Annotated in this window: 107 protein-coding genes and 5 pseudogenes (1 of these 112 only partly in view); 57 read left to right on the top strand and 55 right to left on the bottom strand. The window is 73.6% G+C overall.

Annotated elements, in window-relative coordinates; translation table 11 throughout:
* The first annotated feature begins 56 nt into the window (after nt 1-56).
* The 3 genes from IE251_RS26405 (at nt 57) to IE251_RS26395 (ending at nt 2,714) form a co-directional block, all read left to right on the top strand.
* On the top strand, nt 57-773 hold the full coding sequence (locus IE251_RS26405) for a DUF4232 domain-containing protein (protein ID WP_189755509.1): 717 nt from the start codon (nt 57-59) through the stop codon (nt 771-773).
* Nucleotides 774-862: 89 nt separating this feature from the next.
* On the top strand, nt 863-2,140 hold the full coding sequence (locus IE251_RS26400; protein ID WP_373302050.1) for an SLC13 family permease: 1,278 nt from the start codon (nt 863-865) through the stop codon (nt 2,138-2,140).
* Nucleotides 2,141-2,192: 52 nt separating this feature from the next.
* Nucleotides 2,193-2,714, top strand: coding sequence for a universal stress protein (locus IE251_RS26395; protein WP_189755508.1), 522 nt, complete (start codon nt 2,193-2,195; stop codon nt 2,712-2,714).
* A gap of 161 nt (nt 2,715-2,875) precedes the next feature.
* On the opposite strand, the gene IE251_RS26390 is transcribed toward IE251_RS26395, so the two are convergent.
* The gene (locus IE251_RS26390; RefSeq protein WP_189755507.1) at nt 2,876-3,844 is read right to left on the bottom strand and encodes an aldo/keto reductase; all 969 of its coding nucleotides are present in this window, start codon (nt 3,842-3,844) and stop codon (nt 2,876-2,878) included.
* Between the two features lie 149 nt (nt 3,845-3,993).
* Between IE251_RS26390 and IE251_RS26385 the strand changes: the two genes are divergently transcribed.
* Nucleotides 3,994-4,836 (top strand): endo alpha-1,4 polygalactosaminidase, encoded by an 843-nt coding sequence (locus IE251_RS26385; protein ID WP_189755506.1) that lies wholly within the window; start codon nt 3,994-3,996, stop codon nt 4,834-4,836.
* A gap of 55 nt (nt 4,837-4,891) precedes the next feature.
* On the opposite strand, the gene IE251_RS26380 is transcribed toward IE251_RS26385, so the two are convergent.
* The 3 genes from IE251_RS26380 to IE251_RS26370 all read right to left on the bottom strand — a co-directional run bounded on the left by IE251_RS26380 (nt 4,892) and on the right by IE251_RS26370 (nt 6,557).
* A complete protein-coding gene (locus IE251_RS26380; protein ID WP_189755569.1) occupies nt 4,892-5,092 on the bottom strand; it encodes a ferredoxin in 201 nt (66 codons plus the stop codon).
* A gap of 18 nt (nt 5,093-5,110) precedes the next feature.
* On the bottom strand, nt 5,111-6,340 hold the full coding sequence (locus IE251_RS26375) for a cytochrome P450 (RefSeq protein WP_189755505.1): 1,230 nt from the start codon (nt 6,338-6,340) through the stop codon (nt 5,111-5,113).
* Nucleotides 6,341-6,401: 61 nt separating this feature from the next.
* On the bottom strand, nt 6,402-6,557 hold the full coding sequence (locus tag IE251_RS26370; protein WP_189755504.1) for a hypothetical protein: 156 nt from the start codon (nt 6,555-6,557) through the stop codon (nt 6,402-6,404).
* A gap of 96 nt (nt 6,558-6,653) precedes the next feature.
* Here IE251_RS26370 and IE251_RS26365 point away from each other — a divergent pair, with 96 nt between their 5' ends.
* On the top strand, nt 6,654-7,118 hold the full coding sequence (locus IE251_RS26365) for a nitroreductase family deazaflavin-dependent oxidoreductase (RefSeq protein WP_189755503.1): 465 nt from the start codon (nt 6,654-6,656) through the stop codon (nt 7,116-7,118).
* Nucleotides 7,119-7,198: 80 nt separating this feature from the next.
* Here IE251_RS26365 and IE251_RS26360 read toward each other — a convergent pair whose 3' ends face one another.
* Nucleotides 7,199-8,260, bottom strand: coding sequence for a cation diffusion facilitator family transporter (locus IE251_RS26360; RefSeq protein ID WP_189755568.1), 1,062 nt, complete (start codon nt 8,258-8,260; stop codon nt 7,199-7,201).
* Between the two features lie 270 nt (nt 8,261-8,530).
* Here IE251_RS26360 and IE251_RS26355 point away from each other — a divergent pair, with 270 nt between their 5' ends.
* Nucleotides 8,531-9,547, top strand: a complete 1,017-nt coding sequence (locus tag IE251_RS26355) for a glutathione S-transferase family protein (protein ID WP_189755502.1) — start codon at nt 8,531-8,533, stop codon at nt 9,545-9,547.
* Between the two features lie 28 nt (nt 9,548-9,575).
* Nucleotides 9,576-9,887 carry a DUF4235 domain-containing protein gene (locus tag IE251_RS26350; RefSeq protein ID WP_189755501.1) on the top strand — a complete coding sequence of 104 codons (312 nt, stop codon included), beginning with the start codon at nt 9,576-9,578 and terminating at the stop codon, nt 9,885-9,887.
* An 81-nt stretch (nt 9,888-9,968) separates the two neighbouring features.
* Here IE251_RS26350 and IE251_RS26345 read toward each other — a convergent pair whose 3' ends face one another.
* Nucleotides 9,969-10,433, bottom strand: coding sequence for a pyridoxamine 5'-phosphate oxidase family protein (locus tag IE251_RS26345; RefSeq protein ID WP_189755500.1), 465 nt, complete (start codon nt 10,431-10,433; stop codon nt 9,969-9,971).
* A 90-nt stretch (nt 10,434-10,523) separates the two neighbouring features.
* Complete coding sequence (locus tag IE251_RS26340; protein WP_189755499.1) at nt 10,524-11,492, bottom strand: GlxA family transcriptional regulator; 969 nt, start codon at nt 11,490-11,492, stop codon at nt 10,524-10,526.
* Between the two features lie 70 nt (nt 11,493-11,562).
* On the opposite strand from IE251_RS26340, the gene IE251_RS26335 reads away from it, so the two are divergent.
* Together IE251_RS26335 and IE251_RS26330 are read left to right on the top strand one after the other, a co-directional pair.
* Nucleotides 11,563-12,513, top strand: a complete 951-nt coding sequence (locus IE251_RS26335) for an NADP-dependent oxidoreductase (protein ID WP_189755498.1) — start codon at nt 11,563-11,565, stop codon at nt 12,511-12,513.
* Nucleotides 12,514-12,640: 127 nt separating this feature from the next.
* Entirely contained in the window at nt 12,641-13,012 is a 372-nt protein-coding gene (locus IE251_RS26330) for an anti-sigma factor antagonist (protein WP_189755497.1), read from the top strand.
* 47 nt (nt 13,013-13,059) lie between these two features.
* Here the strand turns inward: IE251_RS26330 and IE251_RS26325 are convergent, their stop codons facing one another.
* Genes IE251_RS26325 through IE251_RS26300 form a run of 6 tightly spaced genes read right to left on the bottom strand, consistent with a single transcriptional unit; the run spans nt 13,060 to nt 16,873 of the window.
* A complete protein-coding gene (locus tag IE251_RS26325) occupies nt 13,060-14,823 on the bottom strand; it encodes a complex I subunit 5 family protein (RefSeq protein WP_189755496.1) in 1,764 nt (587 codons plus the stop codon).
* The gene (locus tag IE251_RS26320) at nt 14,823-15,170 is read right to left on the bottom strand and encodes a sodium:proton antiporter (protein WP_189755567.1); all 348 of its coding nucleotides are present in this window, start codon (nt 15,168-15,170) and stop codon (nt 14,823-14,825) included. Before IE251_RS26320 ends, IE251_RS26325 begins: the two co-directional genes overlap by 1 nt.
* Nucleotides 15,171-15,204: 34 nt before the next feature.
* Entirely contained in the window at nt 15,205-15,942 is a 738-nt protein-coding gene (locus tag IE251_RS26315; protein WP_189755495.1) for an MnhB domain-containing protein, read from the bottom strand.
* 34 nt (nt 15,943-15,976) lie between these two features.
* Nucleotides 15,977-16,237, bottom strand: coding sequence for a Na(+)/H(+) antiporter subunit B (locus IE251_RS26310; protein ID WP_189755494.1), 261 nt, complete (start codon nt 16,235-16,237; stop codon nt 15,977-15,979).
* Complete coding sequence (locus IE251_RS26305; RefSeq protein ID WP_189755493.1) at nt 16,230-16,682, bottom strand: MrpF/PhaF family protein; 453 nt, start codon at nt 16,680-16,682, stop codon at nt 16,230-16,232. Before IE251_RS26305 ends, IE251_RS26310 begins: the two co-directional genes overlap by 8 nt.
* Nucleotides 16,679-16,873 carry a hypothetical protein gene (locus tag IE251_RS26300; RefSeq protein WP_189755492.1) on the bottom strand — a complete coding sequence of 65 codons (195 nt, stop codon included), beginning with the start codon at nt 16,871-16,873 and terminating at the stop codon, nt 16,679-16,681. The genes IE251_RS26305 and IE251_RS26300 overlap by 4 nt, the downstream gene beginning before the upstream one ends.
* 345 nt (nt 16,874-17,218) lie before the next feature.
* Between IE251_RS26300 and IE251_RS26295 the strand changes: the two genes are divergently transcribed.
* A complete protein-coding gene (locus IE251_RS26295; RefSeq protein ID WP_189755491.1) occupies nt 17,219-18,451 on the top strand; it encodes a glycoside hydrolase family 16 protein in 1,233 nt (410 codons plus the stop codon).
* Nucleotides 18,452-18,460: 9 nt separating this feature from the next.
* On the opposite strand, the gene IE251_RS26290 is transcribed toward IE251_RS26295, so the two are convergent.
* Together IE251_RS26290 and IE251_RS26285 are read right to left on the bottom strand one after the other, a co-directional pair.
* Nucleotides 18,461-18,706, bottom strand: a complete 246-nt coding sequence (locus IE251_RS26290) for a hypothetical protein (protein ID WP_030780124.1) — start codon at nt 18,704-18,706, stop codon at nt 18,461-18,463.
* 86 nt (nt 18,707-18,792) lie between these two features.
* The gene (locus IE251_RS26285; protein ID WP_189755490.1) at nt 18,793-19,581 is read right to left on the bottom strand and encodes an SDR family oxidoreductase; all 789 of its coding nucleotides are present in this window, start codon (nt 19,579-19,581) and stop codon (nt 18,793-18,795) included.
* Between the two features lie 152 nt (nt 19,582-19,733).
* Here IE251_RS26285 and IE251_RS26280 point away from each other — a divergent pair, with 152 nt between their 5' ends.
* Nucleotides 19,734-20,771, top strand: coding sequence for a PHP domain-containing protein (locus IE251_RS26280; RefSeq protein ID WP_189755489.1), 1,038 nt, complete (start codon nt 19,734-19,736; stop codon nt 20,769-20,771).
* Nucleotides 20,772-20,982: 211 nt separating this feature from the next.
* The gene (locus IE251_RS26275) at nt 20,983-21,639 is read left to right on the top strand and encodes an HAD family hydrolase (protein ID WP_030780132.1); all 657 of its coding nucleotides are present in this window, start codon (nt 20,983-20,985) and stop codon (nt 21,637-21,639) included.
* A gap of 316 nt (nt 21,640-21,955) precedes the next feature.
* On the opposite strand, the gene IE251_RS26270 is transcribed toward IE251_RS26275, so the two are convergent.
* Nucleotides 21,956-22,540, bottom strand: a complete 585-nt coding sequence (locus IE251_RS26270) for a helix-turn-helix domain-containing protein (protein WP_189755488.1) — start codon at nt 22,538-22,540, stop codon at nt 21,956-21,958.
* 340 nt (nt 22,541-22,880) lie between these two features.
* Here IE251_RS26270 and IE251_RS26265 point away from each other — a divergent pair, with 340 nt between their 5' ends.
* A complete protein-coding gene (locus IE251_RS26265) occupies nt 22,881-23,528 on the top strand; it encodes an FMN-binding negative transcriptional regulator (protein WP_189755487.1) in 648 nt (215 codons plus the stop codon).
* Nucleotides 23,529-23,626: 98 nt separating this feature from the next.
* Nucleotides 23,627-24,334 carry a B3/B4 domain-containing protein gene (locus IE251_RS26260; RefSeq protein WP_189755486.1) on the top strand — a complete coding sequence of 236 codons (708 nt, stop codon included), beginning with the start codon at nt 23,627-23,629 and terminating at the stop codon, nt 24,332-24,334.
* Nucleotides 24,335-24,426: 92 nt separating this feature from the next.
* Here IE251_RS26260 and IE251_RS26255 read toward each other — a convergent pair whose 3' ends face one another.
* A complete protein-coding gene (locus IE251_RS26255; protein ID WP_229896938.1) occupies nt 24,427-24,921 on the bottom strand; it encodes a hypothetical protein in 495 nt (164 codons plus the stop codon).
* A gap of 197 nt (nt 24,922-25,118) precedes the next feature.
* Here IE251_RS26255 and IE251_RS26250 point away from each other — a divergent pair, with 197 nt between their 5' ends.
* Nucleotides 25,119-25,817 (top strand): alpha/beta fold hydrolase, encoded by a 699-nt coding sequence (locus IE251_RS26250; protein WP_189755566.1) that lies wholly within the window; start codon nt 25,119-25,121, stop codon nt 25,815-25,817.
* A 145-nt stretch (nt 25,818-25,962) separates the two neighbouring features.
* On the opposite strand, the gene IE251_RS26245 is transcribed toward IE251_RS26250, so the two are convergent.
* Together IE251_RS26245 and IE251_RS26240 are read right to left on the bottom strand one after the other, a co-directional pair.
* Nucleotides 25,963-27,168, bottom strand: a complete 1,206-nt coding sequence (locus tag IE251_RS26245) for a S8 family peptidase (RefSeq protein WP_189755485.1) — start codon at nt 27,166-27,168, stop codon at nt 25,963-25,965.
* 135 nt (nt 27,169-27,303) lie between these two features.
* Entirely contained in the window at nt 27,304-28,509 is a 1,206-nt protein-coding gene (locus tag IE251_RS26240; protein ID WP_189755484.1) for a S8 family peptidase, read from the bottom strand.
* A 650-nt stretch (nt 28,510-29,159) separates the two neighbouring features.
* On the opposite strand from IE251_RS26240, the pseudogene IE251_RS26235 reads away from it, so the two are divergent.
* The 3 genes and pseudogenes from IE251_RS26235 to IE251_RS26225 all read left to right on the top strand — a co-directional run.
* Nucleotides 29,160-29,468, top strand: a pseudogene (locus tag IE251_RS26235) (transposase); the annotation flags it as partial.
* Nucleotides 29,469-29,604: 136 nt separating this feature from the next.
* Entirely contained in the window at nt 29,605-30,375 is a 771-nt protein-coding gene (locus IE251_RS26230; protein WP_189755483.1) for a transposase family protein, read from the top strand.
* Nucleotides 30,376-30,627: 252 nt separating this feature from the next.
* Nucleotides 30,628-31,086, top strand: a complete 459-nt coding sequence (locus tag IE251_RS26225) for a lytic polysaccharide monooxygenase auxiliary activity family 9 protein (protein ID WP_189755482.1) — start codon at nt 30,628-30,630, stop codon at nt 31,084-31,086.
* Nucleotides 31,087-31,138: 52 nt separating this feature from the next.
* On the opposite strand, the pseudogene IE251_RS26220 reads toward IE251_RS26225, so the two are convergent.
* Both IE251_RS26220 and IE251_RS41225 read right to left on the bottom strand, forming a co-directional pair.
* A pseudogene (locus IE251_RS26220) lies at nt 31,139-31,684 on the bottom strand (transposase); the annotation flags it as partial.
* A gap of 208 nt (nt 31,685-31,892) precedes the next feature.
* A complete protein-coding gene (locus IE251_RS41225; RefSeq protein WP_229896936.1) occupies nt 31,893-33,182 on the bottom strand; it encodes a hypothetical protein in 1,290 nt (429 codons plus the stop codon).
* A gap of 801 nt (nt 33,183-33,983) precedes the next feature.
* Between IE251_RS41225 and IE251_RS26205 the strand changes: the two genes are divergently transcribed.
* A complete protein-coding gene (locus IE251_RS26205) occupies nt 33,984-34,496 on the top strand; it encodes a hypothetical protein (protein WP_189755481.1) in 513 nt (170 codons plus the stop codon).
* Nucleotides 34,497-34,527: 31 nt separating this feature from the next.
* On the opposite strand, the gene IE251_RS26200 is transcribed toward IE251_RS26205, so the two are convergent.
* Both IE251_RS26200 and IE251_RS26195 read right to left on the bottom strand, forming a co-directional pair.
* Entirely contained in the window at nt 34,528-35,721 is a 1,194-nt protein-coding gene (locus IE251_RS26200) for a PP2C family protein-serine/threonine phosphatase (RefSeq protein WP_189755564.1), read from the bottom strand.
* A 242-nt stretch (nt 35,722-35,963) separates the two neighbouring features.
* Nucleotides 35,964-37,055 (bottom strand): amidohydrolase family protein, encoded by a 1,092-nt coding sequence (locus IE251_RS26195; protein WP_189755480.1) that lies wholly within the window; start codon nt 37,053-37,055, stop codon nt 35,964-35,966.
* 201 nt (nt 37,056-37,256) lie between these two features.
* On the opposite strand from IE251_RS26195, the gene IE251_RS26190 reads away from it, so the two are divergent.
* Together IE251_RS26190 and IE251_RS26185 are read left to right on the top strand one after the other, a co-directional pair.
* Entirely contained in the window at nt 37,257-38,072 is an 816-nt protein-coding gene (locus tag IE251_RS26190; RefSeq protein WP_189755479.1) for an ABC transporter ATP-binding protein, read from the top strand.
* Nucleotides 38,069-40,555: an FtsX-like permease family protein gene (locus IE251_RS26185; RefSeq protein ID WP_189755478.1), complete on the top strand. Its 2,487-nt coding sequence runs from the start codon at nt 38,069-38,071 to the stop codon at nt 40,553-40,555. Before IE251_RS26190 ends, IE251_RS26185 begins: the two co-directional genes overlap by 4 nt.
* Nucleotides 40,556-40,607: 52 nt before the next feature.
* Here IE251_RS26185 and IE251_RS26180 read toward each other — a convergent pair whose 3' ends face one another.
* Nucleotides 40,608-41,186, bottom strand: a complete 579-nt coding sequence (locus tag IE251_RS26180) for a TetR/AcrR family transcriptional regulator (protein ID WP_189755477.1) — start codon at nt 41,184-41,186, stop codon at nt 40,608-40,610.
* A gap of 70 nt (nt 41,187-41,256) precedes the next feature.
* On the opposite strand from IE251_RS26180, the gene IE251_RS26175 reads away from it, so the two are divergent.
* Entirely contained in the window at nt 41,257-41,850 is a 594-nt protein-coding gene (locus tag IE251_RS26175; RefSeq protein WP_189755476.1) for a dihydrofolate reductase family protein, read from the top strand.
* A 128-nt stretch (nt 41,851-41,978) separates the two neighbouring features.
* A complete protein-coding gene (locus IE251_RS26170) occupies nt 41,979-42,785 on the top strand; it encodes a VOC family protein (protein WP_189755563.1) in 807 nt (268 codons plus the stop codon).
* A 31-nt stretch (nt 42,786-42,816) separates the two neighbouring features.
* Here the strand turns inward: IE251_RS26170 and IE251_RS26165 are convergent, their stop codons facing one another.
* On the bottom strand, nt 42,817-43,200 hold the full coding sequence (locus IE251_RS26165) for a hypothetical protein (RefSeq protein WP_189755475.1): 384 nt from the start codon (nt 43,198-43,200) through the stop codon (nt 42,817-42,819).
* Nucleotides 43,201-43,370: 170 nt separating this feature from the next.
* Between IE251_RS26165 and dnaK the strand changes: the two genes are divergently transcribed.
* Genes dnaK through IE251_RS26150 form a run of 3 tightly spaced genes read left to right on the top strand, consistent with a single transcriptional unit; the run spans nt 43,371 to nt 46,052 of the window.
* On the top strand, nt 43,371-45,254 hold the full coding sequence (dnaK, locus tag IE251_RS26160; RefSeq protein ID WP_189755474.1) for a molecular chaperone DnaK: 1,884 nt from the start codon (nt 43,371-43,373) through the stop codon (nt 45,252-45,254).
* Entirely contained in the window at nt 45,251-45,832 is a 582-nt protein-coding gene (grpE, locus tag IE251_RS26155; RefSeq protein ID WP_189755473.1) for a nucleotide exchange factor GrpE, read from the top strand. The genes dnaK and grpE overlap by 4 nt, the downstream gene beginning before the upstream one ends.
* A 31-nt stretch (nt 45,833-45,863) precedes the next feature.
* Nucleotides 45,864-46,052, top strand: coding sequence for a hypothetical protein (locus IE251_RS26150; RefSeq protein WP_189755472.1), 189 nt, complete (start codon nt 45,864-45,866; stop codon nt 46,050-46,052).
* Nucleotides 46,053-46,247: 195 nt separating this feature from the next.
* On the opposite strand, the gene IE251_RS26145 is transcribed toward IE251_RS26150, so the two are convergent.
* On the bottom strand, nt 46,248-46,568 hold the full coding sequence (locus IE251_RS26145; protein WP_189755562.1) for a GatB/YqeY domain-containing protein: 321 nt from the start codon (nt 46,566-46,568) through the stop codon (nt 46,248-46,250).
* A gap of 202 nt (nt 46,569-46,770) precedes the next feature.
* Between IE251_RS26145 and IE251_RS26140 the strand changes: the two genes are divergently transcribed.
* A complete protein-coding gene (locus IE251_RS26140) occupies nt 46,771-47,802 on the top strand; it encodes an SDR family oxidoreductase (RefSeq protein ID WP_189755471.1) in 1,032 nt (343 codons plus the stop codon).
* 40 nt (nt 47,803-47,842) lie between these two features.
* On the top strand, nt 47,843-48,094 hold the full coding sequence (locus IE251_RS26135; RefSeq protein WP_189755470.1) for a hypothetical protein: 252 nt from the start codon (nt 47,843-47,845) through the stop codon (nt 48,092-48,094).
* Nucleotides 48,095-48,160: 66 nt separating this feature from the next.
* On the opposite strand, the gene IE251_RS26130 is transcribed toward IE251_RS26135, so the two are convergent.
* Nucleotides 48,161-49,450, bottom strand: a complete 1,290-nt coding sequence (locus IE251_RS26130; RefSeq protein WP_189755469.1) for an ROK family transcriptional regulator — start codon at nt 49,448-49,450, stop codon at nt 48,161-48,163.
* Nucleotides 49,451-49,663: 213 nt separating this feature from the next.
* A complete protein-coding gene (locus IE251_RS26125; RefSeq protein WP_189755468.1) occupies nt 49,664-52,843 on the bottom strand; it encodes a bifunctional cytochrome P450/NADPH--P450 reductase in 3,180 nt (1,059 codons plus the stop codon).
* A 268-nt stretch (nt 52,844-53,111) separates the two neighbouring features.
* On the opposite strand from IE251_RS26125, the gene IE251_RS26120 reads away from it, so the two are divergent.
* From IE251_RS26120 to IE251_RS26105, 4 genes are all read left to right on the top strand, one after another.
* Nucleotides 53,112-53,753 (top strand): PAS domain-containing protein, encoded by a 642-nt coding sequence (locus tag IE251_RS26120; protein ID WP_189755467.1) that lies wholly within the window; start codon nt 53,112-53,114, stop codon nt 53,751-53,753.
* Between the two features lie 101 nt (nt 53,754-53,854).
* Complete coding sequence (locus tag IE251_RS26115) at nt 53,855-54,349, top strand: FBP domain-containing protein (protein ID WP_189755466.1); 495 nt, start codon at nt 53,855-53,857, stop codon at nt 54,347-54,349.
* A 121-nt stretch (nt 54,350-54,470) separates the two neighbouring features.
* A complete protein-coding gene (locus IE251_RS26110; RefSeq protein WP_189755465.1) occupies nt 54,471-55,721 on the top strand; it encodes an FUSC family protein in 1,251 nt (416 codons plus the stop codon).
* 92 nt (nt 55,722-55,813) lie between these two features.
* Nucleotides 55,814-57,031, top strand: a complete 1,218-nt coding sequence (locus IE251_RS26105; protein WP_189755464.1) for a lactonase family protein — start codon at nt 55,814-55,816, stop codon at nt 57,029-57,031.
* Here the strand turns inward: IE251_RS26105 and IE251_RS26100 are convergent.
* Together IE251_RS26100 and IE251_RS26095 are read right to left on the bottom strand one after the other, a co-directional pair.
* Nucleotides 56,999-57,724 carry a DUF2470 domain-containing protein gene (locus IE251_RS26100; protein WP_189755463.1) on the bottom strand — a complete coding sequence of 242 codons (726 nt, stop codon included), beginning with the start codon at nt 57,722-57,724 and terminating at the stop codon, nt 56,999-57,001. The genes IE251_RS26105 and IE251_RS26100 overlap by 33 nt on opposite strands.
* 90 nt (nt 57,725-57,814) lie before the next feature.
* Nucleotides 57,815-58,423 (bottom strand): TetR/AcrR family transcriptional regulator, encoded by a 609-nt coding sequence (locus IE251_RS26095; RefSeq protein ID WP_189755462.1) that lies wholly within the window; start codon nt 58,421-58,423, stop codon nt 57,815-57,817.
* Between the two features lie 119 nt (nt 58,424-58,542).
* On the opposite strand from IE251_RS26095, the gene IE251_RS26090 reads away from it, so the two are divergent.
* Complete coding sequence (locus IE251_RS26090) at nt 58,543-60,114, top strand: cytochrome P450 (RefSeq protein ID WP_189755461.1); 1,572 nt, start codon at nt 58,543-58,545, stop codon at nt 60,112-60,114.
* Here IE251_RS26090 and IE251_RS26085 read toward each other — a convergent pair.
* The 9 genes and pseudogenes from IE251_RS26085 to IE251_RS41210 all read right to left on the bottom strand — a co-directional run.
* Nucleotides 60,076-60,930: a pentapeptide repeat-containing protein gene (locus tag IE251_RS26085; protein WP_189755460.1), complete on the bottom strand. Its 855-nt coding sequence runs from the start codon at nt 60,928-60,930 to the stop codon at nt 60,076-60,078. The genes IE251_RS26090 and IE251_RS26085 overlap by 39 nt on opposite strands.
* A 10-nt stretch (nt 60,931-60,940) precedes the next feature.
* On the bottom strand, nt 60,941-62,185 hold the full coding sequence (locus IE251_RS26080; protein WP_189755459.1) for a glycosyltransferase: 1,245 nt from the start codon (nt 62,183-62,185) through the stop codon (nt 60,941-60,943).
* Nucleotides 62,182-62,982 (bottom strand): MerR family transcriptional regulator, encoded by an 801-nt coding sequence (locus tag IE251_RS26075; RefSeq protein WP_189755561.1) that lies wholly within the window; start codon nt 62,980-62,982, stop codon nt 62,182-62,184. Before IE251_RS26075 ends, IE251_RS26080 begins: the two co-directional genes overlap by 4 nt.
* Nucleotides 62,983-63,055: 73 nt before the next feature.
* Entirely contained in the window at nt 63,056-64,354 is a 1,299-nt protein-coding gene (locus IE251_RS26070) for an alpha/beta fold hydrolase (protein WP_189755458.1), read from the bottom strand.
* 99 nt (nt 64,355-64,453) lie between these two features.
* Entirely contained in the window at nt 64,454-65,473 is a 1,020-nt protein-coding gene (locus IE251_RS26065; RefSeq protein WP_189755457.1) for a LacI family DNA-binding transcriptional regulator, read from the bottom strand.
* 54 nt (nt 65,474-65,527) lie between these two features.
* Complete coding sequence (locus IE251_RS26060) at nt 65,528-66,865, bottom strand: BNR repeat-containing protein (RefSeq protein ID WP_189755456.1); 1,338 nt, start codon at nt 66,863-66,865, stop codon at nt 65,528-65,530.
* A gap of 16 nt (nt 66,866-66,881) precedes the next feature.
* The gene (locus IE251_RS41220) at nt 66,882-67,202 is read right to left on the bottom strand and encodes an L-rhamnose mutarotase (RefSeq protein WP_200692488.1); all 321 of its coding nucleotides are present in this window, start codon (nt 67,200-67,202) and stop codon (nt 66,882-66,884) included.
* Nucleotides 67,178-67,450: pseudogene (locus tag IE251_RS41215) on the bottom strand (hypothetical protein); the annotation flags it as partial. The gene IE251_RS41220 and the pseudogene IE251_RS41215, both read right to left, overlap by 25 nt.
* Nucleotides 67,449-68,072, bottom strand: a pseudogene (locus IE251_RS41210) (ATP-binding cassette domain-containing protein); the annotation flags it as partial. The pseudogenes IE251_RS41210 and IE251_RS41215, both read right to left, overlap by 2 nt.
* A gap of 275 nt (nt 68,073-68,347) precedes the next feature.
* Here IE251_RS41210 and rhaI point away from each other — a divergent pair.
* From rhaI to IE251_RS26020, 7 genes are all read left to right on the top strand, one after another.
* A complete protein-coding gene (gene rhaI / locus IE251_RS26050) occupies nt 68,348-69,508 on the top strand; it encodes an L-rhamnose isomerase (protein ID WP_189755454.1) in 1,161 nt (386 codons plus the stop codon).
* Between the two features lie 109 nt (nt 69,509-69,617).
* Nucleotides 69,618-71,657, top strand: coding sequence for a bifunctional aldolase/short-chain dehydrogenase (locus IE251_RS26045; protein WP_189755453.1), 2,040 nt, complete (start codon nt 69,618-69,620; stop codon nt 71,655-71,657).
* Nucleotides 71,654-73,117 carry a rhamnulokinase gene (locus IE251_RS26040; protein WP_189755452.1) on the top strand — a complete coding sequence of 488 codons (1,464 nt, stop codon included), beginning with the start codon at nt 71,654-71,656 and terminating at the stop codon, nt 73,115-73,117. Before IE251_RS26045 ends, IE251_RS26040 begins: the two co-directional genes overlap by 4 nt.
* A gap of 140 nt (nt 73,118-73,257) precedes the next feature.
* Nucleotides 73,258-74,013 (top strand): (Fe-S)-binding protein, encoded by a 756-nt coding sequence (locus IE251_RS26035; RefSeq protein ID WP_189755451.1) that lies wholly within the window; start codon nt 73,258-73,260, stop codon nt 74,011-74,013.
* On the top strand, nt 74,010-75,488 hold the full coding sequence (locus IE251_RS26030) for a LutB/LldF family L-lactate oxidation iron-sulfur protein (RefSeq protein WP_189755450.1): 1,479 nt from the start codon (nt 74,010-74,012) through the stop codon (nt 75,486-75,488). Before IE251_RS26035 ends, IE251_RS26030 begins: the two co-directional genes overlap by 4 nt.
* Nucleotides 75,485-76,126, top strand: a complete 642-nt coding sequence (locus tag IE251_RS26025) for a LutC/YkgG family protein (RefSeq protein ID WP_189755449.1) — start codon at nt 75,485-75,487, stop codon at nt 76,124-76,126. Before IE251_RS26030 ends, IE251_RS26025 begins: the two co-directional genes overlap by 4 nt.
* Before the next feature lie 75 nt (nt 76,127-76,201).
* Entirely contained in the window at nt 76,202-77,356 is a 1,155-nt protein-coding gene (locus IE251_RS26020) for a betaine/proline/choline family ABC transporter ATP-binding protein (protein ID WP_189755448.1), read from the top strand.
* 6 nt (nt 77,357-77,362) lie between these two features.
* On the opposite strand, the gene IE251_RS26015 is transcribed toward IE251_RS26020, so the two are convergent.
* The 4 genes from IE251_RS26015 to IE251_RS26000 all read right to left on the bottom strand — a co-directional run bounded on the left by IE251_RS26015 (nt 77,363) and on the right by IE251_RS26000 (nt 81,963).
* Nucleotides 77,363-78,310 carry an ABC transporter substrate-binding protein gene (locus IE251_RS26015; RefSeq protein ID WP_189755447.1) on the bottom strand — a complete coding sequence of 316 codons (948 nt, stop codon included), beginning with the start codon at nt 78,308-78,310 and terminating at the stop codon, nt 77,363-77,365.
* Entirely contained in the window at nt 78,307-78,981 is a 675-nt protein-coding gene (locus IE251_RS26010; protein ID WP_189755446.1) for an ABC transporter permease, read from the bottom strand. Before IE251_RS26010 ends, IE251_RS26015 begins: the two co-directional genes overlap by 4 nt.
* Nucleotides 78,978-79,658, bottom strand: coding sequence for an ABC transporter permease (locus tag IE251_RS26005; protein ID WP_189755445.1), 681 nt, complete (start codon nt 79,656-79,658; stop codon nt 78,978-78,980). Before IE251_RS26005 ends, IE251_RS26010 begins: the two co-directional genes overlap by 4 nt.
* An 82-nt stretch (nt 79,659-79,740) precedes the next feature.
* Complete coding sequence (locus IE251_RS26000; RefSeq protein ID WP_189755444.1) at nt 79,741-81,963, bottom strand: hypothetical protein; 2,223 nt, start codon at nt 81,961-81,963, stop codon at nt 79,741-79,743.
* Nucleotides 81,964-82,187: 224 nt separating this feature from the next.
* On the opposite strand from IE251_RS26000, the gene IE251_RS25995 reads away from it, so the two are divergent.
* From IE251_RS25995 to IE251_RS25985, 3 genes are all read left to right on the top strand, one after another.
* On the top strand, nt 82,188-83,045 hold the full coding sequence (locus tag IE251_RS25995; RefSeq protein ID WP_189755443.1) for an AAA family ATPase: 858 nt from the start codon (nt 82,188-82,190) through the stop codon (nt 83,043-83,045).
* Nucleotides 83,042-84,418: a VWA domain-containing protein gene (locus tag IE251_RS25990; RefSeq protein WP_189755442.1), complete on the top strand. Its 1,377-nt coding sequence runs from the start codon at nt 83,042-83,044 to the stop codon at nt 84,416-84,418. The genes IE251_RS25995 and IE251_RS25990 overlap by 4 nt, the downstream gene beginning before the upstream one ends.
* A gap of 119 nt (nt 84,419-84,537) precedes the next feature.
* Entirely contained in the window at nt 84,538-85,509 is a 972-nt protein-coding gene (locus IE251_RS25985) for a D-cysteine desulfhydrase family protein (protein WP_189755441.1), read from the top strand.
* A gap of 69 nt (nt 85,510-85,578) precedes the next feature.
* On the opposite strand, the gene IE251_RS25980 is transcribed toward IE251_RS25985, so the two are convergent.
* Nucleotides 85,579-85,935: a cupin domain-containing protein gene (locus tag IE251_RS25980; RefSeq protein ID WP_030780276.1), complete on the bottom strand. Its 357-nt coding sequence runs from the start codon at nt 85,933-85,935 to the stop codon at nt 85,579-85,581.
* 160 nt (nt 85,936-86,095) lie between these two features.
* Entirely contained in the window at nt 86,096-87,106 is a 1,011-nt protein-coding gene (locus IE251_RS25975; protein ID WP_229896935.1) for a LysR family transcriptional regulator, read from the bottom strand.
* A 154-nt stretch (nt 87,107-87,260) separates the two neighbouring features.
* Between IE251_RS25975 and IE251_RS25970 the strand changes: the two genes are divergently transcribed.
* The 4 genes from IE251_RS25970 (at nt 87,261) to IE251_RS25955 (ending at nt 89,697) form a co-directional block, all read left to right on the top strand.
* Complete coding sequence (locus tag IE251_RS25970; protein WP_189755440.1) at nt 87,261-87,956, top strand: type 1 glutamine amidotransferase domain-containing protein; 696 nt, start codon at nt 87,261-87,263, stop codon at nt 87,954-87,956.
* A gap of 150 nt (nt 87,957-88,106) precedes the next feature.
* The gene (locus IE251_RS25965; protein WP_189755439.1) at nt 88,107-88,592 is read left to right on the top strand and encodes a hypothetical protein; all 486 of its coding nucleotides are present in this window, start codon (nt 88,107-88,109) and stop codon (nt 88,590-88,592) included.
* Between the two features lie 71 nt (nt 88,593-88,663).
* Nucleotides 88,664-89,338: an RNA polymerase sigma factor gene (locus tag IE251_RS25960; RefSeq protein ID WP_189755438.1), complete on the top strand. Its 675-nt coding sequence runs from the start codon at nt 88,664-88,666 to the stop codon at nt 89,336-89,338.
* Nucleotides 89,335-89,697: a hypothetical protein gene (locus tag IE251_RS25955; protein WP_189755437.1), complete on the top strand. Its 363-nt coding sequence runs from the start codon at nt 89,335-89,337 to the stop codon at nt 89,695-89,697. Before IE251_RS25960 ends, IE251_RS25955 begins: the two co-directional genes overlap by 4 nt.
* Before the next feature lie 119 nt (nt 89,698-89,816).
* Here IE251_RS25955 and IE251_RS25950 read toward each other — a convergent pair whose 3' ends face one another.
* The gene (locus IE251_RS25950) at nt 89,817-90,248 is read right to left on the bottom strand and encodes a MarR family winged helix-turn-helix transcriptional regulator (protein WP_189755436.1); all 432 of its coding nucleotides are present in this window, start codon (nt 90,246-90,248) and stop codon (nt 89,817-89,819) included.
* A gap of 239 nt (nt 90,249-90,487) precedes the next feature.
* Between IE251_RS25950 and IE251_RS25945 the strand changes: the two genes are divergently transcribed.
* The 3 genes and pseudogenes from IE251_RS25945 to IE251_RS25935 all read left to right on the top strand — a co-directional run bounded on the left by IE251_RS25945 (nt 90,488) and on the right by IE251_RS25935 (nt 94,556).
* Nucleotides 90,488-91,888 carry a DHA2 family efflux MFS transporter permease subunit gene (locus IE251_RS25945; RefSeq protein WP_229896944.1) on the top strand — a complete coding sequence of 467 codons (1,401 nt, stop codon included), beginning with the start codon at nt 90,488-90,490 and terminating at the stop codon, nt 91,886-91,888.
* Between the two features lie 391 nt (nt 91,889-92,279).
* A complete protein-coding gene (locus tag IE251_RS25940) occupies nt 92,280-93,494 on the top strand; it encodes a cytochrome P450 (RefSeq protein ID WP_189755434.1) in 1,215 nt (404 codons plus the stop codon).
* Nucleotides 93,495-93,625: 131 nt separating this feature from the next.
* A pseudogene (locus tag IE251_RS25935) lies at nt 93,626-94,556 on the top strand (RNA polymerase sigma-70 factor).
* A gap of 171 nt (nt 94,557-94,727) precedes the next feature.
* On the opposite strand, the gene IE251_RS41925 reads toward IE251_RS25935, so the two are convergent.
* Complete coding sequence (locus tag IE251_RS41925) at nt 94,728-95,447, bottom strand: chaplin (protein WP_189755433.1); 720 nt, start codon at nt 95,445-95,447, stop codon at nt 94,728-94,730.
* A 276-nt stretch (nt 95,448-95,723) separates the two neighbouring features.
* On the opposite strand from IE251_RS41925, the gene IE251_RS25925 reads away from it, so the two are divergent.
* Both IE251_RS25925 and IE251_RS25920 read left to right on the top strand, forming a co-directional pair.
* A complete protein-coding gene (locus tag IE251_RS25925) occupies nt 95,724-96,284 on the top strand; it encodes a DUF2243 domain-containing protein (RefSeq protein ID WP_189755432.1) in 561 nt (186 codons plus the stop codon).
* Nucleotides 96,284-97,141: a cytochrome c oxidase assembly protein gene (locus IE251_RS25920; protein ID WP_189755431.1), complete on the top strand. Its 858-nt coding sequence runs from the start codon at nt 96,284-96,286 to the stop codon at nt 97,139-97,141. The genes IE251_RS25925 and IE251_RS25920 overlap by 1 nt, the downstream gene beginning before the upstream one ends.
* A 139-nt stretch (nt 97,142-97,280) precedes the next feature.
* Here the strand turns inward: IE251_RS25920 and IE251_RS25915 are convergent, their stop codons facing one another.
* Both IE251_RS25915 and IE251_RS25910 read right to left on the bottom strand, forming a co-directional pair.
* Nucleotides 97,281-98,210: a M56 family metallopeptidase gene (locus tag IE251_RS25915; RefSeq protein ID WP_030780323.1), complete on the bottom strand. Its 930-nt coding sequence runs from the start codon at nt 98,208-98,210 to the stop codon at nt 97,281-97,283.
* A 6-nt stretch (nt 98,211-98,216) separates the two neighbouring features.
* Entirely contained in the window at nt 98,217-98,615 is a 399-nt protein-coding gene (locus tag IE251_RS25910) for a BlaI/MecI/CopY family transcriptional regulator (protein WP_189755430.1), read from the bottom strand.
* Between the two features lie 190 nt (nt 98,616-98,805).
* Here IE251_RS25910 and IE251_RS25905 point away from each other — a divergent pair, with 190 nt between their 5' ends.
* Nucleotides 98,806-99,447 (top strand): peptide deformylase, encoded by a 642-nt coding sequence (locus IE251_RS25905; RefSeq protein ID WP_189755429.1) that lies wholly within the window; start codon nt 98,806-98,808, stop codon nt 99,445-99,447.
* 9 nt (nt 99,448-99,456) lie between these two features.
* Here IE251_RS25905 and IE251_RS25900 read toward each other — a convergent pair whose 3' ends face one another.
* Nucleotides 99,457-100,887, bottom strand: a complete 1,431-nt coding sequence (locus IE251_RS25900) for a dihydrolipoyl dehydrogenase family protein (RefSeq protein ID WP_189755428.1) — start codon at nt 100,885-100,887, stop codon at nt 99,457-99,459.
* Between the two features lie 140 nt (nt 100,888-101,027).
* On the opposite strand from IE251_RS25900, the gene trxA reads away from it, so the two are divergent.
* Nucleotides 101,028-101,405, top strand: coding sequence for a thioredoxin (gene trxA / locus IE251_RS25895; RefSeq protein ID WP_189755427.1), 378 nt, complete (start codon nt 101,028-101,030; stop codon nt 101,403-101,405).
* A gap of 95 nt (nt 101,406-101,500) precedes the next feature.
* Here the strand turns inward: trxA and IE251_RS25890 are convergent, their stop codons facing one another.
* Entirely contained in the window at nt 101,501-102,514 is a 1,014-nt protein-coding gene (locus IE251_RS25890) for a helix-turn-helix domain-containing protein (protein ID WP_189755426.1), read from the bottom strand.
* A gap of 194 nt (nt 102,515-102,708) precedes the next feature.
* Between IE251_RS25890 and IE251_RS25885 the strand changes: the two genes are divergently transcribed.
* Nucleotides 102,709-103,389 carry a TetR/AcrR family transcriptional regulator gene (locus IE251_RS25885; protein ID WP_189755425.1) on the top strand — a complete coding sequence of 227 codons (681 nt, stop codon included), beginning with the start codon at nt 102,709-102,711 and terminating at the stop codon, nt 103,387-103,389.
* Complete coding sequence (locus IE251_RS25880; protein ID WP_189755424.1) at nt 103,386-104,534, top strand: FAD-dependent oxidoreductase; 1,149 nt, start codon at nt 103,386-103,388, stop codon at nt 104,532-104,534. Before IE251_RS25885 ends, IE251_RS25880 begins: the two co-directional genes overlap by 4 nt.
* Nucleotides 104,535-104,569: 35 nt before the next feature.
* Here the strand turns inward: IE251_RS25880 and IE251_RS25875 are convergent, their stop codons facing one another.
* Nucleotides 104,570-105,250: a TetR/AcrR family transcriptional regulator gene (locus IE251_RS25875; RefSeq protein WP_189755423.1), complete on the bottom strand. Its 681-nt coding sequence runs from the start codon at nt 105,248-105,250 to the stop codon at nt 104,570-104,572.
* A 99-nt stretch (nt 105,251-105,349) separates the two neighbouring features.
* Between IE251_RS25875 and IE251_RS25870 the strand changes: the two genes are divergently transcribed.
* Nucleotides 105,350-105,907 carry an NAD(P)H-dependent oxidoreductase gene (locus IE251_RS25870; protein WP_030607201.1) on the top strand — a complete coding sequence of 186 codons (558 nt, stop codon included), beginning with the start codon at nt 105,350-105,352 and terminating at the stop codon, nt 105,905-105,907.
* Nucleotides 105,908-105,968: 61 nt separating this feature from the next.
* On the opposite strand, the gene IE251_RS25865 is transcribed toward IE251_RS25870, so the two are convergent.
* The 3 genes in view from IE251_RS25865 to IE251_RS25855 are tightly spaced (at most 11 nt apart) and all read right to left on the bottom strand, a layout consistent with a single transcriptional unit that may run on beyond the window.
* Complete coding sequence (locus tag IE251_RS25865) at nt 105,969-106,784, bottom strand: ABC transporter permease (RefSeq protein ID WP_189755422.1); 816 nt, start codon at nt 106,782-106,784, stop codon at nt 105,969-105,971.
* Nucleotides 106,785-106,795: 11 nt separating this feature from the next.
* On the bottom strand, nt 106,796-107,677 hold the full coding sequence (locus IE251_RS25860) for an ABC transporter permease (RefSeq protein WP_189755421.1): 882 nt from the start codon (nt 107,675-107,677) through the stop codon (nt 106,796-106,798).
* 3 nt (nt 107,678-107,680) lie between these two features.
* Nucleotides 107,681-108,504, bottom strand: the 3' portion of a protein-coding gene (locus tag IE251_RS25855; RefSeq protein WP_189755420.1) for an ABC transporter substrate-binding protein. 376 nt of this gene lie beyond the right edge of the window; the window shows 824 of its 1,200 coding nt (coding positions 377-1,200); the start codon falls outside the window, past its right edge — the gene reads right to left on this strand; its stop codon occupies nt 107,681-107,683.

Here is a 108,504-nt window from a genome sequence, read left to right as displayed (position 1 = left end):
CGCCCCAGGCACGCACCCCGGTCGCGTGCCACGACCCTTCAGGAGTGTTGAGCGACATGGTGCACACCCCCCGTCCCGCGCGGCGCGGGGCCCTGCTCGTGAGCACGGCCGCCGTGCTGGGCCTGCTGGCCGGCTGCGGCAACGGCAGCGGCGAGGACGTCCGCAGCGAACCGCCGGCCAGTTCCGCCGGTACGGCCGCCCCCGCGCGGGAGACCCCGAGCCCCTCGGCGTCCGCCCCGGCCGCCTCCTCCGCCCCCGTCTCCTCCGCCCCCGCCCGCACCGCCTCGCCGGCCCCGCCGGGGACGACGGCGCCTTCGGGCGGCACGACGGCCGCGCCCGCGACGCCCGCGGGCGGCTCCCGCTGCCACACCTCCGAGTTGCGGGCCTCGGTGGGCCGCAACGACCCGGGTGCCGGCCAGGAGAACTTCCCGCTGGTGCTCACCAACACCTCGGGCCGCACCTGCACCCTGCGCGGCTATCCGGGCGCGGCCTTCGTCAACGCCTCCGGCGGTCAGCTCGGCGCCGATCCCCGGCGGACACCGGGCACCCCGGTCACCGTCACGGTCCGGCCGGGGCAGAGCGCCTGGGCGGGGCTGACCTTCTCCAACCCCGAGGTCAGCGGGGCGCGGTCGGCCGCACCGGCCGCGCTGCTGGTCACCCCGCCGGACGAACGGGACCCGCTGCGGGCGGCCTGGCCGGGCGGCCCGGTCCCGGTCTCCGGCACCGCCTCGTCCGTCCGGCTGACGGTGCTGAGCCCGGGTACGGGCCCCTGACCGCACCCCGGCCGAGTCCCTGACCGGACCCTCACCGAGCCCCTGAGCGGTCCTTGGCCTCCGGTCTGTTTTCATGGGCGGGCAACTCCGTGATCACTTCGGAAGGACTCGCCCTGAACACCCCGCTCGCCGCGGCCCTGTCCGCCGCTCTGCTGGTCGCCGTGCTGGCCTGGGCCGTCGTACGGCCCTTCGGGTGGCCGGAGGCGGTCATGGCCGTCCCCGCCGCCGGAATCGCGGTGGCCACCGGCGCCCTCTCCCTCGGGCACGCCCGCGCCGAGGCCGAACGGCTCGGCCCGGTGGTCGGCTTCCTGGCGGCGGTGCTGGTGATCGCCCACTTCTGCGACGTGGAAGGGCTGTTCCAGGCGTGCGGGGCCTGGATGGCCCGGTGGGCGGCCGGCCGTCCGGTGCGGCTGCTGTCCGCCGTGTTCGCGCTGGCGTCGGCGATCACCGCCGTGCTCAGCCTGGACGCGACGATCGTGCTTCTCACCCCGGTGGTGTTCGCCACGGCCGCGCGCACCGGCGTACGGCCCAAACCGCATGTGTACGCCTGCACGCACCTGTCGAACACGGCCTCGCTGCTGCTGCCGGTGTCCAATCTGACGAACCTGCTGGCGTTCGCGGCGAGCGGGCTGAGCTTCACCCGGTTCGCGGCGCTGATGGCCCTGCCGTGGCTGGCCGCGATCGGTGTCGAGTACCTGGTGTTCCGGCGGTTCTTCGCCCGCGACCTCGCCGCGGCGGCCCCGGCGGACCGGGCCGCCGGCGCCCCGCCACGACTGCCGCTGTTCGCGCTGGTGACCGTGGGCTGCACGCTGGCCGGGTTCGTGGTGGCGTCGCTGTTCGGCGTCGAGCCGGCCTGGGTGGCGGCCGGGGGCGCGCTGGTGCTGGCCGGGCGGGCGCTGGCGCGGCGCCGGGCGACCCCGCTGACGGTCCTGCGGGCGGCGTCCCCTGCCTTCCTGGCGTTCGTCCTGGCGCTGGGCGTGGTGGTGCGGGCGGTGGTCGACAACGGGCTCGCGGACGTGCTGGGGCATGTCATGCCGGACGGCACCGGGCTCGCCGCGCTGCTCGCCACCGCCGCGCTGGCCGCGCTGCTGGCCAACCTGATCAACAACCTGCCGGCGGTGCTGGTCCTGCTGCCGCTGGCGGCCCCGGCCGGGCCCGGCGTGGTCCTCGCGGTGCTGCTCGGGGTGAACATCGGCCCGAACCTCACCTACGCCGGATCGCTGGCCACCCTGCTGTGGCGGCGGATCGTGCACCAGCACGAGCACGACGTGAACCTCGGGGAGTTCACCCGGCTCGGTCTGCTCGCCGTGCCGTCGTCCCTCGCGGTCGCGGTCGTGGCACTGTGGGGATCGTTGCTGGTTCTGTGAGCGGTGGGCGGGTGTCGTCCCGTAGCGCACACGGCGGCGGGAGGTTCGGCGGATGCGGGTGATCGCCTGGCTGGTGGAGGGCACCTGGCCGGCCTGTGTGGACGCGGTGCGCGCGCACGCGCCGGAGGCCGCCGAGGTGGTGCTGCTCCATGTGAGCGGACCCGAGGTGCCGGCGGTGGCGCACGGGGCCTTCGACGGGCTGCTCGGCCGCGGCCACCGGCCGGGGCACCGCCCGGCCGAGGGCTGGGAGCGGGATCCGGGGGACCGGCTGGAGGCGCTCGGCGACACCTCGGCGTCCGCGCTGCTGGACGCGGCGGCCCGTCGGCTGGGCCGGCCCTGTGTGCGCGAGGAGCGGTCGGGCCGGGCCGAGCGGGAGGTGGTGGCCGCCGCCGAGGGGGCGGGGCTGCTGGTGCTGGCGCGGGACGGGGACCGGTCCCGGCTCGGGCCGAAGAGCCTCGGCCCCGCCGTCCGGTTCGCCGTCGACCACGCGCCCTGCCCGGTCCTGCTGGTGTGGCCGGAACCGGCCCCCGGTCTGACCACGATTCCGCCACCGCCACCGCACCACCAGCCGTGATCCCGCGGCACGGCAGGAACGTCCGTCACAGGACGGCGGGCTCGTACCGGACAGCCGCGCGGACCGGTCGGTGACGGCACGGCCACCCGCTCCGCCCGCGCGCCGCGGCGCTGTCCGTCACGGCCGCCCGGCCCGGTGTGCCCGCCGGCCCGGCCCGGCGGTCAGTGGCCGCTGACCGCGCGCGGGGTGTACGGCCGCTGGAGCTCCTCGATCTCCTCGGCGGTCAGCTCCAGTTCGACGGCGGCCACCGCGTCCTCTAGGTGCCGCGGCTTGGCGGCGCCGACGATCGGCGCCGTCACGGTGTCCTGGTGCAGCAGCCAGGCGAGGGCCACCTGGGCGCGCGGCACGCCCCGGCCGGCCGCGATCCGGGTGACCGCCTCGACGATCGCGCGGTCACTCTCCAGGTACAGCCGGCTGCCGAAGTCGTCGGTGGCGCTGCGTCCGGTGACGGTGCCCCAGTCGCGGGTGAGCCGGCCCCGGGCGAGCGGGCTCCACGGCAGCACCCCGACGCCCTGGTCCGCGCACAGGGGCAGCATCTCCCGCTCCTCCTCGCGGTAGAGCAGGTTGTAGTGGTTCTGCATGGAGACGAACTTGGTCCAGCCGTGCCGCTCGGCGGTGTACTGCGCCTTGGCGAACTCCCACGCGTACATCGAACTGGCGCCGAGGTAGCGGACCTTGCCCGCCTTGACCAGGTCGTGCAGCGCCTCCATCGTCTCCTCGACGGGGGTGGCGTGGTCGTAGCGGTGGATCTGGTAGAGGTCGACGTAGTCGGTGCCGAGGCGGCGCAGGCTGTGGTCGATCTCGGTCATGATGGCCTTGCGGGACAGCCCGGCGCCGTTGGGGCCCGGCCGCATCCGGCCGTGCACCTTCGTGGCCAGCACGATCTCGTCACGGCGGGCGAAGTCCCGCAGGGCCTTGCCGACGATCTCCTCGCTGGTGCCGTCGGAGTAGACGTTCGCGGTGTCGAAGAAGTTGACGCCCGCCTCGAGCGCCTGCCGGATCAGCGGCCGGGACGCCTCCTCGTCGAGCGTCCACTCGTGCGTGCCGCGGTCCGGCACCCCGTACGTCATACAGCCCAGACAGATCCGCGACACGTCCAGGCCCGTCGAACCGAGCTTCACGTACTGCATCGTTACTGCTCCTGCCGTCGAGACGATGATCACCGGCGAGCCTACGACGTGGCCGGGGAAGCGAACTTGACGACGGGAGCGTACGGACGATTTGATCCTGGACGTGCCGCGCCGCCCGGCGTGGGCAGGATGGAGCGGACTTGCCCCCCATGGGTGATCCCCGCGTCCGGAGGCCGCGTACGGCCCTGGGCGCCTTGGCAGCGGCCCTGGTCGTCGCGGTGTCGGCACTGGCCGGCTGCGCCTCCGGCGACCGGGACGAGGACGGTTCCGGCAGGCCCGCCGCGGTGCGGCTGCCCCCGAAGGGTGCCGGCTTCGACTACCAGATCGGCGGCGCCTACCCGCCGCCCAAGGGCGTGCGCGTGGTCAGCCGCGACCGGTCCGACTCCCCCGCCCCGGGCCTGTACAACATCTGCTACGTCAACGCGTTCCAGGCCCAGCCGGCCGAGCGCTCCTCCTGGCCGGCCGATCTGCTGCTCCGTGACGGGCGCGGCAGGCTCGTCATCGACGAGGACTGGGACGAGCCGCTGCTGGACATCCGCACCCCGGCCAAGCGGGAGCGGATCGCGAAGCGGGTGAACGGCTGGATCGACGGCTGCGCGGACAAGGGCTTCGACGCCGTCGAGCCCGACAACTACGACAGCTACACCCGCTCCGGCAAACTGCTGACCACGGCCGACGCGACCGCGTTCATGGCCCTGCTGTCCCGGCACGCGCACGCCCGGCACCTGGCCATCGCGCAGAAGAACACCGCCGAACTGGCCGCGCGGCGCGAGCGGGCCGGACTGGACTTCGCGGTGGCGGAGGAGTGCGGCCAGTACGACGAGTGCGGGGTGTACGCCAAGGCGTTCGACGACCGGGTGGTGGACATCGAGTACACCGACCGCGGTCTGGACGCGGCCCTCGCCCGCTGGGGCGGCCGGCTGAGCATCGTCCGCCGGGACCGTGACGTGTCCACCCCGGGCAGCGCGGCCTACGTCCGCGCGGTGCGGTAGGGAAACCGCCACGGCGGTACGGCGGGGCCGGGGCCGCGCCGTACCGTCGTACCCGTCAGGCGGAGCGCTCCCGTACGGTGATGGCGCTGACCGGGCAGGCGCGGGCGGCCTCCCGGGCCATCGGGTCGGTGACGCCGTTCTCCTGGCCTGGCAGCAGGGTGCTGTAGCCGTCGTCGTCCTGGATGAAGACGCCCGGTGCCGCCAGCGCGCACTGCCCGGCGCCGATACAGACGTCCTGGTCGATGTCGATGTCCATGTGCATGAGCGAAGCCTCTTACCAGGTAACGGGGAGTTCCAGCATCCCCTGGACCGTGTCGCCCGGTTTGAAGGGGATCTCCTCGGCCGGGGCGGCAAGACGCAGCCCGGGCAGCCGGGTGAACAGGCTACCGAGGGCGATCTCCAGTTCCGCGCGGGCCAGGTTCTGGCCCAGGCACTGGTGGATACCGAAGCCGAACGCCACGTGGTGCCGGTCGGCGCGGTGGAAGTCCAGGTCGTCGGGGTCTTCGTAGACGGCCGTGTCCCGGTTGATGACCGAGGTGGAGAAGAGGACGCCCTCACCGGCCCGGATGGTGATGCCGTCGATCTCGATGTCCTCCAGCGCCAGCCGTTGCAGCCCCTCGGCGATGGACAGCATCCGCAGCAGTTCCTCGACGACGGCGGGCAGCAGTGACGGGTCGGCGCGCAGCTCGGCCAGCCGTTCAGGGTGCTGGAGCAGGGTGTAGGTGCCCAGGGAGATCATGTTGGCGGTCGTCTCGTGCCCGGCGACCAGCAGGATGACGGCGAGCGACACCAGGACGCTCCGGTCCAGCTCGCCCGCGCGGAGCCGGTTGTGGACCAGGTCGTCCAGAATGCCGTCGCCCGGCTCGGCCTCCTTGGCCTTGGCGTCGATCAGGTCGCCGAGGTACGCCTCCAGCCGGTCCCGGGCGTCCGTGGTGTCCGCGCCGGTCGGGCCGCGCAGCAGCCGGCGGGACTGTTCCTCGAAGAACTCGTGGTCGGCGTAGGGCACGCCGAGCAGTTCGCAGATGACCATGGACGGCACGGGCAGCGCGAAGGCGGACACGAGGTCGGCGACCGGCCCCCGGGCGATCATGGCGTCCAGCAGTTCGTCGACGATCCGCTGGATCCAGGGGCGCTGTGCGGTGGCGCGTTTGAGGGTGAACGACGGGATGAGCAGCCGGCGCTGCCGGTGGTGTTCGGGGTCGTCCAGCCCGAGCAGGGCCAGCGTGCGGTCGCGGCCGGCCGCGAAGCGGGGGGTGGGCACGGGGAAGCCGTCGCGGCGGCGGTCGGTGGACAGCCGGGGGTCGGCGAGCAGGGCGCGGGCGGTGGCCTGGGCGGTGACCAGCCAGACCTCGCGGCCGTCGTAGAGGGTGACGCGGGACAGGGGTCGCCCGTCGCGCAGCGGGTCGTATCCGGTGGGGGGATGGTAGGGACAGGTGCGGTCCTGGGGGAATGCGACGGTTTCGGCCTGGGCAGCCGGGCCGGTGATGTCCGTCAGTTCCGTCATGGAAAGACCTCGCAGACGAGTGAGGTGCGTCGTGCCGATCTTCATTAGATGCCCCAGGCATCTATAGGTCGACGGGAAGTTCGGCCACTTCGGCGGCCTTCGCCATCTGGCCGAAGTACCCCGCCTCCGGGAGCGAGAACCAGCCACCCCTCAGGCCGGTCCCGCGCGGCAGCCGCCCGACGACGAAACACGGCGTGGCGGCGCGGCCGGCGGACATGGGCAACCGCCCCGTGCGGTAAGGATGTTTCCGGCGGCCACGGTTGTTGACGGCCGTGGCGGACGACCGCCGGACGGATGAAAGGAATCGGAGCCCATGCCTCTTGAGGGCGAGTACGAGCCCAGCCCGGAACAGTGGGTGCGCGAGCAGGTCGAGTTGTACGAGAGTTCGGGCGGGACGAAGGGGACGACGCTGCTCGACACCGGGCTGCCGGTGATCGTGCTGACCACCCGGGGCGCGAAGAGCGGCAAGCTCCGCAAGACACCGCTGATGCGGGTGGAGCACGACGGCCGGTACGCGGTGGTCGCCTCCGTCGGCGGTGCGCCCAAGCACCCGGTCTGGTACTTCAACGTCAAGGCCGACCCGCACGTCGAGCTGCAGGACGGCCCGGTGAAGCGGGACATGCGGGCCCGTGAGATCACCGGGGCGGAGAAGGCCGACTGGTGGGAGCGGGCCGTGGCCGCGTTCCCGCCGTACGCCGACTACCAGAAGAAGACCTCCCGGGAGATCCCCGTCTTCGTGCTGGAACCGCTCGACGAGGACTCCCCGGGCCAGAGCTGATTTCCGGCCGCCGACCGCTGCGTTTCAGAAAAATCTGTTCTGGGCGCGTGTGAAGCGGTCCGGCGCCGGGCACTCCTTCGTCAGGCCCCGCCGCGTTCCCCCGTCGCGGCGGGGCTTTCCGCTGCCCCGTCCGCGGACCCGTCCGTGACGTCGAGAAAGATCTGGCCGACGTCCGGGAACGTCCGGGCCAGGGACCGCTTGATACGGTCGGCGACCTCCTCGACGCGCTCGCTGTCCAGGCCCGGCACCAGGTCGATACGGGCCGCGACCAGGGTGGAGTCAAGGCCCAGCTTCATGGTGAACAGCGCCTCCACGCTGTCGATCTCCGGCTGTGCCCGCAGCAGCGCCCCGATCCGGCCGCTCAGCTCCGGGTCGGCGGCCTCCCCGATCAGCTGGTCCCGGGCGTCGCGGCCGAGCCGGTAGGCGACGTAGACCAGCAGCACCCCGATGGCCAGCGAGGCGGACGCCTCCCAGGCGGCCTGCCCGGTCACCATGTGCAGGGCCATGCCCACCAGGGCGAGGGTCACGCCGAGGACCGCCGTGCCGTCCTCGGCCACCACCGTGCGCAGCGCGGGGTCGCGCAGCCCGCCGCCCTGCCGGCGCACCTGGTGCACGGCCCGCAGCAGCGAGCCGCCCTCGGCGACCAGCGCCACGCCCAGCACGATCAGGCCCGCCACATAGCCGCTGAACTCCTCCTCGGCGCCGCCGCGCAGCGCCTCGATGCCCTGGAAGAACGAGAAGCAGCCGCCCATGACGAAGATGCCCACGGCGGCGAGCAGGGACCAGAAGAAGCGTTCCTTGCCGTAGCCGAACGGGTGCCGGGTGTCGGCCGGTCGGCGGCTGCGGCTCAGGGCGGCCAGCAGGAAGACCTCGTTGAGGCTGTCGGCGACCGAGTGCGCGGCCTCCGACAGCAGCGCGGGCGAGCCGGCCAGCACACCACCGGCCGCCTTGGCGACGGCGATCACCAGATTGGCCGCGAGCGCGACGAGAACGGTGACCCTGGTGGACCGGTCACCCTCGGCACCGGCCGGGGAGCCGGGGCCACGAGGGGTATCGGGGCCGGCGTGGGGGTCGGGGCCGGGGCCGGCGCCTGTGTGGCCGCCGGTGTCGGAGGCGCTGTGTCCACCGGCGCCGGATTCGATGTGTTCACCGGCGCCGGTGCGGCCGCCGGTTCCGTCGCGGCGGTGCGGCGGGCCACCGTGTCCGGCGTGGGCCCCTGGCGCGCCCGGAGGGGCGCCGTGGGCCGGCCGGTGGGTGTCGCTGCCGTCCGTACGCGCGGCTGTCTCCCGGTTCGAGGATGTTCCGCTCACCTATCGCCGCTTGCCCCCGACCGTGCGCATCACACCGTGCGCTCCGCGCCAAACGGGGAACGCGTGGTCCAGGAGCAACCGGCCGGCGAGCGAGGAGGAGACATGGGCGGCGACGGCAACAGCGCCTACGGGCACCGGACGTTCACCAGGTCCCGGAGCCACTTCGACGACCGCATCACCGCCGACGGCCGGGACGGCTGGCCGGTGCGGGCCGGCCGTTACCGGCTGGTGGTCTCGCGTGCCTGTCCGTGGGCGAGCCGCGCGGTGATCTCGCGCCGGCTGCTGGGCCTGGAGGACGCGCTGTCGCTGGCGGTCGCCGACCCGGTCCAGGACGACCGCAGCTGGCGGTTCACCCTGGACCCGGACGGCCGGGACCCGGTGCTCGGCATCCGGTTCCTGAGCGAGGCATACGACCGGCGGGAGACCGGCTGCCCGGGCGGCGTCAGCGTGCCCGCGATCGTGGACGTCCCCAGCGGGCGGCTGGTCACCAACGACTATCAGCGCATCACCCTGGACCTGGCCACCGAGTGGACCGCCCTGCACCGCCCCGGCGCGCCGGACCTGTACCCGGCCGCCCGGCGCGCGGAGATCGACGAGGTGATGGCCGAGGTGTACGAGGACGTGAACAACGGGGTCTACCGGGCCGGGTTCGCCACCCGGCAGCGGGAGTACGAGGAGGCGTGCGCGGCCGTCTTCCGGCGGCTGGAAGTGATCGGCGAGCGGCTGTCCCGGCAGCGTTATCTGGTCGGTGACACCCTTACGGAAGCGGACATCCGGCTGTTCACCACCCTCGTCCGGTTCGACGCCGTCTACCACGGCCACTTCAAGTGCAACCGCTGGAAGCTGGCGGAGCACCCGGTGCTGTGGGCGTATGCCCGTGACCTGTTCCAGACGCCGGGTTTCGGAGACACGGTCGATTTCGACCACATCAAGCGGCACTACTACCAGGTGCACACCGGCATCAACCCCACCGGGATCGTGCCGCTCGGCCCGGACCTCGGCGGCTGGCTGACCGAGCACCACCGGGCGGAGCTGGGCGGCCGGCCGTTCGGTGACGGCACGCCGCCGGGGCCGGTGCCGCCGGGCGAACGGGTGGCCCCGCGGGGGCGGCCCGCATGAGGGCCTCCCGACGAGGAAGGAGTCACACATGGCCAAGAAGGACAAGCACAAGAAGAAGAAGCTCCCGATCGTCTACCAGCCGTTCGGTTTCGCGCTCAGCTGGGCGGGCGGCGCGCTGGCCGGGCTGGCGTTCCGCAAGGCGTGGAAGGCGATCCGGCACGAGGACGACGCGCCCGACGCGCTGGACCCGGACCGCGGCTGGGGCGAGATCCTGCTGGCGGCGGCGGTCCAGGGGGCGATCTTCGCGGTGGTGCGCAGCGCCGTGGACCGCACCGGCGCCAAGGCCATCGCCCGCTCGACGGGCGTGTGGCCGACGACGGACAAGGGCGGCCGGGACTGACCACGGCCGGCAGCCAGGGCTGAGCGACGCCGGCCCGGGGCGGGGCCGGGGCCGACCGGCGCCCGGCCACCGCACCGGGATTCAGCCGGCGGCCAGCCACCGCCCGTCGCGCATCAGGTCGCGGCCGTGCGGTTCGTCCTCCTCCCGCCAGGCCTGGACCCGCTGGGGAACGACCCTGAAGTACAGGTAGCGGTCGGCCAGCCGGCGCGGGTCGAAGCCGGTCTTGCCGGCGAACACCTCGGCGTCCTCCTCGGGGAGGTCCTCGGGGGTCACCGCCTGGGCGATGCCCTCGATCAGGACGACGTCCCGGGCGGATCCGACACCGAGCCGGGCCCTGCCGGTGGCCACCAGGCCGCGGCCGGCGGGGCTGTCGGCCGCGGTGGCGATCAGCAGCGAGGTGCCGTCCCACACGAACGACAGCGGCACGAGATGGGGCGCCGCGCCGTCGGGAGCGGCGGTGGCGACCCAGGTGTCGACGTCGTGCTCCAACCGGTGGAGGACGTCCTTCCGGCACTGCTCGACGGAACGGGCGGGGGGCGGGGTCATGGCGTACGGCCTCCTCTTTTCGCCGGTCGTTCCCGTTCAGTGTGGTCATGAGCCCCCGGCGCCCGCACGGCGTCGGTCCGGGCGCGCGGGTCAGCGACTCTGCCGGAAGGTGCGGCGGTAGGCCTGGGGAGACACCCCGATCGCCGCGTGCAGGTGCTGGCGCAGCGAGGCGCCGGTGGCGAAGCCGACCTCGGCGGCGATCCGGTCCACCGGCAGGTCGCCGGCCTCCAGCAGGTGCCGGGCGCGGGCCACCCGCTGCTGGATCAGCCAGCGGCCGGGGCTGAGGCCGACCTCGTCGTTGAAGCGGCGGACGAAGGTGCGCAGGCTCATCCGGGCGTGGCCGGCGAGGTCGGCGAGGGTGAGCGGCCGGTCCAGCCGTTCCAGTGCCCAGGCGCGGGTCGCGGCCGTGCTCGCGGCTCCGCTCTCGGGGACCGGCCGCTCGATGTACTGGGCCTGGCCGCCGTCACGGAAGGGGGGCACGACACAGCGGCGGGCGACGGCGTTCGCCAGTCCGCTGCCGTGGTCGGTGCGGACGATGTGCAGACAGATGTCGACGCCGGAGGCCGCGCCGGCGGAGGTGAGCATGCGGCCGTCGGCGACGAACAGGACGTCGGGGTCGAGATCCACTTTCGGGTAGCGGCGGCGGAAGGCGTCGGCCAGCTGCCAGTGGGTGGTGGCCCGGCGGCCGTCGAGCAGACCCGCCTCGGCGAGGACGAAGGCGGCTGTGCAGATGGACACGACGCGGGCGTCCGGCCGGATCCGGGCGAGCGCGGCGGCGAGGTCGCCGGACAGCTCGGCGGGGATGTCGGCGGGCGGCACCGAGGTGATGATCACCGTGTCGGCGGTGTCCAGGATGTCGGGGCCGTGCGCCACGCCGATGGTGAAGTCGGCGCCGGAGCGCACCGGCCGGCCGTCGACCGTGCAGGTGCGCACCTCGTAGCGGCCGTCGGCGGCACCGAGGATGCGGCTGGGAATGCCCAGCTCGAAGGGGTAGGCGCCGTCGAGGGCGAGGACGGCGACCTGCTGCGGGCGGTCGACGCGCGGACGCGGGGCGGGCATGGCATGATCCTATCGGAGATTGGCATTCATGCCATTTCCCGGCCGGGCGGACCCCGGCAGGCTGGTGATCATGAACGATGCGAACACGATGCGTGTCATCAGCCAGGACGTCCTCGGCGGTCCCGGGGTGCTGAGGGAAGCGCGGGTCGAACGGCCGAGGCCGCGGGCCAACGAGGTGCTGGTACGGGTCCGGGCGGCCGGGGTGAACCCGGCCGACTGGAAGCTGCGGGCCGTCGGCGGGCACCTGGGCGAGCCGCCGTTCGTCCTCGGCTGGGACGTCTCCGGGGAGATCGCCGAGACCGGGTTCGGCGTGGCCGCATTCCGGCCCGGTGACGAGGTCTTCGGCATGCTGCCCTTCCCCTTCGGCCACGGCTCGCACGCCGAGTACGTCATCGCCCCGGCCCGGGCCCTGGTGCACAAGCCGGCCGGCCTGGACCATGTGCGGGCGGGCGCACTGCCGCTCGTGTCACTGACGGCCTGGCAGGCGCTGACCGAGCACGCGGACGTGCGGCCCGGACAGCGGGTGCTGATCCACGCGGCGGCCGGCGGGGTCGGTCACATGGCCGTGCAGATCGCCAAGGCGCGCGGGGCGTACGTGATCGGCACGGCGAGCGCGGGCAAGCACGGATTCCTGCGGGAGATCGGCGTGGACGAGCCGGTCGACTACCGGTCCACCGATGTCACCCGGGCGGTGCGGGACGTGGACGTCGTCCTGGACACGCTCGGCGGTGACAACGCGGTGCGGTCGCTGCGGATGGTGCGGCCGGGCGGAGTGGTGGTCTCGATCCTGCCGCCGGCCTCGGACGACTTCCGGGCCGAGGCCGGCCGGCTGGGCGTGCGGGCGGTGTGGATGCTGGTGGACGCCGACCGGACCGGCATGCGGGCGATCGCGGAACTGGCGGGGTCCGGGCGGCTGACGCCGGCGATCGCCGGAACGTTCCCGCTGGCCGAGGCCGCCAAGGCGCACGAGCTGGGCGAGACCGGCCGGACGACGGGGAAGCTGGTGCTGCTGGCGGACTGAGCGAGCCCCGGCGACACGCCGCAAACTCGAAGACATATGTCAATCGAACATGCTCAAATTCCTTCCAACAACGGTAACTTGACGGTCGGAAAGCGACGTCGGTGTGCGGGTGGGAGGTGGTGCCGAGGTGCGACACGAACCTGTATCCCTCACCCGGCAGCTGGGCGTGTACGCCTACCGCGGGCACACGGTGCTGGAGTTCCGGGGCGAGATCGACCTCGTCGCCGCGGAGGAGATCGCCCCGTTCCTCGACCGGGTCACCGGCCGGACCGGTGTGCGGGCCGTGCTCGATCTGCGGCCGGTGGAGTTCTTCGACTGCTCGGGCCTGCGGCTGCTGTACCGGGCGCGCTCCCGGGTGCTCGAGCGCGGCGGACAGCTGCGCCTGGTGTGCACGCACCCGCTGACGCTGCGGGTCATCCGGGTCACCGGCCTGGCCCGGCTGCTGCCCCCGCAACCGGGCCTGGACGCCGCCCTGGACCGCCCGGCCGGGTCGCCGTGAGCAGGCCGTAGGGCACGGTACGTCCCCGGCGGCGGGCCTACGGCGGCTCAGGACCCGAGAACCCCCGGCAGGGCCAGCGCCCCCAGCACGGTCGTGCCCACCAGCAGCCAGGCCACGTAGTCGCCGACGTGTCCGGACTGCAGGCGTCTGAGCGGCGCGGCCCAGCCGGGCGCGGAGGTCCAGTCCGGGCGAATGACGGCGAGACCGGCCAGCGCCACGGCCAGCACGGCGGAGGCCACCCCCAGCAGTACGCCGTGCGCGGTCCAGTGCGCGGCGGCGTGCGCCCCGCCCGGGCCGGCCCGGGCGACGGAGCGGGCGACCAGCGTGCCGAAGCCGGGGACCACGCCCACCGCGAGGGCGGCGGCGAGCAGCACGGCGGGCACGGTCGTCATGGTGTCCGGGATCCGGCTCAGCAGACCGGTGGTCTCGGGCTCCTCGTCCGAGCCGCTCGTCTCGTACTCCGCGTCCCGGGGGCGCGGCCCGAGGCCGAGGAAGACCCGGGCGGTGACCCGCAGCACCGCGCCCGCGGTGATCGCGGAGGCGGCCACGTACACCACCGTGAGCGGGCCGCCGACCGCCTCCTCGGTGACCGCCTTGCCGAGCGCCGTGCCGAACGGCGGCAGCCCGGCCAGGCCCAGGGCGCCGACGGCGCACATCACCCCGGTCGCGCGCAGCGGCCGGCCCCGGCCGTGCAGGGAGTGTTCGTCGACACTGCCGAACCGGTCCAGCAGGGCGCCCGCGCAGGCGAACAGCGCGGCCTTCACCCCGGCGTGCCCGAGGAGGTACAGGGCGACGCCGCCGTCGGCCTCGGGCGTGAGCACGCCGAGGCCGACGAGGAACAGTCCGGTGTGCGCAACGGTGGAGTAGGCGAGGAGCCGTTTGATGTGCCGCTGGTACCAGCACATGACGGCGCCGGTCACGGCGGTGAGGGCGCCGAGGGCCACCAGTGCCCGGGTCAGGTCGGCGGCGGGGATGCCCCCGGGGCCGGCGAAGACGGTGCCGTACACCCGCCACACGCCGTAGGCGCCGAGTTCGACCATGACGCCGGACAGCAGCATGCAGACCGGGGTGGGGGCGACGGCGTGCGCGTCGGGCAGCCAGAAGTGGAAGGGCACTGCGGCCGCCTTGACCAGCAGTCCGGTGAGCACCAGCACGAAGGAGGCCAGGACCAGCGCGTCCGGTCCGCCGGGTCCGGTCGCGTCGAGGCCGTGGCCGATCCGCGCCATGGCCAGTTCGCCGGTACGGGCGTAGAGCAGGGCGATGCCCAGCAACAGCGCGTACGCGCCGAGGGAGTTGACGATGCCGAAGGTGAGGGCGCCCTGGACGGCCTTGGCCTCGTCGATGCGGTAACCGGTCAGGGCGTACGCCACCACACTCATCAGCTCGAAGAACACAAACGCGTTGAACAGGTCGCCGGCGAGGGCGAATCCGCACATGGCGCCCTGGAAGACCAGCATCAGCGCGGTGAACGCGCCGGTGTGGCCGTGCGGGGGCGCGTCGAAGTAGCGCCAGGAGTAGGCGAGGGCGGCGAGGGTGAGCAGTGAGGCCAGCGTGGCCATGCCGAGGGCCGGGCCGTCCCCGACGACGAGGATGCCGACGCTCTCCCGCCCGGCGGGCGGCCAGGCGCCGACCCATTCGGTCATCGTCGGCGCGGAGTCGAGGAGCAGGACGAGGGTGAGGGCGGCGGTGCCTCCGGAGACCACGAACCCGGCGATCTCGACGGCGATCCGGGGCAGCCGGCGGCCGGTGGCCACCAGCAGGGCGGCGCCGAGCAGCGGGAGGGCGACGGGCAGCGGGAGCAGATGGCGCATCAGCCGCGCAGCTCCCGCAGTTCGTCGGGGTCGACCGTGCCGTGCCGCTTGGCGATCTGCAGCACGAGGGCGAGCAGCAGCGCGGTGACGGTGGCGCCCACGACGATGTCGGTGAGGGTGAGGGCCTGCACCACCGGGTCGACCACCGGGCGGGAGCCGGGCCGGATGTCGGAGAAGACGGGCGCGGTGCCGCCGTCGCGGTAGCCGACGGCGAGCAGCAGGACGTAGGTGGCGGACTGGCAGACCGCGAGACAGCCCACGGCGTGGATGAGGTTGCGGCTGGTGGCGAGGCCGTAGCAGCCGGTCAGGAAGAGGTAGGCGGCCACCAGGTACGGCAGGACGTGCATCACGGTGTGCGCCTTTCCGGTTCGTCCGCGGTGTTCAACTGCCGTGCTCCTCCTCGATCTCGACGGCCTGGTCCAGGAAGTGGGCGAGCAGTACGACGGCCGCGCTCGCCACCTCCATGCCGATGGCCGCGTTCAGCAGCGGGACGGTGCCGCCGGAGGACAGCGTGTCGAACGTGCCGTACGGCAGCAGCGTGTTGGCCAGGAAGGCGGTGCCGGCCAGGACCGGGGCGAGACCCAGGACCAGGTAGGCGCTGACGGCGAGCGCGTCGGTGGTCTCGTAGAGGCCGAGCGGGCGGACGCGTTCCAGCGCGCCGTAGTCGGCGCCGAGGTAGAGCAGGTGCAGGGCGGTCGCGGCGACGACCCCGCCCTGGAAGCCGCCGCCGGGGCTGAGCTGGCCGTGGGCGATGACGTAGAGGCCGGTGACCAGGGCGACGGGCAGCACGAGCAGGGCGTAGCGGCGGACCGGGCGGGCCACCTCGGCGGGTTCGGGCGGGGCGCGGTGCTCGTCGCGGGCCTGGCGCAGCAGCACCACGCAGCCGAGGACGGCGGCGAACAGGATGCTCATCTCGCCGAGGGTGTCGTAGGCGCGCTGGTCGAAGTTGACGGAGGCGACGGTGTTGGCGGTGTGCCGCAGGAGGGAGGCGTGGACGGCCCGGTCGCCGTACGGGTGGCGGTCGCCGCCGAAGTCGGGCAGGTCGAGGCAGGCGGCGACGAGCAGGACGGCGAGCCCTGCGCCGCCCACGGCCAGCAACCACAGCCGCAGCCGGTTCACTTCGGCCCCCTCTCCGCACACCCCCGCAGCCGGTTCACTCGGTCTCCTTCTTCGCGCGGCCCCGCCGTCTGACCTTGCGCACCGACAGCATGATCAGCAGTGGGGTGAGGGCCGAGCCGACGGCGAGCTGGGACAGGCCGACGTCCGGGGCCTGGAGCACGGTGAACAGCGCGGCCAGCAGCACGCCCATGAAGGACAGCACCAGCGCCTGGCGGGCGGGGTCGCGCTGGGCCACGGCCGCGGTGGCGGAGGCGGCGACGAGCAGCAGGGCGACGACGATCAGCACGTCAGCCACCCCGCACCCCCCGGAACCCGCCGGCCAGCGCCCGGGAGGCGATGACGTTGCCGCCGATCAGCAGGGCGCCGGTCACCAGCAGTTTCACCAGGGCGCGGCCGGGGCCGACGGCCACGCACAGCGCGGTCACGACGACCGTGCCGGCTCCCGCGGCCGTCCAGGTCAGCCCCCAGGCGCCCGGGCGGCCGTCGGACAGGTCGCCGGAGAGCAGCCGGGCGAAGACCAGCGTGCCGACCGGGCCGAGCAGGGCGAGCAGCAGGGCGAGGTCGACGTAGGCGGGGCGGCCGTAGCCCTGGGAGAGGAGCAGCAGGGCCGGGCAGACGGCGGAGGTGGTCATGTTCTGGGCGATCACCCGGCGGGCCGGCGGGCCGGTGGTCACGCCCCACAGCGCGGCGGTCCCGCCCGCACCGAGCAGGACGGCCGCCGCGAGGTTCCAGCCGTTCACCGCCAGGTCACCGCCCGTCGGCCGGCCCGGGCCAGCACCGCGCCCACGGCGGCACAGCCCGCCCCGACGATGCGCTCGAGGGTGTCGACGGTCGTGATCAGCACCAGCCACAGCAGCGCCAGCGCCGCCCACCAGGCCAGGAGTTCACCGGCGGCCAGGAGGACCGCGCGGGGGGCCGTACGGCGGTTCATGCGGCACCTCCTCGGTGCGTCGCGCAGGGGTTCGCGGCGATATGCCCGGAATGCCACTAGGGGCATCCAAGCACCGCGGGACCCGCGCGGGAGCGGCGGCACGCGGGTCCGCACCCGGAGTGCCCCGGAGGCGTGAACGGAAACCCGGGCGGGTCCGACCGGGCAACCGGCGTGCCGGGCCGGGAAGTTGCCGCCGGGCGGTCGAGGGGCCCGTACGGCCCGGCGTCGACACCTGGTCCGTACCAGAGTATTGACGGCCCCTTATCTCACCCCTTAAATCAAGACACGCATCCCCGCGGGACCCGCGGGATCCCCCACGATGACCCCCACGAGAAAGGGAGAGCCATGGCCTCCCCACGCCTGCTCCGCAGATGTCTCCTCGCCGCCCTGTCCGCGGCGCTGATCGGTTCCGCCGCCGTCGGTCCGGCGCGCGCCGAGAGCACCGCCCCGGCGGCCGCGGCCGTCACCACCTTCTCCGACACCTTCGACGGGCCCGCGGGCGCGGCGGTCGACGGCTCCAAGTGGACGCTGGAGACCGGTGACAACGTCAACAACCACGAGCGGCAGTACTACACCTCGGGCACGAAGAACGCGGCCCTGGACGGTCAGGGCCATCTGGTGATCACGGCCCGCAAGGAGAACCCGGCCGGCTACCAGTGCTGGTACGGCAGCTGCCAGTACACCTCGGCCCGGCTGAACACCGCCGGCAAGTTCACCGCCCAGTACGGCCATGTCGAGGCCCGCATGAAGATCCCGCGCGGGCAGGGCATGTGGCCGGCGTTCTGGATGCTCGGCACCCCGGTCAACTGGCCGGACTCGGGCGAAATCGACGTGATGGAGAACGTCGGCTTCGAACCGTCGACCGTGCACGGCACCATCCACGGCCCCGGCTACTCCGGCTCGGGCGGCATAGGCGCCGGCTACACCCTGCCGAACGGGCAGGCCTTCGCGGACGCCTTCCACACCTTCGCCGTCGACTGGGCGCCCGACTCGATCACCTGGTCGGTGGACGGGAACGTCTACCAGCGCCGCACGCCCGCCGATCTGGGCGGCAGGACCTGGGTGTTCAACAAGCCGTTCTTCCTGATCCTCAACCTCGCGGTCGGCGGCTACTGGCCCGGCGACCCGGACGGCTCCACGCAGTTCCCGCAGACGCTGGTGGTGGACTCGGTGTCGGTGACGACGAGCGACAGCGCCGCCGGGGTGCCGATCCGGGGCCTGGCGGGCAAGTGTGTGGACGTGGCCGGCGCGAACTCCGCGAACGGCACCCCGGTCCAGCTCTACGACTGCAACGGCACGAACGCGCAGGCGTGGACCGTCGGCTCGGACGGCACACTGCGGGCGCTCGGCAAGTGCCTGGACGTCAGCGGCGGCGGCACCGCCGACGGTACGCCCGTCCAGCTGTGGGACTGCAACGGCAGCCCCGCCCAGAAGTGGGCCCTGCCGGCGGCCCGCGACATCGTCAACCCGCAGGCGAACAAGTGCCTCGACGTCGCCGGGAACAACTCGGCCAACGGGACGCGGCTGCAGATCTGGACCTGCACGGGCGGCGCCAACCAGAAGTGGACGGTCGGCTGAGCGGTCCGCTCAGCGCGGCCGCCAGGTGTACTTGTCCCCGCCCACGAACCGGATCACGTCCGGATCGTCGAGATCATGAATGGTGATGCCGTAGGAGGCCGCCGCCTCCAGGACGTCGGTGACGTTCCTGGCCTCACCGACCACCTGACCATCGATCTCCATGATCCGGAACGGCGGCTCACCCGGCTTGCCCGGGCACACGCCGAGGACCAGGATCCGCGGGTGGGATATGTGGGGAGCTGCTTGTTCGGTCATGAATAGAGCCTAGAACGCTCGGCGGGCCGACGGGCGGTCCACGGCGGCCGGCCACGGGACCGTGAGCGTCCGCCGCGGGCGGCCACTCACGGTCGGCGCCAGTCGTCGCTGGTCAGATGGGATCCGGCCTGCGGGCCCATGCGCAGCATGCCGCCGTCGACGCTCCAGGAGGCGCCGGTGACGTACGAGGCGTCGGGGCTCGCCAGGAACGCGATCACGGCGGCGACCTCGCGGGCGTCGCCGGGCCGGCCGAGCGGCACGCCGGGCCGACGCACGGTGTGCACGTCAATGTCCTCCTGGCCGGTCATCGGGGTGGCGATCTCACCGGGCGCGACCGCGTTCACCGTGATGCCGTGCTCGGCCAGCTCCAGGGCCATCACCTGGGTGAGCAGGCCGAGCCCGCCCTTGGCCGCGCAGTACGGGGCCGCGCCGACCCGGGGCTGGTGCTCGTGCACCGAGGTGACGTTGACGATCCGGCCGCCGTCACCCTGCTCGATCATCCGGCGCGCGGCCCGCTGGCCCAGCAGGAAGGGGCCGACGAGGTCGACGTCCAGGACCCGGCGCACATCGTCCAGCGTGAGGTCCAGGTACGGCGTCATCGTGCCCGTACCGGCGTTGTTGACCAGGACGTCGATCCGGCCCAGCTCCGCGCACAGCTCGTCCACGGTGTCGGCGGCCTCGGGCAGCCGGGTCAGGTCGAGCCGGGTCACGACGGCGCGACGGCCGTGGGCACGGACCTGCTCGGCCGTCTCCTCGGCGCCCTTGTCGTCGGTGTGCCAGGTGATCCCGACGTCCAGGCCCGCCTCGGCCAGGCGTACGGCGGTGGCGCGGCCGATGCCGGAGTCCGCGCCGGTGACGATGGCCGCTCGGGGCATGACCGGCCTCCTCTCGGTGAGTGTGGGCATGGCAGTACCCGGGGGCGGGGTGCGCAAACGGTGTGCGCCGTGCGGGCCGGGGTGCGGGTGGTGCGGGACGGCGCGCGCGGTTCCCCGCGCCCCTGCCGGGCGCCGGTGTGAACCTTGAGTGCATGGAACCCGTCGCCGCTCTCGACCGGATCGCGTTTCTGCTGGAACGGGCGCTCGCGCCCACCTACCGGGTACGGGCCTTCCGTACCGCCGCCCGGGCGCTGGCCGCGCTGCCCGGGGACGAGGTGACCGAGCGGGCCGCCGCCGGGACGCTGGAGTCGCTGAAGGGGGTCGGGCCGAAGACCGCGCAGGTGGTGCGGGAGGCGCTGGCCGGTGAGGTGCCCGGTTATCTGCGCCGGCTGGAGGAGGAGGCCGGGGCGCCTGTCGAGGGGCCGGGGGCCGGGCTGCGGGCGCTGCTCCGCGGGGACTGCCACACCCACTCGGACTGGTCCGACGGGGGCAGCCCGATCGAGGAGATGGGGCGGACGGCCGCCGGGCTGGGCCACGAGTGGGTGGCGCTCACCGATCACTCGCCCCGGCTCACCGTGGCCCGGGGCCTGTCGGCCGAGCGGCTGCGGGAGCAGTTGGCGGTGGTGGCGGAGCTGAACGCGCGCTGGGCGCCGTTCCGGCTGCTCACCGGCATCGAGTGCGACATCCTGGAGGACGGCTCGCTGGACCAGGAGCCCGAGCTGCTGGAGCGGCTCGACGTGGTCGTGGTCTCGGTGCACTCCAAGCTGCGGATGGACGCCCGGTCCATGACCCGCCGCATGGTGACCGCCGTACGCGATCCGCACGCCGACGTCCTCGGGCACTGCACCGGGCGCCTGGTGACCGGCCGGGGGCGCCCGGAGTCGGAGTTCGACGCGGACGAGGTGTTCGCCGCGTGCGCCGAGGCGGGGACGGCGGTGGAGATCAACAGCCGCCCGGAGCGGCTGGACCCGCCGCGGCGGCTGCTGCGCCGGGCGGTCGAGGCGGGGGTGCTGTTCGCCGTCGACACCGACGCGCACGCCCCCGGCCAGCTGGACTGGCAGATCCTCGGCTGCGCCCGGGCCGAGGAGTGCGGGGTGCCGCCCGAGCGGGTGGTGACCACCTGGCCGGCCGAGGACCTGCTGACCTGGACCCACGAGGGCCGCCTGCCGGCACGGGCGGCGGGCTCCTGACCCGGGTCGGCCGACACGACGGGTGCCTGTCACCCGCCCGGCGGGGTGCCCCTCCCGGCCCGTGCGACGGGGCCCCGGCCCACACGACGGGGCCCGGCCCACACGACGGGTTTCCGGTCCGCGCGACGGGGTCCCCGCCCGCGTGACGGGTTCCCGACCCGCCCCGGCGTGGTACCCGTTCCCGGAGCGAGCGCCAGGAAAGGATCCCCGCATGGAACGAGCCGCCGTCTTCGACGTGGACGGAACCCTTGTCGACACCAACCACCTCCATGTCGTCACCTGGTGGGAGGCGTTCCGCCAGGCGGGGCACGAGGTACCCATGCACGCCGTGCACCGTGCCGTCGGCCTGGGCTCCACGGACCTGATCGCCCACCTGCTCGGCGACGGCCGCGACCGGGACCAGGACAGCGAGCTGAGCGCCGCGCACACGGCGCTGTACGGCCAGTACTTCGACCGGCTGCCCGCCCTGCCGGGCGCCGCGGAGCTGCTGCGGCGGCTGCGCGGGGATGGCTGGGCGGTGGTCCTGGCCACGTCGGCGAGCGGCGCCGAGCTGGGCGCGCTGCGCCGGGCGATCGACGCGGACGACGCCATCACGGCCACGGCCAGTTCCGATGACGTCCAGGAGGGCAAGCCGGCCCCCGAGCCGGTGGAGCACGCCCTGGAGCTGGCCGGAGTCCCGGCCTCCCGGGCGGTGTTCGTCGGGGACACGGTGTGGGACATGCGGGCGGGCAGCAAGGCCGGGGTGCGCTGTGTGGGGGTGCTGTGCGGCGGGATTCCCCGCGCGGATCTGGAGGAGGCCGGGGCGGAGGCGGTGTACGCCGACCCCGCCGACCTGCTGGCACGGCTGGCCGGGAGCCCGCTGGCGTGAGCCGTGACGCAGGTCACGGGGGTGAACGGAACACCCCAGTGTGGTTGCCCGTTGAACAAGCCGTGGGTGTGGACGGGACAGTGTCCCCGGGCCTCACCATTCGCCCACAGGGACGATCGTTCGGCTGAAGCCCTGTGGAGCCCTTCGCCGCGAGGCGACCGCCGTCCGCTCCCACCACCGACCGCCCCGGCCGTGATTCCCCCGTCACGGCCGGGGCGTTTCCATGACGGCGGCCGGTTCCAGGCTCCTCTCGGCGCCAGCCGTGGGCGCGGTTCCCTGAAGGAACCGGCGGTGCCCAGCCGGCGCGGCGACGCGGTCAGGCCGACGAGCCGGGGCCGGGCGGAAGGTGGACGGTCATGATCAGATGGCAGGTCCCGGTGCCCGCGCCCCGGTAGGTGTGGGGGACGTCCCCGTCGAAGGCGGCGGTCTGGCCGGCTTCCACGGAGTGCTCGGTGCCGTCCACGATCAGCGTCATCCGGCCGGACGTGACGCTGACGGTCTCCACGACGCCGGCCTGGTGGGGGTGGCTCGGGTACTCCTCGCCCGGCTCCAGCGTCCAGCGCCAGACCTCGGCCGGGGCCGGCCCCGAAGTGGTCAGCATGAGCCGGGCCTCACTCCCCCGCGGTCCGGTCCACAGCGGGGCCAGATCACCGGCGGCCACGACGCGTACACGTCCTTCGGCGCGGCCCTCCAGCAGGGCGGAGACGGAGACGCCGAGGGTGTCGGCCAGCCGTACCAGGGTGGCGAAGTTCGGATTTCCCTGGGCCTTCTCCAGCGCGACCAGGGCACCCTTGCTGACCTGGGCCCGCCGGCCGAGTTCGTCCAGCGACAGACCCGCACGGGTACGGGCCGCCCGGACGTTGCGCGCGAGCGTCCGCAGGGCCGCCTCGGTCTCTGCCATCCGATCACTTCCTCAATGGGGCACTGCACTGCACCGCTCGGTCGTTCGATTGACACGCTCCGGTCGGTACGTTGTACGGTTCAGTCGTTCCATTGATAGTAAGGGATCTCTCGTGAATGCTCTGCTCCCGGTCGGTCCGCGGATCACGCTCCGTGCGGCCGCCGGGCCTGCCGAGGGCGTCGGCGCGTCCCTGCGCGACGGAGCCGCCCGGGCCCGCCGCAGGGCCCCGGGCCGCCGTAGGACCAGCCGAACCGCCGTGAGGTCCCGCCCTCCCTGCCCGCCCACCGCCCACCGCCCCTCACCCGCCACCCGCCCCCCCCCTTCCCGCAGGGAGAAGCGCATGTTCATCCAGCCCTGGGACGCCGCCCTGGACGACGCCGAATGGCAGCACTGGATCGCCGAGGGCCACGACTTCGGCCAACTCTGTGTCAACGGCCCGCCCGGCCTGCCGCCCGTCGTCGTCCCCACCCACTTCGCCCCCGGCGACGGCCGTCTGCTGATCCACCTCGCCCGCCCCAACCCGGTCTGGAAGGCGATCGAGCACGACCCGAACGTCACCTTCACCGTCGTCGGCGACTACGCCTTCATCCCCGGCCCCTGGCGCGCCAGGCCGGACATCCCGCCCACGGACGGCGTCCCCACCAGCTACTACGCCGCCGTCCAGTTCACCTGCCGGGCCCACATCATCGACGACCCCGAGGCCAAAGCCGATCTGCTGCGCCGCCAGATGGCACACTTCCAACCCGACGGCGACCACGCCCCGATCGACCCCGACGAGCCCCCGTACGGCCGGATGCTCCCCGGCATCCGCGGCCTGCGCCTGGACGTCGTCGACGTACGGGCCAAGTTCAAGTACGACGACCACAAGCCCGTCGAGCACCGCACAGCCGTCGCCGACCGCCTCACCCGCCGCGGCCAGGGCCTCGACATACCCACCGCCCGACAGCAACTGCACCGGCTGGACCGCGTAGGCACCTGGACCCCCTGACCCGGACCCTGCGCCACCGCAGCACTCACACCCGCACCCGCGTACTCGCACTCGCACTCGCACTCGCACTCGCACTCGCACGAAACAGGTTCTCGCCCATGACCGCCTTCCGCATCAGCCCCGCCGTCGCGGACGCCTTCCCCGACACGCTCATCGCCTTGGTCGCCGTCACCGGTCTGCGCGGCCACGAGCCCTGGCCCGCCACCGTCACGGCCGTCGAGGACCTGGAACGGCAACTCGCCGCCGGCACCTGGCAGCCGGCCGACGAGACGGACCCGCGCATCGAGGCGTGGCACACCGCCTACCGCTCCTTCGGCACCAACCCCCGTCGCGTCCGTCCCAGCGTCGACGCGCTCGGCCGCCGCATGGCCAAGAAGGGCAGCCTGCCGCGGATCAACCCGGCCGTCGACTCCTACAACGCCGTCTCCGTCCGCCACGGCCTGCCCGCCGGCGCCTTCGACCTCGACCACGTCACCGGTGACGTCGACATCCGCCACGCCGAAGGGGCCGAGGAGTTCACCCCGCTCGGCGAACCCGACACGGTCGAGACACCGAAGCCCGGCGAGATCATCTACGCCGACACCACCGGCGTGCTGACCCGCCACTGGAACCACCGCGATGCCCACCGCACCCGCGTCACCGAGGACTCGACACGCGTCGCCTTCGTCCTGGAAACGCTCCAGGCCACCCGCGACGGCCACCTCCTCAAGACCGCGGCGGACGAACTCCAGGACCTGCTCGCCCCCCACAGCGACCGGACGACGGTCCACTACCTCAGCCCCGCGGACCCCCGCATCGACACCTGACCGGGGCCGCATTCCGGAATGCGTTCCGCTGAACCGGCCTTGGAACGCATTCCGGAACCACTCACCGGCCGGAGCCCCCATCGGCCGCTCGCCTAAAGGGCGGCGAACTCGACCGTGTCGCCGTCTCCGTCGAGGTTGAATCCGAATTTCTCGGCGACCAGTGTGGTGCCGTCGCTGAAGTAGAGCGTGACGCGGGCGACGTCGATGGTCCAGTTGTCGTTGCCGTTCGTCTTGATCCACATGCGGACCCGGAAGCCGTAGCAGTCCGACTTGCCCGTGCCCGGCGCCTCCACCACGAGCGGGACGATGTGATGGGAATCGTCGTTGTACGTGGTCATGTCCTTGCCGGAGCTGTCCGCGTTGTTGATCGAGGCCAGCAGCGACTTCTCGTCACTCGTCTTGACGGTGATGTAGATACCGGTGTCGTGGTCCTTGTTGTCACCGTCACCGGTGAGCGTGAAAAGCTCGGCACGACTCAAGGTCGGCCCCACGCAATACCCTTCGCCTCCGCCGTTGCACGCCGCGGCCACCGGCTGATCGGCGACGGCGACGTCCTGGTCCGGGCCGTCCCTTTCCACACTGGCCATATTTCCCCCTGCGAGTCTGCCGCGAATTCGGTCACTCGTGATGTACCCTCGCCGACTTCCCCCAACAGTCCCGACGACGAAGAAAGGATTCCGCCGAAATAGGTCATATTTACTGACCGCAAGCGGTGATCGAAGCCGATCAGTGCGACGCCCGTATTTCCGGAGCGGTCGTCGGGCCGCTCCGCTACGGTGCGGCCATGGCGAACTTTGTGCTGGTTGCAGGGGCGCGGCTCGGATCGTGGGCGTGGGACGATATGGTGCCGCATCTGCGTGCGGCCGGCCATGGCGTCCACCCGCTGACACTGTCCGGTCTCACTGAGAAGCAAGGCGTGCAGGCTGGGCAGCAGACCCATGTCCAGGACATCGTTGATGAGGTCGAGCGCCAGGACCTGCGTGAAGTCGTTCTGGTAGGTCACAGCTACTCGGGTGTCCCAAGCGGTCAGGCCGCCGAGCGGATCGGCGATCGGCTGCTGCACATGGTGTTCCTCGACTCCAGTGTGCCGACCGATGGTGAACCGTTCGTCTCGGCCTGGCCGGATGGCGGAGCGATGGTAAGGGCATCGCTCGCCGAGAACGGGGGATTCTGGCCGGTCGCGCTCGCAGCCCACTTCCAGGGCCACGGTCTCACCGACGCGCAGATCGCACGGATTGTGAGCGGTTCAACGCCGCATCCCGGTGCCACGCTGACTGAACCCGCCGTACTGGAAGGGCCGCTTGGCGACCTCCCGGCGACCTACATCAAGTGCACGCTCGGTGACCCCGAGCCGAGCGACGACGTAGCCCAGTTGCTGACCGGTGGGCGCTGGCGGCTTATCGAGATGGAAACCGGCCACTGGCCGATGTTCTCCCAGCCACGCGAACTGGCGCAGGTCCTCCTCGGCATAGCCGGGACGTGACCGCAGATCCACGCTTGTGGGCTGGCAGGCACCCTGTACGCCATCCAGATATCGGTGGTGGTTTCCAGCCGGACAGCTGACTCCGTACGCACACGAAAGCCGCCGCCCGGTGCACCGGGCGGCGGCTGTTCGCGGTTCGGGGCGCTTACTCGATGACGTTCAGCAGCAGGTTCGGGGAGCCCGGACCCGGCTTGCCGACGACGCCCTTGGACGCGCCGTCCGTCAGGGCCTTGGCGACCGCGTCGGGCTTGGCATCCGGGTGGCCGGCCAGGTACACGGCCGCGGCGCCCGCGACGTGCGCAGAAGCCGGGGACGTGCCGGACGTGGTGGCCTCGCCGCCGCCCCTCTTGGCACTCGCGATGTCCACGCCGGGGGCGTAGAGGTCGAGGACCTTGCCGTAGCTGGAGAACTTGGCCTGCGCGTCGCTCTTGTCCGTGGCGCCGACCGTCAGCGCCTCCTTGACCCGTGCAGGCGAGGAGTTCCCTGCGTCCGCACTTTCGTTTCCGGCCGAGACCGTGTAGGTGATGCCCTTGGCGATGGAGTTGCGGACGGCGGTGTCCATCGTGTCGCTGGCGGGGGTCCTCAGCGACAAGTTGGCCACGGACGGGCCGCTGGCGTTCCGGGTCACCCAATCGATGCCCGCGATGATGGTCGCGATGTTGGTGATGCCTTGGTCGTTCATGACACGGACCGCGACAATATTGGCCTTCTTCGCCACGCCGTATTTCTCGCCCGCGACAGTGGAGGCGACGTTCGTGCCGTGGCCGTGACCGTCGGTCGCGTCGTCGTCGTTGTCGATGACGTCCGCGCCGGACTTGGCGCGGCCACCGAAGTCGGGGTTCTTCATGTCCACACCGGTGTCGATGACGTACACGGTGACGCCCTCACCGGCCTTGTCCGGGTACTTGTACTTCTGGTCCAGTTTCAGCTTGGGGGTGTCGATCCGGTCCAGGCCCCAGGAGGGGGGGTTGTCCTGCTCACCGGCGGGGTATGCCTTCTGGTTGGCGACGACCTTGTCCACGGCCGGGTCGGCGGCCAGCTCCCTGGCCTCCTGCGCGGACATGGCCGCCGAGTAGCCGTTCAGCACCGCGGTGTAGGTCTGCTGCACCTTGCCGCCGTGGTCCGCGATGACGGACTTGCCCTTGGCCCGGTCCGTCTTCACGTTCACGGCGGACTTCTTCATCGTGACGATGTAGCTGCCCTTGATGACATCGGCGGAGTTCGCGCCGATGACCTTGCCCTCGGCCTCGGTCGGGGTCGCGTTCGCCGGGAGGGCGGTCGCGGTGCCGATCGCGGCGGCGGCCACCGCTGCCGATATCCCGACAGCAACTCTCATGCGCTTCAATGCCATAGCGAATTTTCTCCTCTAAGCGGGGGTGGGTGGGGGGAGGCATCAGTCATCCCGACAACCTCCGCCCCGGCGAAGGACGGCGGTTGCGGTTCAGGTGGTGGTACCGGTTCTCCTGGTAGCGCTACGCGACCGAAGTCACTCGACGACGTTCAGCAGCAGGTTCGGGGAGCCCGGACCCGGCTTGCCGACGACGCCCTTGGACGCGCCGTCCGTCAGGGCCTTGGCGACCGCGTCGGGCTTGGCGTCCGGGTGGCCGGCCAGGTACACGGCCGCGACGCCCGCGACGTGCGGGGCGGCCATGGACGTGCCGGACATGGTGGCCTCGCCACCGTGCAGGCCCGCACCCACGATGCCCGAGCCGGGGGCGTAGAGGTCGAGCACCTTGCCGTAGTTGGAGTACCCGGCCTGCGCGTCGGTGTTGTTCGTGGCGCCGACGGTCAGGGCCTCCGTGACACGTTGGGGCGACCATTTACCCGCGTCCATCCAGAAATTACCGGCGGCTACCGTGAAGGTGATGCCCTTGGCGATGGTGTTGCGGACGGCGGTGTCCAGCGCCTCGTGGGCGTTGAATATGGACGACAGGTTGACCACGGACGGACCGCTGGCGTTCTTCACCACCCAGTCGAGGCCCGCGATGACGTTTTCCGCGGTGCCGTGGCCACCGTTGTCGAAGACGCGGACCCCGACGATGTCGGCCTTCTTCGCCACGCCGTACTTCTCGCCCGCGACAGTGGAGGCGACGTGCGTGCCGTGGCCGTGACCGTCGGTCGCGTCGTCGTCCCCGTCGACGACGTCCGTGCCGGACTTGGCGCGCCCGCCGAAGTCCGGGTGCGTCGCCTCCACACCGGTGTCCACGACGTACACGGTGACGCCCTCACCGGCCTTGTCCGGGTACTTGTACTTCTGGTCCAGTTTCAGCTCGGGGGTGTCGATCCGGTCCAGGCCCCAGGAGGGCGGGTTGTCCTGCTCACCGGTGAGGCGGCCCTTCTCGTTGGCGAAGACCTTGTCCACGGCCGGGTCCGCGGCCAGCTCCCTGGCCTCGCCCTCGGACATGGCCGCCGAGTAGCCGTTCAGCACCTCGGTGAAGGTCTTCCGCACCTTTCCGCCGTGGTCCGCGATGACGGACTTGCCTTCGGCCTGGTCCGTCTTCACGTTCACGGCGGACTTCTTCATCGTGACGATGTAGCTGCCCTTGATGGCATCGGCGGAGTTCGCGCCGATGACCTTGCCCTCGGTCTCGGTCGGGGTCGCGTTCGCCGGAAGGGCGGCCACGGTGCCGATCGCGGCTGCTGCCACCGCTGCCGATATCCCGCCAGCGATCAGTCTGTGCTTCCGTGCCATAGCGAATCTTCTCCTCTTTCCAGGTGCTTCTGTGGGGGGTGTGTGCCATGAGGCGCAGCACGTTGACGCGTCTGGGACAAGAGCCGTCCAGACCTCGCAACACGCTTTTCGCCTGTGACGTCCGGCAGTTCGGGCTTGCCAAGCGGTCATGCGAACTCGCTTGCAGGAAAGCCGGTTTGTCGGCGAGGACGGCCGCCACTGTGTTCGGTGGGGCGGGTTCGGCTGCGGCCGGAACGGTGAAGGTGGAGGGGACACCGCGGACGACGAGCAAAGCGCCAGCGACTTTGGCGTCTCTGCCGAATCTCATGGTGTTCCTCTCCTTCGTGGTCCCACGGCGTGCACGTGGCTGAGGTTCCGTCGCCGTGACATCGCAAGTGGACACACGGGATGGTCGATTGGCGGAGAGGCTACCGATCGTCCGAGCCCCTGTGGACCGCTCGCGACGGTGGGCCGTATTCAGCCGTATTCACCATGCTGAGCTGCGGGAGCATGTCCGCGGAGGGCCGTGCAGGTCCTCGAAGGCTTCGGTGACGTGCGACTCCGGCACTCAGAGTGCGGAACGTGATCTTCTGTCCGGTCTGTGATCGCTCGATGGTGTGATGTTGGGGTATAGCGGCCGGTCAGAGGTTCGGGGTTCACTGGGTTGTGGCATGAGCATGCGCAAGCCGTACGCGAGTGACGTTTCCGGCGAGCAGTGGGCCCTGGTCGAGCCCGTGATCACAGCCTGGAAGGCCGCGCATCCGTCGGTCAGTGGCCACCAGGGCGGATACGAGATGCGGGAGATCGTGAACGCGATCTTGTACCAGAACCGCAGTGGCTGCCAGTGGGGGCTGTTGCCCCACGACCTGCCGCCCGCCAGCGCGGTGAAGTACTACTTCTACAAGTGGCGCGATGACGGCACCGACCAGACCATCCACGATCTGATCCGATGGCAACTGCGGGAGAAGAACCGGCGGTTACTGAGGTGGAACTCGTGATGTCGCTGGGTTGCTCAGGTGGGTCTGATGGCCAGGCCGGTCTCAGTGAGGCAGCCGTCTATGAGGTCGCTGCGGTAAAGGGTGTTGCACAAGGCTCTGAACTGGGCATCTCTTCTGTATGGCCGGGGTCTTACGCGCTGAGCGGATGTGGGTGGAGACGTTCACGGGACTGCGGATGACGCAGTTTTCGGGTCTGCTGAAGGTAGTGCGAGAGCGGGGTGGCAACGGCACGCTGCGGGGCCGGTCGTGGTCGCTGCCGCTGGCGGAACGGGTGCTGATGGTCGCGGTGTACTACCGCACGAACCTGACCATGCGTCAACTGGGCTCGCTGTTCGGCGTCTCCTCCTCCACGGCCTGCCGGGTCATCCAGCGGCTGGGACCCTTGCTCGCACTCGAGCCCGCCTCCCGTTCGGCCGAGGCGGCGGACCGGTTGTGGATCGTGGACGGCACCCTGGTCCCGGTCCGAGACCGGAACGTCGGCTCATCGTCACGCAACTACCGGTTCTCCGCGAACGTGCAGGTCATCGTCGATGCCGACACCCGATTGGTGATCGCCGCAGCACGGCCGGTGCCGGGCACCACCGCGGACGCGCACGCCTGGCGGGCCTCCGGGCTGAGCGGCCACTGCCAGGACGTGACCGTCCTGGGCGATGGCGCCTACCTCAACTGCGGGATGGTCGTGCCGCACCGCAAACGCCCGCACCGCCCTCTTCTGCCGGGCGAGGAAGAGGACAGCGCCGCCCATCGCAAGGTGCGTGCACGGGTGGAGCATGTGATCGGCCGGATGAAGAACTACAAGATCCTCCGCGACTGCCGGCAGCGCGGCGATGGGCTCCACCACGCGGTCCAGGCCGTCGCCCACATGCACAACCTCGCCCTTGCATCATGACCAGAAGACCGCCAGCACCGGCCCTGACCTGCCCAAACACGGCCTTGTGCAACACCCTTTAAAGGGTGTCCCGTATCGGCGGTGCGGTGCCCACGGGTCGAGTGGCGAGTGAGGGTGGGCTCATACGCCCTCGTCGTACCCCTGTGCGCCCGAACATCCCCCGGAAGGGGGGTTCGAGGACTGTCTTGGATGGGGGGCATGCGACCCGGGTAGGCAGGGGACCGGCCTGCCCCGTGATCAACAGGAGAAAACGTGTCCGGATACATCACCGTCCCTCCGAGCCGTCAGGCCAGGGCGCGCCTGGGCGAAATCCCCGGCGCGGGGGATGTCCAGTACGAGCCGCAGAGCGTCGAAGCCCCCAAGGGGAGCCTCCTCCCGAACGGGGACGGCGCGCGCTTCCCGGAGCTCAACGACGACTCCCTTTTTGCGGACTGCTTCTTCACCGTGCCCGCGGGGGTGCAGGAGATCGGGTTCACCTGGACGCTCACCGCTCCCCACCGCACTACGACGTGGGAGTACATCGCCATCACCGCCGACAACACCGTGCTCACGACGTTCGACTCCCACAACACGACGCCGCCATATGTGGTGGAGCACATCGTTCCACTGGGCGGCCTCACTGGCAGGCACACCATCCTCGGACGATGGAATATCGGGGACACCCCGAACGCCTTCTACTCGGCCGTCGACCTGCTCATCGAATCCTCCTGAGCCCTGCGCTCGTCGCATCGCCCTGCTGCTCGCGACTCCGATCGAGTTCGAATCATCTGGTGAGGGCCAGGTTGTGCAGGCGGGCGATGCCGAGCATGGCTTGGTGAACTCTGTTGCCCTTGAGCCGGCAGTCTCGCAGGATCTTCCAGTTCTTCAGCCGTGACAGGGCGTGTTCCACGCGTGCTCGTGCACGGCGGTGGACGGCGTTCTCCGCTTCCTGTCGCGGGCTGCGGTGACTCTGGCCTCGGCTTCTGCGGTGTGGAATGAGGAGCCCGGTGCCTTGGTAGCCGCCGTCGGCGATCGTAAGGACTCCGTGGCAGGCCCGGTCGACGCCGGACTCCGTGAACGCCCGGCAGTCATTTCGGCTGCCGGGTAGCGGGAGTCCGATCGCCACGGCCAGGCGACTGTTTGCGTCGATAACGACCTGCAGGTTGGTCGAGTACCGGTAGTTCTTGCTGGACGCCGCCACGCTGCGATCACGGGTCGGCATCAGGGTGCCGTCGACGATGTAGACGGTACCCTCGCGCGGTCGGCGCGCAGGCGAGCTGGCCAGCAACGGTGTGAGATGGTCCAAAATGCGACCGGCAGCGGACTTCGAGTCCCTTCTTGATGGGCCTGATCAGTGCGGTCATACGTGCTTTGGTGCTCGCCCTAACGCTCCAGCACTTCCCATCACTTGTAGTTCTCCTACATGATCACCGGTGGTGTACGGGCTTCCATAGGGCAGAACAGTCCCTATCCCGAAGTACCGACTCGGTTGTCCCCGGCCTGCTGGTCCTCGTGCCGACGTGGCAGGCCGGGGCAGGCTACGCGGTGGTGGGGCCGGCTGTTGCGCCGGTATCGGTGTTCTGTTCCCCGGGAGTTGGTGGGGTGGCCGTGTTCTCGGGTGCGTTGGCGGCCGGGGTGTGGGGGCCGGGGGCGGTGCGGTCGTCGAGGGTGATGGTGACCGGTTCGCCGTCAGGGGCGAGGGTGGTCAGGCTGTTCTCGATCCGTTCGTACAAGGTGGCGGCGAGCTCTTGGTCACCGTCGCCGCTGTCGGCGGTGTGCTTGATGGCGTGGAGGCTGATCAACAGGGCGATCAGGGAGCGGCCGGACAGCGCGGCGCGGATCCGCTCGTCACCTTCGTCGGTGACGTGTGGCGGCACGCGGAAGTGCGGGTGCCGTCCGGCGTGGGCGGTCAGAAACTCCCAGATGTCACGGTGGCACAGCAGGGAGGCGGCGGAGACGCGGGCGGCCGTCTTGAGAAGGGTGCTGTGCTCCGCGCTCACCTCGACGGTCGTGGTTTCGGAGCCGGGGCCGGGCCGGGTCCGCAGCTCCTCCACGGCGCCGCGCAGGTCGGCGATCTCCTGCTGGAGTGAGGCGAGACCGGAGCGGGCTTCCTCCAGCGCGGTGCCGAGTTCCTGCTTGATCTCCCCGGCTGCCACATGCAGCGGGTCCGGGCCGTCGTGCTGGTCGTCGGCCGGGTTCTCGTCGGCGGTGCCGGCCGGGGCGGTGAGCGCGGCGAGCACTGGGGCGAGTTCCTCGCTGAGGACCTCGCGGACAGCCCGGCGGACCGCGTCGGCCGTCAGCGCCGGGCTGGGAGGGGGGCACGGGTCGACGGTGCGCTGCGCCGGGATCACGCTGTGGAGGGCGGCCTCTTCCGGCAGTACGTCGGACTCTGTGATGGTGCTGACAGGTGCCGTCGCGGGGCTGGTGCGGTCCCGTTCGGTGCCGGGTGCCTCGTGCAGCGTAGAGCCAGGGGCAGGGGCCGGCGGGTCGGCGGGCTGTGGCGGCGGCGCGGGTGGCGTGAGGTCCGCGAGCGCGGTGCGGACGTCCTGCAGTCCGGTGCGCAGTTGGGCGACGATGTCGTGGACGGCGCTGTTGAGCGATTCCCCGTTGGCGTTCAGCTTGTTGTAGACGTCGCGGAAGTTCGCGCGCATCCGGCCGAGTTCGTCGACGACCTCCTTCGTCGTCCTGTCCTGGGCGGCCTGGCCGGCCGACTCCAGCTTCTCCACGCTCTTGTCGAGCGCGTCCCGGATGTTCTTGTCCGTGTGCATGACGGCCGTGTGAAGCATGGTCAGGCTGTTGGTGAGATCCGGGTTCGGCTGGTTGGCCATCTTCCCCCATTTCATTGCGGTACGTAGCTGATCGAGCACGCTTTGTATGCTGCCCCGACTGAAGCGTCCGGCGAGGGAAGATCCGGTTAACTGGCTTAAGATCATCGGTTGTTCGGGCTGGAACCGGTTGGGTGGTGTACGCGCCGATATGCGCCCGAGACTCAGACGGTGTTGATCCGCCAGGCGATCATTCCGGTTGCCCGGGCATGTGATGGACACAGCGGGGGTTGGCGTCGGCGGTGGTACCTCTCGTCGTGGCCGCGGTCACCGGCGCGGGGACCGCGCTCGGCACGGAGACGGCGCAGATGGTATCCGGCCTGGTCAGGGAAACGTCTGGGAGGCTCGGAGCAGGGCCGGGCGGCACTGACGGGGCTGGACCGGGCCCCCGGCGACTCGGCAGCGGCGGACCGGCTCCACGCCGCGCTGCGGGACGCTCTCGACGCGGACCCGGCGTTCGCACGACGGCTGTTCTCCCTGTTCGAGGCGCCACCGCCTCCCCAGCGGCCGCCGGCGCCTCCCAGGAGCGTGGTCATCGGCGACGGCAACCGGTTACGTGGCAGCAGCAACTCCCTCGGTCCGCTGACGATTTCGACCACCCGCGGCGGTCCGGGCCCTGGTGGCGTTGGTCGCGCTGGTGCTCGCGATCGTGGCGCTCGCCGTGTACGGCGGCGTGCGAGCGATCGGCGTGGACGACTCGTCCGGCCCCGGGGAAGCGGCACGGCGTCGCAACAGGACGCCGGCGGCGCGGGCGCTTCCGCGGACGGCGCGGACAACTCGCTCGCCGGCGGGCGGCTCCGCCCGGTGCTCAAGAACCGTGACGTGGTGAAGTCGGTCCTTCCCGGGCTGGACGCGGTGCCCGGCGGCTGGACCCAGGAATCCGCTCCGAAGGTGCTCGAAGCCGGCGCAGCGCAGTGCCGGACCGATCCGCCTAGCGTGTCGTTCCGCGGCGAAGCCGAGTACAAGGACCCGTCGACGGACAACGTCGCCGAATTCGAGGTGTACGCGCTCTCCAGCGTCAGTGCCGCGCGATCGGCCTGCCAGTCGACAAGAAAGGACACCCCGCCCTCGATGGCGCTGCCGGCTCTGGGGGACGAGAGCCACGCCTTCGGCAGACAAGACGGCTCCTCCGGCAAGACGGTGATATCCGTGGTCAGGTTCGGCAGCGTCGTGGTCGGTGTCACCTACCGCATCGAGGCGGTGGACTGGACGCAGGCGTACGGCGGCGACCATCTCGAGATCCTGACACGCATGCTGGTCGATCGAGCCCGGCAGGCGTGCGAGGGCCGGGCCCCTACCGCCCGGGCGGTTCTGTGACCGCGGGCGCTGCCGAGAGCGGGGGGGGAGTTCAGCCGCGCCACTCCACCATGAGCAGCGTCGCGTCGTCCGTGGTGTGTCCGCCGCGCGCCCGCTTGAGGGTGTGGGACAGGGAGCGTGTCACCGCCCGGATGCCGCGGCCGGTCGCCTCCAACCGGTTCACATGGTCGATCAACTGGTTCTCGCCGAACTCCTCCCCTCCCCTGACGTGCTCCTCGATCAGCCCGTCGGTGAAACAGAGCACCCGGTCCCCGCGCTCCAGCCGCAGCCCGCTGACCGGTGGCTCCGGACCGCCCAGGCCGACCGGGAGGGTCGTCGGGGCGACCAGGCGCCGTACGACGCGGTGGTCGCGGACGAGGATCGGCGGCGGGTGGCCGGCGTTGACCCACCGCATCCACCCGGTCGTGGTGTCCAGCTGGATCATCTGCGCGGTGACGAAGTGTTCGGGGCCGAACTGCTGCGCGACGGCGCGGTCCATGAAGGCGTAGCTCGCCGACAGTCCGATGCCGAGGCGGCGGGCGTGGCGGTAGGCGCCGATGGCGACGGTGGCCAGGGTGGCCGCGTTCAGTCCGTGCCCCACCGCGTCGATCATGACCACGTGGAGGATGTCTCCGTTGAGCGCGTAGTCGAAGCTGTCGCCGGCCACGTCGTAGGCGGGTTCCAGGATCCCGGCCACGGCGACCCGGGGCATGATCATCGCCAGCGGCGGCAGCAGGGACCACTGGATCTCCGCGGCGACGCTCATCGGTTCGCGGCGCCGGACGCCGAAGAACAGGTCGGAATAGCCGTGCTTGGTCACCAGCAGGTCGGCCACGAGTCCGGAGATCCTCAGCAGCAGGCGCCGGACGTCGTCGTCGATGCCGTCGAGCGTCACCGACATGACCCCCACCTGGTCGCCGCCGTCCAGCAGCGGCAGGTGGATCCGTACGCCGTCGGCCCCGAGCAGTTCCACGGGGACCGCGTCGAGGAAGCAGCGGCCGGCCGCGGAGTCGTCGATCACCTGCGGTTCCCCCTGGGTGAGGCCCTCGCCGGTCAGGGGTACGAGGAGCAGTTGGCCGTAGTCCTGCAGCAGCACCTGCGGACGCCTGCCGCCCAGTCGCGCCACCACGGCGGTGACCAGCGGCGCGATGAGATCGGGAGGAAGCTCGTGCGCGCGGTCGAGAACCTCTCCCAGCAGCGCTTCCCCGAAGCTCTCGGAGCGGTCCGGGCGCCGTTCGGGCGTCATCCGTTCTCCCGCCATGATCCGCGGAGTGGTGTCCTGCCCCGAGTCCGTGTCCTCCTCACCGGCGGCGAGGCCGGTGAGGAGCACCAGGCGGCTCGCGGCTGCCCGCGTCCGTCACTCGCCGGGAACGGCGCCGCCGTGGTCGTGCGCCCGAAAAGCTCTCGGTAAGGCCAGCGTACTCCCGGCCGTGCCGGGCGACAGGCCGCCGGTGCCGGGGAGGGATCCACGGCCGGCCGGCCCGGTGGTCACTTCTGTGCGCAGATCCTGGGTGCCGTGGTGTTCAGGCCGAGCAGGCGGAAGTAGTTCTCGCCGAGCGCGATGCCGCGGAAGGCTCTGTCGCCGAGGGCCTTGTTGATGCGGCTGGTCACTTCGAGCTCTTCCTTGTACACGGCGTAGCTCTTGTCGCTCGACGCGACGAAGTCGGTGCCGGGGATGGCGCGGGTGGGGAAGGCGTCGAGGAGGCCGGCGTACATCCGGCGGACTCCCGGCTTGCTGAAGTACTGGTCCTCCAGGACGCGCCAGCTCAGGTCGAGGGTGAGTCGGGGATAGCGGGTGAGCAGGCCGCGGACGATGGCGATGTGTTCGGCCGGGTCCATGGTGGACAGTTCCTTGGACAGGCCCATGTGCGCCCAGACGATCTTGTTGCGGGGGTAGCGGTCGAGTGCCTTGCGGAACAGGTTCAGGTATTTGGTGGGTTCGGCGTCGGTGCCGAGGTCGGCGTGCAGGGTGACCGGGATGCCGCGCTTCTCGAACTCCTTCATCATCGGTGCCCACCCGTCGATGTCGCCGCTGCTCGCGGGCTCGTGGTGGTTGGGCAGCAGGGCGCCCTTGACGAGGTTGAGTTCGCCGGCCCAGCGGAAGAGCCCTGGGTACTCCCGGTCGTACAGGTCGAGGGTCTCGGGGATCGTCTCGGGGTGGGCGAGGTCGAAGGAGGTCATCGACAGGGTGATGCGCGGGTCGGAGGGCTTGTCGTCCAGGTAGTTCTCGGCGTTGACGATGTCGTTCCTGACGCTGGGCAGCACGGGGGTGCCGGGGCAGTCGAGGTAGTACGTGCAGGAGGAGCCGGCGGGCAGTTTCTGGCCGATGCCGAACGCGTTGACGTAGTGGACGCCGCTCTTGCGCAGGTAGGCGTTGAGCTCTTCGAAGGGGATGGCCTTGCCGCCGAAGGGGCGGTAGTGGAGGTGGCTGTCGACGACCGAGGTGTAGGGCCGGGTGGCGCGGTCGAAGCACGAGGCGTGGGCGAGGGCCTGGCCGGCGCCGGCCGGGGAGAGGGCGACGGCCGCCGCGGCCAGGGCGGTGGCCGGGATGACGATCCGCTTGCGGAAGGGGGTAGGCATGCTGCGCTCCCACGGAGTCTGACCGCGTGGGGCCCGTGACGAGCCGCGACGCGGGCCGGGCCCGTCCCGCGCGTCGAGCTGTCCTGACCGGTGCCCTCGGGATATCCCCACCCCCGATCCGCCGGGAGCCTCCATGTCCCGTGACGGCCGTGCTCCGTAGCGTCGAGTCGTCGGCTGGGAAAGATCGTGAGAGGACGGACCATGAGGCTGCGCGGCGGCAAGCGGCGGAAGGCGGACGACCGGCTGGAGCCCCAGGGCACACCCGGTCTCGCCGTCGAACTGCGCGGGGTACGGCGGGAGTACGGCCGCGGCTCCCGTACCGTGCGCGCCCTCGCCGGCATCGATCTCGCCCTGCCCCGCGGCACGTTCACCGCCGTCATGGGCCCGTCCGGGTCCGGCAAGTCCACCTTCCTGCAGTGCGCGGCCGGTCTCGACCGGCCGACCGCCGGCTCCGTGCGGCTGGGCGGTACGGAGATCACGGGCATGCGCGAGAACCAGCTCACCGAATTGCGGCGCAGCCGCCTCGGTTTCGTGTTCCAGGCCTTCAATCTGCTGCCCTCCCTCACCGTGGAGCAGAACGTGCTGCTCCCGATGCGCCTGGCCGGTCAGCGCCAGGACCGTCGGCGGGCGGCGGCGATGCTCGGGCGGGTCGGCCTCGCCGACAAGGCCGGGCGCCGGCCCGGCGAGTTGTCCGGCGGCCAGCAGCAGCGCGTGGCCGTCGCCCGTGCCCTGATCACCGACCCGGACGTGGTGTTCGCCGACGAGCCCACCGGCGCCCTGGACACCGGGACCGCCGCCGAGGTCCTCGGCCTGCTCCGGCAGGCGGTGGACACCCTGGGGGCGACCGTCGTCATGGTCACCCACGATCCGGCCGCCGCCGCCTGGGCCGACCGCGTGCTGTTCCTCGCCGACGGTGTCTTCGCCAGCGGTCTCGACCGCGGCACGGCGGAGCAGATCGCGGCGCGCATGGCCGCCCTCACCTCCCGTACGGGCACGGTGGCGGTGGCCGCCGCGTGAGGACCCTCGCCCCCAACGGCCTCGCCCGCGCGGCCGTACGCTTCAAGCCCGCCTCGTTCGCCGGCACCTTCGTGGCGCTGATGATGGCGTCGCTGATCGTCTCCGCCTGCGGCATCCTCCTGGAGACCGGCATCCGCGCCTCGGTCCCGCCCGCGCGGTACGCGAAGGCGCCGGTCGTCGCGGCGGCCGACCAGTACGCCCACTTCGTCATGGGCAGCGGGGACGGCCGCTCCGAGGAGTCGGTCCCGCTGCCGGACACCGCCCGTGTGGACACCGCGCTGGCCGGGCGGGCGGCCCGCGTGCCCGGTGTCCGGGCGGCCGTGGCGGACTTCACGTTCCCCGTGCGCCAGGGCGGCCGCTCGTTCACGGGGCATGGCTGGGGATCGCACGCCTTCACCGGAACCGCGCTCCGCTCCGGGACCGCGCCCCGTGCCGGGGAGGTCGTCCTCGACGCCGCCGCCGCACGGGCCGCGCGGGCCGGGGTGGGCGACACCGTCGTGCTGGAAACCGCCGCCGGACGCGCCCGCTTCCGCGTCTCCGGACTGGCGCAGGCCGGGCCCGGCGACCGGGCCGGGGGTCCCGTGGGCTGGTTCGCCGACGCCCGGTCCCCCGCGCTCGCCGGGCATCCCGGCAAGGCCGACGCCATCGCCGTACTGGCCGACGACGGGACGGACACCGGTGCCCTCGCCGCCGGTGTGCGCAAGGCGCTCGCCGGGTCCGGCGCCGGGGTGCACACCGGTGACGACCGCGGCGCCGTGGAGAACCACGGGCTCGGGTACGCGAAGGAAACGCTCACCGGGCTCGGCGGTTCCTTCGGCGGGGTCGCCGCCATGGTCGCCGTCTTCACCGCCGCCGGCACGGTGGCCCTGTCGGTCGCCCAGCGCGCCCGGGAGTTCGCGCTGCTGCGTGCCATCGGCGCCACGCCGCGGCAGATCCGGCGGGCGGTCGCCGCCGAGGGGCTGCTCGTCGCGCCCGTCGCCGGGCTCGCCGGCTGCCTGCCCGGGATCGGGCTCGCACACTGGTGGTTCGGGCAGTTGGAGGACCGCGGGGCCATCCCGGAACCCGTGCGCCTGCACGTGTCGTGGATCCCGTTCGTCGTCGCCGTCGGCACGGGGCTGCTGACCGCGCTCGCCGCCGGCTGGGCGGCCGGACGCCGGCCCGCGAGGATCAAGCCGGGGCAGGCACTCACCGAGGCCTCGCTGGAACGGCGGCGTCCGGGCGTGATCCGTACCACGCTGGGTCTGGGCGCGCTGGCCGGCGGCGGGTTCCTCACCGTGCTCGCCGCCCGTTCGGCCGGGGACGACGCGGCCAACGCCGCCCTCGGTGTCGTCATGCTGTTCATGCTGGCGGTGGCGTTGCTCGGCCCGCTGGTGGCGCGGCTGTGCGCGGCCCTGTCCGGGCTGTTGCTGCGCGGTCTGGGCGCCGCGGCCTCGCTCGCCGTCGCCAACTCCCGTACGAACGCCCGCCGGCTGGCCTCGGCGCTCACCCCGATCGTGCTGGCCATGGCCTTCGCCTCGACGCTCACCTTCCTGCACACGAGCGAAAGCCACGTCGCCGCCGGGCAGTTGCGCGCCGGCATCATCGCGGACCACGTCGTCACCCACCCCGCCGGGCTGTCCCCCGGTTCCGTCGGGCGCGCCGCCCGCGTGCCCGGCGTCCGGGCGGCCGTGGGCCTGCTGGACACCCAGGTGCTGGTGCCCGTGGGGTCGGGCGGCGACCGCTGGTTGCAGGACGCGGCGGCCCAGGGTGTCTCCGGCTCCGGCGCCCGGCTGGCCGAGGTGCAGGACCTCGATGTGCGTGACGGCGGCCTGGACCGGATCGGCGGGGGCCGGATCGCCGTCGACACCACGCTGGCCGCGTCGGCCGGGGTCGCGGTCGGCGACAGGCTGCCGCTGTACCTCCCGGACGGCACCCGGGCGCGCCCCGAGGTCGTCGCCGTCTACGGCCGCGGGCTCGGCCTGCCGGCCGTGACCATGGACCGCGCGTCGCTGGCCGCGCACGTCTCCTCGGGCTTCGACAGCACGCTGCTGGTACGCGGCGGAGACGCGCGGGACCTCGCCCCGCTGGGCGAGGTCGCCGACGGGTCCGGTTACGCGGCCGGGCGGAGCGCCGGTCGCGAGCTGAACGCCTGGGCCAACTACACGATGGCCGCGGTCCTGGGCGGCTTCGCCGCCGTGGCCGCCGTCAACACCCTGGTGATGACCGTCCTCGACCGCCGTCGGGAACTCGGCGTGCTCCGTCTCGTCGGCGCCACCCGGCGCCAGGTGATGGGCATGCTGCGCTGGGAGGGGCTGCTGGTGGCGGGGGCCGGTGTGGTCCTCGGCACGGCCATCGCCGCGGCCACCCTGATACCGATGACGCGCGGCCTGACCGGCGAGGACCCGTACGTGCCCCCGCTGGTGTACGCGGCCTTCGCCGGGGGCGCGGTGGGGCTCGGCATGCTGGCGGTGACGCTCCCGGCGCGGGCGGCGCTACGGCGCTGAGCGGGCGCTCCGGGACAGCGTGTACGGACCGGTCCCGGCCGCCTGCTCCCCCCTACTCCTCGGTGACGATGCGTTCGACGGCCGCCGCCACCAGCTGGTCGCGCTCCGCCTCCGTGAAGACGTCCGGCAGGGTGAGCTGCTCGACGATCAGCCAGTTGAGCGTCAGTACGAGGAGCTTGACCGCCGTGGCGTCGCCGGGGAAGCCGGACGCCTCGTGATAGGCGACGTTGGCGTCCAGGTCGGCCCGGACCCGCTCGGTGAGGACCTCGCGGAGTCCGGGGCGGCGGGTGGCCTCGAGGCGCAGTTCGAGCAGCGCGAGGTAGCCGGTGCGGAACGCGGCCACGCGGCCGACGAGTTCCCGCATCAGCTCCGCGTAGGTCTCCCGGTCGCGGCCGACCGTCCGCAGACGGGTGAGCGTGGCCTCGTCGGGCCGGAGCCGCTCGTAGACCCGGGCCCCGGCCTGGGTGAGCAGGTCGTCGCGGTCGGCGAAGTAGTTGGAGGCGGTGCCGACGGGCACGGCGGCCTTTGTGTCCACCGCCCGGAACGTCAGGCCCCGCGCGCCGTCCCTGGCCAGCACCTCGATCGCCGCGTCCACGAGGGCGGCCCGCCGCTCGTCGTTCCGTCTCACCATTGACACCACTCCAGCTGTAGTACTACGGTCAAACCACTTCAGACAGAGTACTACGTGGGGAGGTACCAGCTTGCGCAAGCTCGTGTACTACGTCGCCGTCACGCTCGACGGCCGCATCGCCGGCCCCGGCGGCGAGTACGACTTCTTCCCGGCCGGCGACGAACAGCAGGCCACCGCCTACTCCGGCTGGGCCAACACCCTGTATCCCGAGACGGTCCCGACGGCCCACCGCGCCGCCGTCGGCCTGGGCGACGCGCCCAACCGGCACTTCGACACCGTCGTCATGGGCCTCGGCGCCTACCGCCCCGCGCTCGACGCGGGGATCACCAGCCCGTACGCGCACCTGCGCCAGTACGTGGTCTCCAGCACCCTCGCCCCGGACACCGACCCGGCCGTCACCGTCGTCCCGGGCGACCCGCTCGGCCTGGTCCGCGCGCTCAAGCGGGAGGAGGGCAGCGGGCTGGACATCTGGCTGTGCGGCGGCGGAAAGCTCGCGGGGGCCCTGCTGCCCGAGATCGACGAACTGGTGATCAAGAACTACCCGGTGGTTGCCGGCGCCGGGATCCCCGCCTTCGACGGCGCGTTCGACCCCACCGTCTTCGAGGTCGCCGAGCGCACCGCCTTCCCCAACGGCGTCACCCTCACCCGCCTCACCAGCCGCTAGCGACACGCGACAGGAGCCGTTTCCCCGGGAGTGCTGTGGGTACGCTGACGTTTCAGGTTTCGCATTCCCGTCGGACATCGGTCTCACAGCGCTGGCGGTTGGGACACAGGAGGCCGGGCGCGATGGCCATGAATCACGGCAAGACACAGTCCCCCGGGGCCACGGACGCCGGCTCCGCGTGCGGCGCGCCGTGCTGGGTCAGCCTGACCAGTCACGGTCTCGAGGCGTCACAGCGGTTCTACGGGGCCGTGCTCGGCTGGCAGTGGCGCCCGGCCGGGGCGGGCGACCACTTCCGCATCGCGCTGGCGGACTCGGCACCGGTCGCCGGGATCGCCGTACTGCCCGCCCTGCGGCAGACGGGGGTGGCCTGGACGCCGTACTTCGCCGTCCCGGACGCCGACCAGGCCGCGGCGCGGGCCCGGGAGCGGGGCGGCACGGCGGGCGTCGGCCCGCTGCGGCTGCCGCCCGGGCGGGTGGCACTCCTCTCCGACCGGCACGGGGCCACCTTCGGCATCTGGGAGGGGGAGCTGTTCGGCCGCTGGGAGCCCCGGCGGCGTGCGGCACCGGCCTTCATCACCCTGCACACCCGCGACGCCTTCGACGCCGCCATGTTCTACGGCGGCGTCCTCGACTGGGCCTCGGACCGCCCCGGCAGCTGTGAGGTCGAGTACGAGGCCGACGAGGTGCTGCTGCGCAGCCAGGGCCACGTCGTCGCACGCATCGAGTCGGGCGAGTCGGACACCGCCCCCGACCCCTCGGTACGGCCGCACTGGCAGGTCACCTTCCTGGTGGACGATGTGCCGGAGTGCGCGCGGGCCGCGCTGCGGCACGGCGGAGGCGTCCTGGAGGAGAGCGAGCACGAGGCCGTCCTGCGCGATCCCGACGGCGCCCGGTTCACCGTGATCTCGGCGGCCGGGCCGCGACCCGCAGGCTGAGCGGGCGGCGGCCCGCCGCGCTCGGGGAGCCTCACGGCTCGCCGGGTGCCCCCGCCGTGGTGTCCCGGGGCCGCTCGGGGGCGTCCCTGCCCAGCGGTGGCGCGGCGTGGCGGTCGGTGCGGTGCCGCTCGCGGGTCGTGGCGAGCCGCTGCCGGGGCGTCCCGGCCGGGCCGGGCGGCACGGGGACGGGCCGGCGGGCGGTGAGCCGGCCCACCCAGCGACGGCCGCAGAGCGGGCAGGGCGGAGCGCCCTGGGGCTCGTAGGGGGACGGCACGGCGTCTCCGTCGCGGGTGAAGTACTCCCATTCGTCGCCGTTCTCGTCGCGGTAGTACTGCACGTCGTAATCGGCGCTCCACGTGTGCCAGCAGTGGCCGCAGGTGAATTCGACGCGCTCGACAGCCAGTTCGGTGATCATCGGCCTACCTCCTTCCGGCCCGGGCCCGCCTCCACAGCTACCGCCCTCCGCAAAAGCTTGTAAAGAGGTGGAAACCGGGATTTCTTGACAAGCTGGCGTGGGGACTTTATCCAGACTCTCAGTGACGTGTGTCCGCTCCGGGGTCTGGGACACGGAGGGAGGAGAGGGCCATGGCACGCGCGGTAGGAATCGACCTCGGCACGACGAACTCGGTGGTCTCGGTCCTGGAGGGCGGCGAGCCCACCGTCATCACCAACACGGAGGGCGCCCGCACCACCCCGTCGGTCGTGGCGTTCGCCAAGAACGGCGAGGTGCTCGTCGGCGAGGTCGCCAAGCGGCAGGCCGTCACGAACGTGGAGCGCACCGTGCGCTCGGTCAAGCGGCACATGGGTGACGCGCAGTGGAGGTTCCCCGCGACCGGGAGCGTGGACGGCAAGCGGTACACGGCGCAGGAGATCTCCGCGCGGGTGCTGCAGAAGCTGAAGCGGGACGCGGAGGCGTACCTCGGCGAGGACGTCACGGACGCGGTGATCACCGTACCGGCGTACTTCAACGACTCCCAGCGCACCGCGACCAAGGAGGCCGGGGAGATCGCCGGGCTGAAGGTGCTGCGGATCATCAACGAGCCCACGTCGGCCGCCCTGGCCTACGGGCTGGACAAGGAGAACGACCAGACGGTCCTCGTCTTCGACCTCGGCGGCGGCACCTTCGACGTGTCGCTCCTGGAGATCGGCGACGGCGTGGTCGAGGTCAAGGCCACCAACGGCGACACCCTTCTGGGCGGCGACGACTGGGACCAGCGGATCGTCGACCACCTGGTCCAGCAGTTCAAGAACCACTACGGCGTCGACCTGGCCAAGGACAAGATGGCCGTGCAGCGGCTGCGGGAGGCGGCGGAGCGGGCGAAGATCGAGCTGTCGTCGTCCTCGGAGACGACGATCAACCTGCCCTACATCACCGCGTCCGCCGAAGGCCCGCTGCACCTGGACGAGAAACTCACCCGCGCCCAGTTCGAACAGCTGACCAGCGATCTCCTGGAGCGGTGCAAGGGCCCGTTCCACAACGCGGTCAAGGACGCCGGGATCAAGGTGTCCGACATCGACCACGTCATCCTGGTCGGCGGCTCCACGCGGATGCCGGCGGTGACCGGCCTGGTGCGGGAGCTGACCGGCAAGGACCCGCACAAGGGCGTCAACCCGGACGAGGTCGTGGCCGTCGGCGCGGCCCTGCAGGCCGGTGTCCTCAAGGGCGAGGTCAAGGACGTCCTGCTGCTCGACGTCACCCCGCTGTCCCTCGGCATCGAGACCAAGGGCGGCATCATGACCAAGCTGATCGAGCGCAACACCACGATCCCGACCAAGCGCTCGGAGATCTTCACCACGGCCGAGGACAACCAGCCGTCGGTGCAGATCCAGGTCTTCCAGGGCGAGCGCGAGATCGCGGCGTACAACAAGAGGCTCGGCATGTTCGAGCTGACCGGTCTGCCGCCGGCGCCGCGCGGCGTCCCGCAGATCGAGGTGTCCTTCGACATCGACGCCAACGGCATCATGCACGTCACGGCGAAGGACCTCGGCACCGGCAGGGAGCAGAAGATGACCGTCACCGGCGGCTCCTCGCTCGCGAAGGACGACATCGACCGCATGATGCGGGAGGCGGAGCAGCACGCCGAGGAGGACCGGCACCGGCGCGAGACCGCCGAGACCCGCAACCGTGCCGAGCAGGTCGCCTATCAGACCGAGAAGCTGCTGAGCGACAACGCCGACAAGATCCCCGCCGACATCAGGGGTGAGGTCGACACGGCTCTGGCGGAGCTGAAGCAGGCGCTGAAGGCGGAGCAGGCGGACACCGCGGTCCTGCGGCAGGCCACGGACAAGGTCACCGCCGCCGCCCAGAAGGTGGGCACCGCCATGTACGCCCAGGCGCAGCAGGCACAGGGCGCGCAGGCGGCCGGCGGGGGTGCGGACGACGGCGCGTCCGGTGCGGGCGGGCCGGACGAGGACGTGGTGGACGCCGAGATCGTCGACGAGGACAAGCGGCAGGACGGTGCCGGATGAGCGGTCCGAGCGGCACCGGCCGCCGTGGCAGGCCCTCGCTGTCGGTCGTCGGGGACACCCGGCGGCGGGATCCGGGAAACAGCCTGGAACCCCGCCGCCGTGGCGATGTCGAGCCCGCCCGCCCGCCGGCCCCGGCCGGCGACGAGGCCGCCGTGCTGCGCGCGCGGCTGCGCGAGTGCACGGCGGACCTGCGGCGCGTGAAGGCCGAGTACGACACCTACCGCGGACGGGTCGGCCGCGACCGTCTGGCGGTCCGCGAGATAGCGGTGGCCAATGTGCTCACCGGTCTCCTGCCCGTCCTCGACGCCATCGACCAGGCCCGCGGGCAGGGCGAGGTCACGGGTGGCTTCCGGCGGGTGGCCGAGGTCCTGGAGCGCGAGCTCGCGGCCCTGGGGCTGCGGTCGTTCGGCACGGCGGGCGAGCCGTTCGACCCGGCCGTGCACGAGGCCGTCTCCTGCACGTTCACCGCCGCCGTCCGGCAGCCCACCTGTGCCGTCGTCCTCCGCCCCGGCTACCGGGTCGGCGAGCAGCTGCTGCGGCCGGCCCAGGTGGAGGTGGCGGAACCCGTCCGGATATGAAGCCGCTTGCCGTGCGGAAGGAGTTGTCGCCGTGCTGTCCGCCGTCGTGATCCCCGCGATACTGCTCGCCGTCGTGCTCGCGCCCGGCGTGTACGAGGAATGGAAGGCCTACGTCCGGCAGACGCGGCTGCCGCTGCCCCCGGCCCGGCGCCCCGTACGCACCCGGCTGGTCCACGGCCCGCGGTTCGCGTCCTGGCGGAGGTGGTGGGGCCGTCGGTGACCGCGCGTCACGAGGGTGGCCGGGCGGGGACCCGGCCGGTGCGGCGCCGGCGCCACTCCTGGTAGCGGCGGGCGGCGAGGCCGTAGCAGCGGTGTCCACGGCGCAGCCGGCGCCGTTGGGCCGGGCCCGCCCGGCGTGATGTGCCTTCTCCCCATCCGGCGCCTGCACGCTCCCGAGGTGCCGCGGCGGTGTGTCCTACGCGGGTTCCAGGCCGTCGAGGAAGCCGAGCAGTACGTCGGCCTCCGCGCGGAGCCGGGCGGCCCGGTCCGCGTGGGCCGGTGCCGTCAACCGCGCGGCGGCATCGAGCCGTTCGCCGGCTTCGGCACGGACGACGTCGATCACGTCGCGCTCGCTCAGCTCGCGCCGCGCGGCTTCGGTGGTGCCGGCGCCGACCGGTGACTGTTCGAGGGCGACGCCACGGAGTCGGTCCTCGCTCACGGGCACCGCCTCGGCGTTGTCCAGTGCGGCCAGGGTCGACCGCAGGGCGCTCACGGCGGCCTTGTCACGGGCACGCATGGCTTCCGGCAGTGCCTGACGCATACGAAGACGTAGAGACATGCGGTGACCTTATGCCCGCGCTCCCCCGCCCTCAACGGGATAAACCCTCACCGCGCCGTAGGGCACCGGCGGAGCCGCCGGCGCGCCGCGTGTGCGCGCCGGGGGTCCGGGTACCCGGGCGCTCGTCACAGCCCGGCCGTGCCGACGAGAGGAGCCGAAGGTGAGCAGCTCAGCGGGCAGCAGGGTGGTCGTGACCGGCGCCACCGGCAATGTCGGGACCAGCGTGGTGCGCCTGCTCTCCGAGGACCCCGAGGTGGAGTCGGTGCGCGGGCTGGCCCGGCGGACGCCGCAGTGGTCGCCGCCGAAGACGGAGTGGTCCGCCGTGGACCTCGGTTCGGACCAGGAGGACCTCGCCGAGCGGTTCGAGGGCGCGGACGCCGTGATCCACCTCGCCTGGGCGTTCCAGCCGACGCACGACCCGGCCCGGACCTGGCGGACCAATGTGCTGGGCGGTATCCGGGTGTTCGAGGCGGTCGCGGCGGCCCGGGTGCCCGTGCTGGTGCACGCCTCCTCCGTCGGCGCGTACTCGCCGGGACCGAAGGACCACGCGGTGGACGAGTCCTGGCCGACCCACGGCTGGCCGGACGCGGCGTACTGCCGGGAGAAGGCCTATCTGGAGCGCACGCTGGACGTGTTCGAGCGCGACCACCCCGAGGTGCGGGTGGTGCGCATGCGCCCGGCGTTCCTGTTCAAGTGGCAGTCGGCGAGCGAGCAGCGGCGGATCTTCGGCGGGCGGTTCCTGCCCGGTCCGCTGGCCCGGCCGGAGCTGCTGCCGTTCCTGCCGGACATCCCCGGGCTGCGGGTACAGGCGCTGCACACCGACGACGCGGCCGAGGCCTACCGGCTCGCGGTGCGTTCGGACAACGCCCGGGGCCCCTTCAATCTGGCCGCCGATCCCCCGCTGGACGCCGCCGTCCTGGCCGGGCTGCTCGGCTCCCGGCCGGTCCGGCTTCCGCGTACGGCGGCCCGCTCGGCGATCGCCGCCGCCTGGGGGCTGCACCTGCTGCCCGCGTCCCCGCACCTGTTCGACGCCGTACTGCGGCTGCCGCTGATGGACTGCGCGCGGGCCCACACCGAACTGGGCTGGCGTCCCCGGCGTACGGCGACCGAGGTGATCCAGGAGTTCCTGGAGGGCCTGCGGCAGGGCGGCGGGATGGAGACCGAGCCGATGCGGGGACGCAAGGTCGGCTGAACGGGCCCTGACGGGCCCCACGGAGGAGCGGAGAGACACCATGGCAGTACGGGAACCCGGGTCCGGCGGCGAGGAGCGGCCGGTGCCCAGGGACATGCCCGACCAGCAGGTCGGCGCCGGGGAGGACCGGTGGGACGTCACCGCCCCGGGGCGGTCTGCCGAGGACGGGCGGGGCGAGGACGGCGAGGACACCGCGCCGGACACGGACGAGGCCGGCACCGGCCCGCGTGGCGCGCCCCGGACGGGCACGGTGCACCCGGAGCACCCCGGCCCGGACGAGTCACCGGCGTAGGACCGCGTGGGGGGCGCCTGTCGGTTCCGTGCCGGACCGCACGCGCCCCCCGGGTCGCGTCCGGGATCAGTGCGGCGCCCTCTCCTGGAGGGCCGTGTGCCAGGTGGGGAGCGGGGTCCGGCCGGCCGGTTCCGGGCGGCGGCCGCCGCTGGCGAAGAAGTCGGCCAGGGGGAGGATCGCGGCGCCGACGGTCACCGCGTCCGGGCCGAGCCGGCCGAGGTCGATGGTCACCTGGTCGCCCGGATGACGCAGGGCGTAGGTGGCCGCGTGCCGGCGGACGGCGGGCAGGAAGCGGGTGCCCAGCTGGAGGCCCGCCCAGCCGCCGATCAGGATGCGCTCGGGCTGGAAGAGGTTGATCAGGTCGGACAGGCCGGCGCCGAGGTACTCGGCGGTCTCCTCCAGGACGGCCAGCGCGACCGGGTCCGGCGCGGTGCCCTCGGGCGGGTACGCGGCGGCGAGCATCGCGGTGAGCGCGGTCTCCTCGTCCGTGTCCTCGGGCGGGCGGCCGCCCTCCTCGCGCCAGCGGGCGAGCAGCGACTCGGCGCCGGCGTACGCCTCCAGGCAGCCGGGGGCACCGCAGCGGCAGCGCCGGCCGCGCACCCGTACCGTCAGGTGGCCCCATTCCACGGCCCGCCCGTGCTCCACCTCGGGCGTGACCAGGCAGGCGCCGACGCCGGAGCCGAACAGCACGACCACGGCGTTGCGGGCGCCGCGCCCGGCGCCGAACCACATCTCGGCCTGGCCGAGGGTCTTGGCGCCGTTGTCGATGAGGTACGGCACCCCGTCGGGGAGCGGGGAGGCGGAGCGCAGCAGCCGCTCCAGCGGGACGGCGTCCCAGCCGATGGTCTGCCCGTGGACGACGGCGCCCTGGTCCGGGGTGTGTTCGACGATGCCCGGGACGCCGACGCCGACGCCCAGCAGCCGGTCGGGGGCGGCCTGTTCGGCGGTGAGGACCTCGGCGACGCCGTCGCGGATGTGACCGGCGATGACGTCCACGTCGTAGCCCTGCGGGGTCAACGGACGTTCCACCCGGGCCAGTTCGGTCAGCGCCAGGTCGAACAGCTCGACGCGGACGCGGGTTTCGCCGACGTCGACGCCGATCATCTGTCCGCTGCGAGGGGCGACGCGCAGCAGGGTGCGGGGCCGGCCGCCGTCGGAGTCGACGCTGCCGGCCTCCTCCACCAGGCCGTCCGCGATCAGGTCCGCGACCACGTTGCTGACCGAGCCGGAGCTGAGTCCGGTGGCCGGGCCCAGCTCGAACCGGCTGAGCGGGCCGTCGAAGTACAGTCGCTGGAGCACCGCCGTGCGGTTGCCCCGCCTCAGGTCGCGTACCGTGCGTCCGTTGCGCCCCGCCATGTGGCTCCCTTCACGAACCGTCCCCGACCTGCAACATACTCCTTCGGGCAGCGGTGCGCGACATTACCCCACGCCTTAGTTCATGCTGTGAGCTAAGCGGAACGCGTGCTGTCGTCCAGCAGGCCCGGAGGGACGGAGGGACGGGCGGGCGGACCCCCGCCCCTTCCGGCACCCGCCGGAATCGCCCACCGTGCCCCTCCCCCACGCCCGGGCTCAGCCGGCCGCGTACACGTCCTCCACGTAACGTCCGTCCGCCACCAGCGCGTCGAGCCAGCGCTCGGCCCGCTCGGCGTCGGCGTCCGGGGTGTGTTCCCGGTACAGGGTACGGAACGCCTCGCGGACGCCGGGTGCCATGCGGGCGCCGTCGCCGCACACGTACACCCGCGCCCCGGCGCTCAGCAGCCGCCACACCTCGTCGGCCTCGGCGGCGATGCGGTGCTGGACGAAGGCGGCCCCGTTCACGGGGGCGGCGCTGAAGGCCGGCCGCAGCGCGATGGCACCGGCCCGCTCGGCGGCCCGCAGCTCGTCGGCGTGCAGGAAGTCGGCGTCGGGCGCGTCGCAGCCGAAGTACAGCAGGGCGGGCGGGAGTTCGGCGCCCGAGCGGAGGGCGGCCAGCCGGTCGGCGACGGCGCCCCGGAACGGCGCGAGACCGGTGCCGGCGGCGACCATCACCACCGGCGCCGAGCCGTCGACGCGGAACGCCTCACGGCAGGGCTGGACCCGGGCGTACACGGTGTCGCCGGGCCGCAGCGAGGCGAGGTGGCCGGAACCGGTGCCCCGGTAGCGGCCCCTGCCGGAGCGTGCCGGGGCGTCGAGCACGGACACCATGAGGTCGGCGTGGCGGGCGTCGGCCGCGGGCGCGGAGGAGATGGAGTAGTGGCGGGGGCGCAGCGGGGTGAGCAGGTCGAGCAGGGCCGGCCAGTCGAGGGCGCCGCGCAGCGCGGGGTGGTCCTCGGCCAGCTCCAGCAGGGTGCGCGGGTCGTCGCCGGGCAGGGCGGCGAGGGCGGCGCGCTCGGGCGGGCAGGGGTTGGCCTCGGCGAGCAGGGCCCGCTGCCGGTCGGTCGGTCGTTCCTGCAACTCCACGTGGTGGGTGAGGAGTTCGCGTACCGTCAGCGGCCGGTCGACAGCAAGGCCGTCTCGGCGCGGGCGGGTGGCCCGGATGTCCAGGACGGCGTCGGCGTCGAGACCGAACGCGGCGACCGCCCGGTCCACCAGCTCCGGCGCGTTGGCGGGCAGCACGGTCAGGTGGTCGGCGGTGCGGTAGGTGACGCCCTCGGGCAGGGCGATGCGCAGGAACCGCTTGGTGCGGGGGTGGCCGGGCGCGGTGAGGTCGTGGGCCTCGGTGACGGTCATCGGGACCAGGCCGTGGCGTTCGGCGAGGGCGTCCAGCGGGCCGCCGGTCAGGGTGCGTACCGCGTAGGCGTGGGCGGGCTCCTCCGGGGTGCCGGTCCCGGCGTCCGGGTCGCCGTACTGGATGAGCAGCGCGGTGCGCAGGCGGTCCGTGAACTCCCGTACGGCGCCGGTGAGATCGCCGGAGGCGTCGGCGGCGGCGCGCTCGGTGAGCCGGGTGGCGCCGAGTTCGGCGAGGCGGGCGTCGACGCGGGTGGGGACCTGCTGGTAGGTGGCGGCCCAGTTGCGGTCGCCGACGCCGAGGACGGCGTAGGTCACGCCGGTCAGGTCGGGGGTGCCGTCGAGCCAGGCGGTGAAGGCGGTGGCGTCGTCGGTGGGGCGGCCGTTGTAGGAGGCGGCGGTGATGATCACGGGCCGGTCGGCGGGCAGGCCGTCCGCGTAGGCGTCCAGCGCGGCGACCTCGGTGGCGCAGCCGACGGCGGCGGCCTCGTCGGCGAGCCGGGCGGCGAAGTCACGGCAGGTGCCGTAGTTGCTGCCGTGCAGGAACAGGGCGCGGGTGCCGGGGCGGACCCGGGCCGGGAGCGTGTCCGGGGCCGGGGTGTCCTGGACGGGCGCGGGGGCGGTACCGGGCAGCGGGGCGTGCGCGCGGTCGGCGGCGGTGCGCGGGGTGAGCGTGAGGGTGAAGCCCTCGGGCTTGAGGGTGAGGGTCTCCTTCACGGTGAGCCGGTAGCCGGTGTGGTCGTGCAGCCGGTAGCGGTGGACCAGCAGGGCGAGCAGCATGGTCGCCTCGTGCAGCGCGAACTGCCGTCCGATGCAGGCGCGTTCGCCGGTGCCGAACGGCTTGTAGGCGTGCACCGGGCGGGCCGCCTCGGCCTCGGGGGTGAACCGCTCGGGGTCGAACAGCTCGGGGTTGTCGCCCCACACGGTCTGGCGGTGCAGCATCGGCGCGAGCACGGTGACGGCCTGCCCGGCGCGCAGCGGGAGCCGGCCGCCGAGCAGGGTGTCCTCGCGGGCGTGCCGGCTGAACGCGGCGGCCGTCGGCCACAGCCGCAGCGCCTCGTTCAGGACCTGGCGGGTGTAGGTGAGCCGGCCGATGTCGTCGTACGTCGGCTCGGGGTCGGGGGCGCCGCCCCACAGCGCGTCGGCCTCGCGCTGGACGAGCCGGAGCACGGCGGGGTGCTTGGCGAGGTAGTACAGGGCGAAGGACATGGCGCCGGAGGTGGTCTCGTGGCCGGCGATCAGGAAGGTGATGACCTGGTTGCGGATGTTGGCCGGGTCCAGGGTGGTGCCGTCGGCGGGGTGCGGGGCGCTGAGCATCAGCCCGAGCAGGTCCTGCGCGCCGCTCTGGTCGGTGCCGGTGCGGGCGGCGATGACGTCGTCCACGACCCGGGCGAGGTAGTCGGCGTCGGCCCGGAAGGCGGCGTCGGCGGCCGTGTGGTCCCCGTCGGGGGTGCGGGCCAGGCGGGTCATGCTCCACTCCAGGCAGCGGACCATCGACTCCACGAAGGGGTGCGGTTCGGCGCGCTCGAAGGAGCCGAAGTCGTAGTCGAATCCGGCCAGTCCGATGGTGTCGAGGGTCATGCGGGTCATGTCGTCGGGCACGTCGACGGGCCGGCCGTCCCGGGCCGCCCGGTCCCAGGAGTCGATGAGGCGGCGGGCCACCTTCAGCATCACCGGGTGGTAGGTGCGCATCGAGCCGAGCGCGAAGGCGGGCATCAGGATGTCGTGCGCCTTGGCCCAGTTGGGCTCGTCGTTGTACGCGGTGAACAGGCCGTCGGCAGCGAACTCGCGGACGTTCTCCAGGGCGGGTCCGACGTGCTTGGCGAACCGCTCCTCGTCGGCGAGGTCAGCGACCAGGTCCGTGTCGGCGACGAACAGCGCGTCCCGGCCGTGCAGCCGGCGCACCAGGACCGGTCCGTGCTCCCGCATCAGCTCCATCACCTGCTGGATGGGGGTCCGGCCGGGGCCGGTGGCGGTGATGTCGACGACGGGGACGCCGGGCAGGGTGGCGGCGGGCTCGGGGTGCAGTGCGGTGGGGGGCATGCGCGACAACTGCCTTTCGCGGGAACGGACTCCTGCGTTCCAGGGTGGTCGACGGACGGGCCGGGCCGGCGCCACGGCACTACACGATCGTGTAGGGGAAAGTCGGCGACGGCCCTTGCGCCGCCCGCGCACCCGTCGCCTGCCGCCCGCGGCAGGGTACGGCTGATCGCCGCGCGGCCGGGAAGGCCGCGCCCGCCGAGGCCCCGAGTTGCCGCTGACCTGCCTCTTCCTCTTTGATGGGCGGGCGGCCGGCGGACCGGGAGGTGCGATGGAGGCGGGACGGGCCGACGCGGTGACCTGGCGCAATCGCGCGCTGCTGGTGTTCGACCGGGTGTCGGTGCCGGTGGCCGTGTGCGATGTGTACGGCCAGGTGGTGCTGGCGAACCCCGCGATGGCCACGGAGTGCGGTACCACCCCGGGCCGGCTGCGCGGCCGGCAGGTGCTGGAGCTGTTCCGGCCGCAGGAGGCCGGCCAGGTGGAGCGGATCGCCGAGGCGCTGCGGCTGCGGCACCGTTCCCGCTACCAGGTGTCGGTGTGCTGGCGGGCGCCCGGCGGGGCGGAGCGGTACGGGGAACTGACCGCGGATCCGGTGAGCGACAGCGCGCAGGAGACACCGGCGCTGCTGGTGATGCTGCGGGTGCTGGGCGAGCGCACCGCGCCCGGGTCCGAGCCGGCGCCGACCACGGAGGTGGAGCGGCAGGTGCTGGCGCTGCTGGCCGGCGGGGCCACCACCGCCCGCGCCGCCCGTGAGCTGGGTCTCAGCAGGGACGGTGTCACGTATCACCTGCGGCGGCTGTCGGCGCGCTGGGGCGCCGCCAACCGTACCGAACTGGTCGCCCGCGCCTACGCCTTGGGCGTGCTGCTGCCCGGGGTCTGGCCCCCGAGGGCGCGGGCGGAGGAGTCCGAGTAGCCCCTGCGGAAAACCATTAGCACACTCCATTGGGGCTAAATACGATAGCTGTCCGCCTAGGACCCCTAGGCAGCGTGTCGTCGCATCCGGAAGGACCCCCCATGAGACCGCTCACCGAGCAGGACATCCGCGCCTCCTTCGTCAACTGCTCCAAGGGCGAGGCCAAGCGTCTGGCCGTGCCGCGCGATCTCGGGGAACGCCCCTGGGACGATCTGGACTTCCTCGGCTGGCGCGATCCCGGCGCGCCCGACCGCAGCTATCTGGTCACCGAGCGCGACGGCCGTCTCACCGGTGTGGCCCTGCGCTACCCGTCCTCGCAGCGCAGTTTCCTGCACCGCAGCCTGTGCTCGGTGTGCCTGACCACGCATCCCGGCGGCGGGGTGTCGCTGATGACCGCGCGCAAGGCGGGCGCGGCCGGCCGGGAGGGGAACTCGGTCGGGCTGTACATGTGCACCGACCTGGCGTGTTCGCTGTATGTGCGAGGCAGGAAGGTGCCGGAGTCCGGGGTGCGGTTCGAGGAGAGCCTGACCCTGGAGGAACAGATCGCCCGGACCCGGGACAACCTCTTCGCCTTCCTGGACAAGCTGTATGTCTGAGCCCTTCCCGGACAAGCCGTACATCTGAGGGCCGTCCGGCCCACGCCGTGGCGGGCGTGGCCGGAAACAGACCGCGAACGGCCACGTTCGACCTGCCCGGGTAACGGGAACAGGCCAAAGGATGATCAACGTACGGAAGTGGAGCCCGGACCTGCGGCAGGTACTGAGGCGTCGCCGGGACCCGGCGGTCGTCCAGACGCTGCGGTCGGCCGCGGCCGCGTCGGTCGCCTATGTCATCGCGCTCCGGCTGAGCCCGGAGCCGGCCCCGCTCACCGCGCCGCTGACCGCGCTGCTGGTCGTCCAGGTGACGTTCTACGCCACGCTGACCAACGGCATCCGCCGGGTGAACTCGGTGGTCGCCGGTGTGCTGGTCGCCATCGCGTTCAGTGTGCTGGTGGGGCTGACCTGGTGGAGCCTGGCGCTGCTCATCGTGGCCTCGCTGGGCGTGGGCCGGCTGGTACGGGTGGACGAGTACACGGCCGAGGTGGCGATCAGCGCCATGCTGGTGCTCGGCGCCACGGTCGGGTACACCGCGTGGGCCCGGATCGTGGAGACGCTGATCGGCGCGGCCGTCGGCACCGCCTGCAATCTGCTGCTGCCACCGCCCGTGTGGGTGGACGAGGCGGGCCGGTCCATCGAGGGCCTGGCCCGGCGGGTGCGGCAGCTGATGCTGCGGATGGGCGAGGAGGCCGCGGGCCGGGTCCCCTGGCAGCGGGCGGCCGAGCGGCTGCACGAGGCACGCCGGCTGGACCACGACATCACGGGGGTGGACGCGGCGCTGCGGCAGGCGGAGGACAGTCTGCGGCTCAATCCGCGGGTGAAGGAGGGGCTGCTGCACCGGGTGGTGCTGCGCACCGGTCTGGACACGCTGGAGATCTGCACGGTGGTGCTGCGGGTGCTGGCCCGCTCGTTCACCGACCTGGCGAAGGCCCGTGGCGCGCAGGACCTGTTCCCGCCCCGGGTGGGGGCGACCGTGGAGCAACTGCTGTCGGAGATCGCCGACGCGGTGGTCAGCTTCGCGGTGCTGGTGACCACGCATCTGAGCGAGGACGCCGAGTCGGCCGAGGCCCGGCTGTCGGCCGAGCTGCACACGGCGGCCGGCACCCGGGACCGGCTGGCGGAGCTGCTCCGGGAGGAGATCGCCAAGGACTGGACGGACTGGCAGCTGCTGGGTGCCGTGCTGACCGAGACGACCAGGATCATCGACGAGCTGAACACCGAGCACCGCACCCGGCGCCTGCTGGAGGAGCTGGACCGGGTCTCCCGCGAGCACCGGGCCAAGCTGCCCCGGCTGGCCCGGCTGCGCGACTGGCTCGGCGTCCAGGAGGAGCTGTGGCGCAATCGCGCGGGCCTCGGCAGCCGTTCCCGGTGAGGTGCGCCGGGGCCGCACGGGTTGCCCCTGGCGGCGGGTGCGGGCCAAGGTGTCCTGTCAGGAGCGGGCCGGCCGACGACCTGAGGTGGGGCATGGAGACGCAGTCACGGACGTCCGCGGGCAGCCGGGAGAGCGGCGGCGGGTGGACCAGGCGCCGGTTCGTCGGGGCCGTGGCCGGCACGGCCGCGGTCACCGCGTGCACGGGCCGGGCGACCCCGGCGGCGGACGTCCGGGCGACGCGGGGTGCGCCGGAACCCGCCGCGCCGTCCCGGGGTGCGTCGGGGCCGCGCCCGCTGTACATCGGCACCTACACCTCCGTGGCGGGCGGCGGCACCGGCATCGGCATCGCGTCGTACGACCCCCGGACGGGCCGGATCACCGGGGAGGGCACGCTGACCGGGGTGTCCGACCCGTCGTATCTGGCCGTGCACCCGGACGGCCGGACACTGTACGCGGTGGCCGAGCGGCAGGACGGCGCGGTGACGGCCGTGCGCCTGGCCGACCGGCGGGTCCTCGGCACCCGGAGCACCGGCGGCGCGGGTCCCTGCCATCTGTCGGTGCATCCCACCGGCCGCTGGCTGCTGAGCGCCGACTACGGCTCGGGCAGCGTCGCGGTGCACCCGATCGACGCCTCGGGGGCCCTGGGCGAGCGCACCGACCGGGTCACGCACACCTCGCCGCCGCCCGGTCCCGGCCAACAGGGGCCGCACGCGCACCAGTTCGTCACCAGTCCCGACGGACGGCACGTGCTCGCCGTGGACCTGGGCACCGACACCGTCTACACCTACCGCCTGGATCCGGTGCGGGGCACGCTCGCGGAGGCCGCCCGGGCGCAGACCCGGCCCGGCGCGGGCCCGCGCCATCTGGCCTTCCATCCCGGCGGCCGGTACGCCTACCTGGCCAACGAGCTGGACGACACGGTGGCCGTGTGCGCCTACGACCCGCGCTCCGGGCGGCTGAGCGTCGGCGCGCCGCAGCCTACGGGCTCGGACGGCGGCACCAACTATCCGGCGCAGCTGCTGGTGACGGCGGACGGCCGGTTCGCGTTCCTGGCCAACCGGGGCCACAACAGCCTCGCCCGGTACGCCGTGGAATCGGCCGGGGCCCGGCTGCGGCTGCTGGGGACGGTGCCGGTGGGCGGGGACTTCCCGCGGCAGATCGCGTTCTCCCCGGACGGCCGGCTGCTGTTCGCGGCGAACCAGCGTTCCGGCACGGTCACCGTCTTCCACGTCGACGCGGGCAGTGGGCGGCTGAGCCCGGCCGGCGAGCCGTTCGCGTCACCCGTCGCCGTCTGCGCGCTGCCGCTGTAGCGCCCGGGGGCAGCCCGTGGCGGCGGCCTGGGCCAGCAGGGCGTGCACGCGCTCGGTGAGCTGGGGGACGTCGTCGGCGGGCGCGTGGAAGGGCAGTCGTACATCACCGTGGGCGCGGGTGCGTTCGATGCGCAGGGTCAGTCCGTGCCGGTCGACGGCGAGCGGGACCACCCGGGTCGCGGCGTGCAGGCTCTCCGGCCGCACCAGGCGGCTGAGCCGCTCGACGGCGTCCGGGTGGGCGTCGGCGAGGTGGGTGAGCAGCCGTGCCTCGGCCCCGGCGAGGGGGTCGGGCCGGGCGGCGGCGAACTCGTCGAGGTCGACGACGACGGGCCCGGATGCCTGCCGGAGCACGACGCGGGTGGGGCTGAAGAGCAGGGTGCCCTCGGAGGGGGCGAGCCGGCCGGAGAGCCAGAGCCGGGCCCGGATCCGGTGGCACACCGGTACGGGGGCGACGTCGGCGAACTCCAGCAGGGCGGAGGGCTCCTGGCGGGGGGCGCACAGGGACGCGGCGAACAGGCCGCTGTCGTCGGGGACCGTCAGCCGCACCCGGCCGTCCTCGGTGACGGTGTGCGCTCCGGCGTACTCCTCGCGGACGCCGTCCGCGGTCACCGCGCACGACCACGCGAGGGACAGCACCGAGCGCGCCCGTTCCGCCGCGCCGGGGGCGGCCGTCCAGTCCTGCGTGTCACCCATCCCAGACCTCCTTAGGTAAGCCTTGCCTAACCTATCGGAGTTCGGGGCGCGCGCCAACCGCGCCGCACCGGCGGACGGAGCCGGTCCGGGTCACGCGAGGACGCCCAGCAGCGCGCGGGCGCACAGGTCGCGCACCCGCTCACGGCCCAACTCGCCCTTCCCGCCGAGCCATTCCAGACACACGGCGGTGGTGAAGGCGAGCCAGCCGCGCACCGCCAGGCACATCTCGGGGGCGTTCTCGACGACCGGCCCGAACTCGGGGTCGGCGGCGAACGCGGCCAGGATCTGCCGCTCCTGCGCGGCCAGCGCCCGCCGGTAGACGCGGCGCACGGCGGGGTCGCCGGCCGCGGCGGCGCGATGGAAGGCGCGGAAGCCGTGTGCGTGGGCCTCGACATAGCCGAGATAGGCGTCGAGGCCGGCGGTCAGCTGCTCGCGCACCGGCACCCCGGGCACGGCCGCCGTCATCCGCAGCATCCGCTCGCTCTCGCGCTCCACGACCGCGGCGAAGAACTCCCGCTTGGTGGGGAAGTAGTGATACAGCAGCCCCCGCGACACCCCGGCGATCTCGGCGACCCGCTCCACCCACACATCGTCGTAGGCGCTCTCGGAGAACAGCTTCGCGCCGACCGACAGCAACTGCTCACGGCGCTCTTCGGTACTGAGCCGGCGCCGGGCGCGCTCCCCCTCGTTCGCGGGCATGGCGTCACTCTACTTGACGCCGGTTCTCATACGGCACCACACTGAAACGCGTTATTGAACCCACGTCCAACACGTGCGGGGGCGGCGTCAACCATCCGCTGGATCAAGGGGGATCAGGCATGGCGGAGACGACGAAGACCAGGGGGAACCGGCCGCCGAAGGGCTTCCGGAGCGCCGAGCGGGGCTGGCCCGAGCTACATCGCATACCGCACCCGCCGCGCCGGCTGCCGCTGCTCGGCGATGTGCTCGGCATCGACCGGCACCGCCCGCTCCAGGACTCCCTGCGGCACGCCCGCGAGCTGGGCCCGATCTTCCGGCGGCGGGTCTTCGGCAACGAGTTCGTGCTCGTGTGGGGGGCCCGGCTGGTCGCCGACCTCGCCGACGAGACACGGTTCGCCAAGCACGTCGGGCTGGGCGTCGCCAACCTGCGGCCGGTGGCCGGGGACGGCCTGTTCACCGCCTACAACCACGAGCCCAACTGGCAGCTGGCGCACGACGTCCTGGCGCCCGGGTTCAGCCGGGAGGCCATGGAGGGCTACCACGGCATGATGCTGTCCGTGGCCGGCCGGCTCACCGACCACTGGGACCGGCGGCTGGCGGCCGGGCACACGGTGGACGTGCCCGGCGACATGACCCGGCTGACCCTGGAGACCATCGCGCGCACCGGCTTCGGACACGACTTCGGCTCCTTCGAACGCGACCGGCCGCACCCCTTCGTCACCGCGATGGTCGGCACCCTCGGCTACGCCCAGCGCCTCAACACCGTCCCCGTCCCGCTGGCCCCGCTGCTGCTGCGCGGCGCGACCCGGCGCAACGCGGCCGACATGGCCTGCCTGAACCGCACGGTGGACGAACTGGTCGCGGCCCGGCGCCGGTCCGGGCCCGGCGAGGGGGACCTGCTGGACCGCATGCTGGCCACCGCGCACCCGGTGACCGGGGAACGGCTGTCCGCGCAGAACGTCCGCAAGCAGGTCATCACGTTCCTGGTGGCGGGCCACGAGACCACCTCGGGCGCGCTCTCCTTCGCCCTGTACTACCTCGCCCGGCACCCGGAGATCGCCGCGCGGGCCCGGGCCGAGGTGGACCGCGTCTGGGGCGACACCCCGCACCCCCGCTACGACCAGGTCGCCCGGCTGCGCTACGTCCGCCGGGTGCTGGACGAGTCGCTCAGGCTGTGGCCGACCGCGCCCGCCTTCGCCCGGGAGGCCCGCGAGGACACCGTCCTGGCCGGGGAGCACCCGATGCGCCGGGGCGCGTGGGCCCTGGTGCTGACGCCGATGCTGCACCGCGCGCCGGAGGTGTGGGGCCCGGACCCCGAGCGGTTCGACCCGGACCGCTTCACCCCGGCGGCCGTACGCGCCCGTCCGCCGCACACCTTCAAGCCGTTCGGCACCGGGGCCCGGGCCTGCATCGGACGGCAATTCGCCCTGCACGAGGCGACCCTGGTCCTCGGTCTGCTGCTGCGCCGCTACGAGCTGCACGCCGACCCCGGCTACCGCCTGACCGTCACCGAACGCCTGACCCTGATGCCGGAGGGGCTGCGGCTACGGCTGGAGCGACGGCACCGGCCCCCCGGAGGAACCCCGCAGACGGTCCCCCTGGGCCAGGACGAACCCGCCACCGCCCGGCGGCAGCACCCGGCCGAACCCCGTTCAGCGAGCCGCTGTCCAGTGCGCGGGGCGGGTGACTGACGCCGGCAGACGCGTACCGGCGCCGCCCCGCGCGGAGTTGACCTGCGGCTGGGTGAGGAAGAAGGCCCCGGTCAGGTCCGCGTCGGTGAGATCGGCGTCCCGCAGGTCCGCGCCGATCAGATCCGCCTCGCGCAGGTCGGCCCCGGTGAGGTCGGCGGCGATGAGGCAGGCACCGCGCAGGCTCGCCCCGCGCAGATCGGCGCCCCTGAGCCGGGCGCCGATCAGGTCCGCGCCCCGCCGGTCCTTGCCCTTCGCCTTCCCCTTGCCCTTGCCCTTGCCGGTGGCGCCCGCCCGGACCAGCTCGCTGGTGCGCAGCAGGAGCACGTTCACCTCCTGCCGGTGCGCGGCCACGTCGAGCGCGGCCAGCTCCTCAGGACCCTGCCGGGTGAGCCGCTCGGTGTGTTCCAGGGCCCCGCGCAGCTCGGGGTGGACGGGCGCGGCGGCGGGCAGTCCCAGCGCCTCCGTCAGGTAGCACAGCAGCTCGTGCAGCTGCCGGACGACCGGGAACACGTCGAACATGCGGCGCGCGTGCTCCTTCGGCGCGCCGCGCCAGTCCCGTCCGCCGAAGGTGACCTGGGACACCTTCTGCCCGGCGCCGAAGCAGTCGTAGACCGTGCAGCCGGTGAAGCCCTGCTGCCGCAGGCGGGCGTGGATGCCGCAGCGGTGGTCGTCCCGGAGGTTCGAGCAGGGGGTGCCCGCGGGCTTGTCCGCCGCGAAGTCGGCGGAGCGGGCGAAGGGCAGGGCGACGCAGCACAGTCCGAAGCACTGTGCGCAGTCGCCCCGCAGGTCGGCGGGGTCGGTTGTCTTCTCCGGCATGGGGACCAGCCTACTGACCTGCGAAAGCTCCCTGTCCGTCGCGTCGCCCGGCCACCCCTTCGACGGCGGCCCGCACCCGGTCCGCGCCGTCCTCCAGGGCCATGTGACGGGCGGCCCGCGCGGCGGCGGCCGCGTACGCCTGCCGGCTCGTCACCTCGGTGAGCGCCGCGGCGAGCCGCTCCGCGGTGAGGCCGCGCAGCGGGACCGGGGCCGCGGCGGCACCGAGCGAGGCGAGCCTGGCGGCCCAGAACGGCTGGTCGGCCGCGGTGGGCACGGCGACGGAGGGCACGGCGGCGCGCAGCGTGGCGGCGGTGGTGCCCGCCCCGGCGTGGTGGACGACGGCGGCCAGCCTCGGGAACAGCAGGGCGTGCGGCACCTCGCCGACGGTGAACAGGTCGTCCCCGTCGGCGGCGAGCCGGGCCGCGCCCGACTGCAGGATGCCGCGCAGCCCCGCCCGGCGCAGCGCCGCCACGGCGATCTCGCTCAGCCGCTCGCCCTGCCCGGCGGCCATGCTGCCGAAGCCGACGAGGACCGGCCGGGGCCCGGCCCGCAGGAAGTCCTCCAGCTCGGCGGGCAGCCGTTCGCCGGTGCCCACGTGGGGCCAGAAGGTGCCGGCGACCTCCAGGCCGGGCCGCCAGTCGGCGGGCCGGGGGACGAGGGCCGTACTGAAGCCGTGCAGCACCGGCCAGTGCGCCCGTTCCATGCGGCGGCGCATCGCGCCGGCGGTGAGCGGGGGCAGCCCGAGCCGCCGGCGCAGCTCGGCGACCGCCGGTGCGTAGATCCGGTCGGTCATGCGCAGCGCGAACCGGCCGGCCGCCCGGTTGCCGGCCCGGCCCAGCGACCGGGCGCCCGTGACCACGGGCGGGAAGTCGCCGGTGGGCGCGGTCGGCTGGAGGTACAGGCCGAGGCTGGGCAGGCCGGCGGCCTCGGCGAGATGCCAGCCGAGCGGGGCGGTGGTGGCCGACAGCAGGAGCAGGTCCGTGTCGTCGGTGACCGCGTCGGCGAACCCCCGGCCGAGTTCCGTGACGAAGGCGGCGGCCGTGCGCATGAGGTCCCGCCGGCTCCCGGCCCCGCCGTGCGCCCCTGGGTCGGCGGTCAGCGGCCGGAATCCCAGCCCGGCACCGCGGGCGAGGCCGGCGAAGCCGTCGGTGGCGGCCAGCGTCACCTGGTGTCCGGCGCGGGCCAGCGCGGCGCCCACGCCGGTGTAGGGGGCGACGTCGCCGCGCGACCCGGCCGTGGCGATCAGGATTCTCATGGCTGCTCCTCGGGATCCGGGCCGGCGGCTTCGCGGCGGGCGGCGTTGGCGTGGATCGCCTTGCTCACGTACGCGGCGAGGCCGGGCCGTTGCTGTGACGGCGGGACGAGGAGGGCGAAGGCGCGCGGGTCGGCGGCCAGGTCGTCGGCGACGCGCCGGTGCGTGTCCGGCGGGCAGGGGGTGAACCAGCGGGTCAGATGGCGGCGGTGTTCCTCGGCGAGGTCCATGGCCCGCTCGCCGTCGGCGGGTTCGCCGGCGTCGAAGGCGGCGAGCAGGCTGGTCCGCCAGGCGGCGGCCTCGGCCATCAGCCGCCGCCAGTCCTCCTTGCCGTGGCCGGCCGCCCGTGCCATCGCCTCCCGGTACGCGGCCGAGTCCCGCCACTTCAGCTGTGCCTCGGTGGCGTAGCTGAGGTCGAAGGAGATCTCCCCGAAGACCTCGAAGCGTTCCTCGGGGCTGAGCCGTACCCCGGTGCGCTGCACTTCGATGGCCTGCTCGGCCACCTCCGCGAGCCGTTCCAGCCGGGCGATCTCCTCGCGCAGCCGGCGCTGCCGCTCACGGAGGTGGCCGAGCGCGTCGGCGTGCGGGTCGCGCAGGATGACGGCGATCTCCTCGAGCGGGAAGCCCAGTTCCCGGTAGAAGAGGATCTGCTGGAGCCGGGCCAGGTCGGCGTCGCCGTAGCGGCGGTAGCCCGCGGGGCTGCGCTCGCCGGGCGAGAGCAGCCCTGTCCTGTCGTAGTGGTGCAGCGTCCGCACGGTCACCCCGGCGAACGCCGCGACCTGGCCCACCGTGTAGCCCATGTGCCCGCCCTTTCGTCCGGTCACAGGCTGCGGCCTGACGTAAGGGGAGGGTCAAGCCGGTCCGGGCCGCCCGTCATACCTCGTCGCGGACCAGGGACAGCAGCCGGTCCAGGACCCGGGGTGCCGTGCGCAGGCCGTCGTGCTCGTACTCGTTGGTGACCCAGGGGCGCAGGCCGCGGATCGCGGCGGCGGTCTCAAGGGAGTGGGTGGCGTCGACGAACATGTCGTCGTGGTAGACGGCCGCGGCAACGGGGACCTCGTTGGCGGCGAGGCGGGCCGGGTCGTACAGCGGGCGCCAGTCGGTGCGGGCGGCGAGCAGGCCGGCGGTCTCGCGCAGGGGCCGCAGGGCGGGGTCGGTCTCGAACATCCAGGGGTGGACGGTCTCGCCGGTGAAGAGCACCGGGCCGTCCCCGGCGAGTGCCTTGGCCGCGTCGAACTGCGGGAACTCGGCGCGGACGCGTTCGGCGGCCCAGGCCGTGGGGCGGTCGTCCTGGCCGTAGATGGACTCGTGGACGAGGGCGTAGAGCGGGTGGGCGGCGTACGACAGCAGGGTCTGCGCCTGTTCCCGGAAGGCGTCGGACAGCTCGTGGCCGGAGGGTGTGCGCACGAAGGCGTCCTCCAGCAGCAGGTGCAGCCGGTGGCTGCCGTCGGTCGTGCCGAGCATCAGGCCGAGGGACTGGAATGCCTCCACGGTGAAGCGGTAGCCGTTCGGCAGGACCACCTCGTGGGTGAGGAGGTGGTCGGCGATCCGGCGGGCCCGCCGCACGTCCTCGGGGTAACGGTCGTAGTGGGCGGCGACCTTGCGCTCGATGCGCGGGTAGGCGGCCCGGTAGACGTCGTCGGCGTGGGCGTGCAGGGAGGGCAGGCCGCCGGTGATCAGCGCGGTGTGCACGCCCTCGGGGGCGAGGGAGAGGTACGACACCGTGCAGAAGCCGCCGTAGCTCTGGCCGAGCACGGTCCAGGGGGCGCCGCCGGTGAGGCGGGGGCGGATGGCCTCGCAGTCGCGGACGATGGAGTCGGCGCGGAAGTGGGTGAGGTAGTCGGCCTGGGCGGCGGGGCCGCCGCGCAGCGGGAGCGTCTGCCGGGTGGCGGGGGTGGAGCGGCCGGTGCCGCGCTGGTCGAGCAGCAGGACGCGGTACTCCTCCAGGGCCCGGTCGAGCCAGGACTGACGCCCGACGAACCGGTTCGCCCCGAAGCCGGGGCCACCCGTGAGATACACCAGCCAGGGCAGGTCCTGCCCGGCCTTGCCGCTCGCCACCGCCTCGCGGGCGTACAGCTCGATGGTCTCGCCCCCGGGATCGGCATGGTCGAGGGGCACGGTGAAGTGGTGGTCGGTGAGGACCACACCGGGCTGGCGGTAGCTGAGGCTCAACGGGTCTCCCGGGACGAGTGGTACGGACGCGACCCAGTTCAGCACATGGGCGCGCGCGGGCCGCACCCCGGGATCACGGTGCGGTCGCCGGGCGGGCGGTCAGCGCGCGACCAGGCTGGAGCGGCGCACCACCAGCTCCGGCTGGAGCACCACCCGGCGGTGCTCGTGGGGCCGCTCGCCCCGCTCGGTCTCCTCCAGCAGCAGTTCGGCGGCGAGGGCGCCCAGGGTGACGGCGGGCTGGCGTACGGAGGTGAGCGGGACGGCCGCCGCGGCGGCGAACTCGATGTCGTCGTAGCCGACGATCGCCAGGTCGTCGGGGACGGTGACGCCCGCCGCGTACATGGCCTGGAGCAGGCCGAGGGCGAGCAGGTCGTTGGCGCAGAAGACGGCGGTGGGACGGTCGGCGAGGCCGAGCAGACGGGCGCCCGCGTCCCGGCCCGCGGCCACGTCGAGGCGTTCGGTGGGCAGTTCGCGCAGCGCCTCGGGACCGAGTCCGGCCTCGGCGAGGGCGGACAGCGCGCCGGTGCGCCGGTCGCGGACCTGGTTGAGCCCGCCCGGCCCGCTGACGTAGGCGATGGAGCGGTGCCCGGCGTCCACCAGGTGGCGCACCGCGAGCGCGCCGCCCGCGACGTCGTCCACCGACACCGAGCACTCGGTGGTGCCCTCGGCGACCCGGTCGACCAGCACGAACGGGATGCCGTGCCGGCGGAAGGCGGCGATGTTGCGGCCGGTGGCGTCGGCCGGGGTGAGCAGCACTCCCCGCACCCGCTGTTCGGCGAAGAGCGAGAGGTACTCGGCCTCCTCGGCCGCGTCCTGGGCGCTGTTGCACACCATCACGCCCAGCCCGGCGTCCCGGGCGGCCCGTTCGGCGCCGCGGGCCACGTCCACGAAGAACGGGTTGCCCATGTCGAGCACGAGCAGCCCCATGATCCGGCTGCGGCCCGCCCGCAGCTGGCGCGCCGACTCGCTGCGGACGTAACCGAGCCGGTCGATCGCGGACAGCACCCGGGCCCGGGTCTCGCCGGCGACGGTGTCCGGGCGGTTGATGACATTGGACACCGTGCCCACCGACACTCCGGCGGCGCGGGCGACGTCCTTGATACCCACCGACTGGGCCATCGGGCTTCGGACCTCCAGGGGACGGGATGCGGCGGGACGAGCCTCACATTACCGTCACGCCGGCAGGGCGAAGTCGGCCACGTACAGCGGCGAGGGCGTCGTACCGGCGGACTTCTCCTGGTACATGAACGACAGCACGTCGTCCGCCCGGATGCGGGTCTCGTCCACCACGACCTCGCCGAACGCGTTCAGCCCGGCGCCGTCGAACAGCAGCGCCCAGTCGGTGTACCCACTGCCCGCGGAGGCGGCGGCGATCCGGCCGTAGGGCAGCACGGCGTAGGCGTTGTCATGGCGGTCCAGGACCAGCCTGGTGCGCTGGCTGGAGCGGAGCGGGACGGGGATCTCGGTCTTCAGCCAGGTGCCGGAGCCGGTCTTGCGCAGATGGTGGGCGCGGGCGTGGGCGGCGCGGGCCGCGGCGTAGCCGCCGGCCGGCGGGCCGAGGCGGACGGGGAGGTGGCTGACGATCGCGTGCGGCCGGCCGGCCGAGTCGGCGCACTGGCTCTCCTGGTTCATCAGGCAGTGGTCCGGGCCCAGCGGGTCGACGACCAGGCCGGCGTCGGTGACGCGGACCCGGTCCGGCCCGCCGGTGGTGCCCACCACGGCGCCCGCGTCGTTGCGCCAGGTCCGGCCGCGGTCGTCGGATGTGACGTAGCCGGTGTCGTGGTTGGTCAGTCCGCCGCCGTCGGCGAGGACGGCCGGGTCCCGCTCCCGCCAGGTGAACAGGACGTGCAGCCGGCCGCGCCGGTCGTAGTCGAGGCCGTGCAGGTACATGTTGCGGGCGGTGCTGGAGCCGTGCGCGCTGGTGTACGTGCCGGTGGCGCCGGACCACTCCCCCAGCGCGGTCCACCGGCAACCGTCGTACTCCGCGAGGGCGTTGCGGCCGTTGCCGGAGACGCCGGACCGGTAGGCCAACTGGAGCCGGCCCTCGGGGGTGGTGAGGAACTGCGGATAGGTGAAGCGCCCGGTGAGCGGCAGACCGTCCAGGGTGGTCTGTACGGGTCCGAAGGCGGACGGGCCCCAGGCGGTGCCGGAGGGGTCGTCCAGGAGTCCGGCGACGGACTTGATGTAGTGGAAGCCGTCGCTGTGGGAGTCGAGGTTCAGGTGCAGGCGGCCGTCCGCCGGGGAGACGCCCACGCAGATGACGTTGTGGGAGTCGTCGGCCTTCAGCCGGTGGGGCAGGGTGACGGCCGACCACGTGGTGGTGCCGAGCCCGCGGCGGGCCACGACCGCCTCGCGGCTCGCCGTGTACCAGACGGCGTACTGGTGACCGCCGTGGGTCAACAGGCCGTGCTTCTGGAAGGAGTTGGTGTTGACCAGACCGTCGTAGGAGACGAAGTACAGGGCGCGGGCGTCCAGCCGGGTGCGGGCCGGACCGGTCAGCGAGGGTCTCATCCGCGTGACTCCCGGGTCAGGCGAGGTGGAACACCTCGGCGAGCGGCCGCATGGCCTCGTCGGGCCGGGCGCCGTCCGGCGACTCGAAGAAGGGTGCCATCTCCCGCTGCCAGCGGGCGTTGACCTCCGTGGCGGCCATCCGCGCCCGGGCGGCGGCGAAGTCCTCGGTCTCCAGATAGCCGACGAGCAGGCCGTCCTCACGCAGGAACAGCGAGTAGTTGTGCCAGCCGGCCGCCTTCAGGGCGTCGAGCATCTCCGGCCAGACGGCCGCGTGCCGCGCCCGGTACTCCTCGAGCCGGTCCGCCCTGACCTTCAGCAGGAAGCACACGCGCCGCATGAACAGCCCCCGTTCTCTCGGAAGTGGTACCGGTCGATGGTGCGGGCGTCGAACACGGTCGGCTCGCCCAGGTCGATCACGCGGTTGTCGCCCAGGGTGTACGTCGTCCCGCCGGGCCGGAAGGTCTCGCCCCGCCTGCCGCTGATCTGTCCGGAGGCCGGCGCGACGGCGGTGCGGGCCGCGAGCGCGCCGAGCCTGGCCGGGTCCCACAGCGCGAAGGCCTCGACGGTTCCGTTCTCGACGTACCTGAAGCCGGTGGGAGACGAACAGCATGGCGGCGCCCTGCTCGCGCGGGGTGCGCACGACGCCGAAGAGCCGGGCGACCTCGCTGCCGGTGAGCGCGGCGGTCGGCTCCTCCGTGATCAGGACCCGGACGTCGGGGGAGAGTGCCTTGGCGATCTCTCCCGACTGCTGGCCGGCGATGGACAGTCCGCGCGCGGGCCGCTCGGGGTCGAGGGCGACACCGAGCCGCCGCATCAGCGCGGCCGTCGCCTCGCGGGCGGCCTTGTGGTCGGTCCGGCCGGGGGAACGTGTGGGTCCGCGGCCCATGAAGACGTTTCCGGCGATCGACAGGTCCGGGAACAGGGTGGGTTCCTGGCGGATGACGGCGATGCCGGCGGCCCGGGCGTCGCAGGGGCCGGGGGAGACGACGGGCGCGCCGTCGAGCAGCACCTGTCCGGTGTCCGGGCGGTGCACCCCGGCGAGGGTCTTGATCAGCGTCGACCGGCCCGCGCCGTTCTCGCCGGCCAGGGCGTGCACCTCACCGGGCCGCAGCTCCAGGGAGACGTCCCGCAGGGCGCGTACGGCGCCGAAGGACTTGGGGACGCCCTTCGGCACCGGGACCGGTCCCGGGTCGGGCGGTCGGGTCATGGGGGCTCCTCGACGACACTGGCGTGGGGGCCGTCGGGGCGCCCGCGATGTCGTGAAAGGTTTCAAGTGGATTGCCGGGACCGTAGGCACCGTGACCATGTCACGTCAATGGGTCCGGATCGAAAAACCTTCGACTGGTAGGGCGTGTGGCGAGGTTGCCGCGGCCGGGTTCGCCCGGAGTGCTTGACACCCCTGGTGGCGGCCCCTAGCTTGCCGTTCTGAATCGTTTCATATGCTCGGTCCGTCGTCCGCCCGCCATCCACAGGAGACCTGAAGTGACCGACCTCGCCGCGGTGAAGGCCGCGCTCAAGACCCAGGCCGTCGAGACGCCGTCGTGGGCGTACGGGAACTCGGGCACCCGGTTCAAGGTGTTCGCGCAGGCCGGGGTGCCGCGCTCGCCGTGGGAGAAGCTCCAGGACGCGGCGCGGGTGCACGAGTTCACCGGGGTCGCGCCGTCGGTCGCCCTGCACATCCCCTGGGACACCGTGGAGGACTACGCCGCGCTCGCGAAGTACGCCGAGGAGCGGGGGGTGCGGCTGGGCACGATCAACTCCAACACCTTCCAGGACGACGCCTACAAGCTGGGCAGCATCTGTCACCCGGACGCGGCGGTACGGCGCAAGGCCGTGGCCCACCTGCTGCGCTGCGTCGACATCATGGACGCGACCGGGTCCCGCGATCTGAAGCTGTGGTTCGCGGACGGCACCAACTACCCCGGGCAGGACGATGTGCGCGCCCGCCAGGACCGGCTGGCCGAGGGGCTGGCCGAGGTGTACGCGCGGCTCGGTGAGGGGCAGCGGATGCTGCTGGAGTACAAGCTCTTCGAGCCGGCGTTCTACACCACGGACGTGCCGGACTGGGGGACCGCCTACGCGCACTGCCTCAGACTCGGCGACAAGGCGCGGGTGGTGGTGGACACCGGGCACCACGCGCCCGGCACCAACATCGAGTTCATCGTCGCCACGCTGCTGCGGGAGGGCAAGCTCGGCGGGTTCGACTTCAACTCGCGGTTCTACGCCGACGACGACCTGATGGCGGGGGCGGCGGATCCCTTCCAGCTGTTCCGGATCATGTACGAGGTGGTGCGCGGCGGGGGATTCACCTCCGAGGTCGCGTTCATGCTCGACCAGTGCCACAACATCGAGCCGAAGATCCCGGCGATCATCCGCTCCGTGATGAACGTCCAGGAGGCCACGGCCAAGGCGCTGCTGGTCGACAGGGACGCGTTGGCCGAGGCGCAGGCTTCGGGGGACGTGCTCGGGGCCAACGCCGTGCTGATGGACGCGTACGGCACGGATGTGCGGCCGTTGCTCCGGGAGATCCGGGAGGAGATGGGGGTGGACCCCGACCCGATGGCCGCGTACGCCCGGTCCGGGTGGGCCGAGAAGATCGTCGCCGAGCGGGTCGGCGGGGAGCAGGCCGGCTGGGGGGCGTGAGCGTCTGCCGGGTTGCTGTTCCGTCGCGGGGTGCGGGCCGTCTTCGGCCGGTCGCGCAGTTCCCCGCGCCCCTTCGTAGCGTCCCCTCTCCTGGAAAGAACTGATAGCCATGACCACCCACCCCTCGGTCGACGCTCTCCTCTCCCGCTGCCACCGCCTCGGCTCCGACCCCCGCAACACCAACTACGCCGGCGGCAACGCCTCCGCCAAGGGCACCGCCACCGATCCCGTGACCGGGGGTGAGGTGGAGCTGATGTGGGTCAAGGGGTCCGGGGGCGACCTCGGCACGCTCACCGGGGCCGGGCTGGCCGTGCTGCGGCTGGACCGGTTGCGGGCCCTGGCGGAGGTGTACCCCGGGGTGGAGCGCGAGGACGAGATGGTCGGGGCCTTCGACTACTGCCTGCACGGCAGGGGCGGGGCCGCGCCCTCCATCGACACCGCCATGCACGCCCTGGTGGACGCCGCGCACGTGGACCATCTGCACCCGGACTCCGGTATCGCGCTCGCCTGCGCGGCCGACGGGGAGAAGCTGACCGCCGAGTGTTTCGGGGACCGCGTGGTGTGGGTGCCGTGGCGGCGGCCCGGCTTCCAGCTCGGGCTGGACATCGCCGCGATCAAGCGGGCGAACCCGCGGGCCGTCGGCTGCGTCCTCGGCGGGCACGGCATCACCGCCTGGGGCGAGACGTCCGAGGAGTGCGAGCGCAACTCGCTGTACATCATCAGGACCGCCGAGGCGTTCCTCGCCGACAGGGGCAGGGCGGAGCCGTTCGGGCCGGTCGTCGCGGGGTACGAGGCGCTGCCCGATGCGGAGCGACGGGAGCGGGCCGCCGCGCTCGCGCCGTACGTCCGGGGCCTCGCCTCACAGGACCGGCCGCAGGTGGGGCACTTCGACGACTCCGACGTGGTCCTGGACTTCCTGGCCCGCGCCGGGCACCCCCGGCTGGCCGCCCTCGGCACCTCCTGCCCGGACCACTTCCTGCGCACCAAGGTACGGCCGCTCGTGCTGGACCTGCCGCCCACGGCGCCGCCGGCGGACGCCGTCGCCCGGCTGAAGGAACTGCACGCCGCCTACCGGGAGGAGTACGCCGCCTACTACCGGCGGCACGCCCGGCCCGGCTCCCCCGCCATGCGCGGCGCCGACCCGGCCGTCGTGCTGGTCCCGGGGGTCGGCATGTTCAGCTTCGGCAAGGACAAGCAGACCGCCCGGGTGGCCGGCGAGTTCTACGTCAACGCGATCAACGTGATGCGGGGCGCCGAGGCGGTCTCGTCGTACGCGCCGATCGAGGAAGCGGAGAAGTTCCGCATCGAGTACTGGGCGCTGGAGGAGGCCAAGCTCCGGCGGATGCCCGCGCCCAAGCCGCTCGCCACCCGTGTCGCGCTGGTCACGGGGGCGGGCAGCGGGATCGGCAGGGCCATCGCGCACCGGCTGGCCGCCGAGGGGGCGTGTGTCGTCGTCGCCGACCTGAACGCCGAGGGCGCGGCGCGGGTCGCCGAGGAACTGGGCGGTCCGGACAAGGCCGTCGCCGTCACCGTGGACGTCACCTCCGAGGAGCAGATCACCGCCGCGTTCCGGTCGGCGGTGCTCGCGTTCGGCGGGGTCGACCTGGTCGTCAACAACGCCGGGATCTCCGTGTCCAAGCCGCTGCTGGAGACCACCGCCCGGGACTGGGACCTCCAGCACGACATCATGGCCCGCGGCTCGTTCCTGGTGTCCCGGGAGGCGGCCCGGGTGATGACGGCCCAGGGACTCGGTGGCGATCTCGTGTACATCGTCTCCAAGAACGGCGTCTTCGCCGGGCCGAACAACATCGCCTACTCCGCCACCAAGGCCGACCAGGCCCACCAGGTGCGGCTGCTCGCGGCCGAGTTGGGCGAGCACGGCATCCGTGTGAACGGGGTCAACCCGGACGGTGTGGTGCGCGGCTCCGGCATCTTCGCCGGGGGCTGGGGCGCGCAGCGGGCCGCCGTGTACGGGGTGCCGGAGGAGAAGCTGGGCGAGTTCTACGCGCGGCGGACCCTGCTCAAGCGCGAGGTGCTGCCCGAGCACGTGGCGAACGCGGTGTTCGCGCTGACCGGCGGGGACCTCACGCACACCACCGGGCTGCACATCCCGGTCGACGCGGGTGTGGCGGCCGCGTTCCTGCGATGAGCGCGGGCGTGAAGGCGTACGCGGCCGTCGACCTGGGCGCGTCCAGCGGGCGGGTCATGGTGGGCCGGGTGGGCCCGGACTCGGTGGAGCTGACCGAGGCGCACCGGTTCCCGAACCGGCCGCTGCGGCTCCCGGAGGGGCTGCGCTGGGACATCCTCGCGCTCTACGGCGGTGTCCTGGACGGGCTGCGGGCGGCGGGCGCCCGCAGCGGTGGCCGGCTCGCCTCGGCCGGCATCGACAGCTGGGCCGTCGACTACGGCCTGCTGGACGGCGAGGGGGCGCTGCTCGGCAACCCGGTCCACTATCGCGACGCCCGCACCGAGGGGGTCGCGGAGAAGGTGTGGGCGACCGTGCCGGCGGCGGAGCTGTACGCGGCGACCGGCATCCAGTACGCGCCGTTCAACACGCTGTACCAGCTCACGGCGGACCGCTCGACCGCCAGGTTCGCGCTCGCGGCACGGGTGTTGCTCGTCCCGGACCTGCTGACGTACTGGCTCACCGGCGAGCAGGGCACCGAGCTGACCAACGCCTCCACCACCCAGCTCGTCGACCCCCGGACCCGGACCTGGGCGCACGGGGTCGCCGGCCGGCTGGGCATCGACCTCGCCCTGTTCCCGCCGCTGCGGCAGCCGGGCGATCCGGCCGGGGCGCTGCGGCCCGAGGTGCTGGCGGAGACCGGGCTGCGCGGCCCGGTGCCGGTGACGGCGGTCGGCTCGCACGACACCGCGTCGGCGGTGGTGGCGGTCCCGGCGACGGGTGAGCGGTTCGCCTACATCTGCACCGGCACCTGGTCCCTGGCCGGCCTGGAACTGTCCGCGCCGGTGCTGACCGAGGAGAGCCGGGCGGCGAACTTCACCAACGAGCTGGGGCTGGACGGCACGGTCCGCTATCTGCGCAACATCATGGGACTGTGGCTGCTCCAGGAGTGCGTACGGACCTGGGGGGAGCCGGACTTGGGACTGCTGCTGCGGCAGGCGGCGGCCGTGCCGACGCTGCGTTCGGTGGTGGACGCCGGGGACGCGGCGTTCCTCGCGCCGGGCCGGATGCCGGAGCGGATCGCGGAAGCGTGCCGGGCGTCGGGGCAGCCGGTGCCGGTGACCCCGGCCGAGGTGACCCGGTGCATCCTGGACTCGCTGGCCCTCGCCCACCGGCGGGCGGTGCTGGACGCGGCCCGGCTGGCCGACCATCCGGTGGACGTGGTGTACCTCGTCGGCGGCGGCACCCGCAACGCGCTGCTGTGCCAGCTGACGGCCGACGCCTGCGGGCTGCCGGTCGTCGCGGGCGCGACCGAGGCGGCGGCCCTGGGCAATGTGCTGGTGCAGGCCCGCGCGCACGGACTCGCCGGTGACCTGCCCGCGCTGCGCCGGCTGCTCACCCGCACCCAGCCGCTCACCCGGTACTCGCCCCGGGGTGACACCGGCCGCTGGCGGGCGGCCGAGGCACGGCTCGCCGCCCGGTGAGCCGTGTCCCGGCCGGTGGCGGGCGGCCGGAACGCGGCTCGGTGAGCCGCGCTCTCCCCGCGGCCGTACGCCGCCGACTACCCTGCAATCGTCCGATGATCCTTCTCTCCCCGTCCGACCACCGACACCGAGGAGCCGCGATGCGTGTCGCCCTGTTCCTGACCTGTGTCAACGACACGCTGTATCCGGACACCGGCCGGGCCGTGGTGAAGCTGCTGACCAGACTGGGTGTCGACGTCGACTTCCCGATGGACCAGACCTGCTGCGGGCAGGCGCACTACAACACCGGCTACCGGCATGAGGCCGAGCCGCTGGCCCGGCATTTCTCCGATGTCTTCCGCGACTACGAGGCGATCGTGACCCCGTCCGGCTCGTGCGGGGCGATGGTGCGGGAGCTGTATCCGCGACTCGGCGAACGGGCCCGGGCCGAGGGGCGCGGGGACGGTCTCGCCCGGGCGCTGGCGCCGGTGGTGCCGAAGACGTACGAGCTGACGGAGTTCCTGGTGGATGTGCTCGGCGTGACGGACGTGGGCGCCTACTACCCGCACAAGGTCACCTACCACCCCACCTGTCACGGGCTGCGCGGACTCGGCCTCGGGGACCGGCCGCGCCGGCTGCTGAAGGCGGTGCAGGGGCTGGAACTGGCCGAACTGCCGGGCGCCGCGGAGTGCTGCGGGTTCGGCGGGACGTTCGCGGTGAAGAACGCCGCGGTGTCGGCGGCGATGGGCGTGGACAAGGTGCGCGACGCGGAGGCGACGGGCGCCGAGGTGCTGTGCGCGGCCGACAACTCCTGCCTGATGCACATCGGCGGCACGATGAGCCGGCTGGGCAGCGGCATGCGGCCGGTGCACATCGCGGAGATCCTGGCGAGCACGGAGGAGGAACCGGCGGTATGAGCGCCACGTTCGTCGGCATGCCCGCGTTTCCGGAGGCCGCGCGGGAGGCCGTCCGCAACCCCACCCTGCGCGGCAACCTGCGCCACGCCACGCACACCATCCGCGCCAAACGGGCCCGGGCCGTCGGCGAGTTGTCCGACTGGGCGGGGCTGCGCGAGGCGGGCCGCCGGATCAAGGACCACACCCTGCGCCATCTCGACCGGTACCTGGAGCAGTTGGAGGAGTCGGTCACCGCGGCCGGCGGTACGGTGCACTGGGCGGCCGACGCCGAGGAGGCCAACCGGATCGTCACCGAACTGGTCCGGGCCACCGGCGAGTCGGAGGTCGTCAAGGTCAAGTCGATGGCCACCCAGGAGATCGAGCTGAACGAGGCCCTCGCGGCGGCGGGCATCCGCGCCTACGAGACCGATCTCGCCGAGCTGATCGTGCAGTTGGGCAAGGACCGCCCCTCGCACATCCTCGTCCCCGCCATCCACCGCAACCGGGGCGAGATCCGGGACATCTTCGCGCGGGAGATGCGCGAGTGGGGCCGGCCGGCGCCCGAGGACCTGACGGACACGCCCGCCGACCTGGCCGAGGCGGCCCGGCTGCACCTGCGGGAGAAGTTCCTGCGGGCGAAGGTCGGCATCTCCGGCGCCAACTTCATGGTCGCCGAGACCGGCACGCTCGTGGTCGTCGAGTCCGAGGGCAACGGCCGGATGTGTCTGACCCTGCCCGAGACGCTGATCTCGGTCGTCGGCATCGAGAAGATCGTGCCCACCTGGCGGGACCTGGAGGTCTTCCTGCAGACCCTGCCCCGCTCCTCGACCGCCGAGCGCATGAACCCGTACACCAGCATGTGGACCGGCACCACGGACGAGGACGGCCCGCGCGCCTTCCACCTGGTGCTGCTCGACAACGGTCGCACCGACACCCTCGCCGACACCGTGGGCCGCCAGGCGCTGCGCTGCATCCGCTGCTCGGCCTGCCTGAACGTGTGCCCGGTGTACGAGCGGGCGGGCGGGCACGCCTACGGCTCGGTGTACCCGGGCCCCATCGGCGCCATCCTCAGCCCCCAGCTGCGGGGCACGGGAAGCGAGATCGACGCCTCCCTGCCGTACGCCTCGTCGCTGTGCGGGGCCTGCTACGAGGTGTGCCCGGTGGCCATCGACATCCCCGAGGTGCTGGTGCACCTGCGGGAGCGGGTGGTGGAAGGCGGTCCGGCCGTGCGCCGGGGCAACAAGGTGCTGCTGAAGCCGGCGAAGGGGCACGCGGCCGAGCGGGCGGCGATGCGGGCGGCGCGCTGGGCGTTCGCCCACCCCGGCGCCCTGCGCGCGGGCCAGCGGCTGGCCTCCCGGACGCGCCGGCTGCATCCGCGCACCCTGCCGGGTCCGGGCCGGGCGTGGAGCGGCGCGCGGGATCTGCCGGCCGTGCCCCCGGAGCCCTTCCGGGACTGGTGGCAGCGCACCCGCGGCGGAAAGGACGGCGACAGGTGAACAGCAGGGAACGGATCCTGGGCCGGGTGCGGCGGGCCCTCGCGGACGTGACCCCGGACGAGCGGCCGTACGAGCAGGCCGTGCCCCGGGACTACCTGCGCGCGCACGGGGAGCGGACCGCCGGGGAGACGGTGGACCTGCTGGCGGAGAACCTCGCGGACTACCGGGCGATCGTGCACCGCACGGACGCCGAGGAGCTGCCGACGCTCGTCATGCGGCTGCTCGCCGCGCACGGCTCCCGGGAGGTGCTGGTCCCGCCGGGGTTGCCCGAGGAGTGGCTGGCCGCCACGGACGCGGTACGGGTCCCCGACGCACCGGCGGACACGGCCGGGCGGCTGGACCGGGTGGACAGCGTGGTCACCGGCTGCGCCGTGGCGATCGCGGAGACCGGCACCCTCGTGCTCGACGGCTCCCCGGACCAGGGCCGGCGCCGCGTCTCGCTGATCCCGGACCACCACATCTGCGTCGTCCGCGTCCCGGACCAGGTCGTCTCCTCCGTCCCGCAGGCCCTCGAACGCCTCGACCCGGCCCGCCCGTTGACCTGGATCTCGGGGCCGTCGGCCACCAGCGACATCGAACTGGACCGGGTGGAGGGCGTGCACGGCCCCCGCACGCTGGAGGTGATCCTGTTCGGCTGACCGCCGGGCACGCGGGGTCCGCCGGTCGGGGCACGACGGGATGAGGGGGCGGGCCGGCTGCCGTAGCGTGGGGGAATGATCCGGTTCGAGCAGGTCACCAAGCGGTATCCGGACGGTACGACGGCCGTGGACGACCTCTCCTTCGAGGTCGCCGAGGGCGAACTGGTGACGCTCGTCGGGCCGTCCGGGTGCGGCAAGACGACGACCATGATGATGGTGAACCGGCTCATCGAGCCGACCTCCGGCCGGATCCTCGTCGGCGGCCGGGACATCGCCGGCGTCGACCCGGTGCGGCTGCGCCGCCGCATCGGGTACGTCATCCAGCAGGTGGGCCTCTTCCCGCACCGCACCGTCCTGGACAACACCGCGACCGTGCCCGCGCTGCTCGGCTGGAAGCGGGCGCGCGCCCGGGCCCGGGCGGCCGAGCTGCTGGACCTGGTGGGCCTGGACCCGAAGACGTACGGGCCGCGCTATCCCCACCAGCTGTCCGGCGGGCAGCGGCAGCGGGTCGGGGTGGCCCGCGCGCTGGCCGCCGACCCGCCGGTGCTGCTGATGGACGAGCCGTTCGGCGCGGTCGACCCGGTGGTGCGCGAGCAGTTGCAGGACGAGTTCCTGCGCATGCAGGCCGAGGTGCGCAAGACGGTGCTGCTGGTCACGCACGACATCGAGGAGGCCGTCCGGCTCGGTGACCGCATCGCCGTGTACGGGCAGGGCCGCGTCGAGCAGTTCGACACGCCCGGCGCGGTCCTCGGGGCGCCCGCCACGCCGTACGTCGCCTCCTTCGTGGGCGCCGACCGGGGGCTGAAGCGGCTGTCGGTCACCGCGATCGAGCCGGACGACCTGGAGCAGCCGCCGGTGGCCCGCCCGGAGGAGTCCGCCGCGCGGGCCCGGGAGCGGCTGCTCGGTCAGGGCGCCCGGTGGGCGGTGGTCCTGGACGCGGACGGTGATCTGCGCGGCTGGGCCGGCGTCGGGGAGCTGGCGGCGGGCGGCACGGTCGGGGACCGGGCCCACCGGATGACCGCCTGGGTGCCGGTCGGGGCGCCGCTGAAGCAGGCGTTCGGGGTGATGCTCCAGCACGACGCCGGGTGGGTGGCCGTGCTGGACGGGGCGCGGTTCCTCGGCGTGCTGACCCCGGCGAAGCTGCACGAGGCGCTGCGCCGCTCGGTGGACGCGGACGCGCGCGGGGTGACGCGGGGGCAGGTGCCGTTCGACTCGGTGGCGGACGCCTGAGGCGGCCTACCCGGTCAGCCCCTTCTCCTGGAGGTAGGCGCGGGCCACGTCGGCGGGCAGCCGGCGCGCGGCGTCGACCTGCCGGTTCATGGCGGCGAGGTCGGCGGTGGTCAGGACGGCGTCGAGCCGTCCCAGAGCCTTCGCCACCCGTGCGCCGCCCGCGCGGGCGCGGTTGACGACCGGGACGACGTGGTCGGCGTTCTGCAGCCGCTTGTCGTCGGCGAGCAGGACCAGGCCGAAGGAGTCGAGGGTGGCGTCGGTGGTGGTGGTCAGCACCATCTGGTCCCGGCCCTGCTGCACGGCCCGTTTGGCCTGGGTGGTGCCGACGCCCTTGGGATCGATCCCGGTGATGTGGATGCCGTACACCTTGCGCAGGCCCGGGGCGCAGTACGGCCGCCGTACGCACTCGTCGCCCGCCGCGAGCCGTACCGGCAGTTTCCTGGCGCCGAGGTCGCCGAGGGTCTTCAGGCGGTGCCGGCGGGCGTAGGCGGCACTCACCGCGAAGGCGTTCTGGTCGACGGCCCGGCCCGGCGCGAGGACGGTCAGGCCCCGGGGCGTGGCGAGGGCGCGCAGGGCCTTCATCGTGGCGCCGAGGTCGGGCGAGCCGACCGGGGCCGCGTCGGCGCCGTGCGTCTTGGCGTTCAGCCAGTCGGCGAAGGTGGCCGCGTACTCGGGTACGACGTCGATCCGGCCGGATTCCAGGGCCGGTTCGTACAGTTCCCGGTTGGCGACCGTGAGGATGGAGGTCCGGTATCCGGCGTCGCCGAGCAGCCGGGCGTACAGCTGGGCGAGCAGGTCGCTCTCGGTGAAACCGGCCGATCCGATGGTCAGCCGGCCGCTGTCACCGGGCGCGGCGGTGACCTGGCCGCGGTCCTCCAGGGCGGGGCCGGCGGCACAGGCGCCGAGCAGGAGAAGGGCGAGGAGGGCGAGGGCGGGTGTCCTGGGGTTTCTCATGGCCCACCGCCCCTGGCCCGGGCCGGCGCCAGCCGCTCGGCGAGTTCGAAGACGGCCTCCACCACGAGGGCGAAGGCGGCGACGAGGAACGCGCCCGCGACCACCTGGGGGGTGCTGGCCAGGTTGAAACCGGCCGTGATGATCCGTCCGAGGCCGCCGCCGCCCGCGAGCGCGGCGATGGTGGCGGTGGCGACGAGCTGCACCGCGGCGATCCGGACCCCGTTCAGCAGCAGGGGGAGCGAAAGGGGCAGTTCCACGTGGAACAGCAACTGGCGGCCGGTCATCCCCATGCCCCGGGCGGCCTGGACGACACCGCGGTCGACCTCGCGCACGCCGACGTAGGCGTTGGTGAGCAGCGGCGGTACGGCGAACAGCACCAGGGCGACCACGGTGGGGCCGTCGCCCCAGCGTCCGACGGGGGTGAGCAGCAGCAGGACCAGGACGGCGAAGGTGGGAACGGCCCGGCCCGCGTTGGCGAGGTTCACGGCGAGCGCGCCGCCCTTGCCGAGGTGGCCGAGGACCAGCGCGACGGGCAGGGCGATCGCACAGCTCAGCAGGAGGCAGACGGCGGTGAGCAGCAGGTGCTGGAGCAGCCGGTGCCGGATGCCGTCCTCGCCCGGCCAGTGCGCGGGGTCGGTGAGCCAGTCCCAGGCGGCGGCGAGGGTGCTCATGCGCGGGCCGTCCTGGTCCAGGGGGTGATCAGCCGCTGCACGGCCAGCAGGAGCAGGTCCGCGGCGACGGCGATCAGCACACACAGCACGGACGCGGTGAGCACCTGGGCCTTGAAGTAACTGTTCATGCCCGCGTAGATGAGGTTGCCGAGCCCGCCGTAGCCGACGATCGCGCCGACCGTGGCCAGGGAGACCGCCGAGACGGTGGCGATGCGCAGGCCCGCCATCGCGGCGGGCAGGGCGAGCGGCAGTTCCACGGCGAGGAGCAGGCGGACGGGGCCGTAGCCGAGGCCGCGCGCTGCCTGCCGGGTCTCCTCGGGGACGGCGCGCAGGCCCGCGAGGATGTTCCGGACGAGCACGGTGAGCGAGTACAGCGCCAGCCCGGCGACGACGAGGGCGGCGGACAGGCCGTACAGGGGCAGGAGGAGGGAGTACATGGCCAGCGACGGGATGGTGTACAGGATCGTGGTCACGGCCAGCACCGGGCCGGCCGCCCAGCCCCAGCGCCGGGCCAGCACCGCGAGCGGCACCGCGACGACCAGGCCGGTCAGCACCGACACAGAGGTGAGCTGGAGATGCTGGACGACCGCGTCGAGCAGGATCTGCCGACGGGTGCTCAGATAGACCCCGCAGATCCACTCGTTGCGCGCCAGGCAGTCGTCGGGGAGCGGTGTCACGGGTCCATTGCAGCGGGCGGGGACGGGCGGTGCGCGTCGGCGTGGGCCGGATGGGGGGGTGGTGGGCCCCGCCGCCCGGTGGTCAGCCGGCCAGGTCCGCCGTCAGGCGTCGCACGGTGGCGCGGAACTCCTCGTCCTCGTGGATGAGCTGGGTCTGCAGGCCCGAGCCGATGACGCGGCGGTCCCCCTCGGCGAGCAGCCGTATCCGCTCGCGCAGGGCCGGGGTGAACGCGGCGGGGCCGAGGGCGGCGAGGGCCTCGACCGCGGCACACGCGGGGTTGCGGGACGCACCGGGCGCGACGGCCGCGAGGACGCGGTCGGCCAGCTCGGTGAGCGGGACTCCGGCGGGGCGGTCGCTGCCCGGGTACACGGCCGCCAGCGCCCGCGCGGCGGCCGCGGCCGTGCGTGCCCGGTCGAGCATGGCCAGCAGGTGGGGGACGGCGGGGCGGGCGGCGGGCCCGAGGAGCGCGGCGGCCCCGGCCGCGAGGTCGGCGATCCGGTCGCCCCACGGTTCGGCCGCCCGGCCCAGTCCCTCCAGGACCATCGGCAGGACCCGCTCGGCGTCGCCGGTCAGGTGCCATACCGCGGTGGCCGCCGCCAGCCCCGCCCGGATCGCCGGGTCACCGGTCCGGGTGCCGGCCGGTTCGGCCAGCAGGTCCAGGAGGCGGGGCAGCAGCGGGCGGGCCCGCTCGCCGAGCGCGGCGGCGGCCTGGGCGCACCGTTCACGTGCGTCGCCCGGCTCTCCCAGCCCGGTCTCCAGGACATCGAGCAGCGGGCCGGCGTCGCCCGTGAGGGTGTGCAGCGCGGTCGCGGCAGCCTCGCGGTTCGTCCGGGAGCCGGCCCCGGCGCAGGCCCGCAGGGCGGCGACCGCGGCGGCGTCCGTCCCGTCGGTCACGGCGGCGAGCGCCCGGCTCACCGCGACCGGGTGCCGGGGCAGCGCGGCGACCAGCTCGGGTGTCGCGGCGCGGGCGGCGGGCCCCCAGCCGGCCAGGAGGCCGGCCAGCCACACCGGTTCGTTCACGGCCACCAGTCCGCCCGCCGTCAGCGGCCGGCGCTCGCCCGGTGCCGGGCTCCCCGCGGTCACGGCGGCCAGCCGCGCCCGGACCGCGTCCAGCAGCGCCGGCGTGCACGGCAGCGGGGCCGGAGGGTGCCGCAGGGTCCGCTGGAAGGCGGCGCGCAGGGCGTCCGGCCGGTCCGCGAGCCACCGCGCGAGGAGGTCCGCCGCCTCGGGCGTGCCCAGGGACACCAGGGCCGCGAGGGCGTGGTCGGCCGGTTCTCCGGTGCCCTCGGCGAGACGGACCAGGGCCGGGACCGCGTCCGGGGCGGGCTCGGACCAGTCGCGCAGCGCGGTGATGACGGTGCCGGCGATGGCCGGGAAGTCCAGCAGGGGCAGCATCGCGGGCAGCAGGCGCCCCGGCGCGCTACGCGAGCGCAGGGCGAGCGCCTCGGCCGCCCAGGTCGCCTCGGTGACCGCCGGGCCGGAATCCGCCCCGGCGCGTACGGCCGCCACCGCGCGGTCCAGCGCGGAGACGACGACCTCGGCCGCCGCGGCCGCCTCCCCGCGCTCGTACAGGGCGACGACGAGGTCCCGCAGCGGCTCGCGCTCCCACTGGCTGCCCTCGCTGTGCCGCTCCAGCGGTGCCAGTGCCGCGACCGCGGCGGCCGAGGCGGCGTCCCACGGGAGGCCGGCCTCCACCCCGGCCAGGACCGCCGCCACCCGCACCGGCGCGGGCTCGGCCGGGCCCAGGCCCGCCGCGCACAGCTCCCCGGCCGCGTCCGGGTCGACCAGGACGCACGCGGTCAGCACGTCCGCGCGGACCACGGGATCGGTCTCCGCCGCCCAGCGCCGCCCGAGCGCCGTCCGGGCGGCCGGGCCCGCGTCCGGTCCGCACTGGGCCACCGTCCAGGCCGCGCACTGCCGGACCTCGGCGGTGCCGTCCGAGAGCAGGGGCAGCAGCAGGGGCAGTTGCGCCACGACGGCGGCGCGCGCCGCGCCCGGCCGGTCCAGGGCGCGCTCGTCCGCGCTGTCCGCGATGACGCCCAGCACGGCGAGCAGGTCGGCGGTGCGCACCCCCGCCGCCGCCAGGCGGGCCAGGAAGGCGACGGCCGGCACGGTGGCCGGGTACACCGTGCCCTGGTGGACGAGGCTGTCCCACACCGCCTGCTCCGCCTCCGCCGCGGCCTCCTCGTCCCCGGCGGCCAGGGCGCGCAGCGTCCCGGGGACGTCGGCGGCGGGCCCGTACGCGTGGTGCAGTTCCGGCCAGGCGATGCGGTCGAGACCGGCGAAGACGGAGGCGAGATCCATGCGGCGGATCCTGTCACACGGGTCCGACAGTCCCGGTCGGGCCGGGGGCGTACGCCCCCGGTGAAGGTGGTGGCGGGCGGGCCGGTGACCGTCGGCGGGACCGGTCGGCGCCGACGGCAGGACCGTGGCGCGAGAGCTGAACAAGCGCTTAGATAGGGCCAAGGAACGTTTCCCTGGGGCGTGTTTCCAGGGCTTCTGCTGCTCCCGACCCGCCGGAGGGCCCGTTGTTCACGTCCGTCGACGACGTCTCCGTCCGCCTCGCCGAGGCCGGCTACCTCGCCTCGCCCGCTGTCGCCACCACCGTGTTCCTCGCCGCCCGGCTGGGCAAGCCGCTGCTGGTGGAGGGGCCCGCCGGGGTCGGCAAGACGGAACTGGCCAAGGCCGTCGCCCAGGTGGCCGGCGCCCGGCTGGTGCGGCTCCAGTGCTACGAGGGCGTGGACGAGTCCCGGGCACTGTACGAGTGGAACCACGCCAAGCAGCTGCTGCGCATCAGCGCGGGCCGCGACGAGAGCTGGGACGAGACCCGTACCGACATCTTCAGCGAGGAGTTCCTGCTCCCCCGCCCGCTGCTGACCGCCATCCGCGGTGACGAGCCGACGGTGCTGCTCATCGACGAGACCGACAAGGCCGACGTCGAGATGGAGGGACTGCTGCTGGAGGTGCTCAGCGACTTCCAGATCACGGTCCCCGAACTGGGCACGGTCACCGCCACCCGCCGCCCGTTCGTGGTCCTCACCTCCAACGCCGGCCGGGAACTCTCCGAGGCGCTGCGCCGCCGCTGCCTGTTCCTGCACATCGGGTTCCCGGAGGAGGAACTCGAGCGGCGGATCGTACGGCTGAAGGTGCCGGGCCTCGGTGCCGCGCTGACCGAGTCGGTGGTGCGGGTGGCCGGGGCGCTGCGCGCGATGGACCTGCGCAAGGCGCCCTCCGTCGCCGAGACCGTCGACTGGGCGCGCACCCTGCTGGCCCTGGGCGCGGACACCCTGGCCGAGAGCGTCGTACGGGACACCCTCGGGGTGATCCTCAAGCACCAGGACGACATCCAGAAGGCGGCAGCCAAGCTGGACTTGGACGCGCTGTGACCGCCGTGGCCGACCGGATCACCGGCCTGGTCGGGGCGCTGCGCGCGCACGGGGTGCGGATCGGCACCGGGGAGACCGTGGACGCGGCGCGGGCGGTGGCGGCGCTGGGGCTGGCGGACCGGGAGCTGCTGCGCGAGGGGCTGGCCGCGACCCTGCTGCACGGTCCGGGCCAACGGGCCCTGTTCGACTCGGTCTTCGACCTGTACTTCCCGCGCGGTGTCGGCGGTCCGCGGAGCGCTTCCGGGGACCGGGACGATCTGCGCGACCGGCTCGCCGGGGCGCTGGCCGCCGACGACCGGGCGCTGCTGGCCCGGCTGGCGGCCGAGGCGGTCGACGGGCTGGGCGGGTACGGGAGTTCACCCGGCTCGGACGGCTGGTCGGCGTACCAGACCCTGGACCGGCTGCGTCCGCAGACCCTGCTGGCCCGGGTACGGGCCGACATCCGGGGCCAGGGCGGGAACGGCACGGGCGGGAACGGCACGGGCGGGGCGGACTTCGCGGACCGGCTGCTGGACGACGAGATCCGGCGCCGCATCGAGGAGTTCCGGCGGATGGTCGGGGCGGAGGCGCGGCGCCGGGTGGCGGAGCGGCGCGGGCGCGACGAGATCGCCCGGCGGGGCGTCCGCCCGACCGCCGACCGGGTCGACTTCCTGTACGCCGGCCGGGACCAGCTCGCCGAACTGCGCAGGACCGTCCAGCCGCTCGCGCGCAAGCTGGCCACCCGGCTGGCCGCGCGCCGCCGCCGGGCCGCACGCGGCACGATCGACCTGCGCCGCACCCTGCGCTCGTCGCTGTCCACGGGCGGGGTGCCGATGCGGCCGGTGCTGCGCCGGCGCCGCCCGGTCCGCCCCGAACTGGTGCTGCTGTGCGATGTGTCCGGCTCGGTGTCCGGGTTCTCCGACTTCACCATGCTCCTCGTCCAGGCGCTGCACGAGGAGTTCACCAAGGTCCGTGTGTTCGCCTTCGTCAACCGGCTGGACGAGGTCACCGGTCTGCTCGACCACGGCCGCGCCGACCCGGACGGGCTGGGCGCCCGCATCCGGGCCGAGGCCACGCTCACCGGCTGGCACGGCAGCAGCGACTACGGCATGGCGCTGGGCGAGTTCGCCGAACGGTACGGCGGCGCGGTCGGCCCGCGTACCACGGTGTTCGTCCTCGGTGACGCCCGGACGAACATGAGCGACCCGAACCTCCCCGCCGTACGGGATATCGCCCGGCGGGCCCGGCGCGTCCACTGGCTGAACCCCGAGCCGCGCGACCGCTGGGGCACCGGCGACTCGGCGGCGCCCGCGTACGCCGGCCTGGTGGAGATGCACGAGTGCCGCACGGCCCGGCAACTCGGCGCGCTGATCGCCCGGTTGCTGCCGGTGTGAGACGAGCCCGGGGCGCGCCCGCCGACGTGGGTGACGACGGGCCGCCCCCCGTGATCGACTGGGCTCGGCGCGCCCTCCCCGCCCGCCGACATCGAGCACCGAGCACCGAGGACATCGCGATGAGCCAGCACCCGCCCGTGCCGCTGGGCACCTTCCCCACCCCCGTCGAACCGGCGCCCCGGCTGGCCGTCGCGCTCGGGCTGGAGCCGGACGACCTGTGGGTGAAGCGGGACGACCTGACCGGACCGGGCGGCGGCGGGAACAAGGTCCGCAAACTGGAGTGGACGGTCGGCGCGGCCCTCGCCGAGGGCGCGGACACCCTCGTCACGACCGGTGCCCCGCAGAGCAACCACGCCCGGCTGACCGCCGCCGCGGGCGCCCGGCTGGGGCTCGACGTCGTCCTCGTCCTGCGCGGCTCCCCGGGCGGCTCACGCTCCGGAAACCTCGCCCTGGACGGGCTGTTCGGGGCGCGGCTCGCCTGGGCCGGCGAGGTGGACCGGGCCGCGCTGGACGCGACGGCCGAGGAGGTCTGCGCGCGGCTGCGGACCGCCGGCGCCCGTCCGGCGCTGATCCCGTTCGGCGGCTCCAGCACCCTGTCGGCCAGGGGCTACGCGGACTGCGGGGCGGAACTGCGCGAGCAGGTGCCCCGGCTGCGCACGGTGGTGGTCGCGCTCGGTTCGGGCGGCACCATGGCGGGGCTGGTCGCGGCCCTGGGCAGGGGCTCGGTGCTCGGTGTCGACGTGGGCGCGCTGGCCGACCCGGCCGCCGCGGTGGCCGAGTTCGCCGCACCGCTCACGCACGAGGAGGTCGTGCCGGAGGGGCTGCGGGTGCGCCGGGACCAGGTGGGCGCCGGGTACGCGGCCCTGACCGGCCCGGTGACGGAGGCGCTCCGGCTCGCCGCCCGCACCGAGGGGCTGGTCCTGGACCCGACCTACACGGGCCGGGCCCTGGCGGGCCTCCGCGCGGCCGTCCGGGACGGTGACATCCGCCCGGGTGAGAAGACGGTCTTCCTGCACACCGGCGGCCTGCCGGGCCTCTTCGGCCATCCGGCGGCGGTGGCCTTCGCGGAGGAGGGGGCGGCGGCCTTCTAGGCGTGACGGTCAGGTCTTCCGCTCCTTCGCGTACTCGATTTCTTCCGCTCCTCCGCGTACTCGGTTCTTCTACTCCTTCGCGTACTCGTTCGCCATGGTGCCCGCGAAGTCGTGGACGACGACCTGCTCGTCGCCGACCACCCAGGCGTCGTGGCCGGGCGGGCACACGAAGACGTCTCCCGGTCCGACCTCGCCCTCACCGCCGTCGTCCATGCGGATGTGCAGCCGCCCGCGCACCACGTATCCGTTGTGGTGGACCATGCAGCTCCCGGTTCCCGCGATCGGTGCCACGGACTCCGACCAGCGCCAGCCCGGCTCGAACGTGCCCACCGCGAAGTCGAGCCCGGTCAGGTGCAGCGCTTCGAGGTGGCCGCGGGGGAAGTCACGCCGTTCGTCCGGCTTGTCGACCGTCTTCACTTCCAGCATGACGGTGTCCTCCCTTCCGGCCGCTCACCGCGGCCGGGGCCGGCCCCGTCCCCCGGCGGCCTCGGACGGCACCGGCGCTGCGGCGGCGGCCGTACCCCATCCCACCATCGTCGGCCCGGCGTCCTCTCCCCGCCAACCACGGGTGCCGCCCGACGGCGGGCTACCCATCGCGCGCCGCCCGCAGCAGGAACGTACGGACGCGGGTCACGTCGGGGTTGTCGTAGACGCCGGGGCGCTGGACGAGGAAGCCGGTGTTGATCGGCGGGTCCTCCGGTTCCAGCAGCGCCACGAGCGCGCCGGACTCCAGCAGGTCCTGGCACAGGTACCGGGGCAGCACGCCGAACCCGGCGCCCGCGGCGACGGCGGCGAGCACCCCGCGCAGGTCGGGCACGGTCACGGCGGCGGTACGGGTGAGGCGCCGGCCGAAGACGTGCCGCCAGTAGCGGCGGGTGATCGGCAGGTCCTCGGCGTAGGTGACGAGCGGGACATCGTGCAGGAGGGCGGGGTCGAAGGAACGGCCCGGGTCTCCGGCAGGCGGCTCCGGACCGGCGGAGCTCTCGGCCCGCGGCCCGTCGTCCGCTCCCCTGTCTTCCGGATCCTCCTCACCGGTGTCCCGGGCGTGCCGCGGTTCCCTCAGCCGGTCGGCCCACACCGGGGCGGTGACCAGGACGAACTCCTCGTCGGTGAGCGGCACGGCGTGCAGGGTCCGGCCGCGTGGACGGGTGGTGGCGATCACCAGGTCGTGGCGGCCGGCGCGCAGTTCGTCCAGCAGGGGATCGGTCAGCCCGGTCGACACCCGCAGCCGTACGCCGTCGGCGACCAGCGGCGCCAGGGCCGGCAGCACGGTGGTGCACAGCAGTTCCGCCGGGCCGGCCAGATGGACGGGCTCGGCCCTGCTCCCGGCCGCCGGGGCGGGACCCGCGACGGCGGCCAGCTCGTCCAGCGGCGCGGCGACGCGGGCGGCCAGCCCGTCGGCCACCGGGGTCGGTGTGACGCCGCGCGGCAGCCGCTCGAACAGCTCCCGGCCGGTCTGCCGCTCCAGCGCCCGCATCTGCGTCGTCACCGTCGGCTGCGACAGCCCGAGCAGCCGGGCGGCGCCGGTGAAGGAGCCGGTCCGGTACACCGCGAGAAAGGTGCGCAGCAGGTTGAGGTCGAGGGAAGCGGTCTCCACGGCTCCGAGTATGGCCGCGGCCCCTCCCCGGCATCCATAGGAAAACCAATGCCGGCCATACGGTCCTTCATTGGATGCCTATGGGTGTGCCGGTCTACGTTCGCAGTAGCAGACCCCAGTTCCCTGGGATCCCGGCTTTCTGGAGAGAACCACCATGTCGAAGATCCTTTTCGTGCTGACCGGCGCCGACCACTGGACGCTCGCCGACGGCACCGCGCATCCGACCGGCTTCTGGGCCGAGGAGGCCGTGGTCCCCTACCGCGCCCTCAAGGCCGCCGGCCACGAGATCGTCGTCGCCACGCCGGGCGGTGTCGTGCCGCCGGTCGACCGGGCCAGCCTGTCCGCCGAGGTCAACGGCGGCCAGGAGAAGGCCGGTGAACTCGCCCGCGCCCTGGAGGAGATGACCGAGCTGCGGACGCCGGCGAAGCTCGCGGAGGTGGACCTCGACGACTTCGCGGCCGTCTTCTACCCGGGCGGTCACGGCCCCATGGAGGACCTGGCGGTGAACGCCGGGTCGGGCCGGCTGCTGATCGGGGCGTTGGACTCCGGCAAGCCGCTGGCCGTGGTGTGCCACGGGCCGGCCGCGCTGCTCGCCGCGGTCCGGCCGGACGGTACCAACGCCTTCGCCGGCTACCGCGCGGCGGCCTTCACCAACGAGGAGGAGGTGCAGGGCGGGCTGGCCGGGCAGGCCAGGTGGCTGCTCCAGGACCGGCTGACCGAGGCGGGCGTCGACGTGCGCGCGGGCGAGCCGTGGGCGCCGCACGTGGTGGTGGACCGCAATCTGGTCACCGGCCAGAACCCGGCGTCCTCGGCTCCGGTCGCGGAGGAACTGCTGAAGCTGCTGGGCTGAGACGCCCGGGCCGGCCGGCGGTGGGTGGCGCGCGAGCGCGGCGGAGAATTTCGTCGGCCGCGACCCGCAACCTCGCCCGGGGTCGGACGTCTGTCGGGGTGGAGGCCTCCACTTCGACCAGATGTCCGACCCTAGCGACCGAAGGAACACATGTCCGCACACCGTGCCCCACGCCAGCACCGTACGCACCGGCTGCGCGCCGCCCTGGGGGTCTCCGCCGTAGGCGCCGCCCTGACCGTCGCCGGCGCGATGACCGCGCAGGCGGCCCAGGACAGCGCGCCCGCCAAGGCCGACCGCTCGTCCGCGGCCCCGGCCCCGGAGGACGCCCACGTGTCCACCCCGGCCCCGGCCCCGGAGGACCACCAGGCGTCCACCCCGGCCCCGGTCCCGCCGACCCATACGGCGACCCCGTCCCCGGCCCCGGTCCCGCCGACCCACACCGCGACCCCGTCCCCGGTGCCGTCGCCGGTTCGGACGGGTACCCCCGCCCCGGTGCCGCCGCCGACGGGTACGGCGACCCCCGCGCCGGCCCCGGCCACGGCCGTCCCCTCCCCCGTTCCCGCCCCGGCCCGCCCGGCGCCCGTCCCGCACCACCACGCCACACCGGCACCGGTTCCGGTTCCGCAGCAGCACTGAGGCAGGTCCGGTACGGGGGGAGCCGTCGCGCGGCGGCTCCCCCCGCACCGGGACCCGGCACCGGGAGACCCATGACGACAGCGACACCACCGGCCACGGCCCTGCCCTGGGAACGCGCCGGCACCCCGAAGCCCTCCGCGTCCTGGCCGCGGCGGCTCACCCACCTGCTCCGCGCCCGCGTCCTCGCCCGGACCCCCGCGGATACGTCACCGGCCGCGCCCCGCACCGGCGCTCCGGCCGGCGCCGTCGCGGCCGGAACCCCGCCGGGCATCGAGGAGTTGTACCACCACCGCAGGCTGTCCCTGGTGCGCCTGGCGGTGCTGCTGGTGGACGACCTGCCCACCGCCGAGGACGTCGTGCAGGACGCGTTCACCGCGCTGTTCCGGCGGCACGGCCACCGGCTCGCCGCGCTGGACGACCCGGAGGCGTATCTGCGGACCAGCGTCGTCAACGGGGCCCGCTCGGTGCTGCGCCGCCGCAGGACCGTACGGGCGCACGTTCCCGCGCCGGAGGGGCACGCGCCCGCCCCTGAGGAGGATGTGCTGCTGCACGAGGACCACCGGGAGGTGCTGGCGGCGCTGCGCACGCTGACCCGGCGGCAGCGGGAGGTGCTGGTGCTGCGGTACTGGTCGCATCTGACCGAGGCCGAGATCGCGGCGGCGCTCGGACTGTCGCGCGGTGCCGTCAAGTCCACGGCCAGCAGGGCGCTGGACGCTCTGGGCCGGCGTCTGGAGGGGCTGCGATGAACGAGTACGGTACGAGGAGCGGGGCGGCGCCCGTCGAGGAGCGCCTGCGGGCCGCCCTGGCCGCGCGGGCGCACGCCGTCGGTCCGGCCGACCTGCGGCCCCTGTCACCGCCCGCCGCGCCGGTGCGGTCGCGGCGCACGCGGGTGCGCCGGATGGTGGTGGGCGGGATGACCCTGGCCGCCGTCGCCGCGCTGGTCTTCCTCACGCTCGCGCTCTTCACGACGCGCGACGGGCACCCGGCCCCGGCCCCTCCGGCCCGCTCACCGCACCCGCGGACCGCGACCCCGTCCCCGGCGCCGAGCCCCGCGACCCCGAGCCCGGCCCCCTCGACACCCACACCGAGGGCGGCGCATCCCTGAGCGGTGAGCGCCTGACACCCGCCACGCGCGCCGGTGTCACCGCGCCCGGGGTGCCACACCTCCAGCACCCGTTTCAGGGCGGTGAGTCGAGACCGTACGGCGTCACCGGGAGCGCACTCTCAGCCCGTGTTCTCCCGGATGCGGGCCAGCAGAGCCCGCAGTTGCTCGCGTTCGGCCGCGTCCAGCGTCGCCGTGGCCTCGGCGAGGGCGAGACGGTCGGTCTCCTCCGCCTCGCGGTGGCAGCGCAACCCGTCCTCGGTGAGCCGCAGCAGGAACGCGCGCCGGTCCGTGGGGTGCCGTACCCGCTCCACCAGGCCGTCGCGTTCCAGGCTGTCCACGATCGTGGTGGTGGTACGGGCGGCGATCCCGGCCATCTCGCCGAGGTCCCGCATCCGCAGCGGCTCCGGCGCCCTGGCCAGCATGCGCAGGGCGCGCAGCCGGGCCACCGAGGCGCCCTTCTCCCGCAGCCGGGCCTCCACGAACTGCCGTAGCCGGTTGGTCGTCTCGTACAGCTCGTCGATGAGGATGTCGCTGCTGCCGTGCACTGCCATGGTGCCCAGTCTCCCCTGTCCCGCGCGGCCGGGGCCATCGAGCCCTGCCCGCTGACCGCCCGTCAAGCGCTGCTCTGCCGTCGGCGGCCCGTCACCCCGTCGCGCACCGCGCACTCCGAAAGCCATGTACTGAGCAACAACATAGTGCGTATGCTCAGCATATGCCTCGTCGTCCCTCCGTGCCGTTCGCCCTGCCCTCGCTCAGTCAGCGTCTGGTCGTCCCCGTCGTCTGCGTCAGCGTGACGTTCATCGCGATCGTCGACGGAGCGATCACCACCGTGGCCCTGCCCTCGATCGCCCGTCAGTTCCATCTGACGACCGCCGCGCTGGACGGCGTGGTCGTCGCCTACCCGGTCTGCCTGGCCATGGCCATCCCCGCTTCCGCCTGGCTGGTCGAGCGGTTCGGCGGCAAACGCGTGCTGCTGGCCGCCCTGGCCGGCTTCCTCGGCTCCTCGCTGCTGTGCGGGGCGGCGGCCGGGCTCGGTCAGCTGGTCGCCTACCGCGCGGTGCAGGGGCTGTCGGCCGGCGTCCTCTTCCCGGCCTCCGCCGCGCTGCTGTTCGGCACCTTCACCCCCGCCGAACAGGTGCGCGTCTCCCGCTACATGATCATTCCGCAGCAGATCGCCCCGGCCGCGGCCCCCGTCCTGGGCGGGCTGCTGGTGGACCACCTGTCCTGGCGGTGGGTGTTCTACGTCAACCTGCCCGTGGGGCTCCCGGCCGTGCTGTTCGGCGCGCTGTTCCTGGCCGGCGACCGCGGCGGCCGGCCCGGCCGGTTCGACCTGCCCGGCCTGCTGCTGAGCGCGGGGGCCCTGGGCACCGTGATGTTCGGCGTCTGCGAGGGGCCCAACCGCGGCTGGTCCTCCCCCGCCGTCGTCGTCTGCCTGGTCCTGGGCGCCGTGCTGCTGGCCGCCGCCGTCGCCGTCGAACTGCGCACGGCCCACCCCCTGCTGCGGCTGCGCCTGTTCACCGACCGGCTCTTCCGCGACACCAACCTGATCAACCTGGTCGGTCTGATACCCATCATGGGCGCCCTGTACCTGGGGCCCCTGTTTCTCCAGCAGGCCCAGGGCCGTACGGCGCTGGAGTCGGGCCTGACCACCTTCCCCGAGGCGTTCGGCGTCCTGCTGACCGTGCAGATCACCGGCGCGCTGTACGCCCGGGTCGGTCCGCGCCTGATCGTCGGCCTGGGACTGGCCGGGGTCAGCGCGACCCTGGTGCTGCTCGCCGGCTGCGACGCCGGCACCGGCCTGTGGACGGTCCGCGGCTACATGTTCCTGTTCGGAGCCGCGATCGGCTGCTTCTTCATCCCTACGACGGTCGCCTCGCTGGCCACCATCGACCGGGCCGATCTGGCCCAGGCCACCATGCTGAACACCGTCGTACGCCAGACCGGTGGCGCGCTCGCGCCGGCGGCGGTGACCACGGCCCTCGTGCTCGGCACCCCGTCGGGCGCCGCCGCGGCCCCGCCCGTCGCCGCGTACCAGCACGCCTTCCTCGCCCTTGCCGCGATCGCCGCGGCCACGGCGGTCTTCACCTTCACGATGCCCGACGGCCCCGCCCGCGCCGCCGCCCGCGCCGCCGCCGCCGCGCCCGGCCGGCCCGCCCTCCTCAGGCGCCGACGGGACCGGGTCGACGCCTGAGCCCGCCGGGCCTGCGCCCGCGGACCGACGCCGAATCCGCGTGTCCGATGCCCGCGGATCCGACGCCGGCCCCGCGTGGCCGGCGCCCGCGACCCGCCCGCGCCGCCCGCGTCTGTCGTGCGAAGCCCGTCGGCCTCCCGCATATTGGGGAAGTGACTCTGCCAGGGACGAGGCGGCGCCTCGGAGCCGTACGGCCATGGGAGCCGCACGAGCCACCGAGGCCCGGTCGGCCGTACCCCCGCCGGCCCTGCTCCGGCCGGCCGTACGCCGGTCGGCGGCGCCTCCTTGGCGTGGCCGTCGGGGTCGCCGGCGGACGCGCCCGGCCGCGTGCGAGGAGCGCGCCCGGCCGGACACCCACGAGCGCGCCCGGCGGCGCACAAAGGAGGCTGTGATGTCGTTCCAGGAACCGACCGTGCTCGAATGCCCCTTCGACTTCGCTGAGGCGCTGGAGTTCGACCCGGAGCTGGACGCGCTGGCGCGGCGCGGCCCGGTCAGCCGGATCCGGCTGCCCTACGGCGAGGCCGAGGCATGGCTCGTGACCAGCTTCGCCGGCGTGCGTCAGGTGACGTGCGATCCCCGGTTCAGCCGGGCGGCGATCGTCGGGCGCGACTACCCGAGGATGACGCCCGAGCCCATCGTGTCACCGGAGTCCATCAACGTGACGGACCCGCCGCACGCCACCCGGCTGCGGCACGTGGCGGCCCAGGCGTTCACCCGGGACCGGGTGGCGGCCATGCGGCCGGCGGTGGACCGGGTGGTGGCCGGCCTGCTCACGGAGATGGCCGAGGCGGGCCCGCCCGCCGACCTGGTGACCCATCTGTCGGTGCCGCTGCCCCACCTGACGATCTGCGAGCTGCTCGCCGTACCCGAGGCCGACCGTGACGAGCTGCGGGACCGCACCATGCGGCTGCTGGCCACCTCCGCCGACGCCCGGCAGACCGCGGCCGAGGCCAAGGCGTCCCTGCGGGCGTACTTCGCCGGGCTGGTCCCTGAGCGGCGGCGGGCGCCGGGTGAGGACCTGCTCAGCACGCTGGCCACGGCCCCGGTGCCGGAGGGTGAGGAGCCGCTGAGCGACGACGAGCTGGCGGTGCTGGCCGTGACGCTCATCCTCAGCGGCAACGACACCGCGACCTGCCAGATCAGCGACATCGCCTACGTGCTGCTGACCCATCCCGAGCAGCGTGCCGCGCTCGCCCGCGACCCCGGCCGGTTCCCCGGCGCGCTGGAGGAGCTGCTGCGGTTCATCCCGTTCCGCAAGGGCGTGGGCATCCCCCGGATCGCCCTGGAGGACACGGAGATCGAGGGCACCCGCATCAGCGCCGGCGACTACGTCCACGTGTCGTACCTGGCGGCCAACCGGGACCCCGCCGTCTTCCCCGACCCGCACCGGCTGGACCTGGAGCGGCCGGTGCGCCCGCACATGACGTTCGGCTGGGGCGGACACCACTGCCTGGCCGCACCGCTCGCCCGGGCGGAGCTGGACAGCGCGGTCTCCGGCCTGCTGACCCGCTTCCCCACGCTGCGTCTCGCGGTGGCCCCCGACGAGATCGAGTGGGACACCGGCACGATCCGCCGCTTCCCGGTGCGGCTGCCGGTCACCTGGTGAGGCCCCTCCCTTCCCTCTGAGACCGCGCCTCCCTCTGTGAGGCACGTCACCGGCCTTGGTTGTCACACGGCGGTGCCCGCCGGCATCTCGTGGGTGTGACGGGGCCGAGGGGCGAACAGGCGGGAGCGGGCATGAGCGAGCGCGACACGGGCGCGGGTACGGGTGCGGGTACGGCGGAACCCCCGGTGTCGCGCGTGGACGTGGCCACCGGGGCGTTCGTCGCCCACCGCAACCTGCTGTTCACCGTCGCCTACGAGATCCTCGGCTCGGCCGCCGACGCCGAGGACGTCCTCCAGGAGACCTGGCTGCGCTGGGCGGACGTCGATCCGGGAACCGTGCGCAACCCGCGGGCGTACCTGGTCCGGATCACCACCCGCCAGGCACTGGCCCGGCTGCGGACGCTCGCCCGGCGCAAGGAGTCCTACGTCGGTCCCTGGCTGCCCGAACCGCTGCTGACCGCGCCCGACGTGGCGGAGGACGTCGAACTGGCCGACAGCGTCTCGATGGCGATGCTGCTGGTGCTGGAGACGCTCACCCCCACCGAACGGGCGGTGTTCGTGCTCCGCGAGGTGTTCGGGGTGGAGTACGAGGAGATAGCCGGGGCCGTCGGCAAGAGCCTGGCCGCGGTCCGGCAGATCACCCACCGGGCCCGCGCCCATGTCGCCGCCCGCCGGCCGCGCGGTCTCCGCCGCCGAGACGCAGGCCGTGCTGGAGGCGTTCCGGCAGGCCGTCGACACGGGCGACCTGCGCGGGCTGCTCGGCATCCTGGCGCCTGACGTCGTCTTCCTGGGTGACGGCGGGGGGATCGCCCAGGCCGCGCCGGAGCCGGTCGTGGGCGCCGAGCGGGTCGCCCCGCTGGCCGCCGGGTTGCGCAGGTTCGGCGCGGCGGCGCTCCGGCCGGCCCTGGTCAACGGCTGCCCGGCGCTGGTCCTCCGGCTCGACGGCAGGGTGGACACCGTCCTCGCCCTGCGCATCGCCGACGGCCGTGTCACCGGCCTGTACGCCGTGCGCAACCCCGAGAAGCTGGCCCGTATGGACCAGGAGGTCACCCTGCGCCGCTGAGTCCGCCCCCGGCCGCGCGGTCGTACGGGCGTACACGGTCGTATGGGCTTGCACGGTCGCGCGGGCGTACGTGGTCGCGCGGGCGTACGTGGTCGTGCGGGCGTACGTGGTCGTGCGGGCGTACGTGGTCGTGCGGCCGCCCCCTACCGGCACCGGAGGGGGCGGCCGGGGTCAGCGCTCGGTCCTCGGCCGGAAGCGCCGGTACAGCACGGTTCCGCCCGCCAGCGACGCCAGGCCCGCGACGGCGGCCGTCCAGGTGCCGTCCGTTCCGGTGCGGGCCAGGGTGCCGGGCGGGCGCTGCCGTACGACGCTGGACGACGGGTGGGGCGCCGGGCGGGTCGGGGTCGCGTGGTGCGGCGGCTGGTGCGGCTGGTGGCGCGCCGGCGGTGTGTGCCGGGTGGGCGGCTGCGGCGCGGGCGGTGTGGACCGGCCGGGGGTGTCGGGGCGGGTGCCGGAGGTGTTCACGGACTGGTTCCCGAAGACCGGGTTGAGCACCCCCACCACGTCCACGGTGTTGCCGCTGACGTTCACCGGCAGATCGGCCGGGAGCTGGAGGCCGTTGCCGGAGATCACCCCGGGCGAGCCCTGCTCCTTGCCCACGGCCGTGGCCCCGCCCGATGTCGCGGCGCCTTCCTTGCCCCCGGTGCGGTCACCCTGGTTGGCGCAGCGGTTGCCCATGGCGGGGTTGAGCAGTCCCACCACGTCCACCGTGTTCCCGCACGCGTTCACCGGAACGTGCACCGGCAACTGGATGCCGTTGCCGGAGATCAGCCCGGGCGAGCCGCCCGCGTACCCGCCCGCGGCGGAGTCGGCGTGCGCCGGCCCGGCCACTGCCATCGCGCCCGAGGCGGCGGCGACGGCGATGACACTGTTTCGGGTAACCCGTTTCATCGGTTCCCTGTCCTTCCAGATACGGTCGCGGGCACTTGCCCGCACCCGGTGAAACGCGGGTGAAAGCGCGCAAGTTATGGCTTATCAATCATTCGCCGGGTACCGGATACGAACGCGCGCGCCCGGCGGGCGTCCCCGGCCCGTCGGAAGTCGGCCGTTCCACCGGGCCGCGCAGTTGGCCGAGCCCGAGGCAGCGGTGGCGTCCGGGAACTGATAGCTGTCGTGAGGGCACCTCAGCCGGAACCGATCCACCCGAATCGACCGAGACGAGGAGCGATGGCAACGACCGTACGCGACACCAGGAGCGACACCGCGCCCGCCAGTCTGCGCCTGCCCGGCATCCTGCTGGGAGTGGGGCTCGGCGGATTCGTCGACGGGATCCTGCTGCACCAGCTCCTTCGGTGGCACCACATGCTGACCAGCACCGACCACGACCGCATCGGGGTGAAGTACTACGACCCGAAGAGCGTCTCCGGGCTGGAGATGAACACCGTGTGGGACGGCGTCTTCCACACCGTGTGCTGGCTGGCCGTCCTGTCCGGGCTCGCCGTGCTGTACGCCCGGGTGACCACCGGCCGGCGGCGGGTGTGGGCCTCGCGGGTGCTGTGGGGCTGGATCCTGGCCGGCTGGGGCCTGTTCAACCTGGTGGAGGGTCTGCTGGACCACCAGATCCTGGGCATCCACCATGTGCGCGGCGGTTCGTACCAGGTGTGGTGGGACGTGGCCTTCCTGGTCCTCGGGGCGCTGCTGGTGGCCGGCGGTCTGCTGCTCCGGCGGGGCGGCCGCTCCTTCGACCCGGCGGCGCCGGGCGCGGTCGGTGCGGGACGCCTCGACTGATGGACCACCACCACACCTCCCACCCGGCGGGCGGTGGCGCGCTGGGCGTCGTCCTGCCGGTCCTGGCCCTGCTGGTGTGCGCGGGCGGCTATCCGCTGCTGGTCCTCCGGGCGCGCCGGCGCAACCCGGTGCGGGCCTGGAGTCGCTGGCGCACCGCCGCGTTCTGCGCCGGCGTGGTGCTGCTGGCGGCGGCGCTGCTGCCGCCGGTCGCGCCCTTCGCGCACCGGGACTTCCGCGGTCATATGGTCCAGCACCTGCTCATCGGGATGTACGCGCCGCTCGCCCTGGTGCTCGGCGCCCCGGTCACCCTCGTGCTGCGCGCCGTTTCCGCGCCCCGCGCGCGCCGGCTGAGCGCGGTGCTGCACAGTGCCCCGGCGCGCCTGCTGAGCCGCCCGCCGGTGGCCGTACTGCTGTCGGTCGGCAGCCTTCCGGTGCTGTACTTCACCCCGCTGTACGACACCGCCATGGCCCACCCGGCCGGGCACTGGCTGGTGCACGCGCACTTCCTGCTGTCGGGGTGCCTGTTCGCGCACGCCGTCGCCGGTCCCGACCCCGCCCCGGCCCGGCCCGGCGTGCCCGCCCGGCTGGTCTGGCTGGGCTGCGCGATCGCCGTGCACGCGGTCGCCGCGCAACTGATGTACGGCGGCTTCGGGGTGGCCGTCCACGCTCCCGCGTCCGAGGTCCGGGGCGGCGCGGAGATCATGTACTACGGCGGTGACATCGCCGAACTGCTGCTGGCGGCGGCGCTGGTCGCCACCTGGCGCCCCGGGCACCGCCCGTTCGCGCGGCCGCGTCCCGGCCGCCGCCCGTTCGCGCGGCCCGTCTCCCTCAGGCCGCGGGCGCGACCGTCCGGGTGACCACCCGGTGGTTCCCGGCCCCGGGCGCGACCCGCCGGTTGACCACCCGGTGGCTCCTGACCGGCCGCCGGGTACGCCGGAGGCCCCGGCCCTCGAACGGACCCGCGGTCACATCGTGTGAGCCATGGATGCCTCCGGTTCACAAAGGGGTGGCCGCGCGCAGGATCAGGACCAGGGTGACGGCCGAGTTCGCCGACGACATCGCGGAGGCCAGCGCCCCGGCGGCGGCGCCCCAGGCGGCCAGGCCGACCGCGGTGAACGCCGACGGCCAGGTGCGGGCCGCCGGTGCGGGCGCCAGCAGCGCGGCCACCCGGCGCGGCACGGGTCCGGGCGCGGCGAGCGCGGCCAGGGTGGGCGCCGGGGTGCGCGGGGACAGCAGCGCCGCCTTGCCGATGGCACGGGCGACCGTGCGCCGGTCGCCCACCGCGCGGGCCGCCTCCTCGTCCGCCCACCGCTCGGCCGTGTAGACGACGGCGGTGCGCAGCGGGCGCAGGAACGGGTTGGCGCGGGCGGCCAGGTGCGCGGCGAGCAGATGACGGTGGTGACGGGCGGTCAGATGGGCGCGTTCGTGCGCGAACAGGGCGCGCCGCTCGGCCGGGGCGAGCCCGTCCAGCAGGGCCGTGCTGGCCACGATCCGGCCCCGGCCGCCGGGCAGCGCGTACGCGTACGGCGTGCTGTCGGGCAGGACGGCCACCGTGGGGCCCGGCACTCCGGCCAGGGCCCGGCGGGCGCGGCGGGTGACCCGGCGGTGCCGCCACAGGGTACGGGCGCAGGCGGCGGCGACCACGGCGAGCGCCGGTATCGCGGCCCGGCCGGCCACCTCGTCGTGCGGGACGGCGGCCCGCACCTCGGGGTCGGACCAGCCGTCGGGCAGCGGGTTTCCGGGCAGTTGCGCGGTGCCGACCACCATGAGCAGGGCCAGGCACAGCGTGCTGCACACGGCCATGACCACGGCGACCACGGTCAGCAGCCGGGTGGCGGTGCGCGGGTGCAGCCGGTTCTCGGCGAGCCGGGCGACCGGCCACGCGGACAGCGGCAGCACCAGCGGCAGGAAGACGAAGACCCCCATCGGCGCTCAGTCCTCCGGGCGGCCGGCGTCCGGGGCCGGGATGTCGAGCAGGGCCCGCAGCACCTGTTCGTCGCCGGGCGGCAGGGCGGTGACGAAGCTGGCCAGGACCGCCTCGCGGTCCCGCTCGCCGTCCAGCAGACGGCGCATGCGCAGGGCGGCGAGCCGGGCGACGTCGGCCGTCGGCGTCCACAGGAAGGACCGGCCGTGCCGCTCGCGGGAGACGACGTCCTTGGCGAGCAGCCGGGTCAGGATGGTGACGACCGTGGTGTAGGCGAGGTCGCCGCCGAGGCGCCGCTGCACCCAGGCGGCGCTGACCGGCCCGTCCGCCTCGCGCAGCACGCCGAGCACCTGGCCTTCCAGTTCGCCCTGGCCGCGCCGCCGGGCCCGGCCGTCCTGCCCTGTCATCTCCGGTCCCCTCCCCCGTCTCCCACTGCTCTCTCACCGACCCGTCCCACGCTACTTCACGCCACTGACAGTGCCCCGGCCGCGCGGCCCGCGCACCGACAGTGCCCCGGCCCCGCGCGGCCCGCGCCGGGTGCGCGCCGGTGCCCGGGGGTGCCACCGGGTGCGGGGCCGGGCGTGGCATGCTGACGCGATGGCACCCCGTGATGACACACCGCTCGCCGAGCGGGTCGAGGAACTCCTCGCCGCCGGCGGTCCCTTGCCCATCGTCGCGGCCGGCCGGCCGGTGCTGCGGCGCGGCACCGAGCCGTACGACGGTCAGCTCGGCCCCGCGCTGCTGGCCCGGTTCGTCGAGGCGCTGCGCGCCACCATGCGCGCGGCGCCCGGTGTGGGCCTGGCCGCCCCGCAGGTCGGCATCCCGCTCCGGATCGCGGTCATCGAGGACCCGGCACCGGTGCCGCCGGAGGTGGCGGCGGCCCGGGGCCGGGTCCCGCAGCCGTTCCGGGTGCTGGTCAACCCGGTGTACGAGCCGGTGGGCACCGCCCGGGCCGCGTTCTTCGAGGGCTGTCTGAGCGTGCCGGGCTGGCAGGCTGTGGTGGCCCGGCACGCCGAGGTGCGGCTGCGCGGCGAGGACGAGCACGGCCGCCCGCTGGACGAGGTGTTCACCGGCTGGCCGGCCCGGATCGTCCAGCACGAGACGGACCACCTCGACGGCACGCTGTACCTGGACCGCGCGGAGCCGCGCTCGCTGTCGACGAACGAGGCGGTGGCGTCCCTGTGGTCCCAGCCGACCCCGCACCCGGCGGCCGAGGCCCTGGGCTTCCGGCTGCCGTAGTCGCCGCGGTCAGTTGTCCCGGTACGCCTCCAGGAGCCGCAGCCAGACCTCGCTCAGGGTCGGGTAGGACGGGACCGCGTGCCACAGGCGGCCGACCGGGACCCGGCCGGTGATCGCGATGGTGGCCGAGTGGATCAGCTCGCCGACGCCGGGGCCGACGAAGGTGACTCCGCGCAGGATCTCGTCCTCCAGGTCGACGACCATGCGGGCGCGGCCCCGGTAGCCGTCGCCGTACAGGCCGGCGCCCGCCACGGAGGAGAACTCGACGTCCACGGCGCGCACCCGGTGCCCGGCCTGCTCGGCCTCGGCGAGGGAGAGGCCGACGGCGGCGGCCTCGGGGTCGGTGAAGACGACCTGGGGTACGGCGTGGTGGTCGGCCGTCGCGGCGTGGGCGCCCCAGGGCTCCTCCAGGAGGGTGTCGCCGGCGGCGCGGGCGGCGATCGCGGCGCCGGCGATGCGGGCCTGGTACTTGCCCTGGTGGGTGAGGAGGGCGCGGTGGTTGACGTCGCCGACCGCGTACAGCCAGTCGGTGCCGGTGACGCGGAGGCTGTCGTCGGTGTCCAACCAGGAGCCGGGTTCCAGGCCGACGCTCTCCAGGCCGAGGTCGTCGGTGCGCGGGGCGCGTCCGGTGGCGAAGAGGATCTCGTCGGCCTCGATCCGGTCGCCGGCGGAGGTGACCGCCACGACGGTGCCGTTCTCGCGGCGGACGGACTCCACGGAGGTGCCGGTGCGGATGTCGGCGCCCGCCTCGGTGAGGGCCTCGGCGACCAGTTCCCCGGCGAACGGCTCCATCCGGTTCAGCAGGCCCTTGCCGCGGACCAGCAGGGTGACCCGGGAGCCGAGGGCCTGCCAGGCGGTGGCCATCTCGGTGGCGACGACCCCGCCGCCGACGACGATGAGCCGCCCGGGGGCCGCCTTGGCGCTGGTGGCCTCGCGGCTGGTCCAGGGCCTGACGTCGGCGAGGCCGGGCAGGTCGGGCAGTTGGGCGCGGGTTCCGGTGGCGACGGCGACGGCGTGCCGGGCGGTGAGCGTGGTCAGGGTGCCGTCGGGGCCGGTGACGGTGACCGTGCGCGGACCGGCGAGCCGGCCGTGGCCGCGGTACAGGTCGGCGCCGGTGCCCGCGAGCCAGTCGGCCTGCCCGTCGTCCTGCCAGTGGGAGGTGTACTCGTCGCGGCGGGCCAGCACGGCCGGGGTGTCGAGCGGGCCCCGCGCGGCCTCGGCGAGGCCGGGCAGGCGGCGGGCGTCGGCCTGGGCGATGACCGGCCTGAGCAGGGCCTTGCTGGGCATGCAGGCCCAGTACGAGCACTCGCCGCCGAGCAGTTCGCTCTCCACGACGGCGGTGGTCAGCCCGGCTGCCCGGGTCCGGTCGGCGATGTTCTCGCCCACCGGTCCCGCCCCGATCACCACGACGTCGTACGTGTTCGATTCCGTTTCCGTCATGGGGTCAGTCTGGTGGGTGGTGTGCGCCACGGCCACATGGGTACGCGCGCGGAACAGCGGCGTGCACGGATGGAATAGGCGGCCCGGCGGCCGTGTTTGCGCCGTCGGCACACCCCACACCAGGAAGAGGGAATCACGCCATGACCAGCACCGTGGAACTGACCAAGGAGAACTTCGACGAGACGGTCTCCGGGAACGAGTTCGTTCTGATCGACTTCTGGGCGTCCTGGTGCGGGCCGTGCCGGTCGTTCGCGCCCGTGTACGAGAAGGCGGCCGAGGACAACCCCGATCTGGTGTTCGGCAAGGTGGACACCGAGGCGCAGCCGGAGCTGGCCGCGGCGTTCGAGATCCAGTCGATCCCGACGCTGATGATCGTCCGTGACCAGGTCGCGGTCTACGCCCAGCCGGGCGCCCTGCCCGCGCCGGCCCTCGAGGACCTGATCAAGCAGGCCCGGGCGCTGGACATGGACGAGGTCCGCAAGAGCGTCGCCGCCCAGCAGGGCCAGGCCCCACAGTAGGACGCCCTGGTGCGGGCGCGGGTCAGCCGAACTCGCGCCCGCACGACGAAGGCCCCGCGGCCGCCATCCCAGCGATACCGCACCGGTCTCCGGTGTCAGGCCGCCGCTCTGATGAGGAATTCCTGGTCCGCTGCCTTGCTACAGGGTTCCACCGTCGCGTCGGCTCCGGTCTCGGTGGAGTCGTCGCGGAGGCCCACGCAGCGCTGAGTGCCCTCGAGGCGCAGGCGGTAGCGGGCGTCGGTCGTGGCGGCGGGCTCGATGCGGAAGTGCTGGTAGGCGCGAGTGGCGTCACAGCTCTTCCACGGCCACGGTTCCAGCAGGTCCTTGCCGGGTCCCTCGCGCCGCGCGGTCAGACAGCCCCGCCCGTGCTGAGGGTGCTGCCACTCGATGAAGTACGACGTGTTCGACGCGGTGGGTTTGACCGGTCTGAGGTACGTGTGCGGCGGTCTGGCCTCCTCGCAGGGGAGTTGTGCCGCGACGGCGTTCAGGTATTCGCCCCGGGTGTCCCGGCCCTCGGTCAGACACAGCCCGGGGGTGCGGGCCGGACGGATCTCCGCGAAGCCCCGCAGCTCCCGGGCCGCCGCGTCCGCGTGGGGCGGGACGGTCGGTGAGGAAGCAGGAGCAGCCCCGAACGCCATCGAGAGCGTCCACAGGGCGACGGCGACCAGACTCGTCGTGATCTCCCCGGCCAGGACCCACGACCGGGCCCGCCGGGTCAGCCCTCCGGGCCACAGGGCTGTCACCCATGAGCGGGTCCGCCGGGCCCCGGCAACGATGCCGGGACCCTGGTCGGGGGCGGGCTCGGACGGCCGTGCACTCGCCCCTTCCTCGGCCCGTCGCCTGGCCTCCAGCCAGGCCTCGACGTCCGTTTCGTGCGCACCGCAGGCCCGGACGAACGCCGCCACGGTCCCGGGGGCCGGCAGACGTATGCCCCGGAGCATGTCACTGACCGTGCTGCGGGCCAGGAGCTCTCCCCGCGCACGGGCCCGTTCCTCCAACTCGCGCAGGGTGAGACCGGACCGCTGCTTGAGTTCGCGCAGCAGATCAACGAGGTCCGCGGCGTCCCTCACTCCCTGCACGTCGAGCTTTCCCACGTCGTCCGTGCTCACGTCCACATGTTCTTGGGTCCGGCCCGACCCAACAAAAGCAGATCCGGACAAACAGGGAAAGGAACGGGACATCTCCCCGCATGCGCGACGCCGTCGTCGGCGTCAGCATGCCCCCCACTCTCCCTGACGGGGACCGGGACTGGTCCGGCATGCACGAACTTGTTCGTTACGAACATGTTCGTTATGGTCGTGCCATGACCGCTGCCCCCCGCTCCCGCCGGGAGCGTCCCGCCAAGCCCGCCCTGACCCGGGAGGGCATCGTGGCCGCCGCCGTCGCCATCCTGCGCGCCGAAGGGCTGCGCAAGGTGACGATGCGCCGGCTCGCGCAGGAACTCGACACCGGCCCCGCCTCGCTCTACGTGTACGTCCGCAACACCGACGAGCTGCACGCGGCCGTCCTGGACGAGCTGCTCGGCACGGTCGGCCCGGCGCCGGCCGAGGGCAGCTGGCGCGAGCGGCTGGAGCGGGTGCTCACCCGCTACACCGCGATGCTCCTGGAACATCCGTCCCTGGCCCGGTCGGCGCTGACCGCGCGGCCGAGCGGCCCGCACTATCTGCGCCTGATCGAGACCCTGCTCGGCCTGCTGCGGGAGGGCGGGATCCCCCGCGCCCAGGCGGCCTGGGGCGTGGACCTGCTGCTCCAGCACGCCACCGCGACCGCCGCCGAGCACGCCGGGGAGGAGTCCCCGGCCGCCTGGGAGGCGGCGGCCCGGGCCCTGCGCGAGGCGCCCGCCGCCACCCATCCGCACATCGCCGCCGACGCCGGGGCACTGCTGTCCGGCACGCCCGAGGCCCGCTTGTCGTGGGCCTTCCAGACCCTGATCACCGGCATCGAGCGGACCGCCGTACCGACCGAAGGCCAGGAGGCACCATGACCACCGCACCCCTCCCCCACCACCCCGTCGCCGTAGTCGGCGCGGGCCTCGGCGGGCTCACCCTCGCCCGCGTACTGCACGTGCACGGCATCGAAGCCGCGCTGTTCGACCTGGACGCGTCACCGGACGCCCGGACCCAGGGCGGCATGCTCGACATCCACGACGACACCGGCCAGGAGGCGCTGCGGGCCGCCGGCCTGCACGAGCGGTTCCTGGCCCGCGTCCACGCCGGCGGCCAGGCCGTCCGGGTCCTCGCACAGGACGGCACCGTCCGGCTCGCGCAACCCGACGACGGCACGGGCGGGCGCCCCGAGACGGACCGGGGCGACCTGCGCGAACTGCTGCTCGGATCGCTGCCCGCGGGCAGCGTCCGGTGGGGCACCAAGGTCGTCGGCGCCCGCCCGCTGGACGGCGGACGGCACCGCGTGACGCTCGCGGACGGCTCCGGGTTCACCACCGACGTACTGGTCGGCGCGGACGGCGCCTGGTCCCGGATCCGGTCCCTGGTCTCCGCCGCCCGGCCCGCGTACACGGGCGTGTCGTTCGTGGAGGCGGACCTGCGGGCGGCGGACCGGCGCCACCCGGTGAGCGCGGAGGTGGTGGGCGACGGGATGCTCTTCGCGCTGGGCCCCGGCCGCGGGTTCCTCGCGCACCGCGAACCCGACGGCAGCCTGCACGTGTACACCGCCGTGGTCGCGCCGGAGGACTGGCTGGACGGCATCGACTTCACCGACACGGAGGCGGCGAAGGCGGCCGTGCTCAAGGAGTTCGACGGCTGGGACGAGCGGCTGCGGGCGCTGGTCGCCGACGCGGACGGGGCGCTGGTGCCCCGCCGGATCCATGCGCTGCCGGTGGGGCACCGCTGGGACCGGGTGCCCGGGGTGACCCTGCTCGGGGACGCCGCCCATCTGATGTCCCCGTTCGCGGGCGAGGGCGCGAACCTGGCCCTGCTCGACGGTGCCGAACTCGGCCTGGCCCTGGCCGCGCACCCCGGGGACACGGAGGCCGCGCTGGCCGCGTACGAGGCCCGGATGTTCCCGCGCGCCGAGGCGTCGGCGGCGGAGTCCGCGCGCGGCCAGGAGCTGCTGTTCGCCGCCGACGCTCCACGGGGGCTGGTGGCGATGTTCACCGGCCAGGGGGACTGACCGGCGGACCGGCCGGCCCGGTCTCCCTCACGGGATCAGTCCGGCGGGTCCGTGCGGGTCACCCGGGCGACCAGGTCGAGCCAGGCGGCCTCCAGGCGCTCCATGGGCATCTCGCACTGCCGGGTGAGGTGATGGATCAGCGCGGGGTCCAGCGAGGCGAGCAGCGTGTGGGCGAGCAGGTCGCAGTCGCCGCCGGGCACGGTCTGCCGGAGCAGCATCGTGAGGTGGGCGCGCAGCGCCCCGGCCGCCGGGTGGACGAACCGGCGGGTCGGCTCGGGCTGGGCGGCCAGTTGCAGATCCAGCTGTTCGGCCGTGCGGTACAGCACCGCCACGCCGAACGCCCGCAGTCGCTCCAGGGGCGGCGCGCCGGGGCCCAGCGGCGGGGGCCCGCTCAGGAAGTCGGCCTGGAGCCGGCGGGCCGAGTGGTCGAGGAGGGCCATCAGCAGCCCGGTGCGGTCGCCGAAGCGGCGGAAGACGGTGCCCTTGCCCACGTCGGCCGCCGCGGCGACCGCCTCCATGGTGACCCCGGCCACCCCGTGCTCCGCGATCAGCCGGGCGGCGGCCTCCAGGAGCCGGGCCCGGTTGCGGGCGGCGTCGGCGCGCAGGCCCGGCTCGCCGGGAGCCGTGCCGACCTCCAGCAGGGAGGGGGTCTCGAAGGGCTCATGAGGCTTCGGGAAGGGCGGCAGAGCGCTGGACATGACGACAGCGTAAAGCATCGGGAACAAAACTGGACCGCGGTCCGTTTGAGGTGGTACACACTTAAACGGACTTCGGTCCGGATCGTCACAGCGATGTTTCAGCCCCTTGGAGTTCCCATGTCTGTTCGCATCCTCGCGCTCGTCGGCAGCCTTCGCGCCGGTTCGCACAACCGCCAGCTCGCCGAGGCCGCCGTGAAGCTCGCGCCGGAGGGCGCCGAGGTCGAGCTCTTCGAGGGCCTGGCCGAGGTCCCGTTCTACAACGAGGACATCGACGTGGAGGGCAGCGTGCCGGCCGCCGCCGTCAAGCTGCGCGAGGCCGCCCAGGCCGCCGACGCCTTCCTGCTGTTCTCCCCCGAGTACAACGGCACCATCCCGGCCGTGCTGAAGAACGCCATCGACTGGCTGTCCCGCCCGTACGGCGCCGGCGCCTTCGGCGGCAAGCCCGTCGCCGTGGTCGGCACCGCCTTCGGCCAGTACGGCGGCGTGTGGGCCCAGGACGACACCCGCAAGGCCGTGGGCATCGCCGGCGGCAAGGTGATAGAGGACATCAAGCTGTCCATCCCGGGTTCCGTCACCCGCTTCGCCGAGACCCACCCGTCCGACGACGCCGAGGTCGCCGCCCAGCTGACCGAGGTCGTGGCCCGCCTGCACGGCAACGTGGGCTCCGCCGCCTGAGCCGTCCGCGCACCCGGGGGGCCGGAGCCGGCACGGCTTCGGCCCCCTCCTCTTTCCCCGGCTAGACGCGGCTCGACGTCGCGGTGTCCGCGGACAGCCGCTGGGCGAGGTAGACCGGGATCACCGACAGCAGGACCAGTACCGCCGCCACGACGTTCACCACCGGTGCCTGCCGCGGCCGGGCCATGTTGTCGTAGATCCACAGCGGGAGGGTCTGGACGCCCGGCCCCGCGGTGAACGTGGTGACCACGATCTCGTCGAAGGACAGCGCGAAGGCGAGCAGGGCACCCGCGAGCAGCGCGGAACGCACGAGCGGGAACGTGACGTCCACGAAGGCCCTCAGGCCGCTCGCGCCGAGGTCCTGCGCCGCCTCCTCGTACGAACCGGACGTACGGCGCAGCCGGGCCACCACGTTGTTGAAGATGACGACGACACAGAACGTGGCGTGCCCGACGATCACGGTGAACAGCCCGAGGCCCACCCCGAGCGGCTGAAGCACCGTGCCGAAGGCCGAGTTGAGCGCGATGCCCGTGACGATGCCGGGCAGCGCGATCGGCAGGACCACCAGGAAGGTCACCGTGTCCCGGCCGAAGAAGCGGTACCGGGCCACCGCGAAGGCCAGGAGCGTGCCCAGCACCAGCGCGATGGCGGTGGCCCCGAGCCCCGCCTTCACCGAGACCCACAGCGCCTGCCGGACACCGGGATTGTGCGCCGCCGCCGACCACCAGCGTCCGGTCAGTCCGGGCGGTGGCCAGCCCGCGCTGCGGTCGGGGTTCAGGGAGTTGAGCAGGACCAGCACCAGCGGGACGTAGATCACCGCGAAGCCGAGCCCGGCGGCGGTCCGCAGGGCGATCCGCGCGGTGCGGCCGAGACGCATGGTGCTCCTTCCTACAGGTTGTCGAGGGCACCGGTACGGCGGATCGCCAGCAGGTACAGGACGATCACGGCGACGGGCACGGTGCCGAGCGCGGCGGCCATGGGCAGGTCGAGGTCGATGTGGGAGTACACGAGGTTGCCGATGAGCTGGGTCTTGCCGCCGACGATCTGCACGGTGATGTAGTCGCCGAGGCTGAGCGAGAAGGTGAAGACGGAACCGGCGGCGGCGGACGGGAGCACCAGGGGCAGCACGACCGAGCGGAAGGTGCGGCCGGGCCGCGCCCCGAGGTCGGCGGACGCGTCGAGCAGCCCGTCCGGGACCTGTTCGAGCGCGGTGTGCAGCGGCAGGATCATGTACGGCAGCCACAGGTACGTCAGGGTGAGCACCGTGGCGGGCAGCCCGTAGCCGGGGCCGCGCAGTCCGAACGGGGCGAGCATCCAGTCGGCGAGCCCGCCCTCGGACAGGATCAGCCGCCAGGCGTACACCTTGACGAGGTAACTCGCCCACAGCGGCGTGAGGATCGCCGCCACCAGCAGCGGACGCCGGCGCGGCGGGGCCACCCGGGCGGTGTAGAAGGCGACCGGGAAGGCGAGCACCGCGCACAGGACGGTCACCGCGAGGGCCACCACGACGCTGCGCAGCACCACTTGGCGATGGACGGGGGTGGTCAGCAGCGCGTGGAAGTTGTCCGTCGACCAGACCTTCACCACCTGGGAGGTGAAGGAGTCGGTCGTCCAGAACGCGGAGACGAACAGGACCGTCAGCGAGCCGAGGTAGAGGACGGTGAGCCAGAGCAGCGGGGCGGTGAGCAGGAGGGTCAGCCGCAGCCGGGGCCGGCGGCGCAGGATCGCGGCGAGCCGCCGGCCGGGGTACCGTCCGGCTTCGGTCCGCACGGCTCAGCCCTTGATCTCGGTCCAGGCGCGGACCCACTCGGCGTACGGTACGCAGGTCACGTCCCGGCGGCCGTCCAGGCACTGTTCGATGGGCGTGTTCCAGAAGGCGATCTTCTGCCAGTAGTCCTCGTCGGCGGCGTGGTAGACCGCGCAGAAGTTCTTGTCGGTGGTCTCGGCGCAGGCCCGGGAGTTGGCCGGTGCCTCGCCGAAGTACTCGGCGACCTGGGCGTTGACCTTGGGTGAGACGATCCAGTCCAGCCATTTGTAGGCGCAGTTGGGGTGTTTTGCCTTACTGGAGACCATCCAGGTGTCCGACCAGCCGGTCGAACCCTCCTTGGGTACGAGCGCCTTGACCTTCGCGCCCTCGGAGGCGGCGAGGTTGGCGATCACCTGCCAGGTGGTGCCGACCACCGAGTCACCGCTCTTGAAGGCGGAGACCTCCTTCAGGTAGTCGCTCCAGTACTCGCCGACGTACTCGTTCTGCCGCTTCAGCAGCGCCACGGCCGCGTCGAACTGCTTGCGGTCCAGCGCGTACGGGTTCTTGATCCCCAACTCCGGCCGGCGGGCCTTGAGATACAGGGCCGCGTCGGCGATGTAGATCGGCGAGTCGTACGCGGTGACGTGCCCCTTGTGCCGGGCGGCGTCGTCGAAGACGGCCGACCAGGAGGTGGGCGCCGGTGTCACCTTCGCGGTGTCGTACATCAGCAGGTTGGCGCCCCGGCCGTGCGGGATCCCGTACATCCGGCCGTCCACGGAGTTCCAGGCGCCGTGCTTCAGCCCCTCGAAGACGTCCTTGTAGTTGGGGACCAGGCCGGTGTTGACGGGGG

It is taken from the genome of Streptomyces eurythermus (assembly GCF_014649115.1).
Classification (GTDB): Bacteria; Actinomycetota; Actinomycetes; order Streptomycetales; family Streptomycetaceae; genus Streptomyces; species Streptomyces eurythermus.
Note: the sequence above shows the minus strand (reverse complement) of the source record. Positions and strands in the feature narration are given on the sequence as shown.

What these genes read in the sequence shown, in the direction of transcription:
- IE251_RS26405 (WP_189755509.1), top strand. Translation starts at nt 57, where the DNA reads ATGGTGCACACCCCCCGTCCCGCGCGGCGCGGGGCCCTGCTCGTGAGC.
- IE251_RS26395 (WP_189755508.1), top strand. Translation starts at nt 2,193, where the DNA reads ATGCGGGTGATCGCCTGGCTGGTGGAGGGCACCTGGCCGGCCTGTGTG.
- IE251_RS26390 (WP_189755507.1), bottom strand. Translation starts at nt 3,844, where the DNA reads ATGCAGTACGTGAAGCTCGGTTCGACGGGCCTGGACGTGTCGCGGATC.
- IE251_RS26385 (WP_189755506.1), top strand. Translation starts at nt 3,994, where the DNA reads ATGGGTGATCCCCGCGTCCGGAGGCCGCGTACGGCCCTGGGCGCCTTG.
- IE251_RS26380 (WP_189755569.1), bottom strand. Translation starts at nt 5,092, where the DNA reads ATGGACATCGACATCGACCAGGACGTCTGTATCGGCGCCGGGCAGTGC.
- IE251_RS26375 (WP_189755505.1), bottom strand. Translation starts at nt 6,340, where the DNA reads ATGACGGAACTGACGGACATCACCGGCCCGGCTGCCCAGGCCGAAACC.
- IE251_RS26370 (WP_189755504.1), bottom strand. Translation starts at nt 6,557, where the DNA reads ATGTCCGCCGGCCGCGCCGCCACGCCGTGTTTCGTCGTCGGGCGGCTG.
- IE251_RS26365 (WP_189755503.1), top strand. Translation starts at nt 6,654, where the DNA reads ATGCCTCTTGAGGGCGAGTACGAGCCCAGCCCGGAACAGTGGGTGCGC.
- IE251_RS26355 (WP_189755502.1), top strand. Translation starts at nt 8,531, where the DNA reads ATGGGCGGCGACGGCAACAGCGCCTACGGGCACCGGACGTTCACCAGG.
- IE251_RS26350 (WP_189755501.1), top strand. Translation starts at nt 9,576, where the DNA reads ATGGCCAAGAAGGACAAGCACAAGAAGAAGAAGCTCCCGATCGTCTAC.
- IE251_RS26345 (WP_189755500.1), bottom strand. Translation starts at nt 10,433, where the DNA reads ATGACCCCGCCCCCCGCCCGTTCCGTCGAGCAGTGCCGGAAGGACGTC.
- IE251_RS26340 (WP_189755499.1), bottom strand. Translation starts at nt 11,492, where the DNA reads ATGCCCGCCCCGCGTCCGCGCGTCGACCGCCCGCAGCAGGTCGCCGTC.
- IE251_RS26335 (WP_189755498.1), top strand. Translation starts at nt 11,563, where the DNA reads ATGAACGATGCGAACACGATGCGTGTCATCAGCCAGGACGTCCTCGGC.
- IE251_RS26325 (WP_189755496.1), bottom strand. Translation starts at nt 14,823, where the DNA reads ATGCGCCATCTGCTCCCGCTGCCCGTCGCCCTCCCGCTGCTCGGCGCC.
- IE251_RS26320 (WP_189755567.1), bottom strand. Translation starts at nt 15,170, where the DNA reads ATGCACGTCCTGCCGTACCTGGTGGCCGCCTACCTCTTCCTGACCGGC.
- IE251_RS26300 (WP_189755492.1), bottom strand. Translation starts at nt 16,873, where the DNA reads ATGAACCGCCGTACGGCCCCCCGCGCGGTCCTCCTGGCCGCCGGTGAA.
- IE251_RS26295 (WP_189755491.1), top strand. Translation starts at nt 17,219, where the DNA reads ATGGCCTCCCCACGCCTGCTCCGCAGATGTCTCCTCGCCGCCCTGTCC.
- IE251_RS26290 (WP_030780124.1), bottom strand. Translation starts at nt 18,706, where the DNA reads ATGACCGAACAAGCAGCTCCCCACATATCCCACCCGCGGATCCTGGTC.
- IE251_RS26285 (WP_189755490.1), bottom strand. Translation starts at nt 19,581, where the DNA reads ATGCCCCGAGCGGCCATCGTCACCGGCGCGGACTCCGGCATCGGCCGC.
- IE251_RS26280 (WP_189755489.1), top strand. Translation starts at nt 19,734, where the DNA reads ATGGAACCCGTCGCCGCTCTCGACCGGATCGCGTTTCTGCTGGAACGG.
- IE251_RS26275 (WP_030780132.1), top strand. Translation starts at nt 20,983, where the DNA reads ATGGAACGAGCCGCCGTCTTCGACGTGGACGGAACCCTTGTCGACACC.
- IE251_RS26270 (WP_189755488.1), bottom strand. Translation starts at nt 22,540, where the DNA reads ATGGCAGAGACCGAGGCGGCCCTGCGGACGCTCGCGCGCAACGTCCGG.
- IE251_RS26265 (WP_189755487.1), top strand. Translation starts at nt 22,881, where the DNA reads ATGTTCATCCAGCCCTGGGACGCCGCCCTGGACGACGCCGAATGGCAG.
- IE251_RS26260 (WP_189755486.1), top strand. Translation starts at nt 23,627, where the DNA reads ATGACCGCCTTCCGCATCAGCCCCGCCGTCGCGGACGCCTTCCCCGAC.
- IE251_RS26255 (WP_229896938.1), bottom strand. Translation starts at nt 24,921, where the DNA reads ATGGCCAGTGTGGAAAGGGACGGCCCGGACCAGGACGTCGCCGTCGCC.
- IE251_RS26250 (WP_189755566.1), top strand. Translation starts at nt 25,119, where the DNA reads ATGGCGAACTTTGTGCTGGTTGCAGGGGCGCGGCTCGGATCGTGGGCG.
- IE251_RS26245 (WP_189755485.1), bottom strand. Translation starts at nt 27,168, where the DNA reads ATGGCATTGAAGCGCATGAGAGTTGCTGTCGGGATATCGGCAGCGGTG.
- IE251_RS26240 (WP_189755484.1), bottom strand. Translation starts at nt 28,509, where the DNA reads ATGGCACGGAAGCACAGACTGATCGCTGGCGGGATATCGGCAGCGGTG.
- IE251_RS26230 (WP_189755483.1), top strand. Translation starts at nt 29,605, where the DNA reads ATGGCCGGGGTCTTACGCGCTGAGCGGATGTGGGTGGAGACGTTCACG.
- IE251_RS41225 (WP_229896936.1), bottom strand. Translation starts at nt 33,182, where the DNA reads ATGGCCAACCAGCCGAACCCGGATCTCACCAACAGCCTGACCATGCTT.
- IE251_RS26200 (WP_189755564.1), bottom strand. Translation starts at nt 35,721, where the DNA reads ATGACGCCCGAACGGCGCCCGGACCGCTCCGAGAGCTTCGGGGAAGCG.
- IE251_RS26195 (WP_189755480.1), bottom strand. Translation starts at nt 37,055, where the DNA reads ATGCCTACCCCCTTCCGCAAGCGGATCGTCATCCCGGCCACCGCCCTG.
- IE251_RS26190 (WP_189755479.1), top strand. Translation starts at nt 37,257, where the DNA reads ATGAGGCTGCGCGGCGGCAAGCGGCGGAAGGCGGACGACCGGCTGGAG.
- IE251_RS26180 (WP_189755477.1), bottom strand. Translation starts at nt 41,186, where the DNA reads ATGGTGAGACGGAACGACGAGCGGCGGGCCGCCCTCGTGGACGCGGCG.
- IE251_RS26170 (WP_189755563.1), top strand. Translation starts at nt 41,979, where the DNA reads ATGAATCACGGCAAGACACAGTCCCCCGGGGCCACGGACGCCGGCTCC.
- IE251_RS26165 (WP_189755475.1), bottom strand. Translation starts at nt 43,200, where the DNA reads ATGATCACCGAACTGGCTGTCGAGCGCGTCGAATTCACCTGCGGCCAC.
- dnaK (WP_189755474.1), top strand. Translation starts at nt 43,371, where the DNA reads ATGGCACGCGCGGTAGGAATCGACCTCGGCACGACGAACTCGGTGGTC.
- grpE (WP_189755473.1), top strand. Translation starts at nt 45,251, where the DNA reads ATGAGCGGTCCGAGCGGCACCGGCCGCCGTGGCAGGCCCTCGCTGTCG.
- IE251_RS26145 (WP_189755562.1), bottom strand. Translation starts at nt 46,568, where the DNA reads ATGCGTGCCCGTGACAAGGCCGCCGTGAGCGCCCTGCGGTCGACCCTG.
- IE251_RS26135 (WP_189755470.1), top strand. Translation starts at nt 47,843, where the DNA reads ATGGCAGTACGGGAACCCGGGTCCGGCGGCGAGGAGCGGCCGGTGCCC.
- IE251_RS26130 (WP_189755469.1), bottom strand. Translation starts at nt 49,450, where the DNA reads ATGGCGGGGCGCAACGGACGCACGGTACGCGACCTGAGGCGGGGCAAC.
- IE251_RS26125 (WP_189755468.1), bottom strand. Translation starts at nt 52,843, where the DNA reads ATGCCCCCCACCGCACTGCACCCCGAGCCCGCCGCCACCCTGCCCGGC.
- IE251_RS26120 (WP_189755467.1), top strand. Translation starts at nt 53,112, where the DNA reads ATGGAGGCGGGACGGGCCGACGCGGTGACCTGGCGCAATCGCGCGCTG.
- IE251_RS26115 (WP_189755466.1), top strand. Translation starts at nt 53,855, where the DNA reads ATGAGACCGCTCACCGAGCAGGACATCCGCGCCTCCTTCGTCAACTGC.
- IE251_RS26110 (WP_189755465.1), top strand. Translation starts at nt 54,471, where the DNA reads ATGATCAACGTACGGAAGTGGAGCCCGGACCTGCGGCAGGTACTGAGG.
- IE251_RS26105 (WP_189755464.1), top strand. Translation starts at nt 55,814, where the DNA reads ATGGAGACGCAGTCACGGACGTCCGCGGGCAGCCGGGAGAGCGGCGGC.
- IE251_RS26100 (WP_189755463.1), bottom strand. Translation starts at nt 57,724, where the DNA reads ATGGGTGACACGCAGGACTGGACGGCCGCCCCCGGCGCGGCGGAACGG.
- IE251_RS26095 (WP_189755462.1), bottom strand. Translation starts at nt 58,423, where the DNA reads ATGCCCGCGAACGAGGGGGAGCGCGCCCGGCGCCGGCTCAGTACCGAA.
- IE251_RS26090 (WP_189755461.1), top strand. Translation starts at nt 58,543, where the DNA reads ATGGCGGAGACGACGAAGACCAGGGGGAACCGGCCGCCGAAGGGCTTC.
- IE251_RS26085 (WP_189755460.1), bottom strand. Translation starts at nt 60,930, where the DNA reads ATGCCGGAGAAGACAACCGACCCCGCCGACCTGCGGGGCGACTGCGCA.
- IE251_RS26080 (WP_189755459.1), bottom strand. Translation starts at nt 62,185, where the DNA reads ATGAGAATCCTGATCGCCACGGCCGGGTCGCGCGGCGACGTCGCCCCC.
- IE251_RS26075 (WP_189755561.1), bottom strand. Translation starts at nt 62,982, where the DNA reads ATGGGCTACACGGTGGGCCAGGTCGCGGCGTTCGCCGGGGTGACCGTG.
- IE251_RS26065 (WP_189755457.1), bottom strand. Translation starts at nt 65,473, where the DNA reads ATGGCCCAGTCGGTGGGTATCAAGGACGTCGCCCGCGCCGCCGGAGTG.
- IE251_RS26060 (WP_189755456.1), bottom strand. Translation starts at nt 66,865, where the DNA reads ATGAGACCCTCGCTGACCGGTCCGGCCCGCACCCGGCTGGACGCCCGC.
- IE251_RS41220 (WP_200692488.1), bottom strand. Translation starts at nt 67,202, where the DNA reads ATGCGGCGCGTGTGCTTCCTGCTGAAGGTCAGGGCGGACCGGCTCGAG.
- IE251_RS26045 (WP_189755453.1), top strand. Translation starts at nt 69,618, where the DNA reads ATGACCACCCACCCCTCGGTCGACGCTCTCCTCTCCCGCTGCCACCGC.
- IE251_RS26040 (WP_189755452.1), top strand. Translation starts at nt 71,654, where the DNA reads ATGAGCGCGGGCGTGAAGGCGTACGCGGCCGTCGACCTGGGCGCGTCC.
- IE251_RS26035 (WP_189755451.1), top strand. Translation starts at nt 73,258, where the DNA reads ATGCGTGTCGCCCTGTTCCTGACCTGTGTCAACGACACGCTGTATCCG.
- IE251_RS26030 (WP_189755450.1), top strand. Translation starts at nt 74,010, where the DNA reads ATGAGCGCCACGTTCGTCGGCATGCCCGCGTTTCCGGAGGCCGCGCGG.
- IE251_RS26020 (WP_189755448.1), top strand. Translation starts at nt 76,202, where the DNA reads ATGATCCGGTTCGAGCAGGTCACCAAGCGGTATCCGGACGGTACGACG.
- IE251_RS26015 (WP_189755447.1), bottom strand. Translation starts at nt 78,310, where the DNA reads ATGAGAAACCCCAGGACACCCGCCCTCGCCCTCCTCGCCCTTCTCCTG.
- IE251_RS26010 (WP_189755446.1), bottom strand. Translation starts at nt 78,981, where the DNA reads ATGAGCACCCTCGCCGCCGCCTGGGACTGGCTCACCGACCCCGCGCAC.
- IE251_RS26000 (WP_189755444.1), bottom strand. Translation starts at nt 81,963, where the DNA reads ATGGATCTCGCCTCCGTCTTCGCCGGTCTCGACCGCATCGCCTGGCCG.
- IE251_RS25985 (WP_189755441.1), top strand. Translation starts at nt 84,538, where the DNA reads ATGAGCCAGCACCCGCCCGTGCCGCTGGGCACCTTCCCCACCCCCGTC.
- IE251_RS25980 (WP_030780276.1), bottom strand. Translation starts at nt 85,935, where the DNA reads ATGCTGGAAGTGAAGACGGTCGACAAGCCGGACGAACGGCGTGACTTC.
- IE251_RS25970 (WP_189755440.1), top strand. Translation starts at nt 87,261, where the DNA reads ATGTCGAAGATCCTTTTCGTGCTGACCGGCGCCGACCACTGGACGCTC.
- IE251_RS25965 (WP_189755439.1), top strand. Translation starts at nt 88,107, where the DNA reads ATGTCCGCACACCGTGCCCCACGCCAGCACCGTACGCACCGGCTGCGC.
- IE251_RS25960 (WP_189755438.1), top strand. Translation starts at nt 88,664, where the DNA reads ATGACGACAGCGACACCACCGGCCACGGCCCTGCCCTGGGAACGCGCC.
- IE251_RS25955 (WP_189755437.1), top strand. Translation starts at nt 89,335, where the DNA reads ATGAACGAGTACGGTACGAGGAGCGGGGCGGCGCCCGTCGAGGAGCGC.
- IE251_RS25950 (WP_189755436.1), bottom strand. Translation starts at nt 90,248, where the DNA reads ATGGCAGTGCACGGCAGCAGCGACATCCTCATCGACGAGCTGTACGAG.
- IE251_RS25940 (WP_189755434.1), top strand. Translation starts at nt 92,280, where the DNA reads ATGTCGTTCCAGGAACCGACCGTGCTCGAATGCCCCTTCGACTTCGCT.
- IE251_RS41925 (WP_189755433.1), bottom strand. Translation starts at nt 95,447, where the DNA reads ATGAAACGGGTTACCCGAAACAGTGTCATCGCCGTCGCCGCCGCCTCG.
- IE251_RS25925 (WP_189755432.1), top strand. Translation starts at nt 95,724, where the DNA reads ATGGCAACGACCGTACGCGACACCAGGAGCGACACCGCGCCCGCCAGT.
- IE251_RS25920 (WP_189755431.1), top strand. Translation starts at nt 96,284, where the DNA reads ATGGACCACCACCACACCTCCCACCCGGCGGGCGGTGGCGCGCTGGGC.
- IE251_RS25915 (WP_030780323.1), bottom strand. Translation starts at nt 98,210, where the DNA reads ATGGGGGTCTTCGTCTTCCTGCCGCTGGTGCTGCCGCTGTCCGCGTGG.
- IE251_RS25910 (WP_189755430.1), bottom strand. Translation starts at nt 98,615, where the DNA reads ATGACAGGGCAGGACGGCCGGGCCCGGCGGCGCGGCCAGGGCGAACTG.
- IE251_RS25905 (WP_189755429.1), top strand. Translation starts at nt 98,806, where the DNA reads ATGGCACCCCGTGATGACACACCGCTCGCCGAGCGGGTCGAGGAACTC.
- IE251_RS25900 (WP_189755428.1), bottom strand. Translation starts at nt 100,887, where the DNA reads ATGACGGAAACGGAATCGAACACGTACGACGTCGTGGTGATCGGGGCG.
- trxA (WP_189755427.1), top strand. Translation starts at nt 101,028, where the DNA reads ATGACCAGCACCGTGGAACTGACCAAGGAGAACTTCGACGAGACGGTC.
- IE251_RS25885 (WP_189755425.1), top strand. Translation starts at nt 102,709, where the DNA reads ATGACCGCTGCCCCCCGCTCCCGCCGGGAGCGTCCCGCCAAGCCCGCC.
- IE251_RS25880 (WP_189755424.1), top strand. Translation starts at nt 103,386, where the DNA reads ATGACCACCGCACCCCTCCCCCACCACCCCGTCGCCGTAGTCGGCGCG.
- IE251_RS25875 (WP_189755423.1), bottom strand. Translation starts at nt 105,250, where the DNA reads ATGCTTTACGCTGTCGTCATGTCCAGCGCTCTGCCGCCCTTCCCGAAG.
- IE251_RS25870 (WP_030607201.1), top strand. Translation starts at nt 105,350, where the DNA reads ATGTCTGTTCGCATCCTCGCGCTCGTCGGCAGCCTTCGCGCCGGTTCG.
- IE251_RS25865 (WP_189755422.1), bottom strand. Translation starts at nt 106,784, where the DNA reads ATGCGTCTCGGCCGCACCGCGCGGATCGCCCTGCGGACCGCCGCCGGG.